Consider the following 111565-nt stretch of genomic DNA (forward strand, 5'->3'; position numbering starts at 1 on the left):
GATGCCCTCCGCCCTCGCTTCCATCCAAGGAACCGCTCCATGATCTTTTCCCACCGGCACGCCTGCCTGCTCGCATTGCTGGCGACGCTGCCGCTGGGTGCCTGCACCCGGCACGAGGACCCGGCCGCCGCGCCGCCCAGACCGGCGTATGCCGCGGTGGCGCGGGGGCGCATCGACGTCGAGGGCGGCCTGCTCAAGATCGGCATGCCGCGCGAAGGCACCCTGGCGCAGATCGACGTGCACGAAGGCGAACAGGTGCGCCGCGGCCAGCCGCTGGCGTCGCTGGACCTGAAGCCGGCCCGCCTGGCGGTGGCCTCCGCGCAGTCCGAACTGGACCAGGCCAAGGCACAGCTGGCGCTGCTCGGCGACAAGCTCGCCGCCGCCCGTTCGCGCGCCAGCCGCCTGGCCGCCGCCGAACAGGCCGGCGCCGGCGACGGACAGAGCGCGGATGACGCACGCAACGCGGCCGCCGAACTGGATGCGCAGCAGACCGCCATGCGCGCCGGCGTGACCCTGGCCGAGCAGAAGCTCGCCAGCGCCCGGTTCGAACTGGAGCAGCGCACGCTGCGCGCGCCTCTCGACGCCGACGTGATCCGGGTCACCGCGCAGCCTGGCGCCAGCGTCTCGCCGCAGTCCGGGGCGCTGTTCGTGCTGCTGCCGCGCACCCCGCGCATCGTGCGCGCGGAGTTGAGCGAGGCCTACATCGATGCAGTCAAGGTCGGCATGCCGGCGCTGGTCAGCGTCGACGGCGCGCCCGAGGCGGCGCCCTGGCATGCCCACGTGGTGCGTATCGGCAGCGTGGTCGGCCCCTCCGCGCTGGAGGACGACCCGCAGCAGCGCGCCAACAACCGCACGATCGAATGCGTACTCGCGCTCGACGACGCCCAGGCGCCGCGCGTGGGGCAGCGCGTGCTGGTGCGCCTGGGCGCCACGGCGCCGCAAGAATCCACGAAAGCCCGATGAAACGGGCTTGTGCGAGGCTTGGCCCCATCCACCATGGGGTAGATTCGTGATTCGCCAGGCTGATTTCTTTCTCGAAGGCAACCGCAGCGGCGTGCTGCTGATCCATGGTTTGACCGGCACGCCGATGGAGATGCGGCTGCTCGGCAAAGGCCTCAACAATGCCGGCTTCACCGTGCACGGCATGCAGCTGGCCGGCCACTGCGGCGACACCGACGACTTGCTGGCGACCGGCTGGCGCGACTGGTACGCCAGCGTGGAACGCGCCGCCGACGCGATGCTGGAGAAGGTCGACCACCTGTTCGTCGGCGGCCTCTCCATGGGCGCGCTGCTGGCACTGAAGCTCGCCGCCGACCGGCCACAGCAGGTATCCGGCGTGGGCGTGTACGGCGCTACCTTCCGCTACGACGGCTGGAGCATTCCCTGGTCGGCGCGGCTCTCCTTTGTGCTGCCACTGCTCAAGAAGCTCGGCCTGGGCCGCGAGCGCGTGTTCCTGGAGCAACCGCCCTACGGCCTGCGCGACGAGCGCCTGCGTGCGCAGGTCAGCGCCGCCATGCATTCGGGCGACAGCACCATCGCCGGCCTGCTCGGCAACCCCTGGCACGCGCTGGCCGACCTCTACCAGCTGGCCCGGCAGGTGCGCCGCCAGCTGCCGCAGGTGACCGCGCCCTGCCTGGTCGCGCACGCCAGCGAGGACGACGTGGCCAGCGTGCGCAACGCCGAGCTGGTGATGCGCAACGTCAGCGCACCGGCCAAGCTGCTGCTGCTGGAAGACAGCTACCACATGATCACCATTGACAAGGAGCGGCGCACGCTGATCGAGCATTCGGCGCGCTTCTTCGACAGCATCGCCGCCACGACGAGCTTGCCGCAGGCGGCGGCCGCCTGAGCATGCCGCTGCTGACCATCGGCCTGTGGCTGGCCAACGTAGTGGTGGATACCTGCGGCCAGCTCACCTTCAAGGCAGCCGCCGGCGACCCCGATGCGGGCGATGGCCTGGCGCGCTGGCGGCACATGGCCAGCCGGCCGTGGCTGTGGATCGGCGTGGGCTGCTACGTCATCGAGTTCATGGTGTGGATCGCCTTCCTCTCGCTGGTGCCGCTGTCCCAGGGCGTACTGCTGGGCTCGATCAACATCGTGGCGATCATGGTGGCCGGGCGCTTCCTGTTCGGCGAGAAGCTCACCCGCCTGCGCGCGGCCGGCATCCTGCTGGTGAGCCTGGGCGTGGCCATCGTGGGAGCGGGCGGATGAAGCGCTTCTATTTGTTCGGCTTCTTGCTGCTGATGGCGTTCGACACGCTGGCGCAGATCTCCTTCAAGCTCGCCGGCGACCACGCGCTGCCGGTAGCGGCAGATGCCGCCTGGCTGCTGCGCGTGTTCGGCGCGCCCTGGATCTACGGCGCGCTGGTCGGTTACCTGGGTGCGTTCTTCACCTGGATGAGTCTGCTCAAGCACGCACCGATCGGCCCGGCCTTCGCCGCCTCGCACCTGGAGGTGGTGAGCGTGATGCTGCTGTCGGTGTGGCTGTTCCACGAGCCGCTCACCGTGCCGCGGGTGCTGGGCGCCGTGGCGATCGTGGCCGGCATCATCTGCCTGGGCCTGGCCGAGTCGGACGATGCGGGGCACGCCCCGGCGGATGGCGCCGGGCACGCGTGAGCCCCGCGATGCCGCGCACGCGCCTGCACGAGGTTCCGCCGACGGCCGGCCTGCCGCTGCGCCTGGCCGATCTCCTGCCCGGCCGCACGGACCTGGCCGGGCGCATCGCCGCCTTGCTGGACATGCCGCCGCTGCAGTTGGAGTGCTCCGGCACCGCCGCGCTGCTGCTGACCCTGCGCGTGCTGAAGGCGCGTTCGCCGCGGCGTCCGGTGGTGGTGGTGCCGGCCTATACCTGTCCGCTGGTGGCCATCGCCGTGCACTGCGCCGGGCTTCGCCTGCGCCTGTGCGACCTCCGGCCCGGTCACTACGACATGGACCCGCAGGCGCTCGCCGAGGCCTGCCGCGAGGACACCCTCGCCGTGCTGCCGACGCATCTTGCCGGGCGCGTGGCCGATATCGATACCGCCGTGTCAGTGGCGCGCAGAGCCGGCGCCTACGTGATCGAGGATGCCGCGCAAGCACTCGGCGCGCGCGACCGCGGCGCCAGCGTGGGCCTGCGCGGGGATGTCGGCTTCTTCAGCCTGGCCGCCGGCAAGGGTTTGTCGATATACGAGGGCGGCCTGCTGCTGGCGCGCGAGCCCGAATTGCGCGAAGCGTTGCGGCGCGCCCACGCCGATGTACCGCGCAGCCTCGGGTGGGAACTGCGCCGCAGCCTGGAGTTGCTCGGGCTGGCCGCGCTCTACCGGCCGCTTGGCCTGGGTCTCGCCTACGGCCGGCCGTTGCGCGCAGCCCTGCGCCGAGGCGATCCGGTGGCCGCGGTGGGCGACCACTTCGGGCCGACCATTCCGTTCCACCGCGTCGGTGCATGGCGCCGCGCGGTGGGCGCGCACGCAGCCCCGCGGCTGCCGGCCTTCCTTGCCACGCTCGCTGCACAGGCGGCGTCCCGGGTGTCGCGCCTGAGACAGATCGCAGGTGTCGAGGTCCTGGGCGATCCGCCCGGTGCGCAAGGCACCTGGCCGTTCCTGCTGCTGCGCCTGCCCGATACGCGCATGCGCGACGCCACGCTGGCGCGGCTCTGGCAGGCCGGCCTGGGCGTCAGCCGCCTGTTCATCCACGCCCTGCCCGACTACGCCTACCTGGCCGACCGCGTGCCGCGCCAGGACGTACCCAACGCCCGCGACTTCGCCGCGTGCACGCTGACCGTGAGCAACAGCCCGTGGCTGGACGAGGCGGCGTTCGGGCTGATCGCCGACGAAATCGCGCGAACCGTGGCCTGAACCGCGCCGCGCGCGGTAAGCGTGATCTAAGTCCGACGCGGGATGCTGCCCATGCGGACCGACCCGTCCGCGCCCATCCCTTCCCAGGAGACCCCTCATGCGCAAGTGGATTCCCTTGACCTCCCTGCTGGTTCTCGGCACCGCCGCCCTCGGCGCCCAGGCCAGCCGCGTGACGCCCGCCGCCAACCCGCACATCAGCATGGCCGAGGCCCGCGCCATCGCGCTGAAAGCATCCCCAGGCAAGATCACCAAGGAAGAGCTGGAAAAGGAAAAAGGCGGCAGCGGTCTGCGCTATTCCTTCGACATCGCAGCCAACGGCGTCACCCATGAGGTCGGCGTGGATGCGATGGACGGCAAGGTGCTGGAAAACTCGATCGACAACGACAAGGACTGAACGAGCTCAGCCCGCACGGCCGATGGCCGCCAGCAACCGCTCGTTGAGGGCGTGCTGCTGCGCCTGCCAGGCGGCGAGTTCGGTCGGGTCGACCGCAGGCTGTTCGTCGATCGCCGAGAGCCGCCGCTTGAGCCAGCTGCGGTAGCGATAGTGCGAAATCTCGCCGGTGATGTCGCTGCCGACCAGGCCGCCCTGCAGGCCGTCGATCAGGGCCAGTCCGTGCTCCAGCTGCAGCCGGCCCTGGTCCCAATTGGTGCGTGCCACCTCGGGCGCAAACACATCCTTGTCGATTGAAAGGTAGGTCGGCAGCTGGCGCCGTGCGGCGAGGAACCCGGCGACCAGCGCCTGCGGGTCGTCGAAGCGATGGAACGCGTGCGCCAGTCCCAACCGCCGAGCCCAACCCACGTCCACGTCCAGGCACCAGTAGCTGAGCTTGCCCCTGCGCAACGGAGCCAGGTAGTTCTCCCAGGCATGCGCGCGGCCGATATCGCCCGAGGTGATGCCCACCACGTGCACCTGGCTGACCTGCGGCAGCATCGCCACACGGCGCACCCACGAGCCGCAGTGCACGCCGAAGGCGTAGCGCATGTTGTCCGGGTGGTTGTCCAGCACCACCACCTGGAACGGCGTGCGCGCGTGCGTGCGTTCGATCAGCGGCCAGCTCAGGTGGTGGAAGTCGCCGCTGCCCAACAGCACCGTGCCGTGCGCGGTCGGCAGCGTCTCGTCCAGCACGCGGCGGAACCGCGCGAGCGTGGATAGCGTGCAGCCGAAGCGCAGCGCCTCCTGCCAGTGCTCCAGCGGCACCACCAGGCGATCGGCCAGCGGACCGACCGAATGGTCGATGTCCAATACCACCGGGCGACCGTTCATCGTGCCGTCCCGCTCATAGCTTCGCCCTCGAACCAGTGCGCGCAACGGCGCAGCAGCGCGCGCAGCAGCGGGTTGCGCAGGTAAACCGCATGGCGCGTCATGCTCAGCGTGGCGCCCAGGTAGCTCTTGATGGCCGCGTCGGTCCAGCCGGCGACGTAGTGGCTCAGGTTGCGCTGGCGGGCGTATTCGAGGTTGTGCATCCAGCTCACGGCGTACAGGTTGTGCTCTCGCGCCTGCGGATAGGCGAAGCCCACGTACTTGTCCACCAGCATGCCGCCGTATTCGTAGCAGAGGTTCCAGCCGATCAGCCGGCCCTCGCTGCGCCAGGCGAAGACGACGCCGCCGCTGGCGGCATCCTGCAGCACGGCACGGAAGAACGCCTGGTCGAGCAGGTCGAAATGGATCTCGCTCTGCGCATGCACGTTGGCGTAGAGCGCGTAGAGCTGCTCGACGAGGGCCATGTCGGCGAACGCGGCGCCGGTGGCGAGCGCATCGACCTGCAGCCGCTCGCGCGCGCGCAGCTTGCGGCGGATGTCCTTGCGGCGGGAGGCCGACAGCCGTGCGAGATAGTCGTCGGCGGAGTCGAAGTCGATCGGCACCCAGGCCAGCGGCATGCCTTCGAGCAGCACGAAGCCGCGCGCGACCAGCGCCGCGGCGAAGGCGCGGGCTTGGGCGTTGGCGCGCACGTCGAGCAGGGGCGAGTCCTGCGGCAAGTCCTTGACGATAAGCAGCGCGCACTCGCGGCCGTAGGCGGCCAGCAATTCCTCGGCCAGCGCCGCCGGCGCAGCGCGCGAGGGCAGCGGGGCGTACTCAGTCACGGTGCAGCCGGCAAAGCGCGTGCGCCAACGCAGCAGGCGTCCCCACCGGCGATACAGCGGCAGGCCGGCGATGCGCCGGCGCAGCGCGTCGTCCATGGTGGTCAGCAGGTCGAAGCGTGCCTGGAACACCGGCATGCCCGACGCCGAGCGATGCGCGGTGAAGTCCTGCGGCGGATGGGCGAGGAAGTGCTCGACCAGCGATTCGGGCTCGAGCGCGGTCGAGAACGGCATGGCGGCGTCAGGCCTTGGTTAGCGCGAGCACCGCGTTGAGGCCGCCGAAGGCGAACGAGTTGCTGAGCGCCGCGCGCACGGGCATCGCGCGCGGCACGTTGGGCACGTAGTCCAGGTCACAGGCCGGGTCGGGAACATCGAGATTCGCCGTGGGCGGCACTACGCCCTCGCGCAGCGCACCGATCACCGCCACCAGCTCCAGCGCGGCGGCCGCGCCCAGTGCGTGGCCGTGCATGGACTTGGTGGAGGACACCGCCAGACGGTCGGCATGGGTGCCGAACACCTGCCGGATGGCGCGCGTCTCGGTAGGGTCGTTGGCCGGCGTTCCGGTGCCGTGGGCGTTGATGTAGTCCACGTCCTGCGGTTTCAGTCCCGCATCGGACAGCGCCAGCGCCATGGCGGCGCTGCCGCCGGCCGGGTCGGGTGCCACGATGTCGCCTGCGTCGGCGCTCATGCCGAAGCCCACCAGCTCGGCCAGCACGGTCGCGCCGCGCGCGCGGGCGCGGTCCATCGACTCGAGCACGAAGATGCCCGCGCCCTCGCCCAGCACCAGGCCGCGGCGGTCGGCGCTGAACGGGCGGCAGGTGTCGTCCGCCAGCACGCGCATGGCTTCCCAGGCACGCAGCACGCCGTAGGACAGGCAGGCCTCTGCGCCGCCGGTAACGGCCACGTCCGCCAGGCCGGCGCGGATCATCAACGCCGCCTGCGCGATGGCATGGTTGGCGGAGGCGCAGGCGCTGGAGACGGCGAACACCGGCCCGCGCAAGCCATGCGCCATGCTGATCTGGCTGGCCGGCGCATTGGCCATCACCCGCGCGATGGTGAGCGGATGCAGCCGCTGCGCGTTCTCGGCGTAGAGGCGCCGGCTGGTTTCGTCCTGCGTGGTCTCGCCGCCCACGCCGGTGCCGATGACCACCGCGGTACGGTGGCCCAACTCTTCGGCGCTGAAGTCCAGGCCGGATTGGGCGATCGCCTCGTTCGCGGCATACAGCGCGAACTGCGAGGTGCGGTCGAGCATGGGCAGCACGCGCTCGTCGAACAGGCGCACGGGGTCGAAGCTCTCGGGCACCTGGGCGGCCACGCGCACGCGCAGCCGGCCGGCCTCCGCATGGCGCAACGGGCGGATGCCGCTGGCGCCTTCACGCAGGCCTTGCCACAACGGTTGTGCCCCTTCACCGAAGGCGCTGATCGCGCCCATGCCGGTGATCGCGATGCGCGTCCTGCTCAAGCCGTGGCCTCCGACCCGCCCGATTTCGCCTGCAACGCCGTGCGCACGGCGTCGATCAGGCTCTGCACGGTGTCGGTGTCGAAATTGGCATGCTCGTCCGGGAAGGTGATGTCGAAGTCCTCCTCGATATCGAAGATGAGTTCGATCGCCTCCAGCGAAGCTATCCCTAAGTCCTTGAGCGTCGCTTCCGGCTTGAGCAGCGCCGGGTCGATCTTCGCCTGCTTGGCGATGATCGCGTAAAGGCGTTCGCGGATGGCTTCGTCGGATTGCGGAGCATTCATGGTGAGGTCCTCCACGGCAGCCGCCACGGTTGAGTTCAAGGGCCGCGCTCAGCCGTTCTTGGCGCGGGTCAGCAACTGGTCCAGCAGCGCGATGGCCAGGTCGATCTCCTCGTGCGTGATGTCCAGCGATGGCGCCAGAGTGATCACGTTCTTGTACCAACCGCCGACGTCGAGCACCAGGCCGATCGGCTTGCCGTTGTGCTTCAGGTCGCCTGCCAGACCGATGTCGACCATCTTGTCCAGCAGCGCCTTGTTGGGGGTGAAGCCGTCGTCGGTGCAGATCTCCGCACGCAGCGCCAGGCCCAGGCCGTCGACGTCGCCGATTTCCTTGTGGCGCTTCTGCAGGTCGCGCAGGCCGTCGAGGAAGTGCGCGCCCTTGGCGGGAACGCTGGTCTCGTAGTCGAGCTCGTAACCCATCCGGATGACTTCGAGGCCCAACGAAGTGCCCAGCGGGTTGGAGTTGAAGGTCGAGTGAGTGGAGCCCGGCGGGAACACGGTCGGGTTGATCAGCTCCTCGCGCGCCCACAGGCCCGACAGCGGATTGAGCCCATTGGTCAGCGCCTTGCCGAACACCAGCACGTCCGGGGTCACGCCGAAATGCTCGATCGACCACAGCTTGCCGGTGCGCCAGAAGCCCATCTGGATCTCGTCGACCACCATGAGGATGCCGTACTGGTCCAGCACCTTCTTGAGGTCGCGGAAGAAGTTCATGGGCGGGATGACGTAGCCGCCGGTGCCCTGGATCGGCTCGACGTAGAACGCCGCGTACTCGGCCTGGCCGACCTTCGGATCCCACACGCCGTTGTACTCGGTTTCGAACAGCCGGGCGAACTGGCGCACGCATGCGTCGGAGTACTCGTCCGCCGTCATGCCCTTGGGCCGGCGGAACGGATACGGGAACGGGATGAACATCGCGCGCTCGCCGAAGTGACCGAAGCGGCGGCGGTAGCGGTAGCTGGAGGTGATCGAGGAGGCGCCCAGCGTGCGGCCGTGATAGCCGCCCTCGAAGGCGAACATCAGGCTCTTGCCGTTGCTGGCGTTGCGCACCAGCTTGAGCGAGTCCTCGATCGCCTGCGCGCCGCCGACGTTGAAGTGCACGCGGCCCTTCCGACCGAACTTGCCCTCCACGTCCAGCGCGATGGTCTTGGCCAGCTCGATGCGGGTCTGGTGCAGGTACTGGCTGGCCACCTGCGGCAGCAGGTCGATCTGGTGCTTCAGCGCGTCGTTGAGGCGCTGGTTGCCGTAGCCGAAGTTGACCGCCGAGTACCACATCTGCAGGTCGAGGAAGGGAACGTCCGCACTGTCGTACATCCAGCTGCCTTCGCAGCGGCGGAAGATCTTGGGCGGATCCACGTAGTGGACGGTGTCGCCGAAGGAGCTGTACTTGGCCTCGTCGGCGAGCAGCTGCGCGTCGTCGATCACCACGGAGGTGCGCTTGTCGAATGCGTTCATGGGTAGTCCGGAAACTTAGGCGGGGGTGCCCAGCGGTGCGGGCGACACGGGGTGCTCGATCAGGCTGCCATCGAGCAGGGCCGGCAGCAATTCCAGCGCGTCCTCGAAGCCGGTAATCGGAACGTAGGGAATGCCTGCGGCACGGCAGTGCTCGATCAGACGGTGCTTGGCGAAGACGAAGTCGACGCGGTCGGCCACGCAGAAGTCCGAGGCGCCGTCACCGATCAGCAGGGTCTTGCCGGCGCCCTCGGCGCGCGCCTGCTCCGCGCAGGCGCACTTGCAGGTGCCGCTGCTGCAGCCATCGACCTGGAACGGCGAACTCAGCTGCCAGCGTTGCGGCGGAATGCCAGGCGACAGGTGGTTGGCGCGGACCGGCAGGTCGGCCAGGCCGTGGCGGCCTAGGATGCGGCCGATCGCGTAGTCCAGGCCGTCGCTCACCACGCGGATGGGCACGTTCAGTTCGCGCGCCCTGGCGACGAAGCCGGGGAAGGCATGGTCGATCCACACCTCGGCCAGGTGGCTGTCGAGCTCTTCGCGGCTCATGTCGAGCAACGCCACCTGCCCGCTCATGCATGCGCGCGAGCCGATGCGGCCTGCGCGCCAGTCGCGCTCCAGTTGATCCCAGCCCGGGCGTCCGTAGCGGTCCAGCAGGGAGTCGATCACGTCCTCGACGGAAATGGTGCCGTCGAAGTCGCACAGAATGGTCCAGCCAGTTGGGTTCATCGGATCTTAGGAGTCGGTCGGGCGGGCATCGAATGTATCGATGCGATCTTTCTCGCTCCTTTCCGGCGCCGTGCCGCGCCCGACCCGCTTCAGCTGCCCAGCGCGGCGGCGATCGTGCCTGGCAGGGCCTCCAGCGAGAAGGGCTTCTGCAGCACGCGGTACACCACCGACTCCAGTGCCGGCGGCAGCGGCGAGGGCGCGTAGCCGGTCATCAGGATCACCTTCAGCCCCGGGCGCAGCGCGGTGCCGGCTTCGGCGACACGGTAGCCGTCGATGTCGGGCAGCTTGATGTCGCTCAGCAGCAGGTCGATCTGGAGGTCCGATTCGAGCGCCTGCAGCCCGGCGCTGCCGTCGCTTGCTTCGAACACGCTGTAGCCCGCGTCGGTGAGGCCTTCGGCCACCAGTTCGCGCAGGAAGGCCTCGTCTTCGACGAGCAGGACACGGGGGGATGGGGCGGAGGTCATCAGGGTTCCTTGCGGGAGGATTCGGCCGGCGCGCGCGGCAGCAGGATGTGGATGGTCGTGCCGCGCCCCGGCTCGCTCTCGATGCGGGCCGCGCCGTGTGATTGCACCACATAGCCGAGGATGGTGCTCAGGCCCAGGCCGGTGCCCTTGCCGACCGGCTTGGTGGTGAAGAACGGATCGAAGGCTTTGGCGCGGACGTCTTCGCTCATGCCCACGCCGCTGTCGATCACCTGCAGGTGCACGTAGTCGCCTTCGTGCAGCTCGTCCATCGGATGGGCGGCATCGACCCGGACGTCTGCGGTCCGCACGGTGATCCGCCCTCCCTCGGGCATGGCGTCGCGCGCATTGATGACCAGATTGAGGATCGCGTTCTCCAGCTGGTGGGAGTCGCATGCCACCGGCCAGCGCGAAGCGAGCTGGTATTCCACGCTCGCGCGGGAACCGACCGAATGATCCAGCAGCGGCTGGATGCCCTGGATCAGCCCGTCCAGCAGCAGCACGCGCATCGACAGGGGCTGGCGGCGGGCGAAGCTCAACAGCCGGTGGGTCAGGCTGGCGGCCCGTTCGACGCCGCCCTGCGCCATCTCCAGGTAACGCCCGTTCTGTCGATGCCATGCCTCGCGGCGTTCCAGCAACTCGAGGTCCTGTGCCGATACTAGCGTGCCCTGCCCGCCCTCCCGGATATCGATACGCTCGCGCGCGGCCTGGGCTACGCGCTCGATCAGCGGATCGCCCTGCTGCAGCTTTTTCTGCAGCAGCCCGAGGCTGCTCTTGATGATCATCAGCAGGTTGTTGAAGTCGTGCGCGATGCCGCCGGAAAGCTGGCCGATCGCCTCCATCTTCTGGCTTTGCCGCAGCGCTTCCTCGGTGCGCTCGCGCTGCTCCATCTCCGCGCTCAGCCGTTCGTTGGCGTCGGCCAGCTCCCAGGCACGCTGGCGCAGCTCGACGTTGGCGCGGGTCAGCACGCGCTGGGCCAAGGCCAGCGCCGAGATCATCAGCACCGCCATGATCGTCAGCAGCGCCACGCCGCTGTAGCGGGCCAGCTGCACGATCAACGGCGCGTCCGCGGCGCGCAGGTAGACCATGCCGATCGGCGTCGTGCCCTGGCGCGCGCGCACCGCCACCAGCAGATGGTCGCGCGGCAGGCGACCGCCGTTGCCCAGGCTGTCGGCGATGGGCTCGCTGCCCTCGCGCTGGAACCCGGCCACCTCACGGTGCGACTCGCCGTACACGGCGGCTGCATCCAGGCGTGGATCGAGCATCAGCGCGTTGACGTACTCCTGGGCTGCGGCGCGGTCGTTGAAGGCGATCGCCGCGGTCACGCTGGCGGCCAGGATCCGGGCCTGCACGGTGAGCTGGCGGCGGTGCTCGGATTGCCCCCAGTGATACTGGTAGCCGGCGGCAAGCGCGCCGGCGAGCAGCAGCAACGCGGCCGCCACCAGGGTCAGCACCGGGCGGAACGCAAATCGCTGGCGGCTGCCGTCCCGCTTGCTCATGGCGGGTCCTTGACCGCCAGCGCCAGGTTGAGCAACTTCGAGCTGATCGTGATGTGGTTGCGCGCGGCAGCGGCGGTATCGATCTCGAAGCGCACACGCCCGCTGTCGATCACGAACTGCACGATGCCGCCCACATGCGGCGTGGCCGAGTCGACCACCGTCAGCACCGGCTTGCCGCTGACCGCATCCAGCACTTGGCCGACGCCCTGCGCCGGCAAGCGGCCGAGGAACAGGATCTGGCACCCAGTGGCGGACGCCGCCGCATCGAGCCGCTGCACCTGGAACCGGTGCGTGCCGAGCCCGCGGCCGGCCACCGCGTTCTTCAGGTAGTCGCCGAACGGATCCTCGCCAACCACGCAGATGCGAAAGGGCGCATCCGCCGTGGCGAACTCCGACGGCGGCCAGTTGACGAAAGGCGCGAGCTTGTACAGATACGTCGCCTTGACCGCGTACTCGAGCGAGATCGTCGGAGCTCCCTGCTGCGCCGGCTGCGCCAGCGACTGGCCACTGGTGCAGGCCAGCAGCGCGAACAGGCCACCGAGCCACCGCAGCGCGCGGGATCGCGCGATGGCTAAGAAGGGTCTGGGTACGAACCGGTTCGGCGACTTCTGGGCAACCCGGCGCATGCGTCAGAATCTCAGCTGGGTGTCGAACGACACGCTACGCGCGATGCGGTCGCTGCCGGGAAACACGTATTCCTGGTGCCATGGATGCAACAGGTTGAAGCCCGAGAGGGAGAACTCCAGCCGGTCGCTCACCCGCCAGCCCAGCCGCGCGTCGAGTTCCACGTAGCCCGGCACCTTCGGGTCAGGCAGGGCCGAAACGCCGCGCAGGTCGGCCGATAGCGTCCAGCGGCCGGCAAAGTTCCATACCGAGCGGATGAAGCCCTGCCGGGCCGGATCGTTGCCAGCCTGCGACAAACCCAGCAGGCCGCTCGCGCCCGGCTTGAAGCGCAGACGCTGGTGCCGGGTCGTGAGGCCGGCGCCCAGCCGCCATCCATCGTCGATCGCGTAACTGCCCCAGGCCTCCAGGCCCCAGGTGTGCCCCTCCATGCCGTTTCCCCACACCAGCGGCAGCCGCGTGGACGAGGGCTCGATCGTCTTCAGGTCGTCATAGGCGTTGTAGTAGACCGACACGGACAGCATGGCCCGCGTGGCCATCTGCGTGCGCCAGCCGGCTTCGTAGGCGGTGAGCTTCTCGCTGCGGAAATCGGGATTGCCGGTCAGCAGGGTGAGGCTGCCGAGCTTCTCGATGACGTCCTCGTCGAACGGCGTGGGCGTTCGCACCGCGCGCGAGACGGCGGCCCATAGCAGCGTGTTGTCGCCCGGCTTCCACGCGAGCCTCGCGTTGGGCATCAGCGACAGGCCGGAATAAGGGTCGTCCTCGGCCTTGAGGCCCAGCGTCAGCTGCGTGCGCGGACCGAGCGCGACCTGGTCCTGCACGAACGCGTTGGCCAGGTTGCCGGTGTGCACCGCCGGGTTCCACAAGAGCGAACTGACCGTGCCGATGCGGGGGGTGATGACGTAGTGATAGATGCGGTCGCCCGCGCCCCACACGACTTGGTTGCGCTCGCCCAGGAGCAGGTTGTGCTGCAACTCGACGTCCCAGGTATCCAGGACGAAACCGGAGCCATCGGCATCCTTCCAGCGATGCACGCGGTCGTAGTAGGTCTGCACCTGCAGGCTCGAATCCGGGCTGAGCGTGCGCTGCCAGCGCGCCAGCACGTCGGCCTCGTTGCTGCGCGAATCGGGCGCGCCGGCCTGCCCCCGCCGCCGTTCGTGCAGGTCGCCCTGCAGGCTCAGCGCGTCGCCAGAACCGCCGTCCCAATCCACGCGGAAGCCCGCCTGCGGGCTGCGCCAGCCGTCGCGCGCGTCCTTGCCGGCGCTGTCGTCGAAGGATTCGCGCCGGATGTCCCGCGCGTAGACCCGGTAGTGTGCGTGCCCGCCGAGCGCACCGCCGTACTGCGCGGCCGCGCTGCGCTCCTGATTGCCCACGCTCACGTCCAGCAGGCCGCCCGGGGTGGCGGCCGCCTCGCGCGTGATGATGTTGATGACGCCGTTGACCGCGTTGGCGCCCCAAAGGGCGCCGCCAGGTCCGCTGATTACCTCGATGCGCTCGATGTCTTCGGGCATCACGTACTGGTCGTCCCAGTACATGCCCGAGAAGATCGGCGAATACACGCTGCGCCCGTCGATCAGCACCAACAGCTTGTTGGGAAAGTTCTGCGCGGCGTTGTTGCCGCTGAAGCCGCGCGCGGTGATCGTGTAGCCGCCGGGGCCGGTCTGGAAGACCTCCAGGTTCGGCGCCAGCCGCAACACGTCCGGCAAGGTGCTTGCACCGGAGCGCACGATGTCGTCATGGGTGATCACGTACACCGCGGCGGCCGCATCGGCCAGCGGCTCGGGGCTCTTGGCCACCGAGGACACCAGCAGCTTGCCCAGATTCTCCAGCGAAAGGTCGCCGAGATCCTGCGGCCCGGTAGTGGTTGCGGCGGCTTCGAGCGAAAGCGCCAGCAAGGCCACCACCATGGCGGTGCGCCGGCACACGCGTGTCCCCGCGCTCACACGGCCATACTTTCGCAAGACAACCTCGGCAAGCGCATGGATTCCATCCTCCCAGGGTCGTGGCGTGGGCAGCGGGATGCTGGAACCTGGAGTCAGTCGCAGCACGCTCCGCCCGTCTTTCCTGGCTTCCTTGGGCGCCGGAAAGCAGCCCGGCGAGTGTATCGGCTCGGCGCGAAGATCGCGTCTCCGGTCGGCAGGCGCGCACTGGAACTGTGCGGTCGGGCGCAACTCATTTCGTGCCGGAACCTCGGAAGGCACGCACGGACCAGCGGATCGACGGTGCGCCGATGTAGTGCGCCCAGGTGTCGATGTCACGCACCAGAGCCTCTTCGTCACCGCCGAAGGGGCGCAGATAGGCCAGCGCGCTCCCGAACCGCATGGCCAGTGCCTCGAGGTCGCGCGCATTGCGCCGAGTGGCCAGGATCTTCTTGCGGTTGCGGATCATGCCTGGCGACTGCATCAGCTCATCCAGCCGCAGGTCCGGCCAGCGCGCCATCACGCCAGGGGCGAACGGCGCGAAACCCTGCCGGATGCACGGCCAGCACGCCCGCACCACGGCGGGCCGGAAGCGCGCCTGGAAGACCGCCGCCGTCAGCACCTCGAAGATCTCCTCATCGCTTGCCGCCGGTCGGCCGCCCAGCGGACTCCAGCCTTCGACGACGGGCGCGCTCATGGACCAGGCAAGACCTTCCCCCGCGCCGCGGAGGAAGGCCGGCGAAGGGCCTATGGCCTATGGGCCTAGCGAGGCATTGTCGATGACGAAGCGGTACTTCACGTCGCTGCGCTGCATGCGATCGTAGGCCTCGTCGATCTTCTGCGCCGGGATCATCTCGATGTCGGCGACGATGCCGTGCTCGGCGCAGAAGTCGAGCATCTCCTGCGTCTCGGCGATGCCGCCGATCAGCGAGCCGGCGATGGAGCGACGGCCGAAGATCAATGTGCCGACGTTCGGGCTCGGGTGCGCATGCTCGGGCACCCCGACCAGGCACAGCGTGCCGTCGCGCTTGAGCAGGCGGGTGTAGGCGTCGAGGTCGTGGCTGGCGGCGACGGTGTTAAGGATGAAGTCGAAGCTGCCGGCGTGCTTGGCCATGTCGTCCGGGTTCTTCGAGATCACCACCTCGTCGGCGCCCAGCTCGTGCGCATCCTGGCGCTTGGACTCGGAGGTGGTGAACGCCACCGTGTGCGCGCCCATCGCATGGGCGAGCTTGATGCCCATGTGGCCCAGCCCGCCGATGCCGACGATGCCGACCTTCTTGCCGGGACCTGCACCCCAGTGGCGCAGCGGCGAATACGTGGTGATGCCGGCGCACAGCAGCGGGGCCACAGCGGCGAGCTGGTCCTCGGGATGGCGGATCTTCAGCACGAAGCGGTCGTCGACCACGATGCGCTGCGAATAGCCGCCCAGCGTGTGGCCGGGCGCATCCACGGTCTTGCCGTTGTAGGTGCCGACGAAGCCGTTCTCGCAGAACTGTTCCAGCCCCTCGCCGCAGGACGCACAATGCTGGCAACTGTCGACCATGCAGCCGACGCCCACGGTGTCGCCGACCTTGAAGCCGCTCACTTTGCTGCCGATCGCGCTGACATGCCCGACGATCTCGTGGCCGGGCACGCAGGGGTAGAGCGTGCCCGCCCATTCGGAACGCACCGTGTGCAGGTCCGAATGGCACACGCCGCAATAGGCGATGTCGATCTGCACGTCGTGCGCGCCCGGCTGGCGGCGCTGGATGTCCAGCGGTTCGAGCGGCTTGTCGCTGGCGAGGGCGCCGTAGGCTTTGGTGTTCATCGGAGGCTTCCTGTGGAAGTGGGGACCGGCGACCGTAGCAAAGCCCGCCGGCTTATCCAAGGTTTGCCGGGCCGGCCTACTACGGCCGCTGTCAGCCGTAACCAGCTTTCGCGCTGGCCGCGGAGGCTGCGTTGTCGCGGTGCGCGTTGAGGCAGGCGGTTTTACCCAGTCATCGCGGGTCGTTCTGCGCCCCGCATTGGCTTCTGTGCGGCTGCCGGTACGGGAGCTCGCGGCGGGAACGAAGTGTCACTAGCCCGGCATGCGTGAGCCAGGGGCGGCAACCGAGCCCAGTTTGAGGACGGTACTTTCCTCCTCGGTTGGGTAAACGCCCTGGAGCAGCTCATTGAAATGGCTGCGCACCGCGGCGTTGCATCCGCATGAAAGACGCTGCAGCTCATCCTTATCGCGCACGCGCACGCCACCGCGACGGGTTTCAAGCACGCCGCGCGACTTCATGCCTTGCACCACACGGCTGATGTAGCTGCGCCCGACGCCGAGCATCGAAGCCAGCTGCTCCTGGGTCAGCGGTACGTCATGATCACCGGTGCGATCCAGCGCGGCAACCAGCCACTTGGCGACCCGCTGCTCGATGGTGTGAGTCGCGTTGCAGGCGACCGACTGGAACACCTGTGCCAGGAGACAGTCCGCGTAGCGCGCGAACAGGTGCCGCAACGTCGGCGACTGCGTCTTGGCCTCCTCGAGCTCCCGCGATTCCATGCGGTAGAACGGGCCGGGGAACTGCACCAGGCCGCGCGCGTAGGCGGGCAGCCGCCCTTGGCTGACGATGCCGCCCAGCGCACCCTCCCTTCCGACCAGGGCGGTTTCCACACCTCGTCCGTCCTCCAGCATGACGACATAGGACACCAGGCTGGGACCGCACGGAAAGTAGACGGTGTGGACCGAATCGCCCGGCTCGTACAGGACCGTACCCGCTTCGGCAAACCAGGGCTTCACGCAGGGCATCAGCAACGACAAATCTTCCGCGCGCAAGGCCCGAAGCAGATTGTTCGCGGGCCGCTCGACACGGAGTTCCCGGACGTCGCTGCCCTGGTCGTTGTCCAGTTCCGAACCCATGCGTACCTCCACGGTGGGACGCCCCCCTCACCCGCTGAGCACGCTCCCAGCACCTCGTCATGAGGCACCCACAAAGGTGTTCGCAATGTGATCCCGCCGGCCAGCTGCCGCCTCTTGTTCAGTCCGCATGTTCACTAGTGAACATACACGCGGGGTGTTGCGTGCCTAAAGTTCCACCTCGCCGTTGTCGTGAAAGACGCGTCTCGGCAGCTCACCCTCCGGCCGTGCGCTAGGCCTTCCACGCTTGCCCCGCCACGACCGACGCGTCCCGGCGGCGCTGGGACCCCATGCGACAACACATCGAAGCTGGCTGCGCCAGCAAGGCCTTTCCGCTCCTCGAGCCTGCGGCCATCCAGCCGCATGGCGCGCTGCTGGCCGCCGACGCCGCCGGTTTCATCGCCTCGCTCGCCGGCGCCACCGGCAAGGTTTTCGGCTGCGCACCGCATGATCTGCTCGGCCGCCCGGTGGCAGCCATATCCTCGCCGGCCGGAACGATGCTCGCAGCGCCCCCGGAGCTGGCAGGTTATGCCCGCCACGTGGGTACCTGGCTTGCCCGCGACCACAACCGCTGGGACGTCTGCGCCCATCGCAGCGGGTTATACACCATGCTGGAGTTCGAGCCGGCGCCGGTGGAGGAGACCCATGCCGCGGTGGCCATTGCGGACATCCAGCAGGCCTGCGCCGCCTTCGAGTCGTGCGCCGACGTACCTGCTGCCTGCGTGGCCTGTGCGAAAGCCATCCGCCGGTTGACCGGGTTCCATCGCGTGACGGTGGCGCGCTTCGCCGCCGGTGCGACGGTCGTGGCGGCAGCGATGGAAGAAGCCGCTTCTTCGTCCTTGCCTTCGCTTGGCGACGTCCTGCCGTTTGCGCCCGACAGGGAAGTGCAGGCACACGCGGTTCCCGACCTGGCCTACCTGCCGGCGCCCGTGCTTCACGCCGGAACAGAGGAAGGCGGTCCGCATCTTGGCCACTGCCTGCTGCGCGGCATCGGGGCGGCCCAGCGCGTGCGACTGGGAAGCCTCGGCGTGGCGTCCTCACTGTGGTTGCCGATCAACGTGCGCGGCCGACCGTGGGGCATGGTCGCCTGCCATCACGCCGACACACGGGCCATACCATGCGCGCAACGCCTCGCCTGCGAACAGGTGGTGCGCGAATGCGTGTTGCGGATCGAGGCCTGCGAGTCGGACGAAAGGCTGCGGCAGGCCGATGCAAGGCAGCAAGCGCTGCATGGACACGCCGGACTGCTGGTGCAGGAAGCAAACCATCGCGTGCAGAACAGCCTTCATATTGCCGCCTCGATGCTGCAGTTGCAGGCGCGACATGCCGGCCAGGCGGTGGTACGGTCCGAGCTGCAAACTGCGGCCGCGCGCGTCGCCGCGGTCGGCGCCGTGCATCGACAGCTGAGCCGCCCGGGCGACCCGCACGACGTACCTTTGGATGTCTATCTGGGCCAGCTCTGCGTGGACCTCGCGCGCTCCTGGGGCGACGCCTGGATGGAGCAGCTGACCGTCGATGCCTGCCCGGTGACTCTCGCCGCCGACAGCGCGGTCAGCCTGGGCCTGGTGGTGACCGAACTGCTCATCAACGCAGCCAAGTACGCCTATCGCGGCTCGCCAGGTCCGATCAGTGTGCATGCGGCAATACAGGGGACGTGGCTGCACGTCGCCGTCAGCGATCGCGGTTGCGGCATCCACGGCGAGATCTTGGGGACCGGCCTCGGCTCGAGGCTGAACCGGCTGTTCGCCGCACAGCTCGGCGGCGACATCCAGTTGTCCTCTGGCGACACGGGTACCACGGTGACGGTGCGCGTTCCGTTGCCACAGCCGCTACAGGAAGGCGCAGCCGGGGCGACCGTCGAAGCCGGTGCCGACTGACCCGCGGGCAGCCCGCACGACCCCGCCGCCTGCCCGTCCATCTGCTGTTCGACCGCCCGCACTGTCCGGCCGGTCCGCACGCGGTTGTTAGGAAAAGTGGGAGGGAATGCTTCGCGACCCGCGACGAATGGCTAGCGGATGCTTGAACCCTGCTGTGTCGCAGTCGCGCCCAACATCCCCGGCAACATCCGAGTTAGGCCATGAACGCCGCGGGCACGCGCACGCACCGCTGCCCTCGTTCAGCCACCTGCAACAGGGCAAGCTCAACGAGGCCCTGCTTGCCTGCAACGGCGGGCGATGTTGCGCCGGCTGCGCGAAGCCGCCGCCGAAGCGCCGGGCACCGACTGGCGCTGCGTGATCGACGGCATGCGGCCGATCAACGCGCGCCTGTGGCAGCGGCTCTCGCAGGCGCAGCGTGGCGGTTCCTACACCATGCATCCAGCGAACCTGCGTGATCGAGGCCGACCTATGGGTGCAGGGCGTCCGGGCTCGATCACGCAAAGGGAATGTGCGGCGATGCAGGAAATACGCGTTGCCGCGCACGGCCTGGCGGGCTCGATGTCTCAGCCGCCGTCTGCAACTGCTGCGTTCGTCCGCGACCCCGTGCGGTTTGGACGTCCGCACGACCGGCAGGCGCGCGCCCGGCCGAAGTGGAAAAAAACGTCGCGGACGACGACGAACGCCTAGCGGATGCTTAACGGTTGCTGTGCTGGACTGCAATTCCCCGAGTACGCCGCTTCCCGAGGTGGACCATGTACGACGCACTCGACGTCGCCCCACCCTTCCCGCACCCGGCGGTGCGGCCGCCGGCGCTCGGTGCCCTGCCACGGTCGCGTGGCCGCCGACTGTTCCAGCGCGAGGCCCTCGACGACTGGGAAGGGGCCTGCCGCGGCATCGCGCCGCGAGGCTGATTCCACCCTCCATCCCGGGGATCGCATCACCCCACGACGCCGGCCCCGCCCATCCTGGCGCAGGCCACGGTGTCCGCGCCCCATCGTCCGTTGAGTTCAGACCTTTGCAGCACGATCCATGGAGAGACGTCATGAGAAAGCTGATTGCCTTGTGCGCCGCCCTCGCCATGCTCGCCGCTGCCGCGGCCCAAGCCGGCACCGCGACCCTGCTCAACGCCTCCTACGACCCCACGCGCGAGCTCTACCGCGACGTCAACGCCGCCTTCGCCGCGCAATGGAAAGCGCAGCACGGCCAGAGCGTGGCCATCCGCATGTCCCACGGCGGCTCGGGCAAGCAGGCGCGCGCGGTGGTCGACGGGCTGCCGGCCGACGTGGTGACGCTGGCGCTGGCCTACGACATCGACGTATTGGCCGACCGCAAGCTGCTCGCCGCCGACTGGCAGCAGCGCCTGCCGGACAACAGCTCGCCCTACACCTCGACCATCGTGTTCCTCGTGCGCAAGGGCAACCCGAAGCACATCCGCGACTGGTCAGACCTGGTGCGGCCGGGCGTGCAGGTGGTCACACCCAATCCCAAGACCTCCGGCGGCGCGCGCTGGAACTTCCTGGCCGCCTGGGGCTACGCGCTCAAGCAGCCGGGCGGCGACGAGGCCAAGGCGCGCGCCTTCGTGCACGAGCTATACAAGCACGTGCCAGTGCTGGACACCGGCGCGCGCGGCGCCACCAACACCTTCGTCCAGCGCGGCATCGGCGACGTGCTGTTGGCGTGGGAGAACGAGGCCATGCTGGCCAGGCAGGAGACAGGCGGCGCGAACGTCGAGATCGTCGTGCCTTCGATGAGCATCCTGGCCGAGCCGCCGGTGGCGGTGGTCGACGCCAACGTCGACAAGCACGGCACCCGCACGGTGGCCGAGGCCTACCTGAAATTCCTCTATTCGCCGCAAGGCCAGGCGATCGCGGCGAAGCACTACTATCGCCCGCGCTCGGAGCAGGTCATGGCGCAGTACGCGCGTCAGTTTCCGAAGGTGAACCTGTTCACCCTGAAGGACGCCTTCGGCGACTGGCGCCAGGTGCAGGCGAAGTTCTTCGCCAACGGCGCGGTCTTCGACCAGATCGGGCCGGGGACGTGACATGCGGCGGCGACGCATTCTCCCCGGCTTCAACCTCGGCCTCGGCTACTCGCTCGCCTATCTGGGGCTGATCGTGCTGCTGCCGCTGGCGGCGCTGGCCTGGAAGGCCTCGGGCCTGGGCTTCGACGGACTGGTGCGGCTCCTGCGCGTGCCGCGCACACTGGCGGCGCTAAAGCTCAGCTTCGGCGGTGCCGCGCTGGCGGCAGCCATCAACGTGGTGGTCGGCCTGCTGGTGGCATGGGTGCTGGTGCGCTACCCCTTTCCGGGTCGGCGCCTGTTCGACGCGGTGGTCGACCTGCCTTTCGCGCTGCCCACCGCCGTGGCCGGCATCGCGCTCACTGCGCTGTATGCGCCCAACGGCTGGATCGGCCAGTGGCTCGCCGCCGTCGGCATCCAGGTCGCCTACACGCCCCTGGGCGTGCTCGTGGCGATGGTGTTCGTGGGCTTTCCGTTCGTGGTGCGCACGTTGCAGCCGGTGCTCGAATCGCTGGAACGGGATGTCGAGGAAGCCGCCGAGACACTCGGTGCGTGGCGCTGGCAGGTGTTCCTGAAGGTGATCCTGCCGATGCTCGCGCCGACCCTGCTGACCGGCTTCGCGCTGGCCCTGGCGCGTGCGGTCGGCGAGTACGGCTCGGTGATCTTCATCGCGGGGAACATCCCGATGAAGTCGGAGATCGCCCCGTTGCTGATCGTGCAGAACCTCGAACAGTTCGACTACGCCGGCGCGGCCGCGCTGGGCGTGGCGATGCTGGCGTTCTCCTTCGTGCTGCTGCTGGCGATCACGCTGCTGCAGCGATGGAGCCATCGCTGGGCGGAGGGCGCGCCATGAGCGGGCGTGACCCTCGTGCGCCCGGCTGGTCCCGCCTGCTCGGCCGCGGCCTGCTTACGCTCGCCGCCGTGGCGTTTCTCACCGTCTTCCTGCTGCTGCCGCTGGCGACGGTGTTCGTCGAGGCGCTGCGCCAGGGCATGGGCGCGTTCTTCGCCAGCATCGGCCAGGACGAGGCGCGCTCGGCGATCGCGCTCACCTTGCTGGTGGCGGCGATCGCGGTGCCGTTGAACCTGGTCTTCGGGATAGCCGCGGCGTGGGTGATGGCGCGCTTCGAGTTTCGCGGCAAGGCGCTGTTGGGGGCCTTCATCGACCTGCCCTTCTCGGTTTCGCCGGTTGTTTCTGGCCTGGTCTACGTGCTGCTGTTCGGCGCGCAGGGCTGGTTCGGGCCGTGGCTGGAGTCCCATGGCATCGGCATCATCTTCGCCGTGCCCGGCCTGGTGCTGGCGACGATGTTCATTACCTTGCCGTTCGTGGCGCGCGAGTTGATCCCGCTGATGCAGGCGCAGGGCAACGAGGAGGAGGAAGCGGCCCGCGTGCTGGGCGCCAGCGGCTGGCAGATGTTCTTTCGCGTGACGCTGCCGAACATCCGCTGGGCGCTGCTCTACGGCGTGCTGCTGTGCAATGCGCGCGCCATGGGCGAATTCGGCGCGGTGTCGGTGGTGTCCGGACACATCCGCGGGCTGACCACCACGATCCCGCTCGAGGTGGAGATGCGCTACAACGAGTACGACTACGTCGGCGCGTTCGCCGTGGCCTCGCTGCTGGCACTGCTCGCGCTGCTGACGCTGGTGGTCAAGAGCCTGCTGGAATGGCGTTACGGCGGCGAGCTGGCGTTGCATGCGCCGGGCGGACGCTGAGCGATGCCGATCCCGCCGCCCTTGCCCCTTCCCTTGTCTCTCGGCAATCCGTGAGAGAAGCGAACCCATGACGCTCGAACTGTCCGGTCTCAACCGCCGCTTCTCCGACTACCCGGCGCTCAACGACGTCAGCCTGAGCATCGCTCCAGGCGAGTTCCTCGCCCTGCTCGGCCCTTCCGGCTCGGGCAAGACCACCCTGCTGCGCATCCTTGCGGGCCTGGACTATCCCGAGAGCGGGCGCGTGTCGTTCAACGGCACGGACTTCCTCGCCGTAGCACCGCGCCAGCGCAACGTCGGCCTGGTGTTCCAGCACTACGCGCTGTTCCGCCACCTGACCGTGGCGGACAACGTGGCGTTCGGGCTGCGCGTGCGACCGCGGCGCCTGCGGCCCAAGCGCCCGGAGATCAGGGCGCGCGTCGAGCAGTTGCTCAAGCGCGTGCAGTTGGAAGGCTTCGGCAAGCGCTATCCCGCGCAACTGTCCGGCGGCCAGCGCCAGCGCGTGGCCCTGGCGCGCGCGCTGGCGGTGGAGCCGGACCTGTTGTTGCTGGACGAACCCTTCGGCGCCCTCGATGCGCAGGTCCGCGTCACGCTGCGCCGCTGGCTGCGGCGCCTGCACGAGGAGCTGGGCCTGACCACGGTGTTCGTCACCCACGACCAGGAGGAAGCGCTGGAGCTGGCCGACCGCGTCGCCGTGATGAACGGAGGGCGCATCGAGCAGGTCGGCACGCCGCAGGAGATCTACCAGCAGCCGGCCACGCCGTTCGTCTGCCAGTTCATCGGCAAGGTCAACCATTTGGCCTTGCGCCGCGAGGACGAACGCTACGCGGCCGGCGGCTGGATCTTCGCCGACGCGCCATGGCGGCGCGAACACGGGCATGCGATCGCCTACGTGCGGCCCGAACACCTGGCCCTGTCCACCACGCCGACGCCCGGCGCATGGCGGGCACAGCTGCGCCATGTCTACCTGGCCGGCGCCGTGGCGCACCTGGACCTGGATGTGTCCGCGCTGGACCAGTCGCTGGAGGCGGACATCGCCAGCGAAGATCTCGCCCGCATGGAGCTGCATGCCGGCGCCGACCTGTACGTCTCGCCGAGCCACGCAGTGATCTTCCCGCTGGGTCGCGATGGCCAACCGCTGGCGGAGGACCGCTGGCTGTGGCGAGCGGGGGCCATGACGGCCCCTGCCCGCCTGCCGTTGCGCCGCTCAGAAGCTGAACTGGGCACGCAGCGCGTAGATGGTGGGATCCAGCGGTAGCTTGCCGCGTTCGCTGAAGGCGCGGATGTCGTTGGCCTGCAACTGAAGTGCGTGCCGAGAAATCGTATCCGGCATCGACCGTCAATACGCCTTTCCTGGCGACGTACGGATTCACTTTCTGACGCCGCCAGGTCTGTGCACCGTCGAAACGGCCGGCGCCATCGGGCAGCCTGTCCTCGCCGATCTGGTTGGAGTCGTGCTGGAACAGCCCCCTTGGCGTCGCCACGCGAAACACCGGTCGGCCAGGCACTCGCATCGGCCGCCGCGCCAGCCTGAGCGAAGCCGTAGGCGAGGAGGGCCGCCGCCCATGCCCTTGCACGCAAGATCGCTCCCATCGGACAGTCGCCCGCAATGGTTTTTCGTGTAGCTCCAACCCGGCGTGAAAGCGTTCCGGCCATGCATTATCGGAAGCAACGAGGTAGTTTAATGAAAATGCTGGCAGCGCAATATTTCGCCCAAATTCAAAATACTTTTCCTGCAGTGGAAAGACATTCTCGCCGATTATCAAACGGCACTCGTCAGGTTGCGAAATACCTTGTTCGCCGTTCGGCAGTCCTAAACGCTATAAGCTTCTCGAGCCCAACCTTAAGGACCCACCCATGCGCCTATTCCTGCTCGCCCTCGCCCTTGCCAGCCTGACGCTGCCCGCGCTGGCCGTCGCCGACACGGCTACGCCCACGCCGAAGGAATTGCTGGCGCGGTCGCAGCCGCGGGAATGGCGCACGCCGGACCCGGCCAATCTGCTCGATATGAAGCTGCCCGGCGGCCACGTGCTGATCGAACTGGCGCCGCACTTCACTCCGCTGCACGCGGCCAACATCCGCACGCTGGTGCACGAGCATTATTTCGACGGCCTGGCGATCGTCCGCGTGCAGGACAACTTCGTCACGCAATGGGACGACCCGGCCGCGGACGACGAAGACAAGGCGCACATCAAGCCGCTGGGCAGCGCGAAGCAAAGCCTGCCCCCGGAGTACACCCGCCCGATCGATCCCAGGCTGGAATGGACGTCGCTGCCCGACGGCGACGTGTACGCGCCGCAGGTGGGCTTCTCCGAAGGTTTCCCCGTCGCGCGCGATCCGGCCGCCGGGCGCGAATGGCTGACGCATTGCTACGGCGCGATCGGCGTGGCGCGCGACGTCGACCCGCATAGCGGCAACGGCAGCGCGCTCTACGCCATCATCGGCCAGGCCCCACGTGGCCTGGACCGCAACCTCGCCATCGCCGGCCGCGTGATCCAGGGCATGGAGCTGCTCTCGGCGATGCCGCGCGGCCCTGCGCCGATGGGCTTCTACACCGACAAGGCGCAGCGCGTGCCGATCGAGTCGGTGCGCCTGGCCGCCGACCTGCCGCCCGCACAGCGCCCGAAGATCGAAGTGCTGCGCACCGACAGCGCCACCTTCGCCAAGCTCATCGAGGCCAAGCGCAACCGCCGCGATGCGTTCTATACGGCGCCGGCGGGCAAGATCGATTTGTGCAGCATCACGATCCCCTCGCGCGAGGCGAAATAATTCACCGCTCCTGCATGCCTTCGCCGCGCGCAGCACGTGGCGAGGGCCGCCTGCCTGTTCGGGCATGAAGCCCTGGCCGCCCCGACGACGAAATTTTCTCGCCGCTGCCGTTAAGCAGGTACCGACGCCGTTTGGCGCCGCCGACCCGGGCGCGGTGAATGACGCACCGCTTCAAACTTGGGCACTGGATCGCCGGCGTGCTGGCGGGCCTGACCGTGCTGCTGGTAATCGCGGTGGCGCTGTTCGACTGGAACCGGCTCAAGCCCTTCATCGACGACAAAATGAGCCAGGCGATCGGCCGGCCGTTCGCGATCCGCGGCGACCTCAGCCTGGCGTGGCGGCGCGATCCGGCGCTCGGCGGCTGGCACGCCTGGCTGCCGTGGCCGCAGTTCACCGCGCGTGACATCGCCATCGGCAACCCGCCCTGGGCGAGCCGGCCGCAGTTCGCCACCTTGCAGTCGCTGCGCTTCGAGCTCGCGCCGCTGCCGCTGTTCGCGCACCGCATCGACGTGCCCACGCTGCAGCTGGTGCAGCCGGCGGTGGACCTGGAACGCGACCGGCAGGGCCGCGCGAGCTGGACCTTCACCTTGCCGCAGGGCGGCGCGCCGTCGGCGTGGAAGCTGGAACTGGGCGCGATCGGCTTCGACCGCGGCACCGTCACGCTGGACGACGCGCAGACGGCGAGCCGCCTGACGGTGACGGTGACACCGCTGCAAGGCGCGATCCCCTACGACCAGATCGTGGCGCAGCAGTCGCAGTCCGCGCGCGAGCACGTCGGCCAGGCCATGGGCGCAACCGCGAAGAAAGCGCTGGCGCCGACCGACCAGAGCGATACCGCGGTCGGCCAGCACGGCGCCGCCGACTACATGTTCGGCTGGCACGCCGAAGGGCGCTACAAGGGCGCGCCGGTGAAGGGCGATGGACGCACCGGCGGCGTGCTCGCGCTGCGCGGCGGCGGAAGCCCCTTCCCCCTGCAGGCCGACGTGCAACTGGGCCGCAGCCGCGTCGCGTTGGTCGGCACGCTCACCGACCCGCTCGAGCTGGGTGCACTGGACCTGCGGCTGTGGCTCTCCGGGCCGAGCATGGCGACGCTGTACCCGTATACCGGCGTCACCCTGCCCGACACGCCGCCCTATGCCACCGAGGGTCATCTCCAGGCGACCCTGGACAGCACGCGCGGCAACCATTTCAGCTACCGGCATTTCCACGGCCGCGTCGGCGACAGCGACATCGGCGGCGACGTGGCCTTCGACACCGGCGGCGCGCGCCCGAAACTGAGCGGCACCCTGCGCTCGAGGCTGCTGCGCTTCGCCGACCTGGGAGTGCTGGTCGGCGCCGATTCCAGTGCGCACAAGCAGCAGCGCGGCGACGCCACGCCGCAGCCGCCCGACAAGCTGCTGCCGGTCGAGCCGTTCCGCACCGACCGCTGGCGCGCGATGGATGCGGACGTCGGCTTCAGCGGCGAGCGCATCGTGCGCGACAAGGCGGTGCCGCTCGACGCGCTGCAGACCCACATCGTGATGGACGCGGGCAAGCTCACGCTCGAGCCGCTGCGCTTCGGCCTCGCCGGCGGCCAGGTGCAGGGCGCGCTGCGGCTCGACGGCGGCAAGGCACCGATGCAGGGCCGGCTGGATCTTTCCGCGCGGCACCTCAAGCTCAAGCAGCTTTTCCCCAACGTGCAGACCATGCGCAGCAGCCTGGGCGAGATCAACGGCGAGGTGCAGCTCGGCGCACAGGGCAATTCCGTCGCCGCACTGGCCGGCAGCGCCGACGGCCAGGTGCGGCTGGTGATGAACGACGGTGCGATCAGCAAGACGCTGCTCGAAACCGCCGGCCTCAACGTGGGCAACATCGTCATCGGCAAGTTGTTCGGCGACCAGACCGTACAGATCAATTGCGCCGCGGCGGACCTGGGCGCCAGGAACGGCCTGTTCGACGTGCGCCTGTTCGTGTTCGACACGCCCGACGCGCTGGTCAACATGGATGGCACGGTGGACATGGGCAGCGAGAAGCTCGACCTCACCGTGAAGCCGCACACCAAGGGCCTGCGCGTCTTCTCGCTGCGCTCGCCGCTCTACGTGCGCGGCACGCTCAAGCATCCGGACGTGGGCGTGCAGAAGGGGCCGCTGCTGGCCCGTGGCGCCGGCGCGGTGGCGCTGGGGGTGGTCGCGGCCCCGGCCGCGGCGCTGCTCGCGCTGGTCGTACCCAGCCAGGACAGGAACGAAGGCGACAACACCTGCCGCGCCACCTTGCAGGCGCTGGGCAGGAAGAACGCCGGCTCCCGCTGAGTAAGGACATTCCAGCCCTGCCGATCAGCCCCGTTCGGCTCCGGGGGAAAGGGGCAAAGCGCGAAACGAGTTCCAAACCTGCAAAGCGTACGGCGCGCACGGGCTAGAATGCGCCGATCTCCCGCACTCGCCGTCCCCATGCAAGCCACTGCCAAGGCCCGTTTGCAGATCCACTTCTGCGTGTTGCTGTGGGGTTTCACCGCGATCCTGGGCAAGGCGATCACGCTGCCGGCCTCGGCGCTGGTGTGGTGGCGCATGCTGCTGGTGACGCTGGCGCTGCTGGCGATGCCGCGCGTATGGCGCGGGCTGCGCGCGATGCCGAACCGACTCAAGCTTGCCTACGCCGGCATCGGCGTACTGGTGTCGCTGCACTGGCTCACCTTCTATGCGGCGATCAAGCTTTCCAATGCCTCGGTGGGCGCCACCTGCATCGCGCTGGGGCCGGTATTCCTGGCCTTCGTCGAGCCGTGGATCGCGCGCCGCCGCTTCGATCCGCGCGAGCTGCTGCTCGGCGTGGCGGTGGTGCCGGGCGTGGCGCTGGTAGTCGGCGGCGTACCGGGCACGATGCGGCTCGGGCTGGTGGTGGGCACCGCCTCGGCGCTGCTGGTGGCGCTGTTCAGCGCCTGCAACAAGCGGCTGGTAGAGCACGGCGATCCGCTGACCGTCACCTGCCTGGAACTGGGCACCGGCACGTTGTTCCTCAGCCTGCTGGTGCCGTGGCTGCCGCATGCCGGGTCGGCGTTCGCGCTGCCGGGCCCGCATGACGCGACACTGCTGGTGCTGCTGTCTTTCGGCTGCACGCTGCTGCCGTTCGCGCTGGCGCTGGTCGCCCTGCGCCACCTGAGCGCCTTCGGCACCCAGATGGTGACCAATCTCGAGCCGGTCTACGCGATCGTGCTGGCCGCGCTGCTGCTGGGCGAGCAGCGCGAACTGGGCTGGACCTTCTATGGCGGCGTGGCGGTGATCCTGGCCGCCGTGTTCGCCCACCCGTGGCTTGGCCGCCGCGGCGAGCCGGCCCGCGCCGAGCAATTGGCCGTCAGCGAGGGGCACGGCACCGCCGAGTGAGCAATGCCCCCGGTGCCTCAGTGCCCGTAGGAGCTGTCGGTCGTGCTGTTGCTGTTCTTGTGTCCCTTTTGCGTGCGGTGCTTGCTCTGGGTATCGCCCTGGCCGGTGCTGGAGCCGGCGTTGTTCCAGCTGCCCGAATTGCTGCCATTGCCACTCATGTTGCCGCTGCCACCCATTCTGGCACTGGGGTTCGTGCTCCCATTGGAGTTCATGCTGCCGTTGGCGTTGGTGCTGCCGCGCTGCATGCCGTTCTGGTCCTGGCTCTGGGTCTGGCTGCTCTGCTGCTGGCTGCTCTGCGCCGAGCCGGCCGTGCCGGCGCTCTGCGCGAGGGCGCTGCCCGCCAGCGCCAGGGCCACTGCGCCGGCCAGGGTGATGCTTGCCTTGGAAACGTTCATCGCTGATCTCCTGTTCGTGGTGGCACTCCGGCCGGAAACGCGCAGCCGTCGGCCCGGGGCAGGCAACGGAAGAGTCGTCGGATCCTTCCCTCACGCACGCTGCGGTAGCCGCCGTTGGCCGCCCGTGACCGGCACGACGCCTTGCCGTGAAGCCGGGCACGGCCTGTCAGCGCGCGTACGGCTCGGGCCTGGCGGGACCCGGCGCGCCTCTATACTTGTGCGATGAACTATCGCCATGCCTACCACGCCGGCAACTTCGCCGACGTCCTCAAGCACGTCGTGCTGTCCGCGCTGATCGAGGCGCTCAAGGCCAAGCCCACGCCGTTCGCCGTCATCGACACGCACGCGGGCAGCGGCTGCTATGCGCTGGAAGGCAAGGAGGCGCAGAAGACCGGCGAGTGGCGCGAAGGCGTGGGCCGGCTGCTGTTTCCCGATGTCGGCCCCCACGCCGAAGCAGGCGGCGCGCTGCCGCCGCTGCTGCGGCGCTGGCTGGACGGCCTGCTCGCGTTGCCCGGCAACGAGCACGGTTCCAAGCTCTATCCGGGCTCGCCCATGCAGGCGGCGCTCGCCATGCGCGACACCGACAGCGTGCAACTGTGCGAACTGCACCCGGAGGAAGCCGCGCGATTGCGCGAGCTGTTCCACCACGACAGGCGCATCCACGTACACCAGCGCGACGGCTACGAGGCGCTCGGCGCACTGCTGCCGCCGAAGGAAAAGCGCGGCCTGGTGCTGATCGATCCGCCCTACGAGGCGCAGGAAGCGGAGTACCGGCTGATCGAGCAGGCGTTGAAGGCCGCTCTCGCGCGCTGGCCGACCGGCGTCTATGCCGTGTGGTATCCGATCAAGCTGCGCAGCCAGGTGCAGCCGTTCCTGCGCTGGCTTGGCCACTGCGGTGCGCGTCGCGTGCTGCGCGCCGAGCTGCTGGTGCATCCGGACGATTCGCCGTTGCGCCTCAACGGCTCGGGCATGGCCATCCTCAACGCGCCATGGAAGCTCGATGAGGCCTTGCGCGAGCCCTTGCGCGCGCTGGCCCGGCTGCTCTCGCAGGAACACCCGGCCCAATGGCGGCTGGACTGGCTCGCCGAAGAAACCGCCACGCCGTCCCCGCCGCCGCTATCGCGTTCACGCGGTCGCCGCTAAGCTCGCTGCGCAACCGCGGCCGCCTGCCGCGGCCGCCCTTTCGCCAAGGTCAGGAGCCCGCCATGCGCATCCGCCTCGCTTATATCGTCTTTCGTTCGGCACTGCCGGTAACGTTGCTCGCCCTTGCCGCCTGTGCGCCCGCGCCGATCTACAAGGCCGCGCCCGACGCGATAAGCGCCCCGCCGTCCCAGGTCGCGCAATCGCCCGAGCAGTTCGCCAACCGCCCGGTGATCTGGGGCGGCCGCATCGTCGGCGTCAACAACCTGGCCGACCACAGCGAGGTGGAGATCCTGGCCTATCCGCTGGACAGCTCGCAGCGTCCGCGCGCCAACGACAGCGGAAGCGGTCGCTTCATCGCGGTGATGCCCGGCTACGTCGAGTCGCTGGACTATCCGGCCGGCGGCCTGATCACCGTGAGCGGCCAGCTAAACGGCAGCCGTGCGGGCAAAGTGGGCCAGGCCGACTACGTGTTCCCGCTGGTGCAGGTGGGGCAATCGCATGTGTGGACCGCCGACGAGATGAACAAGGGCAAGAACAACGTGCACTTCGGGGTAGGCGTAGGCGTCGGCATCCGTTGACGCGGCGGAACCTCCACAGGGTCGCCTTCTCCGACCATAAACCGACCGGCCACTCGCAGGGACCCACGCATGTCCGGCCACGCCAATTCGCTCAAGGCGATCTTCCTCGCGCTCGGCGCCAACTTCTCGATCTTCCTCGCCAAGCTGGTGGCCGCGCTCCTGACCGGCTCGGGCGCAATGCTGGCGGAGGCGGTGCATTCGCTGGCCGATTGCGGCAACCAGGGGCTGTTGCTGCTGGGCATGCGCCAGTCCAAGCGGCCGCCCTCGGACGAGTACCCGCTGGGCTGGGGCCGCGCGCTGTACTTCTGGTCGTTCCTGGTGGCGATTCTGCTGTTCAGCGTGGGCGGCATGTTCTCGGTCTACGAGGGCGTGCACAAGCTCAGCCACCCCGAACCGCTGAAGTGGCCGTGGCTGGCGCTTGGCGTGCTGGCCTTCGGCATCGTCGCCGAAGGCATCTCGATGCGCGGCTGCATGCATGAGGTCGACAAGGCGCGCGGCGAGCAGAACCTGTGGACATGGTTCCGTCAGACTCGCTCCAGCGAACTCTTGGTGATCTTCGGCGAGGACCTGGCAGCGCTGATCGGCCTGTGCCTGGCCGCGCTGGCGGTGGGCGCGACCATGCTCACCGGCAACCTGGTGTTCGACGCGATGGGTACCGTCGCGATCGGCGCGCTGCTGGTGATGGTTGCGGTGGCGCTGGCGATCGAGGTGAAGGCGCTGCTGATCGGGCAGGGCGTCGAGCCGCGGCGCCGGGCCGAACTGCAGGCCTTCCTGCACAACCGACCGGAGGTGGCGCAGGTGCTCAATCTGATTACCCTGCAGATGGGCGCCGACGTGATGGTGTCGATCAAGGCCAGGATGGAACCGTGCGCCAGCGACCGCGCGCTGATCGAGGCCATCAACGTCGTCGAGCGGGCGATGAAGGCGCAGTTCCCGGAAGTCCGCTGGAGCTTCTTCGAGCCGGATCTGACGGATTAGCTCGATCTTCTTCGTTTCCCTTCCCGGAAGAGGATTGAGGTGTGGGGCCGGGGCTCGCGGGAAACCGCATCAGACCCGCGCTTCGGTCTAAACATCCCGCAAAAAAAGTCCCCCTCACTCCAGCCCTTTCCCCGAAGGGGAGCGGGAGCCAGACTTGGCTCCGCCTGACCATTCGCGCCAGCGTAGAATGAACCGCCCCAGCCGCGACCCGGTCCCATGATCCTCACCCCCCGCCTGATCGTCCTGCTGCTGCTCCTGCTGTTCGCGTTCTGCGTGCTGCTGGTGCACCTGCGCGGACGGGCGCGGCTGCGGTTCGACCGCCAGCTGGTCGACCACTCGGCGATCTTCGCGCCATACAACCTGATGATGTACGCATTCTCCGCGGTACCGGCACGTCCGATCCTGGACCGTCGCGGCTTCCCGCAGCTGGACCTGTTGCAGGCCAACTGGCAGACCATCCGCGAGGAAGCCCTGCACCTGTTCGACGAGGGTTACATCCGCGCCGCCGAGAAGCACAACGACGCCAGCTTCAACAGCTTCTTCAAGCAGGGCTGGAAGCGCTTTTACCTGAAGTGGTACGGCGAGCCGCTCGCCTCGGCCGAAGCGCTATGCCCGAGAACGGTGGAACTGCTCCGGGCAATCCCCAGCATCAAGGCGGCGATGTTCGCCACGCTGGCGCCGCACAGCAAGCTCAACCCGCACCGCGATCCGTTCGCCGGCTCCCTGCGCTACCACCTGGGCCTGATCACGCCCAACTCGCGCGACTGCCGCATCTTCGTCGACGGCGAGGAACATGCCTGGGGCGACGGCAAAGACGTGGTGTTCGACGAGACCTACGTCCACTGGGTGGAGAACAACACCGACCAGACCCGCGTGATCCTGTTCGCCGACGTCGAGCGCCCGCTGCGCACGCGCTGGATGAGCGCGCTCAACCATCGCGTCGGCGCGTTCATGGGCCGCATCACCGCCTCCCCCAACGCCGACAGCGAGAAGGTCGGCTTCGTCAACCGCATGTTCGCGCTCAACCAGCGTGGGCGCGAGCGCAGCAAGGCCTTCAAGCGGCGCCACCCCAAGCTGTTCCGGGGCTTGAAGTACGCCGGCATCGTGCTGCTGATCTGGCTGGTGTTCCTGGCGCCCTGGCCGCTGGTGCGCTGAAGGCCGGTCACATTCCGCGCCGGCCGCGCGTCCTGGCCGTATCCCACCGGAGAACGTCCATGGATGCCCAGACCGCCCTCTTCCAGCGACATCGCCCACGCCTGTTCGGGCTGGCCTATCGCATGCTTGGCACGCCGGCCGATGCCGAAGACGTTTTACACGACGCCTGGCTGCGCTGGCACGCGCAGGACACCGCCGCACTGGACGATCCCGAGGCCTGGCTGGTCACCGTGACCACGCGCCTGGCGCTGGACCGCCTGCGCCGCGCCAAGTCCGAGCGAGCGCACTACACCGGCCCCTGGCTGCCCGAACCGCTGGTGCCGGATGCAGAACGTCCCGAGGACGAGCTCGAGCGTGGCGAAACGATCACCCTGTCCTTCCTGCTGCTGCTCGAACGGCTGAGCCCGGACGAGCGCGCGGCCTTTCTGCTGAACGAGGTGTTCGACTACAGCCATGCCGAGGCCGCCGCGATCCTCGGCATCCATGAGGACGCCTGCCGCCAGCGCGTGCACCGCGCGAGGACCCGCCTGCGCGAAGGGCGGCCACGCTTCAGCGTGGATGGGCCGACCAGGCAACGCATGCTGCGGCGCTTCATAGAGGCAATGAAGCAGCCGGACCTGGAATCGCTGCGCGCGCTGTTTGCCGAAGACGCGATCGCCATTTCCGATGGCGGCGGCATCGTGCGGGCCGTCCTGCGCCCCTTGCAGGGTGCCGACCGGCTGGCCCGTCTCTACACGCAGATCGCCACCCGCTTCTACTCGCGACCCGACGTGCGTCTCACCATCGTGGAGCTCAACGGCGAACCCGTACTGCTGTCCTGGATCGGCGACACGCTGGCCAGCGCGACCTGGATCGAATGCGAAGGCGACCACATCACCGCCACGCTTGCCTTGCGCCACCCCGGCAAGCTGGCCCGCCTGGCGGCGGTCACGAAAAGCAGGGCCCTGGCGTCCTTGCATTGAACGGCCCGCTGCGGGCCGCCCTTCAATCCGAGGAGTCCGCCATGTCCCGTTTCGCCATCCAACGCCACTACCGCTCGATGATGCCGCTGGTCGAACTCGGCAAGCAGATCCACGCCGCCGGCCGCCTGGAGCCGCGCCTGATGGACCTGGTCCTCATGCGCGTCTCGCAGATCAACGGCTGCGCCTACTGCCTGGACATGCACAGCAAGGATGCCCGCGCCGCCGGGGAAACCGAGCAGCGCCTGTACGTGCTGCCGGCCTGGCGCGAGACCACGCTGTTCAGCGAGCGCGAGCGCATCGCCCTGGCCTGGGCCGAGGAGCTGACCGAGCTGAACTCGCACGAGGCGGTATCGGACGCGCTCTACGAAAGGGCGCGGCAGCATTTCGACGAGGAATCGCTGGTCGACCTGACCCTGCTGGTGGTGACGATCAACAGCTGGAACCGCATCAACATTGCCGCCCGCACGATCGGCGGGAGCTACAAGCCCGGCCAGCACGGCTGAGCCTGCCGAGCGCTGCAGCCCGAACCGGTCCTGCCGGATCGCACGTCCGGCGCGTCCGTTCCGGCCGGACCGGGCGCCTTCCCCAGGCTGCACGGCCATCCTGCCCTCCTCGTCACATGCGAGGAGGACGCCATGCATCAACCCACGTCCATGCGCTGGCAACGGCCGGCCGCCGTGCTGCTCGTCTCGCTGTTCTTCGCGGCGAGCCGGTCGGGCATTCGGGACGCCGCGGAGCGCGGCCGCACCATGCCAGCGGCCGGGCTGGCGCCCAGAAAGTCGAAGGCCGCGGGGGATGCCGCGGCCTTCGATGGAACCATGAAGCGGGATCGTGGGCCTCAGCCCTTCACGCGCTTGGCGATCGCCTCGCCGAAGCTCTGCGTGTTGCCCCGGCCGCCCAGGTCCGGCGTGACCCGGTCATGGTCGTTGGCCATGGTGTCGCGGATGGCGTTGCGCAGGCGAGTGCCCTTATCGACCATCCCCAGGTGATCGAGCATGTCGGCCGCCGCCAGCAGCAGCGCGCAGGGGTTGGCGATGCCCTTGCCGGCGATGTCCGGCGCCGAACCGTGGACCGCTTCGAAAATGGCCGCGTGCTCGCCGATGTTGTCGCCCGGGGCCAGGCCCAGGCCCCCGACCAGTCCGGCGCACAGGTCCGACAGGATGTCGCCGAACAGGTTGGTGGTCACGATCACGTCGAACTGCTCGGGCTTCATCACCAGCTGCATGCAGGTGTTGTCCACGATCATCTCGTTGAACTCGATCTGCGGGTATTCCTTGGCGATCTCGCGCGCCACGTTCAGGAACATGCCCGAAGCGGTCTTGATGATGTTGGCCTTGTGCACCGCCGTGACCTTCTTGCGGCCCTTCCTGACCGCCATCTCGAAGGCGTAGCGCACGATGCGCGCGCTGCCCTTGCGGGTCACGCGCACCATCGAGGTGGCGATCTCGCCGTCCTCGGACACGCTCTGGCCTTCGGCGAGATAGGCGCCCTCGGTGTTCTCGCGCACGGTGATGATGTCGATGTTCTCGTAGCGCGCCTTGGTGCCCGGAAAGCTGGTCGCCGGGCGCACGTTGGCGTACAAGTCGAAATGACGGCGCAGGGTCACGTTGACCGAGGTAAAACCGCCGCCGATCGGCGTGGTCAGCGGGCCCTTCAGAGCGATCCTGTGCTCGGCGATCTTTTCCAGCGTCGCCTTGGGCAGCAGATCGCCGTGCTTCTCCAGCGCCACCATGCCGGCGTCGACGTAGTCGTAGGTGAGGCCGCAATCCAGCGCATCGAGCACGCGCAGGGTGGCGGTCATGATTTCCGGGCCGATGCCGTCACCCGGAATCACGGCGATGGTGTTGCTCATGGGAAGCTCCTCGAGGACAGGTCGCGGGCACGCGGCGGGGATTGCGCGCGCCAAAGAGTCCCATTATCGCCGATGCAGGCCCGTGCCCGCAGCACGCGGCACCCACCGGCGCGTTGCAAATCCTCGCACGGAGCGTTGCGTTTCTTCGCAGCGCCCGGCGCCGAGCCGTACCCCGATGACGGCGCCGGCTCGCGCCGGCGCCGCGGATTCAGGCGTGGTCTGCGCAGGCGGTGCCGGCGGCGACGCCGCCTTCGAGCTGGTCCAGGAAATCGACCGCGCGGCGCAGGTGCGGGATCACGATCGATCCGCCGACCACCAGCCCCACGCTGAAGGTCTCGAAGAATTCCTCGCGGGTGACGCCGGCGTCCTTGCACTGAGCCACGTGGTAGGCGATGCAATCGTCGCAGCGCAGTACCATCGAGGCGACCAGGCCCAGCAGTTCCTTGGTCTTCACGTCGAGCGCGCCGGGCTTGTAGGTCTGCGTGTCCAGCGCGAAGAAGCGACGCACCACCTGGTTGTCCTCGGCCAGAATGCGCTCGTTCATGCGCTGGCGGAACGCGGTGAACTCCGCCACGCGGTCCTTGCTCTGGTCGGCGCCGCTCATGCGGCTTCGTCCAGCAGTTGCTTGAGCTTGCCGCTGCGGTCGGCGGCGACCAGGTCGTCGTAGCCGCCCACGTGCCGGTCGTTGATGAAGATCTGCGGCACGGTGCGGCGCCCGCCGCTGCGCTGGAGCATCAGCTCCCGCTGCGCCGGGTCGGCATCCACGCGCACCTCGCTCCACTCAAGCCCCTTGGACTTGAGCAGGTTCTTGGCGGCCACGCAGTACGGGCACACGGCCGTGGAATAGACCTCGATCTTGGGCATTGCGGATGCTCCGGCAACTGGAAAACTGACCACCCCAGATGGGGTACGCGGCGGACGTTTGCAAGCCGACGGACAATGAACCGACGACGCCGCGGATGGTCTTTGAGTTGATGTATTGTCGCCCACCTATGGCCATGGCACCACGACGCTTCGTCCCCCGCCTGCTGACAACGCTGATCTGCGCCTGCCTCGCCTTCGGCGCCGGCGCGCAGGAGGACATCCGCCTGCCCGATCTGGGCAGCTCGGCCGATTCGCTGATCTCGCCGCAGGACGCCAGGGACTACGGCGCCGCCATGCTGCGGCAGATGCGCTCGCTGGACATGGTGGTGGACGACCCGCTGCTGGACGACTACCTCAACGATCTGGGCTACCGGCTGGTGGCCGGCAGCGACAAGCCCAAGGACCACTTCACCTTCGTCATCGTGAAGGACCCGGAGATCAACGCCTTCGCCGCACCGGGCGGCTACATCGCGGTGAACTCCGGCCTGATCGCGATCACCCGCAGCGAAAGCGAGCTGGCCGGCGTGATCGCCCACGAGATCGGCCACATCACGCAGAACCACCTGCAGCGCGCCTTCGAGGATTCGAAAAAGGACGCTCCGCTGATGGCGCTGGTGCTGCTGGGCGCAATCGCCGCGGGCGCCGGCTCGCACAGCGGCGATTCGCCGATAGCCGTCTTGGCGGCCGGCCAGGGCCTGATCGCGCAGAAATCGATCAATTTCACCCGCAAGGATGAGATCGAGGCCGACCGCGTGGGGATCCAGACGCTGGCCAATGCCGGCTTCGACCCCACCGCCATGGCCAGCTTCTTCGAGCGCATGCAGGACACCCTGCGCGCCGGCGCCGGCGGCACCGACGTGCCCGAACTGCTGCAGACTCATCCGGTGACGCTCTCGCGCATCAGCGACGCCAAATCGCGTGCCGGCGCCCTTGTCGCTCAGCAGAAGATGCGCCCGAGCGGCTCCACCCTGGTGCGCAGCCAATGGGAAAAGACCACTGCGCCGATCGCCTACGTGAAGGACCCCACCGTGCTCTCCATCGCCGCGCCCAAGAGCGGCCTGGATACCTACGCGCTGATGCGCGAGCGCACCCGCGTACTGGCCGGCGACGCCCCTAAGCTGGTCCAATACTACGGCGCCAGCTTCAAGATGCCCGGCTTCGACACGCCGGCCAACCGCTACGGCTACGCGCTGGCACTGACCCGCGCCGGCTCAGGTACGCAGGCGATCGGCCAGCTTCAGCCGCTGCTGGCCGCGCATCCGGACAGCCTCGTGCTCGGACTGGCGATGGCGGACGCACAGTTGCAGGCCGGCCAGCGCGCCGACGCACTCTCCCGCTACGCGCGCCTCAACGGGCGCTCGCCGCGCAACCGCGCGGTGGCACTGGCCTACGCCAAGGCGCTGACCGCCGGCGGGGACACCGCCCAGGCCACCGCCGCCGCATCCTTGTTGCGCCCTCTGCTGGACGACGCCGACGAGCCGGACGTCTATATGAGCTACGCGCGCGCGAGCGACAAGGCCGGCGACCACGTCCGCGCCGGCGAGGCCTTTGCCGATGCCAGTTACCTGTCCGGCCGGCCGTTCGACGCCATGGAACAGTTGAAGCGCCTGCTCAAGCGCGAGGACCTGGACTACTACGCCCGGGCACGCATCCAGGCCCGCATCGCCGAGCTCACTCCGCTGGTGCTTGAGCTGCGCAAGCGCAAGATCCAGACCGTCGACAACCCGGACGGGCGAAGCCAGTAACCTCGATTCGGGTCCCCCGCGGCGCGAGGGAAGGTGCCAGCAGGCGGCGCGCCCTTGGGCGAGATGTCGACGGCCCGTCGCGAGAAGGCCGGCTTTCGCACGGCATGTCATCCCCGCGTAACATTGCCCCATTGCAATACGCCCGTCACAGGCCAGGCCCAAACCGCGTGCACAAGCGCATCCTCATCGTCGAAGACGAAGCCTCGATCCGCGACATGGTCGCCTTCGCCCTGCGCAAGGCCGACATGGAGGCGGTCGCGGCGGCCGACGCCCGCGCCGCCCAGATTGCCATCGCCGAACAGGTGCCCGACCTGATCCTGCTGGACTGGATGCTGCCCGGCACGAGCGGGTTGGACCTGGCCCGGCGACTGCGCAAGGAAGAGCTGAGCCGTGAAATCCCCATCATCATGCTCACCGCGCGCGGCGAGGAGATGGACCGGGTCAACGGCCTCGAAGCGGGCGTCGACGACTACGTGGTCAAGCCGTTCTCCACCCGCGAGCTGATCGCGCGGATCAAGGCGGTGCTGAGGCGCAGCCAGGGCGACGACGGCAGCGGCATGGTGGAGCTTGGCGGGCTGCGCATCGATGGGCCGGCGCACCGTGTGTTCGCCGGCGAGGAACCGGTGCCGATCGGCCCCACCGAATACCGCCTGCTTTACTTCTTCATGACCCATGCCGAGCGCGTGTACACCCGCGCGCAGCTGCTCGACCATGTCTGGGGCGGCAGCGTGTACGTGGAGGAACGCACGGTCGACGTGCACATCCGCCGCCTGCGCAAGACGCTGGAGCCCTGGCAGCTCGATGCGATGGTGCAGACCGTGCGCGGATCGGGCTATCGTTTCTCGGCCAACGTCTGAGGCCCGACTCGACGTTGTCATCCGGCCGCACCATCCTTCCCGCACCGCTGCCCCGGATCGAACGCATGACCCGCGCCCGCCGCCTCGCCATCACCCTGCGCGACCTGCGCGACGCAGCCGACAGCCTGCCCGACGCCGTGGTCCTGCTGGACGAGGCATGGCGCGTGCGCTGGTTCAACCAGGCCGCCGAAACCTTGCTGGGACTGCGCCGCGGTCACGACCGCGGTGTGGTGCTGTCCGATCGCCTGCACGGCTCGGAACTGGCCGCATGGCTGCGTTCCGGCGCGCGCGTGCCGCTGCACGACATACCGGCGCCCGGCCGTCCGGGGGATCATCTGGACGTATCCATCCAGCCGTTCGGCCGTCGCCAGCGCATGCTGCTGGCGCGCGACATCAGCCCGCTCACGCGGCTGGAGCAGATCCGCCGCGACTTCGTCGCCAACGTCTCGCACGAGCTGCGCACGCCGCTCACGGTGATCCACGGCTATCTCGAGCTGCTCGACCCGGAGGACGTGCCGACGCTGGCGCCGGTGCTCGCCGAGATGCGCGCGCAATCCAAGCGCATGGGCCAGATCGTCGAGGACCTGCTCACCCTCTCGCGCCTGGAGACCCAGGAGCAGGTGATCGACGAGCGCGTACCGATGGCCGCCATGCTCGCCACCGTGCGCAAGGAAGCCGAAGCGCTGAGCCAGGGCCGCCACCGCATCGCCCTCGAAACCGAAACCGACTGCGACCTGCTCGGCTCGCCCAGGGATCTGCACAGCGCCCTTTCCAACCTGGTCAGCAACGCCGTGCGCTATACCCCCAGCGGCGGCAGCATCATCATCCGCTGGCAGCGTACGCCGGAAGGGGCCATGTATTCGGTCAGCGACACCGGCTACGGCATCCCCGCCGGCCATCTGTCGCGATTGACCGAGCGCTTCTACCGCGTCTCCTCCAGCCGCTCGCGCGAGACCGGCGGCACCGGCCTGGGGCTGTCAATAGTCAAGCACGTGCTCAACCTGCACCAGGCAAGGCTCAGCGTCGAAAGCACCCCAGGCAAGGGTTCCACCTTCGCCTGCCACTTCGGCGCCGAACGGCTGCTGGTGCCTGAATCCGGCGCCGGAGACCCAACCCCCGGCTGAAGCCCGCCCTACCCGTCCCGGGCGCAGCGGGTGTACTTGCGCGCCGCATCGGCCAGAATGGGATCCATGGCCCGCAAACTGCCGCCTCCCGCCACCACGATCGCCGACCTGGCCGCGCCGGAGCTGTACCTGAGCCGCGAGCTGGCGGCGCTGGAGTTCAATTTCAGCGTGCTCGCCATGGCGCGCGACGCACAGACCCCGCTGCTGGAGCGGCTGCGCTACCTGAGTATCGTGGCGAACAACCTCGACGAGTTCTTCGAGGTGCGCGTGGCGATGCTCAAGCACCACCACGCCTACGGCTCGGCCGCGCCAGGACCCGACGGGCTGTCCTCCGGCGAGCTGCTGACCCGCATCCGCGCGCGCGCGCTGGACCTGGTCACCGAGCAGTACGCCACCTGGCAGGAACAGCTCAAGCCGCAACTGGACGCCGAAGGCATCCGCTTCCTCACCCGCCGGCAGTGGACGCCGCTGCAGCGGCGGTGGCTGCAGGGGTATTTCGAGCACGAGGTGCTGCCGGTGCTTTCGCCGCTGGGGCTGGACCCGGCGCACCCGTTTCCGCGCATCCTCAACAAGACGCTCAACATCGCGGTGGTGCTGCAGGGCCGCGATGCGTTCGGCCACGAGGGCCACATGGCGCTGGTGCGCGCGCCGCGCTCGCTGCCGCGCATCATCAAGCTGCCGGCCGAGGTAAGCGGCGGCGGCGACAACTTCGTGTTTCTGGCCGAGCTGTTGCAGGCCTTCGTCGATCTCATGTTCGCCGGCTTCAAGGTGGTCGGCTCCTACCAGTTCCGCGTCACCCGCAACAGCGAGTTGATCGTGGAGGAGGCCGAGGTGGAGAACCTGGCCCACGCGCTCAGCGAGGAGCTGCTCGGGCGGGGCTACGCGCGGCCGGTGCGGCTGGAGATCGCCAACGACTGCCCCAGGGCGATCACCGCCATGCTGGTGGCCAATTTCGAGCTGGACGAAACGGACGTGTATCGCTGCGACGGGCCGGTCAACATCATCCGCGCCGGCGGCATCTACGACCAGGTCGACCGGCCGGAGCTCAAGTTCCCGCGTTTCGTGCCCCGCCTGCCCGCGGCGATCGGTCCCGGGGCCAACCTTTTCGAGGTGATCGGCCAGCGCGACGTGCTGCTGCACCACCCCTACGAAAGCTTCGCCGCGGTGGTCGACCTGCTGCGCCAGGCCGCCTCCGATCCCGCCGTGCTGGCGATCAAGCAGACGCTCTACCGCGCCGGCGAGGACACCCCGCTGGTCGACCTGCTGGTGGAGGCCGCCCGCAACGGCAAGGACGTCACCGTGGTGATCGAACTGCGCGCGCGCTTCGACGAGGAGGCCAACATCCGGCTGGCCACGCGGCTGCAGGAGGCCGGCGTGCAGGTGGTCTACGGCGTGGTGGGCTACAAGACCCACGCCAAGATGATGCTGATCGTGCGCCGCGAGGCCGACCTGCTGCGCCGCTACGTGCACCTGTCCACCGGCAACTACCACCAGGCCAACAGCCGCCTCTACACCGATATCGGCCTGATGACCTCCAACCCCGAGATCGGCGAAGACCTGCACAAGGTCTTCCAGCAGCTCTCGGGCCTGGGCTCGGTGATCAGCCTCAAGCGCCTGCTGCATTCGCCCTTCACGCTGTACAAGAGCGTGGTCGCCAAAATCGAGCGCGAGACGGCGCACGCGCTGGCCGGCAAGCCGGCGCGCATCGTCGCCAAGCTGAACGCGCTCAACGAGGCGCACGTGATCGAGGCCCTCTACCGGGCCTCGCAGGCCGGCGTGGAGATCGACCTGATCGTGCGCGGCGCCTGCACGCTCAGGCCCGGCCTGCCCGGCATCTCCGAGCGCATCCGCGTGCGCTCGATCGTGGGGCGGTTCCTGGAGCACAGCCGTGTGTACTGGTTCGCCAACGACGGCATGAGCGAGATCTACTGCGCCAGCGCCGACTGGATGGGGCGCAACCTTATGCGCCGCATCGAGGTCGCCTTCCCGATCCTCGACCCGGCGCTGGCCCGGCGCGTGTTCGACGAGACCCTGGCCAACGGCCTGGCCGACAATACCCAGGCCTGGCTGCTGGACGCGAGCGGCCGCTATACCCGCGCCACGCCCGGCAACCAACCGCCGCACAGCGCGCAGCAGACGCTGCTCGAGAAGATCTGCGGATGAGGCGCCGGCCGCTATCTCGCCGCGCCCTCGGCCTGGCGCCTGGGATCGAGATCCACGCGGTCGGCCGTCGCCTGCGGTGCCTGCGGCCGTGGGCGCCAGGCATGGCAGAATCCCCGGCTTACCCCTCCGGATTTCCCGCGTGATCACCGAGACCGTACCCATCAAGGATGGCGAACTGATCGCGGCCGTGGACCTGGGCTCGAACAGTTTCCACATGGTGGTCGCGCGCATGGAGCACGGCGAGCCGCGCGTGATCGACCGCCTGCGCGACACCGTGCGCCTGGCCGCCGGCCTGCGCTCGGACGGCACGCTGGACGCCGCCCATCGCGCCCGCGCGCTGGCCAGCCTGGCGCGTTTCGGCCAGCGCATCGAAAGCCTGCCGTCGGCCAACGTGCGCGCCGTGGCCACCAATACCGTGCGGCGGCTGTCCTCGCCACACACCTTCCTCGCCAGCGCCGAGGCGGCGCTGGGCCATCCGGTGGAGATCGTTTCCGGCCGCGAGGAAGGTCGGCTCATCTTCCTTGGCGTGGCGCACGACCTTCCTGCGTCGCGCGAACCGCGGCTGGTGATCGACGTGGGCGGCGGCAGCACCGAGTTCATCATCGGCCGTGGGCTGGCGCCACTGCACACCGAGAGCGTGCAGGCCGGCTGTATCGCCTCGACCTTGCGGTTCTTTCCCGGCGGCCGGCTGACGCCCAAGCGCTGGAACCGCGCGCGCAGCGAAGTGGGCGTGCTGCTGCAGCAGTTCGCCGAGGATTTCCGCGAATCGGGCTGGCAGGACGCCTACGGCTCCTCCGGCAGCGCCAAGGCGGTCGACGCGGTGATCCAGGCGATGGGCCTGACCGACGACGGCGTCACCCTGGATGCCCTGGCCGAGCTGCGCGAGGCGATCCTCGAACAGGGCCAGATGGACCTGCTGCGGCTGCCCGGGCTCACCGAGGAGCGCGCGCCCGTGTTCGCCGGCGCCGTGGTGATCTTCGAGGCGGCTTTCGAGGCGCTGGACATCGGCCACATGCGCGTATGCGAAAGCTCGATGCGCGAAGGCCTGCTGTGGGACCTGCTCGGCCGCGCCGGTGGCCGCGACCCACGCACCGACAGCGTCGATGCGCTGGCCACCCGCTACGGCGTCGACCGTGCGCAGGCGCGCCGCGTCGAGTCGACCGCGCTGGCGCTGTTCGACCAGGTGGTGCGTCCCTGGAAGCTCGATGCGGAGGCGCGCGAGTGGCTTTCCTGGGCCGCCCGCGTACACGAGATCGGCTTGGCCATCGCACACAGCCAGCACCATCACCACGGCGCCTACATCCTGCGCCATGCCGATCTGGCCGGTTTCTCGCGGCAGGAACAGCAACTGCTCGCCGCCGTCGTCGAGGCGCACCGGCGCAAGCCGGCCAAGGCGCTGATCTCGGTGCTGCCGCAGCGCTACCGCGCCCTGGCCCGCCATATCACGGCGCTGCTGCGCCTGGCCGTGCTGTTCCGCCGCGGCCGCCGCGCCGAGTCGCTGCCGCCGCTCAAACTCACCGCCACCAGCCACCGCCTGCGCCTGGCCATTCCCGCACACTGGCTCGACCAGCATCCGCTGACCGAAGCCGACCTGGAGCAGGAACAGGGGCCGATGGCCGAGCTCGGCCTGACGCTTGATATCCAGCGCACCTGAGAGGATCCTCCCGCCCGCTCGCAAGGGAGGGACCGCGGCCTTGCTTCAGCCCGTGCAACGGCACCGCGTATCATGCGGGCAATCCACACAGGTTCCGAACGCATGCATCGACTCCTGCTGGCTCTCCTGCTCCTCGTGCCGCTGGGCCTGTCCGCCCAGACGGCGGTGCCTGCACCGGCCGTCACCCAGGCGCCGCCGGCGCCGGGCCCGAAGGTGCTGCTGCACACCAGCGTCGGCGACATCACGCTGGAGCTGTATCCGGACAAGGCGCCCAAGAGCGTGGCCAACTTCCTGCAATACGTGCACGAGGGTTTCTACGACGGCACCGTGTTCCACCGCGCCATTCCCGGCTATCTCGTGCAGGGCGGCCTGTACACGCGCGACCTGCAGCCGCGGCGCACGCACCCGGCCATCGCCAGCGAGGCCGACAACGGCCTCTCCAACCTGCGCGGCACCGTGGCGGTGGCGCGCGGCGCCGACCCCAATTCGGGCACCGCGCAGTTCTTCATCAACCTGGTCGACAACCGCCGGCTCGACTACGCCGGCAACCAGAGCGGGCTCACCTGGGGCTATGCGGTGTTCGGCAAGGTGGTGCAGGGCATGGACGTGGTCGACAAGATCGCCGCCCTGCCGACCCGCGGCCAGGGACCGTTCGCCGCCGACGTACCCGACCCGCTGCCGGTGATCCTGAGCGCAAGCGTGGTCGGTGAGGAAGCTCCCGCCTCCACTGCCAGCGCCAAGGCGCCCGCCAAGGCCGCCAGCGCGGCCAAGCCCGCCAGGCCGGCCGGCAGGAAGGGCGGTTGATGGCCCGCCTGTTCATCGCCGACCTGCACCTGGACGACAGCCGCCCGCACATCACCGACCTGTTCGAGCGTTACCTCGCCGGCGACGAAGTGCGCCGGGCCGATGCGCTGTACATCCTGGGCGACCTGGTCGAGGCCTGGATCGGCGACGACGACGACGCGCAGCTGCCCGCACGCATCGCCCGCGCCACGCGCGCCGTACGCGAGTCCGGCGTACCGGTGTATTTCATGTCCGGCAACCGCGACTTCCTGCTCGGCCAGGATTACGCCGAGCGCGCCGGCCTCAGCTTGCTGGAAGACGGCACCGTCCATGACCTGTATGGCCGTTCCACCCTACTGATGCACGGCGACACGCTGTGCACCGACGACGTCGCCTACCAGGCCGTACGACGCCAGGTACGCACGCCCCAATGGAAGGCCAACATCCTGGCCATGCCGCTGGAGGCGCGCCGCGCCTTCGCCGCCAAGGCCCGCGCCGATAGCCGCGCGCACACCGGCAAAACCATGGAATCGATCATGGACGTCAACGCCGACGCGGTCGCACAGGCGATGCGCGGGGCGGGCGTCACGCGGCTGATCCACGGCCACACGCACCGGCCGGCGATCCACGACTTTTCGCTCGATGGGCATGAGGTCCAGCGCATCGTACTGGGTGACTGGTACGAGCAGGGGTCGGTGTTGCGCGTGGACGCGGACGGCGCCACCTTGCGTGGCCTCTCGCCCTAGCCCGCCGGATCGCCCGAGTCTCCACGCTGGCCCTTCTCCCCGAGAGGAAGCAAAAGCGCGAGCTCGGCTACCATTGCCGTTTTCCGCATCCCAAGGACCTCCCCATGCAGCTCGATCAGGTCAAGGCCGTCATCACCGGCGGCGCCTCCGGTCTCGGCCACGCGGTGGCACAGCACCTCGTCGCACACGGCGCGAAGGTGGCGCTGTTCGACGTCAACGAAGAGAAAGGACAGGCCGCCGCGCAGGCGCTGGGCCAGGCCGCCCGCTTCTACCGCACCGACGTGACCTCGGAGGAAGGCGTGGCCGCCAACGTCGCCGCCGCGCGCGAGGCGATGGGCGGGCTCAACGTGGTGATGAACTGCGCGGGCATCCTGGGCTCCGGCCGCGTGCTGGGCAAGGAAGGCCCGATGGCGCTGTCCAACTTCGCCGGCACGGTGATGGTCAACCTGGTCGGCAGCTTCAACGTGGCCAAGGCCGGCGCGTCGCTGATGCAGTCCAACGAGCCGGGCGAGGACGGCGAGCGCGGCGTGATCGTCAACACCGCCTCGGTGGCCGCCTACGAGGGCCAGATCGGCCAGGCGGCCTACTCGGCGTCCAAGGGCGGCGTGGTGGGTATGACGCTGCCGATGGCGCGCGAGCTGGCCCGCTTCGGCATACGCGTGGCGACCATCGCGCCTGGCATCTTCTGGACGCCGATGGTCGACGGCATGCCGCCGCAGGTGCAGGAATCGCTGGGCGCCTCGATCCCGTTCCCCTCGCGGTTGGGCAAGCCGGAGGAGTTCGCGCGCACCGTCGCCTTCATCCTGGGCAACCGCTACATCAATGGCGAGACCATCCGCCTGGATGGCGCGGTGCGCCTGCAACCGAAGTAAGCCGGGATCCCGATGCGCGGGATTCGAGGCTCGCAAGAGCCCGCATCCCGCGCTCCTCCTCCGAAGCCCAGCCTCCAATCACCATCCCGGTCCAGACCCATGAAAGCTTCCGACGTCAAGAAAGGCAACGTGGTCGAGCACGACGGCACCGTCTATCAGGTGCGCGACATCGAACGCAGTGCGCCGACCGCGCGCGGCGGCAACGTGACCTTCCGCTTCACCATGTATTCGATCCCCGGCGGGCGCAAGTTCGACCTGAGCCTGCGCGCCGACGACGACCTGAAGGAGATGGACCTGGTCCGCCGCGCGGCCAACTTCTCCTACATGGACGGCGAGGCGTTCGTGTTCATGGATGCCGAGGACTACGCCCAGTACCTGCTCGGCCCCGAGCTGGTCGGCGACAACGCCGGCTACATCGTGGAGGACACCGAGGGCTACTACGTGCAGTTGATCGACGACGCTCCGGTCGGCCTGCAGGTTCCCACCAGCGTGGTGCTCACGGTCGTGGACACCGCGCCGGAGCTCAAGGGCGCCAGCGCCACCAAGCGCACCAAGCCGGCCCGGCTCAACACCGGTGTGGAAATCCAGGTGCCCGAATACATCACCAACGACGAGAAGGTGTGGGTCAACACGCTGACGGGCGAATTCGCCGGGCGTGCCTGACGGATGAAGGCTTCCCGCAAGCCTTCATCCCGGTGGCTCGAGCACCTTTCTCCGCGAACGCGGGGAACGGTGCAAGGCGCTCTTGGCCAGGCCCGCGGTAGGTCCCACGCACATGCTCCGCATCAACCCAAAGAGCGCCGCAGCGTCCGCCTCCTCCACATAAAGGCGACCGGGCGCTGCAGGTCCCCTAGGCGGCGGTTCAACTAGCCTCAGGCAGAATCACGGGCTTCCCACCCCCTGCGATTCGGCCATGTCCGCCAGCGTCTACTCGCTACGCGCCAACGTGCTGGAGAGCCTTACCCGGACCAAGCGCCCGGACGTTCCCCTGCGGGTAGTGGTGCGCAACACGCTGGCCGTGGTGGCGCCGTTGGGAATCGGCATGGCCTGCGGGCACACTGCGGTGGGCCTGGGCGTGGCAGCCGGTGCGCTGGACACGATGTTCTCCGACCAGCCGGGCCCTTACCGCCAGCGCGTCGTGCAATTGCTGCTCGCCTCGCTTGCCGCGGGACTGGCCGCGCTCGCCGGTTTCCTGATCGGCGGGCACCTGCCGTCGATGCTGCTGGCGAGCGCACTGGTCGGTTTCGGCGGCGGCTTGCTGGTGGTGTTCGGTACCGACCTCGCGCGCGTAGGCATGACCAGCATGATCCTGCTGGTGGTCACTGCCGCCTCGCCCACGTCGCTGGCGCCGGCGGCGGCCGGTGCGGCGCTTATCTTCGCCGGCGGCCTGCTGATGATGCTGTTCTCCGTCGCCGCCTGGCCGTTGCAGCGCTACCGGCCCGAACGGCAGGCACTCGCTACGGTCTACCGCGGACTGGCCTCGCTCGCGCGGCAGCGTGCCCAGGACGAAGCCGACGAGCCCGCCCTGAGCGGCGCCATGACCATCCTGCAGCAGACCCTGCTGGGCCGCTACCACGCCCGCGGCCGCGCCATGGAGGCCTTCGGCGTGCTGCTCGAACTGGCCGAACGCATCCGCCTGGAGCTCACCACGCTGGCGGGCGGCACGCCCTCGAATGCGCCGACGCTGCGCTTCCGCGCCCGCGTCGCGCGGGTGCTCGACCACATCGCCGACGCACTTCAGGAGGGCACCACGCCGCACGCGGCCGAACGCGCCTTGCACGCCCTGCAGGCGATCGAACGCCATGCCGTGGACAACGACGCGCAGGGTGCGCTGCACATCCATGCCCTGGCCGGCCAGCTCGCCGCGGCCGTGCGCAACGCCAACTGGGCCGGCAGCCGCGGCGAGCAGCGCGCGGAAGCGGCCGACCTGCGCCTGCCCGCCTCGCTGCGGCAGAACTCGACGCGGGCGGTGCTGCTGGCCAACCTCTCGCCGCATTCGGTGGCTTTCCGCCACGCCGTGCGCTCGGCCGTCACGTTGAGCCTGGCATTGGCGCTCTCGCGCCTGCTCAAGCTCCCGCACGGCTATTGGGTGCCGATGACCGTTGCCATCGTGCTGCGGCCGGACTTCGCCGCCACGTTCAACTTCGGCCTGCTGCGCGTGGTCGGCACCGTGCTCGGCCTGCTGTTGACTACTGCATTGCTGCGCGTGATTCCCGACCAGCCCTGGGCGCACCTGGCCCTGATGGGCGTGCTGTGCATGGCTTTCCGTTACCTGGCCACCGCGCACTACGGCATCGCGGTGGCGGCGCTGACCGGCACCGTGGTGGTGCTGCTTTCCTTCGAGGGCGTCGATCCGGGTGTGGCCGTCCTCGACCGCGTCATCAACACCGCCCTGGGCAGCGGCCTGGCGCTGCTCGCCTACGTGCTGTGGCCCACCTGGGAGCGTGGCCGCGCACGCGCCGCGCTGGCGGACATGATCGACGCCTACGCCGATTATCTGCGTGCGCTCGGGCGCCCGCAGCGGCGCTCGAACTATCGCGAAACCCGCACCGCCGCGCGCACCGCCCGTACCAATGCGCTGGCGTCGATCGAACGCATGCGCGCCGAACCGGCGACCCCCACCGCCCTGCTCGACCTGGCCCAGGCGCTGTTTTCCAACGGCAACCGCCTGGCGCGCACGGCCATGGCGCTGGAGGCGCTGTTGCAGAACCGCTCGAGCCTGCCGGAACAGACCGAGGTGAGCGCCTTCGTCGACCACGCCGCCACGGCGCTGCACGGCATCGCCGGCGCGCTGCGCGAACAGCGCGCGGCCTCCGGCTTGCCGGACCTGCGCATGCTCCAGCGCAGCCTCGGCACCTTGCTGGCGATGTCCGAGGACGCGGCTGGCGCCGATCAGGTCGCCCGCCTCACCGACCGCCTGGCCGACAACATCAACACGCTCGCCCACGTGGTCGGCCGCTGCCCGCAGGAGCCGGCCGCGCAATCGCCCGGACGGCACGTGCATCCGTAATGCCCCCTTATCGGTGCATGCGTGTCGCGAGCGATTCGCGGTTCGCACCTTGCGCATCGCCCGCGCGGCCACGCCCAGCAGTGGCCACGGCTTTCCCACTGCGGCGCTCCGTTGCCGCCGAGCACCTTGATATAGGCCTCGTTGACCAGCGCGGTGGCGCTCAGCGTGCGCTCGCTGGTATTGCGGCGCAGCTGCGCGCCGGCCAGCCGGTGCAGCGCCGCGTACATCTGGCGCAACGCCTCCTCCAGCGCGGCGGCATCGCCTGCCTGCGCCCAATGCAGCAGCTGCGTCACGTCGACACTGTTGTTCACGAAGCAGGTCCCTTGGCCGAACGGCCGCCCCGAAAAATAGGTCATAGCCCCCCCGCGGAGCCCACCGAAACGAGCCACGGATTGCGCACTACGTGGCTATCCGGGGTGCCCTGTTAAACTCGTCCGCATGCTCAAGATCGACACCCATGCGCACGTCCTGCCCCGCGACTGGCCCAATCTCGCGGCCAAATACGGCAACGACCGCTTCCCGGTGATGACGCACACCGACGGCCGGCATCGCATCTACAAGGACGGCAAGTTCTTCCGCGAAGTCTGGGACTCGGCCTTCGATCCGCGCACCCGCATCGACGACTACGCCCGCTTCGGGGTCGGGGTGCAGGTCGTCTCCACCGTGCCCGTGCTGTTTTCCTATTGGGCACCCGGCTACCAGGCGCTGGAGCTGCACCGGCACCTCAACGACCACATGGCGCAGATGTGCCACGACCACCCGCGCCATTACGCGGGCATCGGCACCGTGCCGTTGCAGTCGCCCGAACTGGCCATCCGCGAGCTGGAGCGCTGCATCGACGAGCTGGGCCTGCAGGGGGTGCAGATCGGCTCGCACTGCAACGACTGGAACCTGGACGCGCCGGAGCTGTTTCCCTTCTTCGAGGCGGCGGCGGACCTGGGCGCGGCGATCCTCGTGCACCCGTGGGACATGATGGGCGCCGACACCATGCCCAAGTACTGGATGCCCTGGCTCGTCGGCATGCCGGCCGAGCAGTCGCGCGCGGGCTGCTGCCTGGCCTTTGGCGGCGTGCTGGAACGGCTGCCGAAGCTGCGCATCATGCTGGCCCACGGCGGCGGCAGCTTCCCCTGGTCGATCGGCCGCATCGAGCACGGCTTCCGCATGCGGCCGGACCTGGTCGCCACCGACAACCCGCGCAACCCGCGCGAGTACCTGCGCCGGCTCTATTTCGACTCCTGCGTGCACGACGAGCGGGCGCTGCGATATCTCCTGGATGTGACCGGCGTCGATCGCGTCATGCTGGGCACCGACTATCCTTTCCCGCTGGGCGAGCAGGAGCCCGGCAGCGGCATCGAGGCACTGGGCCTTCCCGAGGACGACCGCGCACGGCTGTTCCACGGCACCGCTCTGGAATGGCTGGGCCTGCCCCTGCATCGTTTCATCCACCCGGCACCCATTACGGAGCGTCCATGAGCCTCACCCGCAGCCTCATCCTAGCCGCCGCCCTGCTGCTGGCCGGTACCGCGTATGCCACCGAGGTCAGCATGGCCGGCGGCAGCGTGGGGTTCAGCACACCCGATAGCTGGGTCAGCATCATGGAGACCCAGGGAGACCCGGAAGTGCGCGTGTTCCAGGTTCCCGATCCCTCGCCTACCGCCGCCAGCAGCCTGGCCCGCGTCACCGTCACGGTGAAGCAGGTCAGCGACCTGGCCGCATTCGAGCGGTACGTGGCCAGCGCCACCCAGCGGGCCAAGTCGCTGACCGGCTACCAGGCCGCCGGCAACCCCTACGGCCCCAATAGCTACGCCTATACCGCGAGCGAGAACGGCACGCCGTACCGCTACAGCGAGCGCTACTGGTTCGCGAACAACCATGCGATCCAACTGCGATGCGCACGGCCGGCACGCAGCGAAGCCGGCGCCGCCTGGGCCGCAGGCTTCGACAAGGGTTGCGATACCGTCGCCGCCAGCCTGGCCCGCTAAAGGTCCAGCCCCGTGACCACCTACCAGGCTACCGCGGCATGGGCCGCCGCCGCGGATGACGCCGATCCGTTGCGCCCGTTCCGCGACGAATTCCTGATCCCCCCGCACGAAGGCCGCGACGCGCACTATTTCTGCGGCAACTCGCTGGGCCTGCAGCCTCGCGCGGTGCGCGCGGCGGTCGGTGCGGAGCTGGACTACTGGGGCGAGCTGGCGGTCGAGGGACATTTCAAGGGCCGCCTGCCGTGGATGGACTACCACGAGTTCGTGCGCGACGACCTGGCCAACGTGGTCGGCGCGCTGCCCTCCGAAGTGGTGGCCATGAATACGCTGGGCGTGAACCTGCATCTGATGATGGTCAGCTTCTACCGTCCCACGCCTGGGCGCCATGCGATCCTGATCGAGGCCGGCGCCTTTCCCACCGACCGCTACGCGGTCGAATCGCAGATCCGCTTCCACGGCTACGACCCGGCCACGGCGCTGATCGAGCTGGAGGCGGACGAGCCCAACGGCACGATTTCCCAAGCCGCGTTCGAGCGCGCGCTGGCCGAACACGGCGCGCGCACCGCGCTGGTGATGTTGCCGGGCGTGCAGTACCGCACCGGCCAGGCGTTCGATCTCAAATCGATCACCGGCCTGGCGCATGCGCAGGGGTGTCAGGTCGGTTTCGACCTGGCTCATGCGGTCGGCAACCTGCCGCTCGAGCTGCATGACAGCGAGGCGGATTTCGCCATCTGGTGCAGCTACAAGTACCTGAACTCGGGTCCCGGCGCGGTGGGCGGCGCATTCGTGCACGAGCGCCACGCGCGCGCGGCGCTGCCGCGGTTCGCCGGCTGGTGGGGCCACGACAAGACCACCCGTTTCCAGATGGGGCCGCAATTCGCGCCCACGCCCGGCGCGGACGGCTGGCAGCTGTCCAACCCGCCGATCCTGGCGCTGGCGCCGCTGCGGGTGTCGCTGGAGGTATTCCGCCGCGCCGGCATGACGCGGCTGCGCGCGAAGTCGCTGCAGCTGACCGGCTATCTGGAGTGGCTGGTGCATACGCAATTGGCCGACGTACTGGAGATCGTCACCCCGGCCGATCCGACGCGCCGTGGGGCGCAACTGTCGATCCGCGTGCTCGGCGGCCGCACCCGCGGGCGTGCGCTGTTCGAATACCTCATGGCGCATGGGGTGATCGGCGACTGGCGCGAGCCGGACGTCATCCGCATCTCGCCCGCGCCGCTCTACAACCGCCATGCCGATTGCCTGGCCTTCGCCGAAGCGGTGCGACGCTGGGCCAACCCCTGAGCGTCCGTCTTCGCTCGCTCAGACGCGCACGGCGAGCGATTGCAGTTCCGCGGCCTTCGCACCGGATGGGTTGGTGCAGAGCTTGGACACGGCGTTGGCGCCGTAGCGAAATTCGATGCCGCCCTGGCCTGAACCAGCTCGCGCATGGTCTCCACCGATGCCAGCAGGGCGGCATGGTCTGGATTGAATTTGTCGACATTCATGCATGCCTCCGCCCTGCAGGAGAACGGTTGGCGCGCGCGAGGGTTCCTGCATATTTCATGCGGTCTTGAAGGCCTGCGCGCCATCTTCGAAAGCCCTGGCACTGGAGAACGCAACCATGAGGAACGACGCTCCGCACGACGATGCCGACCTGCGCAAGCTCGGCGAACTGATCGATGGGATCGAGGTGGCGATGCTTACCACTCAGGCCGCGGATGGCTCGCTGGTCAGCCGTCCACTGCAGACGCTGAAGCTGACCGCCGAGGGCGACCTGGTGTTCTTCACCGCGGCCGACAGCGCCAAGGTGGGCCAGCTCACCGAAGACCTGGACGTGAACCTCGCCTACGCCAACCAGGACGATAAGTGCTATGTTTCCGTGCGCGGACGAGCGCGCATCAACCGCGACCAGGCGTTGATCGGGGAGCTGTGGTCGCCCGCACAGAACGTGTTCTTCTCCGGCAAGGACGACCCCAACCTGACCGTGCTGCGCGTACGCGTGCGCGACGCGATGTACTGGGAATCGGCGGACAGTTTCGTCGAGCGCGCGCTGGATTTCGCGCGGGGCATGTGGAGCGAGCAGCCGCGCGACCTGGGCCACCAGGGGCACTTGCACGGCTGACGCCGCTCAGGCGCCTTCCAGCACCTGCCGCAACTTGCGGCCGAGCTCGTCGAGCGTGTACGGCTTGCCCAGCAGCGGCGCATCCGCGTCCAGCTTGCCGTTGTGCTGCACGGCCGCGGGCGAGTATCCGGTAGTGAACAACACCTTCAGGCCCGGGCGGCGGCGACGCGCCTCCGCCGCGAGCCGGCGTCCGTCGATGTCCGGCATGACCACGTCGGTGAGCAGCAGCGCGACATCCGGATGGGCGTCCAGCATGTCCAGCGCGCCCACGGCGCCATCGGCTTCCAGCACGCGATAGCCCAGCTCGCGCAGGGCCTCTGCATTGATCTGCCGCACCGCCGGTTCATCGTCCACCAGCAGGACGAGTTCCTGCCGCCCTGCCGGCAATGGCGCCGCCGAAACACCGGTCTCCTGCTCAGCCGCCTCGCCGGTCATCCGCGGCAGGTAGACCTTGACGCTGGTGCCGTGTCCGGGCTCCGAATAGATCGCCACGTGGCCGCCGGACTGTTTCACGAAGCCATAGACCTGGCTCAGGCCCAGGCCGGTACCCTGCCCTGTCTGCTTGGTGGTGAAGAACGGATCGAACGCACGCCTGGCGACCTCCGGCGGCATCCCCACGCCGGCATCGGTCACCGTGATGGACACATAGTCGCCCGGTTCCACGTCCGCATGGCCCGCCGCATAGCGCTTGTCGAGCGTGACGTTAGCCGTCTCGATGGTCAGCCGGCCGCCACCCGGCATCGCATCGCGAGCGTTCACCGCGAGATTGAGGATCGCGTTCTCCAGCTGATTGGCGTCGGCCAGCGTCGGCCAAAGCTCGTCCGCAAGCAGGACGTCCAGCCGGATGTCGGCGCCGATCGCGTGGCGCAGCAGCTCGTACATGCCCGCAACCAGCGCGTTGGCATCCACCGGCTTGGGACTGAGCGGCTGCTGGCGGGCGAAGGCCAGCAGCCGCTGGGTCAGCGTAGCGGCGCGATCGGCGGCCTCCATGGCGTTCCCGGCGTGGCGCCGTTCGGGGCCGCCTTCGGGCAGCCGGCGCCTGAGCATGTCCAGTGAGCCGATCACCACCGCCAGCATATTGTTGAAGTCGTGCGCGATGCCGCCGGTCAGGTGGCCGACTGCTTCCATCTTCTGGCTCTGTCGCAGCGCCGCCTCGGCCTGCGCCAGCGCGCGAGCCTGTTCCTTCTGCTCACTGACGTCGCGACCACTCGCATAGATTGTGTCCTCGTCCTGGCTGACGACCCAGGAGATGCAACGGAAGCTGCCGTCCTTGTGCCGCATGCGGTTCTCGAACGCGGGCCCCCTGGCCAGATGGGTGAAGAATGCGCGTTCGCCCGCGGGACGGTCGTCCGCGTGGATGAACTCGTAGGCGTGGTGCCCAACCACGTCCGCCGGCTGCCAGCCGAGCATCGCGCACCAGGCGTCGTTGACCTGCAGGAAGCGGCCGCGTTCATCGAGCACCGCCTGCAGGTCGCGCGAGTGTTTCCAGGCACGGTCGCGCTCGCGCGTACGTGTCTCGACGCGCTGCTCCAGCGTCTCGTTGAGCTCGCGCAGGCGCTCCTCGGCGGCCCGACGCTCCTCGACCTCGCGCTGCGCCACTGCGTACAGGTTGGCGTTGTCGATCGCGATCGCCGCGTGCGCCGCGATGCCCGCCATCAACTGTTCGTGCCGCGGCAGGAACCTTCCGGGCTCGGGATGGCCGAAGAAGAGCCCGCCCAGGACGCGACCCGAGCGCGAAACCACCGGTACGGCAAGGTAGCTGCGCACGGGCGGATGATCCGGCGGCAAGCCGTGGTAGGGCGGGCTCTTGCCATAGCGCGGGTCGCGCAGGACATCGTCGCTGCGCACCAGGCTCTCGCCGGCGAGCGTGGGACGGAACAACAGGCTGGTCCGTGGCATCGGGTAGCGGTCGAACGCGTGTCTGTCGATGCCGGAAAGGGTGTAGAGCAGCATGCTCTCACCCGCTTCGTTGGTGGCGTTGTAGAAGAACGCACCCATGCTGGCGCCGATCAGCGCAACGCCGGCATCGGTGACCGTCTGCACGATGCGCTCCAGCTCCAATTCGCTGGCCACCGTCGCACCGACGCGGTTGAGCGTCTCCAGCGCCTGGGTTTCCTCGCGCAGCGCGCGTTCCGCCTGCACACGCGCGGTTTCGTCGTGCATCGCGAGCACGGCACCGAGCTGCTTGCCGTGGTTGTCACGGATCGGGCGCGCGGAGCCCTGGGCGATGATCTCGGAGCCGTCGGCGCGACGGATCCGCCAGCGCGCATCGGAGACGACCTCGCCGTCCCGCACCGCGCGCGTCAGCGGCAGCTGATGCGACGGATAAGGGCGCCCATCCTCGGTCAGCAACTGATAGGCGCCGGCGTAGTCCTGCGGCCCTACGCCGGGCTGTCGCACGCCGTACAGGCGCGCCGCCGCGTCGTTCACGTAGGTGATGCGCCCGGCCGTATCGGTCAGGATCACCCCTTCGGCCAGTTGTTCCATGATCGCCGCCTGCTCGGTCGCAAGCAGGGTTCTCGGCAGGCCGCCAGGCAAACCTTCCGCCCCGATCATGGCCACCACCCCCGCTGATCGGGCGCGGCACGCCGGGCCTTGCGATGCGCTGCTGGCGTGGTCGAAGGCATGGCCAGGAGTATCGGCCCGTCGCCGTGAACCCGCCCTCAAGTGGGCTGAACGGCCGGTTCAGCCTGGCAGGGCGCGCAAGCGCGCGGCCAGTTCCTCCAGCCGCAGGTCGGCGCCGCCGCCAGGCGAGACGCGCTCGGCCAGGCTGCGTTCCGGTGTGCGGCCCTCGCCTGCCGTGGCCACCGCCGCGGCAGCCGTGCGATAGGCATCGCGGAACGGTATCCCCTGCGCGGCCTGTTCGATCGCCAGGTCGGTGGCGTACATCGCCGGCTCGATCGCCGCGCGCATGGCCGCCTCGTTCCAGTGCAGCCGCCGCAGCAGGTCGGGCACCAGTTCGAGCGCGGCCAGGCCGTGGGTCATGCCGTGGAAGATCGAGCCCTTGGAGAACTGCAGGTCGCGCTGGTAGCCCGAGGGCAGCGACAGCAGTTGCTCGATCTCGCAGCGCGCCGCTGCCACGGTGGCGTAGCTGGCGCGCAGCAGTTCGACCACGTCGGGGTTGCGCTTGTTGGGCATGATCGAGCTGCCGGTGGTGTACTCCGGCGGCAGCGTGACGAAGCCGAATTCGGCCGTGGTGAACAGCGACAGGTCCCACGCCAGCCGGCGCAGGTCCAGCAAGGCGCTGGCCAGCGCCTCCAGCGCGGCCAGCTCGAACTTGCCGCGCGAGAGCTGCGCGTAGATCGGCGAGACCTGCATGCGGGCAAAATCTAGCGCTTCAGTGGTGTGCGCGCGGTCCAGCGGCAGGTTCACGCCGTAGCCGGCCGCCGTGCCGAGCGGATTGGCGTCGATCCACGCCTGCGTCTGGTCCGCACGTACCGCGTTGTCGATGAACGCCTCGGCGAAGCCGGCGAACCACATCGCGGTGGACGACACCACGGCGCGCTGAAGGTGTGTATAGCCGGGCAGCGGCAGCGCTGGCTGCTCCGCGCGCTCCAGGCATGCACCGGCGATCGCCCGGCAGTGGCCGCCGAGAGCGGCCAGGCGCTCCTTCAGCCACATCCGTGTGGCGACCAGCACCTGGTCGTTGCGGCTGCGCCCGGTGTGCACGCGCCGGCCGGCGTCGCCCAGCCGATCGGTGAGCCGCGCCTCGATCGCGGAGTGGCCATCCTCGTAGCGCTCGTCCAGCACGAAGGCGCCGCTGCGGAAATCCTCCGCCAGCGTGTCCAGCTCGCGCGCCAGCGCAGCGGCCTCGTCGGCACCGATCACGCCGATGCGCATCAGGCCCCCGACGTGCGCCTTGCTGGCGGTGATGTCGTGCAGGAAGAACTCGCGGTCCAGCAGCACGTCGCTGCCGGCGAGGAATCGCATGATGCGCGGATCGATCTGCACGCCTTCTTTCTGCCAGAGCGGCTGGGTCATGGGAGCTCTCTCGTCGCCGGTTCCACCGGGATGCCCAGGAGCTCCGGCAGCCCCAGTGCACGGTTGATGTTCTGCATCGCCTGCGTCGCCGCGCCCTTGAGCAGGTTGTCCAGCGTGGCGACCACCACCACGCGGCGCCCGTCCGCCGCCATCGCGAAGCCGCCGATTTCCGCATGGTGCCTGCCGGCGATGCGGCTGACCCAAGGAGCCTCCTCGACCACGTGCACCAGGGGTTCGGCCTCGTAGGCATGGCCGAAGCGCGCCATCACCTCGTCGCGCTTGAGCGGCCGGGCGAGGTAGAGGTTGCAGGTCACGGTCAGGCCGCGGAAGTGCGGCGCTACGTGAGGCATGAACTCCACCGGCACGCCCAGGTGCGCGGACGTCTCGCGCTCGTGCATGTGGCCGGTGAGCGCGTACGGCATCAGGTTGTCGCGCAGCTTCTCCGCGTCGTTCTTGTCCGACGGCGTGGTGCCTGCGCCCGAGTAGCCGGATACACCGAAGCACACGGGCGGCGCCGCCAGCAGGTCCTTCAGCGGCGCCACTGCGAGCTGGATCGCGGTGGCGTAGCAGCCCGGGTTGCTGATCCGCCGCTGCCCGCGCCAGCGGCCACGGGTCAGCTCCGGCAGTCCGTAGTACCAGCGCTCGTCGAAGCGGTAGTCGGCAGACAGGTCGACGATCAGCGGATCGTTGCCGGCCTGGTCGAAGGCGCCTACACAGGCGCCTGCCTTGCCGTTGGGCAACGCCAGTATCACCACATCGGCGCCCAGCGCCGGCAGGTCCTCGTGCGCGGGGGCGCTGTAGCGCAGCTCCCCGGCGTACTCGGCCACATGGGCGTCCACGCGCTGGCCATCAAACTCGCGCGAAGAGACGTAGGCCAGTTCGAGCCCCGGGTGGTGCGCGATCAGACGGATCAGCTCCGCGCCGGTGTGGCCGCGCGCGCCGACGATGCCTACGGTTTTCTTGTCCATTGCTGCAGGTTTCCCCATTTTCATCCGTCATTCCCGCGAGCGAGGGAATCCGTTTTTTCGTGACCGAACGGCCAGGCGCTTTCTTGACATTCGCGTCCGCTCTATCCAGCCTTCTTCAGCGCACCGGCCTGCGCCGGCGCATCCGCCAGCGTCGGCGTGCGCTGCGCGCAGTGCGCAACGCAACGCTCGATCGTCGCGAAGTCGTCCAGGCCATACCAATAGACCTTCCAGCGCGGCTGCTTCAGGCAGCCGTCGCATTCGGCGTCGTAGAACGGATTGATGTTGTTGCCGTGGCGCGAGCGCCAGAACAGCTGCGGATTGGCCTCCCGCATCACAAGCCACACGGCGCGCCCGAGGCCTTCGCCCTGCGCCTCGTCCAGCACGGCGAACTTGTCCAGGTAGGCCACGCCCTCCTCCCGCGTCAGGATCATCGCGGCACGGTAGTTTTCGCTGACATAGATCCGGTACGGCTGCGTGCGCTGAAAGTAGTCCGGCACCAGCGCGCGGCCGAAGCTGGACTCGATCAGGCCGCGCAGCCGCGCCTGATCCACGCCATCCCAGGAGTCGAAGGTGAGCACCTTCTCGCCGCGGCGCACCAGCGTGCCCGAGCCCTTGTGGGTGAACAGCTCCTTGGCCAGCTCGGCCGGCCGCGTGATGGACACCGACGAAGTGAGCGGCAGGCCGGCCAGCAGGTCGGCGATCTGCTCGATCTTCAGGCGCATGCCGCCGTCGATCCACGGTTGCGCCATCAGGTGCTCGTATTCGGTGGACAGGTTGATCGAGTCGATCACCTGTCCCTGCGCGTCGAGCAGGCCGCCGGTGCCGGTCAGGAACACGATCTTGTACGGCTGCAGCACGCGCACCAGCTCGTTGGCCGCCACGTCGGCGTTGATGTTGAGGAGCTGCCCTTCGGCCGTCTCGCCCAGGCTGGCGATCACCGGGATGGCATTGGCGCGCAACGCCGCCTCGATCGGTGCGAGCTCGATGCCGGTGACCTTGCCGACCATGCCGAGCGCGTCGCGGTCGAGGTAATCGGCCGCGAAGACACCCGCGGCGACCGACACCGCGCGCGTATCCATCGCGTGCAATGCGTCGACCAGCCGCAGGTTCTGCTGCTGGAACACCCGGCGCACCACGCCCAGCGCCTGCGGCGTGGTCACGCGCAGGCCTCCCACGGTCTGCTTGACGATGCCGGCGGCAGCCAGCTCCTCGTCCAGCTGCGGGCCGGCGCCGTGCAGCACGATGGGCGTAAGGCCGACCTGCTGCAGGAAGGTCAGCGACGAGGCCAGCGCCGGCAGATCGTCGCGCAGCACCGCGCCGCCGACCTTGACCACGGCGAAGCGCTTGGCGTCGACCTGCGAGAAGCGCTTGAGGTACTGCTGGATTTCCCTCGCGCTTCCCATGCTTTCGAGCAGGCGCACGATGGTCTTGCGGGTGTGCTTATGCGTTTCCACTGCTGACGATCCGATCAAGGGTTTGTGCGTAGTGCTCGAGCTGTCCCAGCGCGACCCACTCGTCGGCGCTGTGTGCCTGTGCGATGTCGCCCGGGCCGTAGACGAAGGCGGTGAAGCCGGCCGCGGAGAACAGCGCCGCCTCGGTCCAGAAGTCGACCGCGTTGCCGACGGGTATGCCGAGCTCGTCGGCCAGGTCCCTGGCTGCGAGGCGCCGCGATTCGGCCGTCGCCGTGTCGCCGGCCGGCAGTGAGGCGCCGCGGAAGGTTTCCTCGAAATGCACCGGCGGCACCTCGCCCAGCCCGGCCAGGCTCGCCAGCAAGCCGTCCGGATCCATCGTGGGCAGCGGACGAAAGCCGAAGCGCAGTTCCGCTGCCGGGGCGATCACGTTGGCCTTGATGCCGCCCTCGACCCGGCCGATGTTGAAGCGCAGCCCGGTGAGTCCGCCGAAGCGCTCGTGTGCCTGCCCGGCGACGAAGTCCAGTGCCGCGCTGCTCCATCGCACCGCCTGGTGCAGCGCGCTGTCGCTCGGCTTCTGCTCGCCCGAGGCATGCCCCGCCTGGCCGGCAAAGCGCATCAGCACCGACTGGATGCCACGGTGCGCCAGCACCGCTTCGCCGCGCGTCGGTTCGGCGACGATCACGGCCTCGTAGGCCGGCGCGGCGCGCAGGAAGCCCGCGATGCAGCGCGCGTCGTTGGCCTCCTCGTCGGTGGAGAAGAGCAATGCCAGCGGGCCGTCGGTGGCGTTGGCCACGGCGAGCAGCGCGGCCGCGGCGCCCTTGATGTCAGAGGCGCCCAGGCCGATCGCACGGTCGTCCCCGATGCGCAGGACATGCGGATCGGCGCTCCATGCGGGCGAATCGGGCACCGTGTCCAGATGCACGTTGAACAGCAGCCGCGGCTGGCCGCGCACCGCATGCAGGGTCACCGCGCCTGCGCCGTAGTCGGTGACCGACACGGCGAAGCCCGGTAGCTGCGTCCTCAGGTAATCGAAGATCCCGCCCGTGCCGATCGCGCGCGGCGGATTGCGCGTATCGAAGGCGACGAGCGCCTGGAGGTGTCGCAATGTGGCTTGCAGCAACGGGTTCATGGCTTGCCCGGCACATGGGTGTAGACGTCCGGGTCGAACTTTTCCATCAAGTTTTGCGGCCGCCCGGGCGGCGCGAAGCCGAAGGCCGCGTAGAGCCCGTGCGCGTCGCTGGTGGCCAGGCTGAAACGGCGCAGACCCTGCAACTGCGGATGCGCCATGATCGCGGCCACGAGCGTCTTGGCATGGCCCTGCCCGCGGTGCTCCGGCAGCACGAACACATCGGCGAGGTAGCCGAAGGTAGCCCCGTCGGTGACCACCCGCGCAAACGCCACTTGCCGCCCGCCGAGGTAGCCGCCGAAGCACAGCGAACCGGCGACCGCCCGCTCCACGGTCGCGCGCGGGATGCCGCGACTCCAATAGGCCTCGTCCGAAAGAAAGCGATGGATCAGCCCGATGTCGAGCCGGTGCTTATCCGTGCTGATCTGCAGGACATCCATGCGGTCAGCCCTGGCCCGACGGCGACCGGTTGACCTCGGCCCACAGCGTCGAGCTCATGCCGAACAGCTTGATGAAGCCCTCGGCCTCCTCCACGCCCCAGTCGGCCGACTGCGCGTAGGTGGCGCCCTTGGCATTGAGGATGTTCGCCGATTCCACCGCCACCGCCTCGACGGTGCCGCCATGGGTCTGCAGCGTCACCACGCCGTTGACGGTGGCCTGGCTGGAGACGAGGAAGGCTTCCAGGTCGGTCTTCAGCGGGTCGTGGAAGAAGCCCTCGTAGACCAGCTCCACCCACTTGCGCGCCACCTCCGGCTTGAAGCGGTTCTGCTGCTTGGACAGCACCGCCTCTTCCAGCGCGCGATGCGCGGCGAGCAGCGCGGTGAGGCCCGGCGCCTCGAACACGATGCGCCCCTTCAGGCCGATGGTGGTGTCGCCGGTGTACAGGCCGCGGCCCACGCCGTAGCGGGCGAACAGCCGGTTGAGCTTCGCCAGCAGCTGATGTCCGGGCAGGCGTTCTCCGTCCAGGCTGACCGCCTCGCCATTCTCGAAGCCGAGCTTCACCGCCAGCGAGGTGGAGGGCCACTCGGCGCGCGGCTTGCACCAGCCGCGCGCGCCCTCGCCCGGTGCCTGCCACTTGTCGATCTCGCCGCCGGACATCGTCACGCCCAGCAGATTTTCGTTGATGGTGTAGGCCTGCTGCTTGGCGCGCACGCCGAAGCCGCGGTCCTCCAGGTATTTCTGCTCGTAGGCGCGGGTCTGCGTGTGCTGCTTCTGGATCTCGCGGATCGGCGCCACGATGCGGTAGTCGCCCAGCGCCTTCACCGCCAGGTCGAAGCGCACTTGGTCGTTGCCCATGCCGGTGCAGCCGTGCGCGATGGCGTTGGTGCCCAGTTCGGCGCAGCGCTTCAGCGCCGCCTCCACGATCAGGTAGCGGTCGGACACCAGCAGCGGGTACTGGCCCTGGTAGCCCTCGCCCGCCCACACGAACGGCTTGACGAAGCCGCTCCAGATCGCCGGGCCGCCGTCGACGGTGCGGTGGCTGGCCACGCCCAGTTCCTGCGCGCGGTGCTCGATGAACGCCCGCTCCTCGTCGTCCACGCCGCCGGTGTCGGCGAACACGGTATGCACGTTCCAGCCCTGTTCCTTGAGGTAGGGCACGCAGAAGCTGGTGTCGAGGCCGCCGGAAAAGGCGAGGACGATGTCTTTCTGGCTCATGGGTTGTCTCGTTCGGCGGTCAGGAGGCGAGCAGCGAGGCCATCACGGCCTTCTGCACGTGCAGGCGGTTTTCGGCTTCGTCGACGGCGATGCAGCAGGGTGCATCCATCACCGCGTCCGTGGCCTTGACGTTGCGGCGCAACGGCAGGCAGTGGCTGAACAGGCCGTTGTCGGTGAGCGCCATCTTGGCCTCGTCGACGATGAAGTGCTTGTGCGCGTCGCGGATCGGCTTTTCCTGCTCCCAGCGACCGAAGTACGGCAGTGCGCCCCAACTCTTGGCGTAGACCACGTGGGCGCCGCTGTAGGCCTCCTCGATGTCATGGCTGACCTTGAGCGAGCCGCCATTCGCCTCCGCGTTCTGCTGGCCCGCCTGCATGTAGCGTTCGTCCAGCACGTAGTCGGGCGTGGGGCACAACAAGGTCACGTCCATGCCCAGCTTGGTGGCGATCAGCAGCGCGGAGTTGGCCACTGCAGTGTTGAGCGGCTTGGGGTGGTAGGTCCAGGTCAGCACGTACTTCCTGTTCTTGAGGTCCCCGAGGTGTTCCTTCAGCGCCAGCGCGTGCGCCAGTTCCTGGCAGGGGTGGGTGATCGTCTCCATGTTGATCACCGGCACGGTGGCGTAGCGGGCGAAGGCTTTTATGACGCGATCCTCGCGGTCGATCGACCAATCCAGGAACTTGGGAAAAGCGCGCACGGCGATCAGGTCGACGTAGCGGCTGAGCACGCGAGCCACCTCGGCGATGTGCTCCTCGGCCTCCCCGTCCATCACTGTGCCGGCTTCGAATTCGATCGGCCAGGCATCCTTGCCTGGTGATAGCACGATGGCATGACCGCCCAACTGGAAGGCACCCAGTTCGAAGCTGGTGCGCGTGCGCATCGACGGGTTGAAGAACAGGAGCGCGATGGAGCGGCCGGCGAGCTGCTGGCCGCGCGGCGAACGCTTGAACGCGGCCGCCTGCTCCAACAGCGAATCGATCTCGGCGCGGCTGTAGTCCTGGGTGGTTAGGAAGTGTCGAAGGGCCATGCGGGTGCCTCTTTTGAAGAGCGCGGCCATGAATGGCCGCTTTTTGCTTCTGCGCGTAAGGACCTGCGCACAAGAATCCAGGGATTTCGGCGACGGCGGCGGGCTTCGCGAAACAAAAAACCCGGCGCGATGGCCGGGTTTGTTCGTCGTTGCGCCAATGCGCATGCAGCGACAGCCTACCCGGCCGAATGTCGGACCAGCGGTCGGCGCGCACGCGACGTCATTCCAGCGGCCATGCGGGCGCTGGTGAGTACGGTGGCGGTGTAGACGGCTTCGGACATGATGGTTCCGGAGAAGGAGCGGGCATCATGCCGACAATGCTGTGGCGATGCAACAACTATTTTGGACGTCCATACGAACGGCCGTCCAAAACGCAAACCGCCGCTCGGAAGCGGCGGTTGCGGTCACTCGGCCGGGGCCACGCTCACGCGTACGCGCAGGCGCTCGCCCGGATCGTAGTTCAGGCGGGAAACGTAGACTTCGCCGTGGTAGCGATACTCGACGTCGTAGCCCATCAGGCGGCGCTGCTCGCTGACCGAACTGACTTCGCGGCAACGGGTGACGGTGTCGTCGTACTCGCGCTCGCCCCGGCTGACGACACCGTGGCCCACGGCGCCACCGGCCACGGCACCGGCGACCGTGGCTGCCTTGCGGCCGTCGCCCTTGCCCACCGTGCTGCCGAGCACGCCGCCGATCACCGCGCCCAGCACGGTGCCTGCGGTGGTGTTGCCGCCTCCCTCGCGGCGAACCACCGGCTGGTCGTAGCACTCCTGCCGTGGCACTTCGGAGCGGGCCACGCCGTAGACAGGGTCGACACGCAGCACGTCCGCCCAGCCGTAGTGGGTATTGGCGTCGTCGCCATCGGCGTAGCGACGGTCCTGCGCATGCAGGGTGCCCGCCATGAGAGCCAGCGCCAACACGGGGAGCAACATCTTGTTCATGGGACCTCCAGCATGGTCCGAAAAGCGCTTCTGCGCGTTTGTCATTGCAACAAATTCACGCTGAATCAACGCTTAGAGGATGCGGACAGGCGAGTCAGCGGCGCATACGGCTCGCCCGACCGGCCATGCGCCTGCCCGGCAAAGCGCCTTTTTGGGGACAGGAGCAATGGACGCGGCCTTGCTAAGATGCGCGGCTTGGCCCGCGCCACCGACCTGCCCGAAGCCGATGCCCATCTCGCTCTACAACAGCCTCACTCGCCGCACCGAGACCTTCGTACCGCTCGATCCGGAGCAGGTCACGATGTACCTGTGCGGCCCGACCGTCTACAACTACGTGCATATCGGCAACGCACGCGGGCCGGTGGTGTTCGACGTGCTTGTCAAGTTGTTGCGCCGCCATTACCCGCGCGTGGTCTACGCGCGCAACATCACCGACGTGGACGACAAGATCAACGCCGCCGCGCTCGAGCAGGGCGTGGAAATCGGCGCGGTCACCGGGCGTTTCACCGCCGCCTACCGCGAGGACATGGCCGCGCTGGGCATCGCTCCACCAGACATCGAGCCCCACGCGACCGCGCACATCAGGCAGATCATCGCGATGATCGAGGCACTGGTGGCGAGCGGCCACGCCTATGCCGCCGAGGGCCATGTGCTCTTCGACGTCGGCACCTATCCCGCCTACGGCCAGCTTTCAGGCCGCGACACCGACGAACTGATCGCCGGCGCGCGCGTGGAAGTGGCGCCGTACAAGAAGAACCCCACCGATTTCGTGCTGTGGAAGCCCTCCACGCCCGAGCTGCCCGGCTGGGACAGCCCATGGGGACGCGGCCGCCCCGGCTGGCACATCGAATGCTCGGCGATGAGCGCGGCGCACCTGGGCAGGACGATCGACATCCATGCCGGCGGCGTCGACCTCACCTTCCCGCACCACGAGAACGAGATCGCCCAGTCCACCTGCGCCCACGGCGGCGAGGTGTTCGCCCGCTGGTGGCTGCACAATGGCATGCTCACCTTCGACGGCCGCAAGATGTCCAAGTCGCTTGGCAACGTGCTGCTGGTGCACGAGCTGCTGAAGCGGCATCCGCCCGAGGCGCTGCGCCTGCTGCTGCTGCGCGGCCACTACCGGCAGCCGCTGGACTGGTCGGACGCGGCGCTGGCGCAGGCGGTGAGCACGCTCGACGGCTGGTACCGCGTGCTGCGCGACCTGGCGCACGTGCGCGTCGGGGGGGCGCTGCCGATCCCGCCCCGGGTCGAATTGGCCTTGTGCGACGACCTCAACACGCCGCAGGCGCTGGCCGAGCTGGCGCTGCTCGCCGACGCAGCCCGCCAGTCGGGCGATCCCGCGGCGAAGGCGGCGCTGCTCGGCGGCGGCGCCGTGCTCGGCCTGCTGCAGCAGGATCCGGAGGCCTGGTTCAAGCGGGGCGACGAAGCGATCGACGAAGCCCGCGTCGAAGCCCTGCTCGAAGAACGCCGCGCCGCCCGCGCCTGCCGTGACTTCGCGCGCGCCGATGCCATCCGCAACCAGCTTTCGTCGATGGGCGTGGTGATCGAGGATGGCGCCCAGGGCACCCGCTGGAGCATCCAAAAGAGCTGAACCCGCGTGGGGCCGGCTTCAGCTTGGCCCACGCGGCCTGCGCGATAATGTGGGCATGAACACCACCGCCCCCAGCGCCGTGCAGGCGCAGCAGGAGATCGCCGAGGAATTCTCTTTCTTCAGCGATTGGTCCGAGCGTTACCAGTACCTGATCGACCTGGGCAAGCAATTGCCGCCCTTCCCGGACGAGTGCAAGACGGAGGATTGGCGCGTGCACGGCTGCCAGTCGATGGTCTGGCTGGTGCCCAGCGGCGGCGCGGACAAAATGCATTTCGCGGCGGCCAGCGATTCGGCCATCGTTTCGGGCCTGATCGCGCTGGTGCTGCGCGTGTATTCGGACCGGCCGGCCGCCGAAATCGTCGCCACCGAACCGCAGTTCGTGCAGTCGATCGGCCTGGCCAAGCACCTGTCGCCGACGCGCTCCAACGGCTTGACCGCAATGCTGGCGAAATTGAAGGGGTACGCCGCCCAGGCGATGGGCTGAGCGAAGCGGGCGCTCCCCGACGCCCCGGGAACGCCATAAAAGAAAAGCCCCGCTCGATGGCGGGGCTTCGCTAGTCAGGGTACCGCGCCTTCAGTCGCCCATCTGCTTCTGCAGATGCTCGCGGCGCTCCTGCGCATCGAGCGAAAGTGTGGCGATCGGGCGCGCGTCCAGGCGCTCCAGACCAATCTCCTCATCGGTCTCTTCGCAGTAGCCGTAGCGGCCTTCCTCGATCCTGCGCAGCGCCTTGTCGATCTTGGAGATCAGCTTGCGGTAGCGGTCGCGCGTACGCAGCTCCAGCGAGTTCTCGGTTTCGCGCGTGGCACGCTCCGCCTCGTCGCCGACATCGCGCACCTCGTCGCGCAGGTTTTCCATGGTCTGGCGCGATTCCTCCACCAGCTGGTCGCGCCAATCCCGCAGCTTGTTGCGGAAGTACGCCAGGTGCCTGGGGTTCATGTACTCCTCGTCGTTCGAGGGACGGTAACCCGGTGGCAGATCGATATTGATCGTGGAGGGCAGCGCGTAACGACCGTCTTCGCGGGTCACGCCATTGTCTAGGCTTGTAGCATTGTTCATTGAGGACTGCGGGGTCTTCTGCTTCTTGAGTGGGGTATGGCGGGCGGTGGCACTGGCCACGCGCGGGGTCACCATGGCGACGGCACTCGCCACTTTGCCCTTCATGGGCGCAACGGCGGGTGATGGAGATGTTGGCTTGGCCGCAACCGACGTGGCCGTCTTGGCAGGAACCGGTTGGCTGGCAGGCTTGGCCGCGGGCTTTGCAGGCTGCTTGGGCGCAGCCTTGGCGACGACCTGGTACGGCACCTTCGGTGCAGCCTTAGCCGCCGGCTTGGCCCCCATCTTCTTGGTCGCGATCGCTTGCTTCGGTTGCTGCTGCGCAGGCTTCTTCACGGGAGCCGGCTTGGTGACTACGGGCTTCTTCGCAGTTACCTTCTTGGCGGGAGCCTTCTTTGTCGCGGCCTTGCTCGCCGGCTTTGCCACTCTCTTCGGCGCGGCTTTCTTCGAAGCCACTTTCGGCGCGGCCTTCTTCGCGACCGGCTTCTTGGCGACCGGTTTCTTGGCGACGACCTTCTTCGCTGCCGGCCGGGACGCAACCGGCTTCTTCGCCGCGACCTTTTTCGCAGGCGCGGCCTTCTTGACGGCGGCGCTCTTGCCAGTGCGCAGGCTGGTTGCCGCGGTGCCGGACTTGGCCGGCTTCGCCTTGGCCGCAGCTTTTCCTTTCTGCGCCTTGGCGGCGGTCGAACTACGGGTCGTTTTCGCCATTTCCCTTCACCGTTTTGGCCGTGGCGGCCGGGTGTTATAGCCCATGCGCCTTACACCGGCAACAGGCATCTGGAATACTGTCGGGCCACTACATGCCGCATTCCGTTGGGGCAGCGTGAATGAAGTGACCCGATTCCTGCTCCTGCTGCTTCGCCTGTACAAGCGCACCCTGAGTCCCCTGCTGGGGCCGCGTTGCCGCTTCCACCCCAGCTGTTCCGATTATGCACGGATTGCCTTGCTGCGCTTCGGTCCGCTGCGCGGCAGCGCACTGGCGGTCTGGCGCATCCTGCGTTGCCAGCCGCTGTGCGCCGGCGGAGAGGATCCGGTGCCCGAGCAGTTTCATTTCGCCCGCTGCCGCAGTCATGGAGATCACTGACCGCGCGTTGCCGCGACGGCGAACACCGGGCCGCGGCTACGACGAGCCGGCCCGGCACGCGTACACGACGATCCGCCACCCGCGACCTATCCTTCGACGTCAGACTCCGCCAGACGCGTGGCCGCATGCGTTGACAGCGCCCCAGGCTGACGCCCGGGACGCACGTGCGCGGCCCGTTCAGCCCTTCTGTCCGTAGCCGCCGGGCACGCCCTTGCTTGCGTAGGCCACCGCGTCGTGCGGATGCAGGCTTTCCTGATGCTCCAGGCGCACGTGGAAATCGGCGATGCGGGAGTCGGCATCCAGCGCCTTCTGGATCCGTCGTGCCGCGTCTTCGCAAAACATCAGGTTGCCGCCGTTGGCCAGGGCGAAGGCCTGCTCGTCCTCGCGCTTGACCGCCGTCTGCACCGGCGTACCCAGCGCCTGCTCGACGCGGTCCAGTGTCGATATGAGGTTGAAGTCCACACCGTCGGCCAGACGCACCAGCAACCGCGCCACGCTGCGCTGTGCATGCGGCGTGGCCACGATGCCCTGCTCGCTGCCCAGCCAGGCGAGCACCGCGGCATGGTCCAGCGGACGCGAGGCGTCGAAGTCGCGTGCGAATTGCTGCTGGATCAGCTGCCGCGAAAGCGCCGCGGACGCCGGACAGGTGGACGAATAGACCACCTCGGTTCCCAGTTCCAATTGGAAGCCGTCAGTACCCAGGCTGGCCTCGATCGACACCGGGTAGGTCCGCCAGCCGCTGTTGCCGCTGCGCAACGCCGGTCGGCGCACCATGTGATCAAAGCGGATGCTGATGCGGGCACGGTCGGAAAGGTCCTTGTGCGACTCCAGGAAAGCGCGCAGCAGCGCCTCGATCATCGCCGCATCGAGCGGCTTGGCGCCCAGGTGCTGGTCCACCAGCAGGTACAGGCGCGACATGTGGATGCCGCGCCGGTCCGGCCGGGTCAGGTTGACGAAGGCGCCCACCTGCGCGCTGGCACGCGCGACCGCCCCGTCGCCGGCATCGAAATGCACCGGCACTTCGATGCCGTCCATGCCCACCCAGTCCAGCGCGCCGGCCAGATGCGGCTGCGCCTGCGTGGCAACGTCAGGCAGCAGGCGGGCGGTGTTCTCGTGGCTATGCATGGAGGTTCCTTGCGGCAGGCGGTGGCGCCGTGCGGCCTCCTATTTTGGGGCAGCGGACGCCGAGGCAACAGGCACGAGGGGGAAACGCTGTGTTTGCGCCCGCGGGTGCGCCGGGTTCGAATCAGGTGCCGGTCGCGCGCTGCCAGCGCCGCGCGGCCTGCCAGGCCGCGTAGGTGCCCGCCATGCCGCCGGACGGCCGGGCGCGCTGCAAGGCCTGGAGCGGGTCGGCAGCACCCGCGGCATGCCGCGCCAGGCGCTCGCCCTCGCGCGATTCGAGCGTGCGGAACACACTGAGCGGCCCGGGCAGCCTGGCTGCCTCGCGCCATGCCGCGGCAAGGGCATGCAGCTGCTCCCGCACGGCGGCATCGCGCGAGGCTCCCGGTTTGCGCAGCTCGTTGCGACTCAGTCCGTGGCGGGCGAGGTTGGCCATCGGCAGAGGCAGCCGGTCGCGCTCGGCATCATCGTCCAGCCGGCGCAGCGCGTGCGCCAGGTGGGCGAGCGTGGCAACCCGCGCCGCTCGCTCCGGCGAAGCCGCCTCACCGAACCACCAGGCGGTTTCCAACGCGGCCAGGGCGCCGTGCAGCGGCGAGGCGGCGTCAAGCTGGCCGGCGAAGTCGGCGGCAGTGCCTTCCTCCAACTGCTCCATCGCGGCCAGCACCGGAGCCACCCAGCGCTCGGAGCCGATGCGTACGGCGCGATCGTCGTCGAACAGCACCTGCGTCAACGGATGACGTCCGCCGCTTTGCGCCGCCCCCGCCAGCTCCTCGGCCCACCAGTTGAGCTTGGCGGCCGCCACGTGGGGCTCCCGGATGCCGTAGGCCGCGCCCAGCAGTTCCTGCTCGAGCGCAGCCAGCGCGATGTGCCCCGGGTGACGCTCGGGGGCGACAAAGGCGAGCGCGATGCGCTGGGCCGGCTGGGCGGCGAGCCATTTGTCGACGTAGCTCTGCAGCGCGCCGCTGCTGCCTTCCATCATGCGACCGCCTGCCCCTGGTGCAGCCAGCGGGCGAACTGCCGGGGCGTGTCGAGCACGGCGTCGGCGCTCCATTCGTGCGGGTCGCCGCCGTCGAGGTAGCCCCAGGCGACGGCCACGGTATAGAGCCCGGCCGCCGCTCCGGCCAGGATGTCCCGGCGGTCGTCGCCGACGAACAGGCTGTGCGCCGGCTCGATGCCGGCATGCTCGCAGGCCAACCGCACCGGTGCTGGATCGGGCTTCTTCACCGGCAACGTATCGCCGCTCACCACCGCCGCGGCACGGGCATCCCAACCGATCCGCCGCAGCAGCTCGTCGGTGAGGAAGCCGGGCTTGTTGGTGACGATGCCCCAGCGCGTGCCGCGGGCTTCGAGCTGGGCAAGCAGCTCCGGTACGCCATCGAAGGGGTGGGTAGCCTGACCCATCACCTCTTCGTAAAGCGCCAGGTAGCGTTCCACGCGCTCTTCCACCGCCGGCTCGCCCAGGTGCCCGAAGGCGCAACGCAACACTGCACGGGAACCGCGCGAGACCACCTCGCGCACTGGCGCGTACGGCGGCACGGGCACGCCCTCCTCCCGGCACTGGCGCACCAGCGCGGCGTAGAGGTCCGGGGCGCTGTCCAGCAAGGTGCCGTCGAGGTCGAACAACACGCCGTCGATGCGGGGCGGCAGCTTCTTCATGCCGGCTTGCGCGCGCACAGCAGGTAGTTGACGGCCGTGATGCGGCCCAGCGCGGCCTTGCGGGTGAGCGGGTTGTAGGCCAGCCCGGAGACATCCTCCAGTTCCAGCCCGGCCTGACGCAGCAGGCGACCGAGCTCGGAGGGCTTGAGGAACTGCGCATAGTGATGGGTGCCGCGCGGCAACAGCCGCATCACGTATTCCGCCCCCAGGATCGCCGCGCCGAATGCCGCCGGCGTGCGGTTGAGGGTGGACATGAACAGGCGTGCGCCCGGCTTGAGCAAGGCGGCCAGGTCGTTCACGAGCGCAGCCGGGTCGGGCACGTGCTCGATCAGCTCCATGCAGCAGACGGCATCGAAGCTGGCCGGTTCGCCGGCGGCGAGCGCCGCGGAGGACTGCACGCGGTAGTCGACCGTGAGCCCCGATTCGTACAGATGCAGCTTCGCTACCTCGATCACTTTCTCGCCGAGATCGATGCCGGTGACCTGCGCGCCCTCGCGCGCCAGCGCCTCGCTGAGCAGTCCGCCACCGCAGCCGACGTCGGCCACCCTGGCGCCGCGCAGGTCAACGCGCCCGGCGACGTAGGCTGCGCGCACGGGATTGAGGTCGTGCAGCGGGCGCGATTCGCCGTCAGGGTCCCACCAGCGGGCCGCCAGCTTGTCGAAGCGGGCGATCTCGTCGGGGCTGACGTTGGTGGTGGTGGTTTCGCTCATCGGATAGATCCTTCGACTTCGTCTCGCTTTCGCTCCGGACGAACGCGCGTCGAGGCTAGCGCGCCTGCCATTCGTAAACCGTCACGTCCCAGCCGCCGCTGACGTGGGCCGGATCGCGCAAGGCGATCGCCCGAGCCTGGGCGAGGTCGGCCGCATGCAGCAGGTAGGCACCGCCGGACTTGTCGCCGAACGGGCCGGAACGCTCGACCTGGCCCTGCGCGCGCAACTCGTCGAGGAAGCGCTGGTGCGCCGGCACCACCGCGGCATCGAACTGCGGGCGGCGCATCACCATCACGAGGTAGAGGTTCATGGCGGCCCTCAGGAGAACGCGGCAATGCGCTCGCGCCAGGCGAGCGCCTTGGCGAGGATCGCGGTGGAATCCATGTCGATGAGTTCGCGCGCCGCCAGCTTGCGCCGGCCGGCGATCCACACGTCGGTCACCTGGTGGCGCCCGGCGGCATAAGCCAGCTGCGAGGCGAGGTGGAACAGCGGTTGCGTTTCGATGTCGTCCAGGCGCACGGCGGCCAGGTCGGCCTGCTTGCCCGGCTCGATCGAACCGATGCGGTCTTCCAGGCCGATCGCCCTGGCGCCGTTGAGCGTGGCGGCGCGCAGCGCGTAGGCGGCATCGAAGGCGGCAGCGTCGCAAGCGACCGCCTTGGCCAGCAGCGCCGCGGTACGCAGCTCGCCGATCATGTCCAGGTCGTTGTTGGATGCGCAGCCATCGGTGCCGATCGCCACGTTGACGCCCGCCCGGCGCAGTTTCTCCGCCGGGCAGAAGCCGGAGGCGAGCTTGAGGTTGGACTCGGGGCAATGCACCACCGACACGCCCGCCTCGGCGCAGGCACTGATCTCGCCATCGGTCAGCTGGGTCATGTGCACGGCGATCAGCCGGTCGTTGACCAGGCCCAGCTTCTGCAGGCGCTGAAACGGGCGCAGGCCGGATTTCTTCTTCTCTTCCTCGACCTCGTGTGCCGTTTCGTGCAGGTGCAGGTGCACGGGGATGTCCAACTGGTCGGCCAAAATGCGGATGCGTTCGAAGCTCTCGTCCGACACGGTGTAGGGCGCGTGCGGCGCGAATGCGGTTGCGACCAGGCCATCGCCACGGAAACCGTCGTGCACCTCGCCGGCGCGCTCGAAGTACTCGTCCTGGCTCTTGGCCCAGGCGGTCGGGAATTCGATCACCGGCAGGCCGACCACGGCGCGGAAACCCAGCCGCCGGTAGGTCGCACCGATCACGTCGGGGAAGAAGTAGTTCTCGTTGGCGCAGGTGGTGCCGCCGCGCAGCATCTCGGCGACCGCGAGCTCGATGCCGTCGCGCACGAACTCCGGACCCATCACCTTCGCTTCGGCCGGCCAGATGTGCTGCTGCAGCCAGGTCATCAGCGGCAGGTCGTCGGCCAGCCCCCTCAGCAGCGTCATGGGGTTGTGCGTGTGGCTGTTGACCAGGCCGGGAATCAGCGCGTGCTCGGCCAGCTCCACCCGCTCGCGCGGCGCATAGGCGGTGCGCGCCTGGGCGATCGGCAGGATCGCCTTGATGCGGCCGTCCTCGACCGCCACCGCATGCTGCTCGAGCACCACGCCGTGCGGTTCGACGGGAACCACCCAGCGGGCTTCGATCACGAGGTCGATGTCGGTGGCGCCTTGGCTCATTGCTGCCTCGATCTGGCGGAGCGATGGAACGAAAACGGCACGGCGCATGGGCTGCCGTGCCGTCGAAGGGACCTGCCGCGCGCCTTACTTGCCGACGCGGCTGACGTATTCGCCCGTGCGGGTGTCGACCTTGATTACCTCGTCGGTGCCGACGAACAGCGGCACGCGCACCACGGCGCCGGTTTCCAGCGTGGCCGGCTTGCCGCCGCCGCCGGAGGTGTCGCCGCGGACGCCCGGGTCGGTCTCGGTGATCTTCAGCTCGACGAAGTTCGGCGGCTGCACCACGATGATCTCGCCGTTGAACAGCGTGACCACGCACTCTTCCTCGCCCTTGAGCCACTTGGCCGCATCGCCCACGCCGGCCTTGCTGGCCTGGTGCTGCTCGAAGGTCTCCTGCTGCATGAAGTGCCAGAACTCGCCGTCGGAGTAAAGGAACTGCATGTCGGTGTCGGTGACGTCGGCGACCTCGAAGGAGTCGGACGACTTCATCGTCTGCTCGGTGGTGCGGCCGGTCTTGAGGTTGCGGATGAAAATGCGGGTGAATGCCTGGCCCTTGCCGGGCTTGATGAAGTCGGCGTCGGTGATGATCCACGGATCGTTGTTGTGGAGGATCTTCATCCCCTTCTTGACGTCGTTGAGACCGGCGGTGGCCATGCGTTTTCTGCTCCTGAGCAGTAAACCGTCCAGTGGACGGCTAAAATGATCGTCTGCGCGGGCCGATGCCCGCTTCAAGGCCCGCCATGATAACCGCAAGCTCCGCCGAGCGCCTATCGCCCCCCGAGCCTGACTGGCGCGAATCCTGGCGCAACGCCGTCACCGACGCGCACGAACTGCTGCGCCTGGTCGAACTGGAACACCTTGCCTCCCGGCTGCCTGCCGGCGATGCCGGCTTCGCCTTGCGCGTACCGCGGGGCTTCGTGGCGCGCATGCGCCGGGGGGACCCGCGCGACCCGCTGCTGCTGCAGGTGCTGCCGCAGCTGGCCGAGCTGGAACATGCGCCCGGCTTCGTCGCCGATGCCGTCGGCGACCTGGACGCGCGCGAGGCGCAGGGGGTGCTGCACAAGTACCACGGCCGCGCGCTGTTGATCGCCAGCGGCAGTTGCGCGGTCAACTGCCGCTATTGCTTCCGCCGGCACTTCCCCTACGGCGATGAAATCGCCGCCGCCGGCCAGTGGCGGCAGGCGCTGGACCACCTGCGCGCGGATCGGTCGATCAGCGAGCTGATCCTTTCAGGCGGCGACCCGCTGGCGCTTGCCACGTCCAAGCTGGACGAGCTGTCGCGTGGCCTGGCCGAGCTTCCCCACGTCACGCGCCTGCGCATCCATACGCGCCTCCCGGTGGTTCTGCCCGAACGCATCGATAACCCTTTCCTCGCATGGCTGGGCGGGCTGCGTCTGCAGACGGTAGTCGTACTCCATGCCAACCACGCCCGCGAGTTCGATGCCGGCGTCGATGCCGCCTGCGCCTCGCTGCGCCTGGCGGGGGCCACCTTGCTCAACCAGTCAGTGCTGCTGCGCGGGATCAACGACGATGCCGACGCGCTCGGCGCCTTGTCCGAGCGTCTGTTCGCCGCCGGCGTGCTGCCCTACTACCTGCACCAGCTCGACCGCGTGCAGGGCGCGGCCCACTTCGAGGTGGACGACGCGCGCGCGCTGGCGCTGGTCGAAGAGGTACGCAAACGCCTGCCGGGCTACCTCGTGCCTCGCCTCGTGCGCGAGGTGGCGGGTGACGCCTCCAAGCGCCCGCTCTGACCTCCTTGCGCCGTCCGGCCGGTAGCCATCGCGCCTTTTGATGCTTCCGCTGGCCATCTGGCGGGGAATCCGTTACAAACCGCGGACGAGGGGTGAACGGCCGGTCGCCGGCTCGCCCTTCCGGTCGCGGCGAGGGGCGCCAGCGATTGGGCCGATCCCAAGGGCAGCCGCCAGGGCGCAATGAAAAAAGACTCCGTCATCAAGATCCTCTTCGTCGAGAAATCCGTCGAGGATGCCGAACAGATCATCAGCCTCCTGCGCAACGCCGGCATCGCGGTCCGCCCGGCGCGGGCGACCCAGGCCGACCAGATGCAGGCGGCACTGGACGATCTGGAACCCGACATCGTGCTGTTCGACCCGGCTGCCGGGCTGGAACTGCGCGAGGTGGTGCACATGCTCGACGCGCATGGCCGCGATGTGGCGCTGGTCGCGCTGGTCAACCAGCTCGATACCCAGAGCGTCGCCGAAATGTTCGCCGGCGGCATCCGCGGCACGGCGCTGCGCACCCAGCCCAAGCAGTTGATCGCGGTGCTGCAGCGCGAGTTCGAGGCCCTGCATACACGTCGCCAGGTGCGCCTGCTCGAGGCGGCGCTGCGCGAATCGGAGCGCCGCTGCGATGCATTGCTGGACTCCTCCGCCGACCCCATTGCCTACGTGCACGAGGGCATGCACGTGCGCGCCAACCGCGCCTACCTGGAAACCTTCGGCTACGAGGACTTCGACGACCTGCTCGGCCTGCCGGTGCTCGATCTGATCGGCACCGCCGATGCGGAGGCCTTCAAGAATCTGCTGCGCAGCCATTCGCGCAAGGAAAAAGCCGCCAGCCAACTCGAACTTCAGGCGCGCCGCGCCGACGCCAGCACCTTCAAGGCCACGGTGGAGTTCGCGCACGCCACCTTCGAGAGCGAACCCTGCCTGCAGATCGTGTTCCGCCGCCAGCAAGTCGATCCGGCGCTGATGGAGCAGTTGCAGCGCGACGCCGTCACCGGCCTGTACAACCGCGCCCGCACCCTGGAGTACATCGACGAGGCAGTATCTGCCGCAGCCAAGGGCAAGAAGGGCCAGACCCTGCTGCTGATCGAGCCGGACAACTGGCAGAACATCGTCGCCGGCATCGGCCTGGGCCAGGCCGACCAACTGCTTGCCGCCTTCGCCGGCCGGGTGAGCGGGCTGCTCGCCGAGGGCGACATGGCGGGCCTGCTGGCCGAGCACACCATCGGCGTGGTGCTCGATTCGCGCAGCGACGAGGCGATCAAGCAGTGGATCGATGCCTTGCTGCAGGCCATCGCCAGCGAGATTTTCGATGCCGGCGCCCGTTCGATCACGGTGGCCGCCAGCATCGGCGGCAGCCTGCTCAGCGAGAAGAACGCCAATTCCGAGCTGCTGCTCAACCAGGCCAGCCAGGCACTGCGCAACGCACAGAGCCAGGGCGGCGGCCGCATGGAGCTGCACGACCCGGCCGCGCGCGAGAAAGCAGAGGAAGAGCGCGAGCGTTACTGGCTGCAGCTGCTCCAGCAAGCACTGACCAACGACGGCTTCGTGCTCTATCACCAGCACACCATCAGCCTGCAGGATGCCGAGGGCGAATACTCCGAGGTGCTGCTGCGCATGAACGGCCCACAGGGCGAGGTTCTGCCGGGCTTCTTCATGCCGATCGCCGAAAAGCACCAGCTGACCCCGGCCATCGACCGCTGGGTGATCAACCGCGCCATCGACGTGCTCAAGGCGCGCGACGGACAGGGCGTGCAGACCACCTTCTTCGTCAAGCTGACCGCCGAGTCCATGCAGGACGCCAGCTTCCTGCTCTGGCTGGAAGACCGCCTCAAGCGGGCGGCGCTGCGCCAGGGCCAGTTGGTGCTGGAGATGACCGAGAGCAAGGTGGTCACGCTGCTGCGCCCCGCGCAGGACTTCATCGGCCGCTGGAAAAAGATGGGCGGCCGGTTCGCACTGGAGCAGTTCGGCTCGGGCCTCAATTCCTTCCAGTTGCTCGCCCACATCGATGCGGATTACCTCAAGATCGACCGCACCTACATGGCGCAGCTGCCGCAGCATCCGGAAAACCAGAAGAAGATCGGCGAGATCTGCGTGCAAGCCCACGAAATGAACCGGCTGACCGTGGCCGAGTGGGTCGAGGACGCCACCAGCACCTCGCTGCTGTTCGCCTGCGGCGTCGACTTCGTGCAGGGCAACTTCCTGCAGGAGCCGCAGCGGCTGCTGTAGTCGCGGGACCGCCGCAATCGAGTGCCAGCCGGCGCCGCCGCAGGCGGAAGGCCTGCCAGTGTGCGGCGCGGGCGCTCCGCAAGGGGCGATCTGAAATAGCGAGCGTTCCTTCCGGTCGCCGCGCATCCCATCAAAAAGCCCCGCAGATCGCTCTGCGGGGCTCGCATACGCCGGAGGCGCGCCAGCTTATTCGGCGGACGAAGCCTTCGAAGCGGCCTTGGCAGCCGAGACGGCGGCGATGTCTTCCTTGATGCGGGCGGCCTTGCCTTCCAGGCCACGCAGGAAGTACAGCTTGGCGCCGCGCACCTTGCCCTTGCGCTTGACCTGCACCGAATCGATCGCCGGGCTGTGCGCCTGGAACACGCGCTCCACGCCGGTGCCGTGCGAGATCTTGCGCACGGTGAAGGCCGAATGCAGGCCGCGGCTGCGCTTGGCAATGACGATGCCCTCGAACGCCTGCACGCGCTCGCGGTTGCCTTCCTTCACCTTGACGTTGACCACCACGGTGTCGCCGGGGCCGAATTCCGGCAGCTGGCGGGTGATCTGCTCGGCTTCGAACTGTTCGATGATCTTGTTCATGGCAACCTCTGTAGTTTTTGCTGCCATCCCTGGCAGCGAGAGTCGAAAAGCGGCCATCCATGGCCGCACTCTTCATTGTTACCCGTCGCGACCGTTCCGGCTGGTATGTTCGCGGTGGAATTCTTCCAGCAATGCGCGGGACTCCTTGTCCAACGCGCATTGCGCCAAAAGGTCGGGCCGTCGCAACCAGGTCCGTCCCAGCGACTGCTTCAGGCGCCAGCGGCGGATCGCCGCATGGTCGCCGGAGAGCAGTACCTCCGGCACGTCACCCAGTGCGTCGTGCACCGGCTTCGCGTAGTGCGGACAGTCGAGCAGCCCGTTCGAGAACGAATCCTGCTCGGCGGACTGTGCGTCGTTCAACGCACCTTCCTGCAGCCGGCCCACCGCGTCGATGATCACCGCGGCGCCCAGCTCGCCCCCGGACAGCACATAATCGCCGATGGAGAGCTCCTCGTCGACCTCGCGCGCCAGCAGGCGTTCGTCCACACCCTCGTAACGCCCGCAGAGCAAGGCGATGCGCGGCATCTTGGCCAGCGCTTCCACCCTGCCCTGCGTCAGCCGCGCTCCCTGCGGACTCAAGTAAATCACGTGCGCCGGTTCGGGCGCCGCCTCGCGCATGGCCTTCATGGCCGCCCGCAAGGGCTCGATCAGCATCACCATCCCGGGTCCGCCGCCGCAGGTGCGACCGTCCACGGTACGGTAGTTGTCGGTGGCGTAGTCGCGCGGGTTCCAGGTTTCCACCTGCAGCAACTGGCGTTGCTGCGCGCGTCCCACCACACCGACCTGAGCGCACTGGCGCATGAAGTCGGGAAACAGCGTGACGACATCGATGCGCATCGGATCCTCGATTCCTAGAACTCCGGATCCCAGTCCACCACCATGCGCCCGCCGGAAAGATCCACCGAACGCACGTAAGTCCCCTGGACGAAGGGCACCAGCCGCTCGCGCGTGCCGTCCCTCACCACCACCACGTCGTTGGCGCCGGTGGCGAACAGGTGGCTCACCCGTCCCAGCGACACTCCTTCGGTGGTGACGACCTCCAGTCCCTCGAGGTCGACCCAGTAATACTCGCCCTTGGCCGGAGGCGGCAGCAGCTCGCGGGCGACATGGATGTCCTGCCCCACCAGCGCTGCCGCCGTGTCCCGGTCGTCTACGCCCGGCAAATGGCAGACGAGCCCCTTGCCTTGCGGACGTCCCTGGATTCCGGTGATCTCCACCCCTTCGCCCGGCGCCTTTTCGAGCTGCCAGGGCTGGTACTTGAAGATCTGCGTGCGGGGCTCGGTCCAGGATTCGATCTTGAGCCAGCCCTGCACGCCGTACAGCCCGACGATGCGCCCGACCAGGACGCGCCGACCGGCTGCGGCCATCTTTAAGCGGCTGCCTGCTGCTTGCCGGCTTCCTTGAGCAGGGCTGCGACCTTGTCGGTCAGCTGGGCGCCCTTGCCCACCCACTCGTTCACGCGCTCGACGTTGAGCTCGAGGCGCTTGTCCTTGCCGGATGCGACCGGGTTGTAGAAGCCCACGTTCTCGATGCTGCGACCGTCGCGCTTGTTGCGCTGGTCGGTCACGACGACGTGGTAGAACGGACGGCCCTTGGCGCCGCCGCGCGAAAGACGAATCTTGACCATAAGTAAAAGCTCCAGAGGTGCCGGCGACACCGGCAGCACGCACGGGATCCGCGCGCGGTAAACGCGGCATTTTAGTGGAATTTCGGTAAAAGGGAAGCCCTGGACCAGCAGGCTGCCCGACGAGCCGCCACTCCCGGCGGCCCCGAAGCGCCGGTCAGCGCATCGGCGGAAAGCCGCCGCCCATTCCGCCCATGCCCTTCATGGCTCCGCGCATCTGTCGCAGCAGGCCCTTGGTGCCGCCCTTGGAGAGCTTGGACATCATCTTCTCCATTTGCATGTACTGCTTGAGCAGGCGGTTGACGTCGGCCGGCTGGGTGCCCGAGCCGCGCGCAACGCGGGCGCGGCGCGAGCCGTTGAGCAGGTCGGGGTGGCGGCGTTCCTTCGTCGTCATCGAGCCGATGATCGCCACCATGCGCTTGATCTCGTTGTCGTTGACCTTGGACTTGACGTTGTCGGGCAGGCTGGAGACGCCGGGCAGCTTGTCCATCAGGCCGGCGATGCCGCCCATGTTGTTCATCTGCTCGAGCTGGTCGCGCATGTCGTTCAAGTCGAAGCGCTTGCCCTTCATCACCTTCTGGGCAAGCTGCTGCGCCTTCTCCTGGTCGACCTTGCGCTCGACCTCCTCCACCAGCGAGAGCACGTCGCCCATGCCCAGGATGCGCTGGGCCACGCGATCGGGATGGAACGGCTCCAGCGCATCGGTCTTTTCGCCGGCGCCAAGGAACTTGATCGGCCGCCCGGTGATATAGCGCACGGACAATGCGGCGCCGCCGCGGGCATCGCCGTCGGTCTTGGTCAGCACCACGCCGGTGAGCGGCAGCGCCTCGCTGAAGGCCTTGGCGGTGGTGGCGGCGTCCTGGCCGGTCATCGAGTCGACCACGAACAGCGTCTCGACCGGCGTGATCGCGGCATGCAGCGCCTTGATCTCGCCCATCATCGCCTCGTCGATGTGCAGGCGGCCGGCGGTGTCGACCAGCAGCACGTCGACCACCTCGCGACGGGCGGCGGCGATCGCCGCCTTGGCGATGTCGACCGGGTTCTGGCCCGCCTCGGACGGGAAGAACTTCACGCCGACCTGCTCGGCCAGCGTGCGCAGCTGCTCGATGGCGGCCGGACGGTAGACGTCGCAGCTGACCACCATCACCTTCTTTTTTTTGCGCTCGGCCAGGAAGCGGGCGAGCTTGGCCACCGTGGTGGTCTTGCCCGCGCCCTGCAGGCCGGCCATCAGCACCACCGCCGGCGGCTGCTGGGCGAGGCTGAGCTCGGCGTTGGCCGTGCCCATCACCTTGGTCAGCTCGTCACTGACCACCTTCACCAGCGCCTGGCCCGGCGAGAGGCTCTTCAGCACCTCCTGGCCGACCGCGCGCACCTTCACCCGCTCGACTAGCGCCTGCACCACCGGCAGCGCGACGTCGGCTTCCAGCAGCGCGATGCGCACCTCGCGCAGGGATTCGCGGATGTTTTCCTCGGTCAGCCGCCCGCGCCCGCGCAGGCGGTTGACGGTGGCGGAGAGGCGTTGGCTGAGCGATTCGAACATGGCTGGCTGGGGCGATGCGGAAAACACCTAGTATACGGGACGCGACCACGACCCTCCTGCGCTCCGTACCGTGGCCGCCCGCACGGTGCATGCCGCGATCCAGGCCGATCCCGGCAATGCACCCTGCGCGGGCCGTGTGCCACACTTGCACGCCATGCTGCCTGCGCTCTCGATCTTCTCCATCGTCTGCTACCTGCTCGCCTGCGGCCTGCTGGCGCGGCCGCTGTTCGGGCCCGCGACGAGTGCACCGGCCGCATGGCAGCGCCCGGCCCTGGCGGTGGCGACGCTCGCGGTACTGGCGCATGCCGGCGTGCTGCTGGGGATGCACCGCGGCGCGCTGGACCTGCATTTCTTCGCGGCGCTGTCGCTGGTGGCCTGCGTGGTGTCCGCGCTCACCCTGCTGGTGAACCTCAGCCGCCCCGTCGCGGCGCTCGGCGTGGCGGTGTTTCCGTTGTCGGCGCTGCTGCTGGCCGTGGACAGCTTCCTGGCGCCGCCGACGATGCCGGTGGCGATGGACTGGCAGATCAAGCTGCACGTGACGGTGGCCCTGGTTGCGTTCAGCCTGCTCTCGATCGCGGCCCTGCTCGCCATCGGCCTGGCGATCCAGGACCGCGGGCTGCGCCACCGCCAGTTCGGTCCCTGGCTGCGCGCCCTGCCGCCGCTGACGCTGACCGAGATGCTGCTGTTCCGGCTGATCGGCGCCGGCTTCGCACTGCTGACGCTGACGCTGGTCACCGGTGCATTGTTCGTGGGCAACCTGTTCGGCCAGCACCTGGTGCACAAGACCGTGCTGTCGATCGTGGCCTGGCTGGTGTTCGGCGTGCTGCTCTACGGCCGCTGGAAGCACGGCTGGCGCGGGCGCCGCGCGGTCAACCTCACGCTGATCGGCATGGCGGTGCTGGTGCTTGCGTTCTTCGGTTCGAAGTTCGTGCTCGAACTTATCCTGCACCGGCCGGTGCCGCAGCTGTAGCAAGCGCCGGGGTGCTTGCGTCAGGCGTCGCGGCAGGCATCGATGGCCTGCGCCAGGCGCTCCACGCCGATCACTTCCATCTCCCCTACCCTCGCCTTCTTCGGCGCGTTGGCCTTGGGCACGATGGCGCGGCGAAAACCGTGGGTGGCCGCTTCCTTCAGGCGTTCCTCGCCATTGGGCACGGGGCGGATCTCGCCGGAAAGACCGACCTCGCCGAAGGCGATGGTCTTGTCCGGCAGCGGACGGTCGCGCAGCGAGGACAGCACCGCCAGCAGCACCGGCAGGTCTGCCGCGGTCTCCTGCACGCGGATGCCGCCGACCACGTTGACGAACACGTCCTGGTCGTAGGCCGCCACGCCGCCGTGCCGGTGCAGCACCGCCAGCAGCATGGCCAGGCGGTTCTGCTCCAGGCCGAGCGCCACGCGGCGCGGGTTGCCCAACGACGACTGGTCGACCAGCGCCTGCACCTCGACCAGCAGCGGGCGGGTGCCCTCGCGGGTAACCATCACGGCGCTGCCGGACGTCGGGCCCGAGTGCGCGGAAAGGAAGATCGCCGACGGGTTGGGCACCTCGCGCAGCCCCTTGTCCGACATGGCGAATACGCCCAGCTCGTTGACCGCGCCAAAGCGGTTCTTGAACGCCCGCAGCACGCGGAAACGGCTGCCCGACTCGCCCTCGAAGTACAGCACCGCGTCCACCATGTGTTCGAGCACGCGCGGGCCGGCGATGCCGCCCTCCTTGGTCACGTGGCCGACCAGGAACACGCTGGTCCCGGTCTCTTTCGCGAAGCGCGTGAGCTTGGCGGCCGACTCGCGCACCTGGCTGACCGAGCCCGGCGCCGCGGTGAGCAGCTCGGTCCAGATGGTCTGGATCGAGTCGATCACCAGCACGTGCGGCCGCGTGGCGATCGCCTGCTCCAGGATGCGCTCGATGCAGGTCTCGGCCAGCGCCTGCAGCGGCTCCAGCGGCAGGCCCAGGCGCTGCGCGCGCGCGGCCACCTGCGAGAGCGACTCCTCGCCGGTGACGTAGACGCTGGCCAGGTGCGCCCCCAGCGTGCCGAGCATCTGCAGCAGCAGGGTGGACTTGCCGATGCCCGGATCGCCGCCGATCAGCACCACCGAACCCTGCACCAGGCCGCCGCCGAGCACGCGATCCAGTTCACCGATACCCGTATGCGTGCGCGCCTCGGTGGTCATTGCCACCGCCGTGAGCGGGGTGACTTTGGCCGAACCGGCCGCCTGGCCGGCGTAGCTGGAGCGCTGCGCTCCCACCGAGGCCTTCGCCGTGGACGCCGGCGCCAGCACCACTTCGCTCAGCGTGTTCCACACGCCGCACTCGATGCACTGGCCCTGCCATTTGGAGTGCTCCGCACCGCAATCGGTACAGACGTAGGCGGTCTTGGCTTTGGCCATGGAGAGAGGTCCCGGTGTGAGCGGCGAGCTTAGCCCGGCTCCTTCGCACAGGGCGAGACGGCCGGCGCCGAAACGACCGTCAGCTTTCGTCCTCGACGAACAGCACGCGGCGGGTCATGCCGCAGGTGAGGTCGTAGCCGATGGTGCCGGCGTGGCGCGCGACGGTTTCCGCCGGCAGGTCTTCGCCCCACAGGGTGACGCGGTCGCCCACCCTGGCCTGCGGCGCCTCGCGCAGATCCAGCGTGATCAGGTCCATCGAGACGCGGCCTATCAGCGGCACGCGGGTATCGCCGACCAGCACCGGCGTGCCGCTGGCCGCGCTGCGCGGGTAGCCGTCGCCGTAGCCGACCGCGGCGACGCCTACGGCCATGTCCTCAGGGCACGTCCAGGTGCCGTTGTAGCCGATCGACTCGCCTTTGCCGGCGAGGTTGATGGCGATCAGCCGCGTGGCAAGTGTCATCGCAGGGCGAAAGCCGAAGTCGGCACCGCTTTTACCCTCCACCACCGACAGTCCGTACAGCAGGCCGCCGGTGCGCACCCAGTCGGCGCGCGCTTCGGGCCAGCCCAGCACGGCCGCGGAGTTGGACAGTGAGCGGGGGCCGTCCAGGCTGCGGGTGGCCGCGGCGAAGCGCTCGATCTGCGCGCGGGTCTGCGCGCCGCCGAAGACTTCCGAGTCGGAAAAGTGGCTGAGCAGGCCGATCTGCGGATCGAGCCCGGGCATCGCCGCGAGGCGCGCATGCACCTGCGCCACGCGCTCGGGGGCGAAGCCCAGGCGATGCATGCCGCTGTCGATCTTCAGCCACGCGCGCAGGCGGCCGCGGCCCGGCTTGGCTTCGGCCAGCCAATGCAATTGCGATTCATGGTGGATCGCCGCGTCCAGTTGCAGGCGCTGCATCTCCGCGATGTCGCCCGGCTGGTCCGGGCCAGACAGCACGACGATGCGCTGGCGGTGTCCGGCTGCGCGCAGGCGCAGGCCGTCGCCCAGCGCCGCCACGGCGAAACATTCCGCTTGCGCATCCAGTGCGCGGGCAACGCGCTCCAGGCCGTGGCCGTAGGCATCGGCCTTGACCACCGCCATGACTCGCGCAGGCGCGGCCATCGCCTGGATGCGCGCGAGGTTGTGGCGCAAGGCGCCCAGGTGGATGGTGGCGGTGGTGGTGCGGCTCATGGGTGGTGCCAGGGGAGTTCCGGGAAGCAGGACGCGCGGGACAACGACAAAGGCCTCGCCCTCTCCCCAACCCTCTCCCCCGGGGGTTGCCCGGGGGAGAGGGAGCTGTGCGTGGTATCGGCAGGCATCAATCGAAGGAGCCGACGAACGAATCCGGCGCGTAGTTCTCGAACTTGGTGTAGTGGCCAAGGAAAGTCAGCTTGACCGTGTCGGTAGGGCCGTTTCGCTGCTTGCCGATGATGATCTCGGCCAGGCCCTTGTCCGGCGATTCCTTGTTGTAGTACTCGTCGCGGTAGATGAACATGATCACGTCGGCGTCCTGCTCGATGGCGCCCGACTCGCGCAGGTCGGACATCATCGGGCGCTTGTCGGCACGCTGTTCCAGCGAGCGGTTCAACTGCGACAGGGCGATCACCGGCACGTTCAACTCCTTGGCGAGGCCCTTGAGTGAACGCGAGATTTCTGAAATCTCGGTGGCGCGGTTCTCCTTGTTCCCGGGCACCTGCATCAGCTGCAGGTAGTCGATCACGATCAGCCCCAGGCCGCCGTGCTCGCGATGCAGGCGGCGCGCGCGCGAACGCAGCTCCACCGGCGAGAGGCCGGGCGTGTCGTCGATGAAGATCTTGGCCTCGGAAAGGATCGCGATCGCGTTGGTCACGCGCGGCCAGTCTTCCTCGGACAGGTCGCCGTTGCGCAGGTGCTGCTGGTGGATGCGGCCGATCGAGGAGATCAGGCGGAAGGCTAGCTGCGAGGCGGACATTTCCATCGAGAAGATCACCACCGCCTTCTTCGCGCGCAGTGCGGCGGCCTCGGCGATGTTCACCGAGAAGGCGGTCTTGCCCATCGAGGGCCGCGCCGCGACGATGATCAGGTCCGACGGCTGCAGGCCGGAGGTCAGCTCGTCCAGATCGTTGAAGCCGGTTGAGATGCCGGTGAGCTGACCGCGGTTCTCGTAGCGCTCGGTGAGCAGGCGGAAGGCGTCCTTGACCGCCTCGCGCATGGACACCGAATCCTTCTTGCCGCGCGCACCGGACTCGGCGATCTTGAAAACCGCCTGTTCGGCGCTCTCCAGCACCTCCTGCACGCTCTTGCCCTCGGGACGATAGCCGTCCTCGGTGATCGAAGTGCCGGCGTCGATCAGCTGCCGCAGTACCGATTTCTCGCGCACGATGTCGCCATAGGCGGCGATGTTCGCCGCACTCGGCGTGGCGTTGGCCAGCTCGATCAGATAGCTCGCCCCGCCGACCATGTCTGCCAGGCCGTTGGCCTCGAACCAGTCGCCCAGGGTCACCGCGTCGCAGGGCATGCCCTTGTTGGCCAGCTCGTTGATCGCGCGCCAGATCAGCCGGTGGTCCTTGCGGTAGAAGTCGCCCTCGCCCAGCTTGTCGGCCACCTTGTCCAGCGCGTCGGGGGCGAGCATCAGGCCGCCCAGCACCGCCTGCTCGGCATCGATCGAATGCGGCGGCACGCGCAGCGCTTCGACGGCGGATGCGTGGCCGCTCTTGCGCTCGGGGACAAAGGACATGGGCTTGGTTTCCTCGCAGGCACCGTGCCGCCGCCAGTATGGCGGCGGCACGAGGGAAAGAGGATACGCGGCAGCCTCTCAGCCGACGAGACAATAAGTCTGTGGATAAGCTGTGGGGGGCGGTGGATAAACCGGCATGACCGAACCACCGAAACGCAGGCGGGCGTCCTTCTCCTCAGGCCTCAGCGGGCAACGCCTCGAGCGCCCGGAAGTCCTCGTCCGACAAGTCGAGCTGCGCCGCAGCGACGTTCTCGCGCAGGTGCGCCAGCTTCGAGGTGCCCGGAATCGGCAGCATCACCGGCGACCGCCTGAGCAGCCAGGCCAGCGCGACCTGGCCGTTGCTCGCGCCAAGGCGCCGGGCGACGCGGCTCAACGCCGAATCGGGCGCGGCCAGGTCCCCGGCGGCCAGCGGGTACCAGGGAATGAAACCGATGCCCTGCTGCGCGCAGTACTCCAGCACCGCCTCGCTCTTGCGGTTGGCCAGGTTGTAGAGGTTCTGCACGGTGGCGACGGGAAAGTGCCGCCGCGCCGCCTCGATCTCCTCCACGCCCACCTCGCTCAGGCCCACGTGGCGGATCAGGCCCTCCTTGCGCATGTCCGCGATCGCCTGGAACTGTTCATCGCGCGGCACCTTGGCGTCGATGCGGTGCAACTGCCACAAGTCGATGCGCTCCACGCCCAGCCGGCGCAGGCTCATCAGCACGCATTGGCGCAGGTACTCCGGGCGGCCTACCGGCGCCCAGATGTCCGGCCCGTGCCGGGTCAGGCCGCCCTTGGTGGCGATCAGCAAGCCCCGGTAAGGATGCAGCACCTCGCGGATCAGGCTTTCGCTCACCTCCGGGCCGTAGCTGTCGGCGGTATCGATGAGGTCGACGCCCAGCCCGGGCAGGGCGCGCAGCGTGGCGCGGGCGGCTTCCGGGTCCGCCGGTGCGCCCCAGATGCCCTTGCCGGTGATGCGCATGGCGCCGAATCCCAGCCGGTTGACCGGGATGTCGCCGCCGACTCGGAACTGACCGGCGGCCGCAGCATTGGGATTTTGCATGGGGGCACTCCCGTGATTCGCACTGATCCATGCATGGGGGCACGCGGCGGCCAGGCAAGCGCGCTCGTCAGGTGTCGTCGATCAGTCCTGCGTGACTCGCTCGCCGGCGGATACCGGACTCTCCGAACAGAGAAGGGTGCATCCAAGGCGGCCAGCACGGTGGAACGCCAACGGTCCAGGTCGCCTTCAGCGCAATTGGCTGTCCTTGCTGCCGCGGCGGTTGTAGCCGCTGACCGCGCGCTGCGCCTTGTCCTGCGCTTCCTGGCAGGCCACGCACAGGCGCACGCCGGGCACGGCCTTGCGGCGCGCCTCGGGAATCGGCGCATCGCAGTCCTCGCAGTGGCTCAGGCTCGGCCCCTGCGGCAGCTTGCTGCGTGCGCGCTTGATCGCGTCCTTGACGGTCGCGTCGATCTGGTCCTGCACGGCGCCGTCGCCGGCCCAGCCGATGGCCATGGCGGTCTCCCGAAAAAACGAGTCGGTCCCGGATGTTACCTTGGGCGAGGTGAACGCCGGCTCGGCACCGGCCGCAGCGGGAGGACGCATGCCCATCACCAGCGCGGGCATCCTGATGTACCGCCAGCACGACGGTGGAGTGCAGGTGCTGCTCGCCCACCCGGGCGGCCCGTTCTGGCGCCGCCGCGACGGGGGCGCCTGGATGCTGCCCAAGGGCGAGCTGCTGCCCGGGGAAGCGGCCGAGGCCGCCGCGCGGCGCGAGTTCGAGGAAGAGCTCGGCGCGCCGGCCGACGGGCCGCTGCATCCGCTGGGGCGCCTGCGCCAGCGCGGCGGCAAATGGGTCGAGGCCTTCGCGCTCGAGGGTGATTTCGACCCGGACGCGCTGCGCAGCAACCTGTTCGAACTGGAGTGGCCGCCGCACAGCGGCCAGCGCGCAAGCTTCCCCGAAATCGACCGCGTCGCCTGGTTCGCGCTGGCACAGGCACGCGGAAAAATCCTGCCCAGCCAGGAAGCGTTGCTCGACCGGCTGGAGGCCGGACTGGCGCGCGGCTGGTAGCCGTCGCACAAAGCCCGCTCACACAGCCTCGCCCGGCGCATGGCTTGAATGAGGCGATGGACGCTTCCGGCAGCCCCGTGCGACTGTTCTGCGACGCCATGCTCGCCAGCCTCGCACGCTGGCTGCGCGCGGCCGGCTACGACACGGGCCTGGCACCGGTCGACGCGACCGACCGGGCCGTGCTGGATGCGTGCCGTGCGCAATCGCGGATCCTGCTGACGCGCGACCGGCACCTGGCCGCGCACGCGGGCAAGGGCGTCATGGTCCTGCTGCTGGTAAGCGACGGGCTCGACGCGCAGGCGGCCGAGCTGGCCACGGTGCTCGGCATCGACTGGACCCGCGCGCCGTTCAGCCGCTGCCTGCTCGACAACACGCCCCTGCGCGAAGCCACGGCGGACGAACGCACACGCGTGCCACCGCGGGCGCGCGACTTGCCCGGCCCCTTCCGCGCATGCCCGGCCTGCAGCCGGATCTACTGGCCCGGCAGCCACGTGCGGCGGATGCAGGCGCGGATGCAGCTATGGAGCGGACAGGCCACATCCAAGCCAGGCTGACCGCGGATCAGGCGACCACCACTCCCTCGCCCTGCTTGCCGGCGACCACGCAGTTGCGTCCTGCGCGCTTGGCCCGGTAGAGCGCGTGATCGGCATCCATCAGGAGCTGGCGCAGCTCGTAGCCGGACTCGACGGTGAACGCCACGCCGAAGCTTGCCGATACCGGAATCCCCGGCTCGTCCTGGTCGCTCAGCATGGCGATGGCACGACGGATGGCCTCGGCCCGTTCGATGCCGGCATCCGGCGTGCACTCGGGCAGCAGCACTCCGAACTCCTCCCCGCCGAGTCGGCCGAATACGTCGGTGGAGCGCACGTACTCCTGGCAGGCCTGCACCGCCCGCCGCAGCACCTGGTCGCCCATCGCATGGCCGTAGGTGTCGTTGATCAGCTTGAAATGGTCCAGGTCGATCAGCACCAGGCTGGCGCCACGTGCCGAACGTTCCACGTAACGCAGCGCGTGCTCGGCTTCGCTCATGAAATGCTTGCGGTTGTAGATGCCGGTGAGGCTGTCGCACTGGGCCATGCGCATGAACCGCAGCTGCGAACGCTTCAGGCGCAGCAGCCACAGGCCGATGGCCAGCAGCCCCAGCGCGAGCACGGCGATGTACAGCCGGCTGGCCTCCATCGCCTTGCGGTCGAGTGCCCGCTGCAGTTGCAGGATCCTGTTCCGTTTGGCCAGCGCGTCGACTTCGGCCTTCCTGGCCTGCACCTGCTGCTTGACCACCTGGTAAGCCATGGCCTTTGCGCTGACATCGTCCAGATAGGCCTTGTCGGCTTCCATGTAGCGTGCGTGCCAGTCCAGCGCCGACTTGAAGTCGCCGCGTTGCTGGTCGATCTGGTAGAGGGTCTTGCAGGCCATGCGCAGCGGATCGGTGAACTCGCCTGGCGTACTCGCCTGCCAGGCCGCCAGGGCATAGGTGCGCGCCTTGCTGGATTGCCCCATGGCGAGGTACGCCTGCGCGAGCAGTGCATCGAAGCGCAGGATGGTGATCAGGTATTGGTCATGGCGCACACTCGAATAGTGCTTCTCGAGCACCGACACGGCCTCGTCCGGATGGCCGCTCTGGATCAGCACACTGCCGATATCGGCACGCAGCGCATTGGCGAATACCGACTCCCCTGCCCGGGCACAGTTGTCGACGGCCTCTTGTGCCTGCTCGTCGCCCCTGCCCAGCTGACCGCTGCTGTAGCGCGCGTGCTCGATGAAATAGGAGGCCTTGCACGCGGTCTCCCCCGAGGGGATGACATCCAGCATCTGTCTGGCGTAGTCCGCCCCCAGATCGTACTGGCCCGCCGCAATCAGCAACTGGGCGATCTCGCCGAGTCCCTGCCATCGCAGTTCACGGTCGCTGACCCGGGGCAACTGTTCGATCAGCTGATTCAGCTGGGCGAACGCATCCTGGTAGCGGTGCACCGCGCCCAGAACGTTGATCAGCGTCGCCGTTGCACGGAATCGCAGCGTAGCGTCCGGCGTATCGCGGATAATCGCGGTCAGCGACGTTCGCGCACCACCGTAGTCGCCCAAATAGTCGAGCTGCCAGGCGTCCAGATACTTCAGGAGGAGACGCTGCTCTTCGCTGAGCGTGGCTTCGCGACGATGCAACTGGTCCAGCAGCGAAACGAACGCCGGGTTGTCCGACGTCTTCAGGTGGTCTGCCCGCACCAGCATGCGGTTGATTTCACCGGGTTCCGGTACGGTGGCCCCGAACACCGGCGCCAGGAAAAGAGCCAGGCAACACACGCTCCCCGCCCACCAGAGCCGGCTCCGAGGAGACCCAGACATGATGCGGACCACGAGGGGAAGGCGAAATGGCAGCCGGTCAGACGCTGCCATCCCGGTCAGGCGGCGATTCCTCGCCTTCCTCCCCGTCGGCTGGCGCCTCTTCCTCTTCGACCGGCATGATCACGCTGAACTGCGCCCCCGCCCCCATCAACCGCTGGAGCTCCATGCGATCGCCCGACAGCATCGCCGCACGCATGGCCCCATCGATCTGTTCCGCCGCCAGCGCCTGCTCGAGTTCCTGCCGGGGGGCATCGCGCAACCCGGCGTCCGTCCCCATCCTCTCGAGGATATCGATCACGTCCTTCATAAGCCCCCCTTCCTGACCTGGTATGCGGGAAAACCGCCCCCGCGGCAACCGCACAACCATATCGATCATAGCCTGCTTCGCCGCCATTGAGCGGCTACCGGGCAAAATCCTGGCTTTCTACGCCGTAGCGTGCTCAGACGCGGCATCCAGGGCCGCCAGTCGCGCCCGGATCTGCAGGTCAGGTTCCATGGCCCGCGCCGGCGGAATGGCCAGAGTGTCGGTCATGCCAAGCTGAGCCCCGGGCAGCGCGCGCAGCGTCGTGCGCTCGATCCGGGGCTGGCCGACCGGCAGTGTCGCAGCCTGGTAGACGATTACCTCGTGCTCCATCGGATAGTCTCGCGCCAGCACATCGACCAGCACCTGGCGGTACGCGGCGCCGGTAGAGAAGCGTTTGAGCGAACGGTCGCCCGCCAGGCCCGCCTGCCACAGGACCAGCCACGCGCTCGGATCGATCCGGCGCCTGAAGACCAATAGCTGGCTCGCCTCGAAGTGCTGGCAGCCGCAGGTTCCCGGATCTATACCAAGGTCCGCGTACAGGCAGTCCTCGGCCGAGATGCCCGGCTCCATGCGTGCGTGGTAACCCTCGCTGCGCGCCGTTTCGATGGCCTTGTGGGGCACCCAGGCGAATACCCCGGGATGGCCGTAGAACACGCCGCAGACTCGCCTGCCCGCACGTACCTCAACGAGCATCGCCTCCACCATCTGCCGGTACGTGCGCATGCGCGATTTGCCATGGGCGTAATACGGTTGCAGGCTGCGCACGTCCGCGTGCATGCGCTGCAACCAGCGCTCGACGAGGCCATCCGATACGCCGAGGAACACGACGTCCGCCTGCTCGATGTAGCTGCGCGCCAACGGGCTGATGTGCGAACCAAGAGTCATCCCGATGCCAACGCAGACCAGACGGCCGACACCCTTGTGCGTATTCATGCCGGGTTCCCTGTCCCGCGATGGCGCAACGGCCGATATCGACGAGTGTGCCAAGACACCTATGCACGCGTCATCCAGCGCATGAGGCCGAAGAGAACGCCCGACGTTCGCCAGGCCCGATAGATCGTTTCTTTCCCCCCAGCGCGGCTGGGTACTGATCGACTGCGGAATCAGACTGGCTCGTTGCACGCAGACGCATCTGCGTCGCCCGGAGGCATGGGCATGCTGTTGAGACCCTGCCGCATGCGTGGCGGCGGCCCGCCGTAGGTCATCCAGCGCCACAGCCACTCCAGCGGACCGTAACGGAAGCGTGCCAGCCACAGATGGCTCAGCAGCACCTGGGCGCCGAAGATCAGCGCCCAGGCACCGAGTACACCGGCCATACCCCAACGAGGGCCCAGGCCCAGCCCGATGCCGTAGAACAGCATGACACCGAACACGCTCTGGGAAAGATAGTGCGTCAAGGCCATGCGGCCCACGGGCGCCAGCACGCGCAGCCGGCGCTGCCAGGCCGGGCGCTGGTACAGGAGCACGAAGCCTGCCGCATACCCGATGCCAAGGGCCAGGGGAGCAATGCCCTCGAGTATGGGAACGACCAGTTCGCGCGCGCCAGCGTCAAGTTGCAGCGGTGCCTTTTCCGCCCATGAAAGCAACTGTGTGGCCATGCCGATCGACAGGCCCCACATGCACAGGCGACGTAGCAGCGGCAGATGCTCGAGCGGCCGCTGCAGCAGCCCACGCCGCCCCGCCCAAAGGCCGAGCAGGAAACGGCCCAGCACGAAGCTCACCAGCGCGAGGCTGGATATGCGCTCCCAGCCCGAGAACACCAGGTTGGCATGTAGCGCGCGCGTCCACGAGGACGAAGTGAACGCCGCGGCGCTGGCTGCCGACACTTCGCCCAGCCCCGGCATGGCCGACAAAAACGAATGCATCCACGGCCTGAGCAGCGAAGGCAACGCCACCGACGTGACGACGCCAAGTGCGACCAACGCGCGATCGGGCAGCCGCACGAACGCCAGCATCAGCAGGCCGACCACCGCATAGGTCAGCAGGATGTCGCCCCACCAGACGAAGAAACCATGCACGGCGCCGATGGCGGCCAACACCAGCAGCCGGCGGGCGTAACGCGCGATCCCGCTCGCGCCGCGCGCCCTGGCACGCTCGATCTGCAGCGCGAAACCCAAGCCGAACAACAATGAAAAGAGCGTAATGAACTTGATGTTGACCAACCACTCCGCCACTGCGACGGCCACGCCATCGAACGCAGCGGTCGGCAGGGCCGCTTGTCGCGAAGCGGGAAGCAGGGCGTAGACGCTCAGGTATTCGAGATTGATCAGCAACACACCCGCGAGCGCGAATCCCCGCAGGGCGTCGATCAGCGAGTAGCGCTCCTCGGGCGCCACGGGGCTTGTGAGAGGTGCCTGCATGCGCGAATCCTGAAGGCGCTCGCCCGATTTTTCTACCCCAGGCTGCGTTTTTCTCCGCCAAACCGGAACCGCCGGCTCAGGTCTTCCCACGGCGGACAGAAATCCTCAGCGGTTCACGGCCATGCCACACCCATGGGTATGCAATAGCAGGCTTACCAATGGAGGCGCGCCATGACCAACATCCTCGATACCTTGAAGACCGAGCACGACCAGTTACGCGAGCTGTTTGCCCAGATCAACAAGACCGCCGATTCCGAAGCCGACGCCCGCCACGACCTGCTCAAGCGCATCGAGGCGCTGCTGATCCCGCATTCCAAATGGGAGGAGACGGTGTTCTATCCCGCCTTCGAGGATCGGGCCGACCACGAGCAGCAACTGATCTACGCGGAGGCGATCCAGGAGCATCGCGCGGTCGAGCTGGCGGTGCTGCCGGACATCCATGCCGCCGACGTGGACTCGCGCCAGTTCGCCGGTTCCGTGCAGGTGTGCGGCGAGATGGTCAAGCACCACGCCCATGAGGAAGAAACCAAGATGTTCGACACGGCGCGCGAGCTGTTCAGCGCCGCGGAGCTGGCCGACTTCGACCGCGAGTACGCCCGCTGGAAGGACTCCTCCGGCGCCGACGCCATCACCAGCTACGCCAAGGTGAAGACCGCGGCGATGGCCTTCATGCGCAATCCGGAGTCACCGGCCTGAGCGGCCTCCCCTGCATGCATGTCCGCCTTGCGCTGGCGTGCCAGGCCCGGCCTTTCCGCCCGCACGCGGTGGCTGCGCCGCACAGCCCTGCTCTGCGCTGGCCAGGAGTCCTGTGAACGGCCTGATCGATGCTGTGCAATGGCCGGCGATGGCGATCACGCTGGTAGCCGCGTGGCTGGTCGGCTCGCTGTCGCGACGCAAGCGCACCTGGGGTTTCTGGTGCTTCGTGCTGAGCAACCTGCTGTGGGTGGCCTGGGGCTGGCACGACCACGCATGGGCCCTGATCGGCCTGCAGGCGGGCCTGTTCCTGTTCAACCTGCGCGGCGTCCTGAAGAACGATGACGCGCTCTCGGCGGAGCGCGCTCGCTGATTCGCGTGGAGGCGTGCGGGCCGTCAGGTGCGACGCCGGCGCAACACCCATAGCGCCAGTGCCGCTCCGGCCAGTCCGAAGGCAGCCGCACGCGCACGCGGCGAGCGGCGCACGTCGTCCGCCAGGCCTTCGGCCACGTTTACCCGGTCGGCCAGCAGCAGGAGCATCCAATGGCTCAGGTCGCTTTCGCTGCGGCGGAACGCGCGCCGGCGGATCCAGCCGCTGAGGCCCTTGGGCGGTGCGCTGGTGCCGAACACGGGCGTGATGCCGGGCCGCTCGATCGAGTGCAGTACCTCCACCGTGCGCGGCTGCTGGGAAGGGCGGTCCCAGTGCAGCCCGTCCAGCCGCGGCGGCGTGCGCTCCATCGGCACGGCCGGCCGCTTGGCGGGGTCGAGGTCCACGCCCCAGTCGGGGATGTGCGAATGGTCGGTCGCCTGGTTCATGGATCGCCTCAGTGCAAGTGGGTGGATGGGGGGCGGGCGACCGGCGTGGGCGGGTCGATGCGGCCGGCGCGCGGTGGAATCAGCAGGGTCTTGATGCAGCCGTCCTGCTTGGCGGAGAAGCGGTGGTAGGCCTCGTCCACCTCCTCCAGCGGCACGCGATGGGTGATCAGCTCGCGCGGCTTGAGCCGCCCGGCGCGCACGTGCTCGATCAGGTGCGGCAGGTGGCGCTTGACGCTCGCCTGGTTCATGCGCAGCGTCAGGCCCTTGTTCATCGCGCTGCCGATAGGCACGGCGTTGAAGGTGGGCCCGTAGACGCCCACGATCGATACGTTGCCGCCGCGGCGCACCGAGTTGATCGCCCAGTGCAGCGCGGTGGCGGCGCCGGCCTGTAGCTTCAGCGTCACGCCGGTCAGGGTCTGCATGAAGTTCCCGTCGGCCTCGCAACCGACCGCGTCGATGCATACGTCCGCACCCCGCCAATCGGTCATCTTCTTGAGGTGCAGCGCCATGTCGTCGACCTCGCGGAAGTTGATCGTTTCGGCTTGCGCGAAGCGACGCGCGAATTCGAGGCGATAGTCGTACTGGTCCACCACGATGACGCGGCCCGCTCCCATCAGCCACGAGCAGCGCGCCGCCATCAGGCCGACCGGACCGGCGCCGAACACGACGACCGTGTCGTTCTCGTGGATGTCGCCCATCTCGGCGGCCTGGTAGCCGGTCGGCACCACGTCGGTGAGCAGCACCGCGTCCTCGACGTGGATGTCCGACGGGATCACCGTGGGGCCGATGTCCGCGAAGGGCACGCGCACGTATTCGGCCTGCCCACCGTCATAGCCGCCGGCCGTGTGCGAGTAGCCGTAGGCCCCGCCGACCGCGGTAGCCTGCGGGTTGACGTTCTCGCAATTGCCATAGAGCTCGTGCGAGCACGAGGCGCAGGTGCCACAGAAGACGTTGAACGGCACCAGCACGTGGTCGCCTGCCTTGAGATTGCGCACGTTGGCGCCGACCTCTTCCACGACGCCGGTGAACTCGTGGCCGAAGATCGAACCCACACGCGTATCGGGCACCAGGCCGTGGTAGAGGTGCAGGTCCGAGCCGCAGATGCACGCCCGCGTCACGCGCACGATGGCGTCGTCCGGATGCTCGATGACGGGCTCGGGCACGCGCGCCGCACGCACGCGATAGGGCCGCCGGTAGGTGGTGGCAAGCATGATGTGTCTCCCACGTGCGCGCTGCGCTCGATGAGTAGGGAAACTAACCGCGTGCATGTCGTCGCCGCGGGAAAGGCCCGCATGGTTCTCTCCGACGCGCACGGTCTGTGTCGCCGGCAGACAGGCACCCGCTGCGAAAACCTTGCACGGGCATCACCCGTGCTGAACGCGCCGCTCCCTATAACTGGCTGTGCCTGCAATCGGCAGGCTTGGAGGAAAACCCGAATGAACGACAACCGCATCGAAGGCACCAAGCACGAGGTCAAGGGCGCCGTGAAGGAAGGGGTCGGCAAGCTGACAGGCAACACCTCCAAGGAAGTGGCTGGCAATCTCGAGAAGAACGCCGGCAAGGTGCAGAAGAACGTCGGCCAGGCGCAGGACGAGATCGATAACGACCTGGACGACTGAGGCACCCACTAAGCGCCCGGCGCGCACCGCGCCGGGCGCTGGGGCGTGGTGACAATCGGCGCACGCCGCGGTCACCTCGACACGCGAAGGATGGCGAAGCCCACGGCATGCCGGAGGGTTGCCACCGGAAGGCGCCTCCCCATGACACCCACCGCGTGTCCACATGCCCAACTCATCCGCCGCACGCGCTTCATGATCGCCGTGCACGAAGCGTCCCGAACGATCTCGCTGATCGCTCGCGAGGACATCGAACTGCAACAGATTCCCGATCACGTGATGATCGGCGCCCCGGACCCTGTGCCTCCTTCGGCGGCGCCCTTTGCGGCGCCGGTACCGGCGCGGCGTGCTGCTGGGCCTGATCGCCGTCGCGGTGCCGCCGCTCGGTGTGTGCCCTTGGCCTGCGCGACCGCCATCGCGCTGACCGGCGCGGCGGTCGCGCTGGACCGGTGCGCTGGTGGATACCGACGTGCCCGATGCGGGCATCGCCAGTTAAGGACGAGATAGACCAGGGCCGAGTCCTGGTGGCCGTCGACGCCTCCAAGGATGTCCTGGGCAACGGCCTACCCCGCCCTGCTCGTCACCGGCGCCAGGCAGCTGCCGCTGCACGCGCACCCGGAAGTGCCGCAATTGGCCGGTGCTGCTTAGCGAGCAGCGTCAGGCGCGATGGTAGGGATGGCCGGCCAGCAGCGTGCTGGCGCGGTACAGTTGTTCGACCAGTACCAGGCGCACCAGCATGTGCGGCAGGGTGAGCGGGCCCAGCGACCAGCGCTGGTCGGCGCGCGCCAGCACCTCGGGTGCATGGCCGTCCGGACCGCCGATCAGGAACGCCAGGTCGCGGCCGGCCATGCGCCAGTTCGCCAGCTGGGCGGCCAGTTCCTCGCTGGACCAGGTCTTGCCGCGGCCATCGAGTGCGACCACGTGGATATCGCGCGGCAGGGCGGCGAGGATCGCCTGGCCCTCCTCGTGCATCGCGCGGGCGTCATCGCGGCCCTTGCCGCGCGCACCCGGTTTGAGCTCCACCAATTCCAGCGGCAGTTCGTGCGAGAGGCGCTTGCGATACTCGGCGAAGCCCTCGGCCACCCAACTGGGCATGCGTTCGCCGATGGCGATCATCCGAACGCGCATGGTCAGTCGATGAGATCGGCGCGCAGCACCACGTTCGCCTCCTCTCCCCCGCTCTTGATCAAGGACGGGGGAAAGGACGGAGGTGAGGGTGCGCGGCTCGCGGGGACAGTCATCAAAGGATTGCTCTGGGAAGCGGCACGCGCTTCGTAGCAAGGGGGTCGCAAGAGTGGCCCTTCACCCGGCTGTTCCCCCAGAAGGGAAAGGAAGCAAAAGCGCGTCAGCCGGCGCTCGCCGCGTCCATCCCCGGCTCGCGGTCGCCTACCGTCCACAGCCGCTCCAGGCCATAGAACTCGCGGATGCGCGGCAGCATGACGTGGACGATGACGTCGCCCAGGTCCACCAGCACCCACTCGGCTTCCTGCTCGCCCTCGACACCGAGCGGCATCACGCCCGCCTTCTTGGCGAACTTGACCACTTCGTCGGCGATCGACTTGACGTGCCGGGCCGAGGTGCCCGAGGCGATCACAAGCAGATCGGCGATGGAGGTCTTGCCGCGGACGTCGATCTCGCGGATGTCCTTGGCCTTGAGTTCTTCCAGCGCGTCGATCACGTGCTTGCGTAGTTGGTGGGCGTCGGCGGGCTTCCTGGCGGCGGCGACGGAAGACTGGCTGCGGGGGGACATGCTCAAGCGGAAGTGCCTCGGGGCGTGCGTAGGGCGCGGAATGGCGCAGGCGGAGTATAACCGCGCCGATTCAACGGCACGTCAAGCGAGCGAGCGGCGGGCTGCGGCGTACTCGGCCATCAGTACGCTGACCAGCTCGGCGGCTGGCATCGGACGCACCCGGGCAGCCGCCTGCCCGCACCACTCGGAAAGCAGGTCACCTCGCCCGGCGGCGGCCGCCGCACGGCGCAGCGGGGTCGTCAGCGCATTGAGCACCGGGTAGGGAGGCAACTGGCCGACGAACGGCGCCATCGCCTCCACGAAGCGGTTGCGCAAACCGCGCGCAGCCCGGCCGGAGAAGCTGTAGATGGTGCCGACGCGGTGGTCTTGGGCCTGCGGCAGGTCGCGCTTCCACGCCTCCGCCGCGGCCGACTCCGGGCAGGCGAGGAAGGCCGTGCCTAGCTGGCTGGCATCGGCGCCCAGCACTTGCGCGGCGAGCATGCCGCGCCCGTCCATGATGCCGCCGGCGGCGATGACCGGAATGTCGACCGCGGCCACCGCCGAGGGCAGCAGCGCGAACAGGCCGATCAGCGCCTCCTCGGGCGCGTGCAGGAAGGTGCCGCGATGACCGCCCGCCTCGGCGCCCTGCACGCACACCGCATCGGCGCCGCGCCCGGCCCATGCGCGCGCCTCGGCCACGCTGGTGGCGGTGCCGACCACGCGGATGCCCAGCGCCTGCAGGCGACGCACCTCGGCCGCATCGATCAGGTCGAAGGCGAAGCTCGCCACCGCCGGACGAGCTTCGCGCAGGGCGGCCAACTGGTCGGAGAACACCGGCGCCCAGCGCGCGGGCCGCTGCGTGCGCACGTCCAGGCCCTCGCACTCCATCAACGCATCGAGACGTCGGCGGATCGCGTCCACCTGCGCCTCATCGACCTCGAACGCGTCCGGCAGCACGAACAGGTTGATGGCGAAAGGCCGGGCGGTGGCCGCGCGGATCTGCGCCGCCTGGTCGAGCAGCGCCTGCGGCTCCAGATAGCCGGCGCCGAGCGAGCCCAGGCCGCCGGCGGCGCTCACCGCGGCGACGAGTGCCGGTGTGTTCGAGCCGGACATCGGCGCCTGGATCAGCGGATGCTCGACACCCAGCGAACCGAGGAAGGCGGACATGGCGTGCTCCTTTGCGGGGAGCGGCCATTGTCGCGCCGGATCACCCTGCGCGGCAGGGTGGCTCGCCATCCAGCGTGTGCGGGCGATCGACCGCACGCGCCCGCGCCGCGGGCGCGGGCGCGGGCGCGGGCGCGGGCGCGGCGAAGGCGAAGGCGAAGGCGAAGGCGGCAGCCTGCGCAGGTTTCACCCGGCGCGACCGACCCGTACGTGCGCCGAAAGCAGCCGGCCGCCGAGGGCGGCATTGGCCCCGACCACCAGCGCCACAGCCAGTGCGTGCAGCAGCAGATCGGTGGCCGCCGCGTCGAAGGCGTGGCAGATCTCCAGCAGGCTGGCCGAGGCGGCGGCGCTGGCCAGCCCCACCAGCACCGCGGTGAGCACCGGCCGCAGCGGACAAGCGCGCCGCAGCAGCACGATCAGCAGCGCCGAAAGCGGCAGCGAGAAACCCACGATGAAGAACAGGCAATCGCCCGCCTGGGGCAGGCTGGCGACCTCGGTGGCCGGCGCGACCCACACGCGCAGGCAGCCCAGCCCGCTGGCGCCGATCCACAGCAACGTCGGTGGCAGCGGCAGCCAGGCCCAGGCCGTGGAGCGACCAGGCACACCCAGCGCGAACGATGCCCACGCCGCGCTGATCGCGGTAAGCACCGCGCCCAGCCCAGCCCAGCCAAGGTCCGGCGCACCGGCCCAGCGCTCGAGCATCGGCGCGGTGCCGTAGCGGCCCACCAGCACCACCGCGATGGCCGCCACGGCGCACAGCCAGCCCAGCGTGCGCAGCCACGGCGGCCGCAGCCGGCGCACTGGCGCCAGGCCGGCGCCGAGCGCGGCGATCAGGCGGTCGTGGGCGTGCGGATCGGCCATCGGTCTAGTCGTCTCCATGGAAGCGCTGGCGCAGGGCCTTCAGCGCGCGATGCAGGTTCACCTTGAGCGCTCCGGTGGAGCGGCCGGTATGCAGCGCCGCCTCCTCCAGCGAAAGCTCCTTCAGGCCGAGCTGCTCGACCGCCTCGCGCTGGCCCGGCGGCAGTTCGGCGATGGCCGCGCGCAGCCGCTGGGCCTGTTGCGCCTGTTCGCTGCCGGCGCTGGCGTCCGTTTCGTCGGGATGCAGCGCGAGCGCCAGTTCGTCTGCCACCTCGCGATGCGCCTGCCGGCCGCTGCGCCGCAGCCCATCGATCGCCCGCCGGGCGGCCAGCGCCGCCAACCAGGCGTCGTAGGAGCGCGCAGGATCGTAGGTGTGGCGCACGCGATGAATGGTCAGCAGGGTCTCCTGTACCACGTCGTCCAGTTGGTCGTGGGCGACGCCCTGCCGGCGTGCGACGACGCGGATCAGCGTCACCGAATCGGCCAGCACGCGCTCGTAGGCGCGCCGGTCGCCCGCCTGGGCAGCCGCCATCCACGCCGCGCGGCGGCGTTCGGGGGTCTCGCTGGCAGGTTCGGCTGGCACGGCCGGATCGATGCTCGCCCGGAGGGGAAAGCACGCATCTGGAACCATGAAGCCGGCAGCGGTCAAGTCCGGCATCGGGGCGATGTTGGAGGCATGCGTTGGATTCGCCGCATCCGGCACCCCGGTTACGCCGTATGTTGGAACGTGTGCGATCGGCTCCTCACGCCGCGACGAGCCTACGCAGCCACGATGTAACCCCTCGCCCCACGCCGCCGAATACCCCACCACACCCCCGTGGAAACCAGCCCCATGCTCCTGCTGATCCTCGCCTACCTGGGCGGCGTCCTGACCATCCTCAGCCCCTGCATACTGCCGGTGCTGCCGTTCGTCTTCGCCCGTGCCGACCGGCCGTTCGCGCGCAACGGCCTGCCGATGCTGCTGGGCATGGCGCTCACCTTCGCGCTGGTCGCCACGCTGGCGGCGGTCGGCGGCGGCTGGGCGATCCGCGCCAACCAGTACGGCCGCGCCGTGGCGCTGGTGGTGCTGGCGCTGCTCGGACTCACGCTGCTCTCAACCCGCGCCGCCGAATGGCTGACGCGGCCGTTCGTCGCGCTGGGCAACCGGCTGTCGCGGCGATCGGACAGCGAAGGTTCGGCGTGGTCCGCCGCCGGCTTAGGGGTAGCCACCGGCCTGTTGTGGGCGCCCTGTGCGGGACCGATCCTCGGGCTGCTGCTAACCGGCGCGGCGCTCAACGGCGCCAGCGCGCAGACCACGCTGCTGCTGCTCACCTACGCCGCGGGCGCCGCCACCTCGCTGGCGCTGGCGCTGCTGATCGGCGGCAAGGTGTTCGCGCTGATGAAGCGCTCGCTGGGCGCCGGCGAATGGGTCCGCCGCGCGCTGGGCGCGCTGGTGCTGGCCGGCGTGGCGGCGATCGCGCTGGGACTGGATACCGGCCTGCTGACGCGGGTGGCGCTGGCCAATACCGGCGGCCTGGAGCAGAAGCTGATCGATGCCACGCGCCCGACGCCCGCGCCGCAGCCGGTGCACCGGGCTGGCGCGCCGCTGCCGGTGGAGGGCCAGCTGCCCTCGCTCGCCGGCGCCACCGGCTGGCTCAATTCGCCTGCGCTCACGCGCGAGGCGCTGCGCGGCAAGGTGGTGCTGGTCGATTTCTGGACCTACTCCTGCATCAACTGCCTGCGCTCGCTGCCGTACGTGCACGCTTGGTACGACAAGTACAAGGACCATGGCCTGGTGGTGATCGGCGTGCATGCGCCGGAGTTCGCCTTCGAGAAGGAGCCTGCCAACGTGGCGAGCGCCGTGAAGGAGCTGGGCGTGGATTACCCCGTCGCGCTCGACAACGACTACGCCATCTGGAAGGGCTTCGACAACGAGTACTGGCCGGCGCACTACTTCATCGACGCAAAGGGCGACATCCGTGCCCACCACTTCGGCGAAGGCGGCTACGAAGAGAGCGAGGACACGATCCGCCAGCTGCTTGCCGAGGCCGGCCACACCGATCTCCCGGGCGGCTACGTCCAGCCCGGCGCCAAGGGTGCGCAGGCGGCCGGCTCGGGCGATGCGATGCGCTCGCCGGAAACCTATGTCGGCTACGCCCGCAGCGAGCACTTCGCCGGCGGCCAGGTCGCCCACGACGAATCCTGGGACTACCGCGCGCCGGCCACACTGCCGTCCGGGCAGTGGTCGCTGGACGGCCGCTGGACCGTGCACGCCGAGCTCGCGCAGCTGGAGCAGCCGGACGGCCGCATCGTCTACCGCTTCCGCGGCCGCGACCTGCACCTGGTGCTCGGCCCCGGCGCGGAGGGCAAGCCGGTGCGTTTCCGCGTCACCCTCGACGGCAAGCCGCCGGGCAAGGACCACGGCATGGACACCGATGCGCAGGGCAGCGGCACCGTCACCGAGCAGCGCCTGTACCAGCTGGTGCGCCAGCACGAGGGCACCGGCGAGCGCGTGTTCGAGATCACCTTCCTCGACCCGGGCGTGCATGCCTACGCCTTCACCTTCGGCTGATCACGGAGGTTTTTCCATGAACCGCATCCACGACATCGTTGCATTGGAACGGCGCCGCTTCCTGCGCGCTGCGCTGGGCGGCGGCGCGCTTGCCCTGGCCGGTGGACTGCTGGTGCCGCGCCTGTCGGCACGCCCCGCAGCAGCAGCGCCGGCCCGCGGCGGCGAGGTGCTGCTCGAATGCTTCGCCGACGATGGCCACCGCCTCGGCCTGTGCCACGTGCGCAAGCTGGTGCTCACCGATGCGCAGTGGCGCGAGCGCCTGCCCGAGGCCTCGTACGAGGTGATGCGCCACAACGGTACCGAGCGCGCCTTCAGCGGGCCGCACGAACGGCCGCCCGTGCCGGGGCTGTTCCGCTGCCTGGCCTGCGACACCGCGCTCTACGACGCCGCCACCGAATTCGACTCCGGCACCGGCTGGCCAAGCTTCTGGCAACCGATCGCCAAGCGGAACGTCATCGAAAGCACCGACCGCATGTTCGGCTGGGTCCGCACTGCGATCAGCTGCGCGGGCTGCGACAGCCACCTGGGCCACGTCTTCGACGACGGCCCGCGGCCCACCGGGTTGCGCTATTGCATGAACTCCGTGGCGCTGCGCTTCGTGCCGCGCGTGGGCTGAGCGCGCGCTACAGCTCGCTGCGGTAGACCACGAAGCCGGAGCGCTCGGCCAGCTTGTCGTACAGGGCCATGGCCGCGGCATTGCTCTGGTGCGTCTGCCAGTACACCCGCGGGCAGCCGGCGACACGGGCGCGCTCGTAGACCGCCTCGATCAGCGCGCGGCCCACGCCGGATCCGCGCGCCTGCGGCACGGTGAACAGGTCCTGCAGGTAGCAGCTCGGTTCGATGCGGATGGTGCTGCGATGGAACAGGTAGTGCGCCAGGCCTAGCAACCGCCCGTCCGCTTCCGCCACCAGCGCATGCATCGGTTCGTAGGCGTCGAAGAAGCGCGACCAGGTCATCGCGGTGATCTGCGCCGGCAACGCGGTTTCGCCCGAGCGGCCGTAGAAGGCGTTGTAACCATCCCACAAGGGCAGCCAGGCGGCATGGTCGCCGCGCACCACGTCCCGCACGATGACGGGCCCGCTCACGACCGTCCGTCCGGAGGGCCTGGCTGACGGTATGGCGCAAGCAGGGCCGGATCGTCGAACAGGCCCTGCGGCAGCAGGTAGCGCGGCTCGCGGCCAGCCGCGAGCAGGTCGCGGATGCGGGTGGCCGAGATTTCCAGCGGCGTCACCTCCAGCTCGGCCACCAGGCCTGCCGGCTGGTTGCACAGCTGGCGTGGATCGGCCACCTGGCGTGCGGCCACCTCCTCGGCCAGCTCCGCCGGCCACTCGCGCGCCACGCCAGGGCGCGAAAGGACCCCGATGTGCGCGGCCTCGAACAGCGCGCGCCAGCGATGCCAGCTAGGCAAGCCGGCGAACGCATCGGCGCCGAGCAAAAGAACGATCGGCCGGTCGCCCTCTTCCGCGCGCATTTCTCCCAACGTGTCGATGGTGTAGGACGGGCCACCGCGGGCCAGCTCGCGCGTGTCCAGGCCGATCCGGTCCTGGCCCCCAAGCGCTGCGCGCAGCATCGCCACGCGTGTGGTCGCGTCGGCGATCGGCGGCGGCCGGTGCGGCGGCACGCTGGCGGGCATCAGCCGAACTTCGGCATCCAGCAGCTCCGCGGCCTCCCACGCCACGGCGAGATGGGCGATGTGGATCGGGTCGAAGGTGCCACCGAGGACGGCCAGCGGTCGCATGCTTACACTCGCGCCACGGACAGCCCCCTCTCCCCCGGCCCCGCGGGGGGAGAGGGTTGGGGAGAGGGGGAGGCCTTGCGTGACCGGACGCATCGAAGCCACGTTCTTTCAGCGAGCCCCCGCCCCTCACCCCAGCCCTCTCCCCGGCGGGGAGAGGGAGCAAAACCGGCGATCACGCCACCACTCGAGAGGGGAGCGGGAGCGGAGCCGGCGATCACGCCAACGCCCCGGCAGCGCGCGGTTCGGCGATCGCGGCGATCAGGCGTTCGGCCTCCAGCCACGGCTCGCCCTGCTCGCGGCCCTTGGCCATGCGGTCGATGCGCGAGGCGCGCGCCAGGCAGGACAGCCAGTGCTCGCGCGGCGCACGGCGCAGGGCCTTGCGGAAAAGCTGTTCGCGCGCTGGCCACAGCCGCTCGGCGCGCGCCTGCGCGGCGAAATCGCGGGCGTTGGCCAGGCGCAGCGCGAGCTGCAGCTGGTTGACCAGCCAGCCCATCAGCGGGATCAGGTCCTCGCCCTCGCCGCGCAGGCCGGCCAGGATGCGAAGCGCGCGCCCGCCGTCACCCGCGAAAGCGGCGTCGGTGAGCTTGAATGCGTCGTAGCGGGCGCTGTCGGCGACCAGGTTCTCCATCTCGGCCGCATCGATGCGGCCGCTGCCGTGCAGCACCGCCAGTTTGTCGATCTCCTGCGCGGCGGCGAGCAGGTTGCCCTCCACGCGCTCGGCCAGCAGAGATGCCGCGTCGGGGGTGGCCGCCAGGCCGCGCGAGGCGAGCCGTGCGCCGATCCACGAGGCCCATTCCTGCGGCTTGGGAGCGTTGAACACGGCCAGCACGCCGGCGGCGTCCACCTGCCTGGTCCAGGCGCCCTCGTGCTTGGTGCTCCATTCCACCGCGGTGATCAGCAGGGTCACGTCAGGCGGCGGATCGGCGGAGAACGCGGTGATCGCCTTGGCCCCTTCCACGCCCGGGCGCCCGGTCGGCAGGCGCAGGTCGAGCAGGCGGTGGCTGGCGAACAGCGACATGCCCGCGGCCGAACGGGCCAGATCGTCCCAGTCGAAATGCTGGCCAGCCTCCAGCACCTCGCGCTCGGCATAGCCGAGTTCGCGGGCGCGGGCGCGCAGCGCGTCGGCCGCCTCCAGCACCAGCAGCTCCTCGCCCGCCAGCAGGTACACCGGGGCCAGGCGGTCGGACGCCAGCGCCTTGGACCATTGGGCGGCGGACAGCGGCATGTCAGTGCGTGGCGGGCGCCGCCGGCGGGTGGTTGCCGGCAGCCTGCAGGCGGAACAGGATCGCCTGCACCATGTCGTCGTTGAGGCTGCGCTGGATCTCTTCCACCTGCGCCTGATTGCCGATGGTGTTGGTCGCGTCGTAGCTGTAGTCGCGCGACATGTCGATGCGCTGTTCGGGCACCAGCGCCTGGCCCGCGCCGTCCTCGACGTCGAAGCGCACCTGGTAGCGCACCGTGTATTCGGTGACGCGGGCGCCGCCGCTCACGCTCAGCGTGTCGGTGCTGAACTGGGCGACCGGGATCTTCAGCTCGGCGATGCCGGGGCCCCCTTCATCCTCGACCGTGACGCCCGAGCCTTCCAGCGCCCTTGCAAGGTTGCGCTGCAGGTCGCCGCCGCCGGAGACCGACAGGTGCATGCGCTGCATCGAGGCCGGCAGCGCGGCGCTCTGGCGCAAGTGGAAGCCGCACGCCGCCAGGGCCAGTGTGCAGACCAGCAGCGAAGCTCGGAACAGACGGTTCATGGGCTCATCCTGCGACGATGTTGACGATCTTTCCAGGCACCACGATCACCTTGCGCACGCTCTGGCCTTCCAGGAACGCGGCCACGTTGGGATGCGCGCGTGCCGCGGCCTCGGCCTCTTCCTTCGAAGCGTTGGCCGGCAGCTCGATGGTAGCGCGCAACTTGCCGTTGACCTGCACCGCCAGCGTGGCCGAGTCGCGCACCAGCGCGGCGGGGTCCGGCCGTGGCCAGGCCAGGTTCTCCAGCACGGCCTCGGGATGGCCGAGCACCTGCCACAGCGCGTGGCAGACGTGCGGCACCACCGGGTTGAGCAGCAGCACCATCGCCTCCAGCGCCTCGTGGCGCACGGCACGCCCCTGCTCGCTCATGTCGCTGAACTTGCCCAGCGCATTGAGCAGTTCCATCAGGGCGGCGATGGCGGTATTGAAGGAATGCCGGCGGCCCAGGTCGTCGCCGACTTTCTGGATCGTTTCGTGCACCTGCCGGCGCAGCGCTTTCTGCCCGACATCGAGCGCCGCCGGATCGACCACCGGATGATCCGGCTGTGACGCGTGCGTGGTGACCTCGCGCCAGAAGCGGCGCAGGAAGCGCGCCATGCCTTCCACGCCGGCCTCGCTCCATTCCAGCGACTGCTCCGGCGGCGCGGCGAACATGGAGAACAGGCGCACGGTATCGGCGCCGAACTTCTCCACCATCGCCTGCGGGTCGACGCCGTTGTTCTTGGACTTGGACATCTTCTCGGTGCCGCCGATCTGCACCGGTTGGCCGTCCGACTTAAGTCGCGCCCCGACCACGCGCGCGCGCTCGTCGCGCTCGATCTCCACATCGGCCGGGTTGATCCAGTCCTTCGAGCCGTTGTCGTTCTCGCGGTAGAAGGTCTCGGCGATCACCATGCCCTGGCACAGCAGGTTGGTGGCCGGCTCATCCGAGTGCACCAGCCCCGCGTCGCGCATGAGCTTGTGATAGAAGCGGAAGTACAACAGGTGCAGGATCGCGTGCTCGATACCGCCGATGTACTGGTCCACCGGCAGCCAGTAGTCGGCACGCGCATCCACCTGGTTCTGGGCGCCCGGGCTGGTGTAGCGGGCGTAGTACCAGCTCGACTCCATGAAGGTGTCGAAGGTGTCCGTCTCGCGCTCGGCCGGGCCGCCGCACTGCGGGCAGGCGCACTTGCGCCAGTCGGGGTCGGCCTTGATCGGCGACTGCACGCCCGAGAACTCCACGTCCTCCGGCAGCACCACCGGCAGCTGGTCCTCCGGCACGGGCACGGCGCCGCAGCTGTCGCAGTAGATCACCGGGATCGGACAGCCCCAGTAGCGCTGGCGGCTCACGCCCCAGTCGCGCAGGCGCCAGTTGACGCGGCGCTGGCCCTTGCCCTCGCGCTCCAGGCGATCGGCGATCGCCTCGAAGGCCTGGGCGAAGTCGAGCCCGTCGTACTCGCCGGAGTTCACCAGCGTGCCGCGTTCGGTGTAGGCGGCATCTTCGTGGATGCGCCGCTCGAAGTTCTCCACCAGGCGCACGGCGGCCGAGGTCGCGTAGGCATCGGTGGCCTCGCCCTGCAGCGCAGCGCGCATGACGTTGGCGCCGACACCGGCGTTTAGGTCTCGGCCGATCTCGCGCACGGCGTCGACCACGCCGCGGTCGACGATCACCATGCGGATGGGCAGCGAGTACTTCTGCGCGAACTCCCAGTCGCGCTGGTCGTGGCCGGGCACGGCCATCACCGCGCCGGTGCCGTAGCCCATCAGCACGAAGTTGGCCACCCACACCGGAATCGCCTCGCCGGTGATCGGGTGGACGGCGCGCACACCGGTGTCCATGCCGCGCTTTTCCTGGGTCTCCAGCTCGGCCTCGGACACGCCGCCATGCTTGAGCTCCTCCAGGAACGCAGCGAGCCGCTGGTTGCCCTGTGCAGCCTTCAGCGCCAGCGGATGCTCGCCGGCGATGGAGACGAAGCTCACGCCCAGCAGCGTGTCCGGGCGGGTGGTGAACACGGTCAGCGGCTCGGCCTCGCCCTCGACGGCAAAGTGGATCTCCACGCCTTCGGAGCGGCCGATCCAGTTGCGCTGCATGGTCTTGACCGCGTCGGGCCAGCCCGGCAGCGTGTCCAGGCCGTCCAGCAGTTCCTGCGCGTAGTCGGTGATCTTCAGGAACCACTGCGGGATCTCGCGCTTTTCCACCAGCGCGCCGGAGCGCCAGCCGCGGCCGTCGATCACCTGCTCGTTGGCCAGCACGGTATGGTCGACCGGGTCCCAGTTGACCACCGCATTGCGGCGGTAGGCCAGGCCCTTCTTCATCAGCCGCGTGAACATCAGCTGTTCCCAGCGGTAGTACTCCGGGCGGCAGGTTGCGAACTCGCGCGTCCAGTCGTAGGCGAAGCCCATGCGCTTCAATTGCTCGCGCATGTGCTCGATGTTCGCGTAGGTCCACTTGGCCGGCGCGGTCCGGTGCTTGATCGCGGCGTTCTCGGCCGGCAGGCCGAAGGCGTCCCAGCCCATCGGCTGCAGCACGTTCTTGCCGTTCATGCGCTGGTAGCGGCTGATCACGTCGCCGATGGTGTAGTTGCGCACGTGGCCCATGTGCAGCGCGCCGGACGGGTAGGGCAACATCGAAAGGCAGTAGAACTTGGGCCGCGCCGGGTCTTCGACCACCTCGTAGGCGCGCTGCGCGCTCCAGTATTGCTGGGCAGCGGTTTCCACCGCCTGCGGCTGGTAGACCTGTTCGTTCGAAGCCTGTTCGTGGGAGTCCTGCATGTTTCCGTGCCGTGGCTGGGTCATCTGCGCACACCGGGAATCGGCGGGCTGGGAGGGACTCAGCAGACTAGCCGAGCGCCGGGTTGGCGCCAAGTCTGGGACGGTGATGAGACGCGGATATCCCTCCCCGCCGTCGAGGGATGGCTCGATGGGCAGGATCTATGGTGCGGGACAGGCCGTGGCCCGGCCGCCGGCGAGCGGGGCGGCGACCTGCGCGATCTGAGCGGCCAGCCGCGCCAGCGCATGCTGGTGGCCCTCGACCAGCGCGTCGTAGCCGGCACCGACCGGCTCGCGGACCTGGCTGGTGCAGGCCAGGGTCGCTTCGCCCGGCAACAGGCGAAGGCTCCAGGCGGCGTCGATCAGGGCATAGTCGCCGGGAGCCGAATCGAATCGACGCAGGTCGACCTTGATGCGCAATCGCGGCTTGCCGCCGCCGGGCAGCCCGGTGACGTCCTGGGTGTGCAACGCCTGCGCCAGGTTAGCCGACAAGGAGCCGCGCACTTCCTGCGCCAGCGGGGCGATCCAGCGTTCGCTGCCCAGCGGCACCGCGCCCTGCCCGCCGTGGCGGATCACCAGTTGTGGCTGGTCGACTTGCGCCGGGACGCCGACCGGCAGGAGCTCGAACTGGAAGGCGGCGGCCGGGCCGGTGTCCGCGACCACGGGCGCCGGTGCCACCAGCGTGTAGTAATGCACCGGAGCCGAAGCACAGGCAGCCAGCGCGAGCGCGCAGACTGCGGCCAACAGGATTCGCGGACGGATCATGGCTTGCTCCCTTGTCCCTGGCGTGTGGCTGGCGCGGACGGTTGCGCGGGTGGCGGATCGTCACGCCGGCCACGGATGAGCGCTTCGGGATGCACGTCCAGGTAGTCGGTCAGCGCACGCAGCGAGCGGGCCATGCGCTGCAGCTCTTCCAGCGTGCTGCCCAGGTTCTGCTGCAACGGCGAATCGGCCGAGAACGCGCTGTCGGCGCTGCCGAGCGTGCGTTGGGCGCCCTTGAGCGTGCCCTTGAGCTCGGGGAGCACGTCGCCGTTGACGTGCTTGAGCGTGCGGTCGAGCTCACCCAGGGTGGCATCGAGGTTCTGGCCGATGCTGTCGAAGGGAATCTTCTGCAGCTTGGTGACGATGTCGGCCATTTGTTCCTGCAACTTGTCGAAGCTGCCGGGCGCGGTGGGCAGCTCGATCGGCGTGGCATGCGTGTCCAGCACCGCCTTGGGTGCCTTGGGCACGAAATCCAGGGCGATGTAGAGCTGGCCGGTGAGCAGGTTGCCGGTGCGCGCCTGCGCCCGCAGGCCGTGTTCGACCAACGGACCGAACATGCGGCCCAGGTCGACCCGGCCATCCTGCAGGCCCGCCTTAGCGGCGAGCTTGTCGTAGGCCTTGCCCAGCCGCTGCGGATAGATCACGGCGCCGACGGTTAGCGGGAAGCGCTGGTCCTTGGCTTCGTAGTCCATGTTGATGGATACCACCTGGCCGATGTTGATGCCCAGGAACTCCACCGGCGCATCCACCGCCAGCCCGCGCAGCGATTGGTTGAAGCGCATGCGGATGTAGCGCGGCGGGCCGTCCGGCGGCGCCATCGCGGTGGACCGGTCAGTGAACAGGGTGAAATCGGCATCCTCGGGCGCGGGCGTGTCGTCGTGCGGGCCGTGAGGATCCTCGAAGGCGACGCCGCCGGCGATCACCGTGGCCAGCGACTGGGTGTTGAGCTTCAGGCCGTTGGCGCCCAGCGAGACGTCCACTCCGCTGGCGTTCCAGAACCGCGTGGAGCGGCTGACGAAGCGATCGTTCGGGCCGTCGACGAAAATCCGCAGCGTCACGCCCTTGCCGTCCTTGTCCAGCGCGTAGGACACGACCCGGCCGACCTGAATGCGCCGGTAGTACACCGGCGATCCGGTATCGAGCGAGCCCAGGTCGTCGGTGTGCAACACGAAGCTCTTGCCCGGAGCGCCATGCAGCACGGCCGGCGGGGTTTCCAGTCCCTTGAACTCGGTCTGCTCGTCGTGCGAGTCGCCCACGTCGGTGCCGATGAAGGCACCCGACAGCAGCGTATCCACGCCCGAGACCCCGCCCAGGCCGATGCGCGGGCGCACCACCCAGTAGCGCGTGCCCTTGGTGGCGAAGCTCGATGCGCTCTTGTTGAGAGCCACTTTCACGCGCACGCGCTGGCGGTCGTCGGACAGCTCCAGG

112 protein-coding genes and 1 pseudogene (2 of these 113 running past the window's edge) are annotated in these 111565 nt (G+C 68.8%); 50 read left to right on the forward strand and 63 right to left on the reverse strand.

Translation table 11 applies throughout. The features are described 5' to 3' along the window. The 7 genes from VGU65_RS14545 to VGU65_RS14575 form a co-directional block, all read left to right on the forward strand. Window positions 1–43, forward strand: partial view of an ABC transporter ATP-binding protein gene (locus VGU65_RS14545; protein WP_327476894.1) — the 3' portion only. 707 nt of this gene lie to the left of the window's left edge; the window shows 43 of its 750 coding nt (coding positions 708–750); its start codon lies beyond the left edge, outside the window; its stop codon occupies window positions 41–43. Then, window positions 40–963 carry an efflux RND transporter periplasmic adaptor subunit gene (locus tag VGU65_RS14550; RefSeq protein ID WP_327476896.1) on the forward strand — a complete coding sequence of 308 codons (924 nt, stop codon included), beginning with the start codon at window positions 40–42 and terminating at the stop codon, window positions 961–963. The genes VGU65_RS14545 and VGU65_RS14550 overlap by 4 nt, the downstream gene beginning before the upstream one ends. 46 nt (window positions 964–1009) lie before the next feature. Next, on the forward strand, window positions 1010–1849 hold the full coding sequence (locus VGU65_RS14555; RefSeq protein ID WP_327476898.1) for an alpha/beta hydrolase: 840 nt from the start codon (window positions 1010–1012) through the stop codon (window positions 1847–1849). 2 nt (window positions 1850–1851) lie between these two features. Next, a complete protein-coding gene (locus VGU65_RS14560) occupies window positions 1852–2211 on the forward strand; it encodes an EamA family transporter (protein WP_327476900.1) in 360 nt (119 codons plus the stop codon). Then, entirely contained in the window at window positions 2208–2615 is a 408-nt protein-coding gene (locus tag VGU65_RS14565; RefSeq protein WP_327476902.1) for a DMT family transporter, read from the forward strand. The genes VGU65_RS14560 and VGU65_RS14565 overlap by 4 nt, the downstream gene beginning before the upstream one ends. Window positions 2616–2623: 8 nt before the next feature. Continuing rightward, on the forward strand, window positions 2624–3832 hold the full coding sequence (locus VGU65_RS14570) for a DegT/DnrJ/EryC1/StrS family aminotransferase (RefSeq protein WP_327477264.1): 1209 nt from the start codon (window positions 2624–2626) through the stop codon (window positions 3830–3832). Window positions 3833–3929: 97 nt separating this feature from the next. Beyond that, window positions 3930–4226, forward strand: a complete 297-nt coding sequence (locus VGU65_RS14575; RefSeq protein WP_327476904.1) for a PepSY domain-containing protein — start codon at window positions 3930–3932, stop codon at window positions 4224–4226. Window positions 4227–4232: 6 nt separating this feature from the next. Here VGU65_RS14575 and VGU65_RS14580 read toward each other — a convergent pair whose 3' ends face one another. The 13 genes from VGU65_RS14580 to VGU65_RS14645 all read right to left on the reverse strand — a co-directional run bounded on the left by VGU65_RS14580 (window position 4233) and on the right by VGU65_RS14645 (window position 17210). Further along, a complete protein-coding gene (locus VGU65_RS14580) occupies window positions 4233–5096 on the reverse strand; it encodes an arginase family protein (protein ID WP_327476906.1) in 864 nt (287 codons plus the stop codon). Next, on the reverse strand, window positions 5093–6145 hold the full coding sequence (locus tag VGU65_RS14585) for a GNAT family N-acetyltransferase (protein WP_327476907.1): 1053 nt from the start codon (window positions 6143–6145) through the stop codon (window positions 5093–5095). Before VGU65_RS14585 ends, VGU65_RS14580 begins: the two co-directional genes overlap by 4 nt. A gap of 7 nt (window positions 6146–6152) precedes the next feature. Beyond that, window positions 6153–7373 (reverse strand): beta-ketoacyl-[acyl-carrier-protein] synthase family protein, encoded by a 1221-nt coding sequence (locus VGU65_RS14590; protein WP_327476908.1) that lies wholly within the window; start codon window positions 7371–7373, stop codon window positions 6153–6155. Continuing rightward, window positions 7370–7654 (reverse strand): acyl carrier protein, encoded by a 285-nt coding sequence (locus tag VGU65_RS14595; RefSeq protein WP_327476909.1) that lies wholly within the window; start codon window positions 7652–7654, stop codon window positions 7370–7372. Before VGU65_RS14595 ends, VGU65_RS14590 begins: the two co-directional genes overlap by 4 nt. Window positions 7655–7702: 48 nt before the next feature. Beyond that, window positions 7703–9106: an aspartate aminotransferase family protein gene (locus VGU65_RS14600; RefSeq protein ID WP_327476910.1), complete on the reverse strand. Its 1404-nt coding sequence runs from the start codon at window positions 9104–9106 to the stop codon at window positions 7703–7705. Window positions 9107–9121: 15 nt separating this feature from the next. Further along, window positions 9122–9829, reverse strand: coding sequence for an MtnX-like HAD-IB family phosphatase (locus VGU65_RS14605; protein ID WP_327476911.1), 708 nt, complete (start codon window positions 9827–9829; stop codon window positions 9122–9124). An 89-nt stretch (window positions 9830–9918) separates the two neighbouring features. Continuing rightward, window positions 9919–10293: a response regulator gene (locus VGU65_RS14610; RefSeq protein ID WP_327476913.1), complete on the reverse strand. Its 375-nt coding sequence runs from the start codon at window positions 10291–10293 to the stop codon at window positions 9919–9921. After that, window positions 10293–11789, reverse strand: a complete 1497-nt coding sequence (locus VGU65_RS15690) for an ATP-binding protein (RefSeq protein ID WP_414655831.1) — start codon at window positions 11787–11789, stop codon at window positions 10293–10295. Before VGU65_RS15690 ends, VGU65_RS14610 begins: the two co-directional genes overlap by 1 nt. Further along, complete coding sequence (locus VGU65_RS14625) at window positions 11786–12415, reverse strand: TOL_0243 family YfiR-like periplasmic protein (protein WP_327476914.1); 630 nt, start codon at window positions 12413–12415, stop codon at window positions 11786–11788. The genes VGU65_RS15690 and VGU65_RS14625 overlap by 4 nt, the downstream gene beginning before the upstream one ends. Window positions 12416–12418: 3 nt before the next feature. Then, on the reverse strand, window positions 12419–14335 hold the full coding sequence (locus VGU65_RS14630; RefSeq protein ID WP_327476916.1) for a TOL_0244 family TonB-dependent receptor: 1917 nt from the start codon (window positions 14333–14335) through the stop codon (window positions 12419–12421). Between the two features lie 247 nt (window positions 14336–14582). Next, entirely contained in the window at window positions 14583–15026 is a 444-nt protein-coding gene (locus tag VGU65_RS14635; RefSeq protein ID WP_327476918.1) for a DNA-3-methyladenine glycosylase I, read from the reverse strand. A 57-nt stretch (window positions 15027–15083) separates the two neighbouring features. Then, complete coding sequence (locus VGU65_RS14640; RefSeq protein WP_327476920.1) at window positions 15084–16136, reverse strand: NAD(P)-dependent alcohol dehydrogenase; 1053 nt, start codon at window positions 16134–16136, stop codon at window positions 15084–15086. Between the two features lie 249 nt (window positions 16137–16385). After that, window positions 16386–17210, reverse strand: a complete 825-nt coding sequence (locus tag VGU65_RS14645) for a Crp/Fnr family transcriptional regulator (RefSeq protein WP_327476922.1) — start codon at window positions 17208–17210, stop codon at window positions 16386–16388. A gap of 287 nt (window positions 17211–17497) precedes the next feature. Here VGU65_RS14645 and VGU65_RS14650 point away from each other — a divergent pair, with 287 nt between their 5' ends. From VGU65_RS14650 to VGU65_RS14700, 10 genes and pseudogenes are all read left to right on the forward strand, one after another. Further along, window positions 17498–19084 (forward strand): sensor histidine kinase, encoded by a 1587-nt coding sequence (locus VGU65_RS14650; protein ID WP_327476924.1) that lies wholly within the window; start codon window positions 17498–17500, stop codon window positions 19082–19084. A 297-nt stretch (window positions 19085–19381) separates the two neighbouring features. Beyond that, entirely contained in the window at window positions 19382–19771 is a 390-nt protein-coding gene (locus VGU65_RS14655) for a hypothetical protein (protein WP_327476926.1), read from the forward strand. Window positions 19772–19836: 65 nt separating this feature from the next. Then, window positions 19837–19995 (forward strand): hypothetical protein, encoded by a 159-nt coding sequence (locus VGU65_RS14660; protein ID WP_327476927.1) that lies wholly within the window; start codon window positions 19837–19839, stop codon window positions 19993–19995. 131 nt (window positions 19996–20126) lie between these two features. Continuing rightward, complete coding sequence (locus VGU65_RS14665) at window positions 20127–21125, forward strand: sulfate ABC transporter substrate-binding protein (protein ID WP_327476929.1); 999 nt, start codon at window positions 20127–20129, stop codon at window positions 21123–21125. A 1-nt stretch (window position 21126) separates the two neighbouring features. Then, window positions 21127–21954, forward strand: coding sequence for a sulfate ABC transporter permease subunit CysT (gene cysT, locus VGU65_RS14670; RefSeq protein ID WP_327476931.1), 828 nt, complete (start codon window positions 21127–21129; stop codon window positions 21952–21954). Beyond that, on the forward strand, window positions 21951–22811 hold the full coding sequence (gene cysW / locus VGU65_RS14675; RefSeq protein ID WP_327476933.1) for a sulfate ABC transporter permease subunit CysW: 861 nt from the start codon (window positions 21951–21953) through the stop codon (window positions 22809–22811). The genes cysT and cysW overlap by 4 nt, the downstream gene beginning before the upstream one ends. A 67-nt stretch (window positions 22812–22878) precedes the next feature. Continuing rightward, window positions 22879–23925 (forward strand): annotated as a pseudogene (locus tag VGU65_RS14680) (sulfate/molybdate ABC transporter ATP-binding protein); the annotation flags it as partial. 740 nt (window positions 23926–24665) lie between these two features. Next, window positions 24666–25577, forward strand: a complete 912-nt coding sequence (locus tag VGU65_RS14690; protein WP_327476935.1) for a peptidylprolyl isomerase — start codon at window positions 24666–24668, stop codon at window positions 25575–25577. 158 nt (window positions 25578–25735) lie between these two features. Beyond that, the gene (locus tag VGU65_RS14695; RefSeq protein ID WP_327476937.1) at window positions 25736–27865 is read left to right on the forward strand and encodes an AsmA family protein; all 2130 of its coding nucleotides are present in this window, start codon (window positions 25736–25738) and stop codon (window positions 27863–27865) included. A 138-nt stretch (window positions 27866–28003) separates the two neighbouring features. Then, window positions 28004–28930, forward strand: a complete 927-nt coding sequence (locus VGU65_RS14700) for a DMT family transporter (RefSeq protein ID WP_327476939.1) — start codon at window positions 28004–28006, stop codon at window positions 28928–28930. 17 nt (window positions 28931–28947) lie between these two features. On the opposite strand, the gene VGU65_RS14705 is transcribed toward VGU65_RS14700, so the two are convergent. Beyond that, window positions 28948–29325 (reverse strand): hypothetical protein, encoded by a 378-nt coding sequence (locus VGU65_RS14705; protein ID WP_327476941.1) that lies wholly within the window; start codon window positions 29323–29325, stop codon window positions 28948–28950. Between the two features lie 222 nt (window positions 29326–29547). Here VGU65_RS14705 and VGU65_RS14710 point away from each other — a divergent pair, with 222 nt between their 5' ends. The 6 genes from VGU65_RS14710 to VGU65_RS14735 all read left to right on the forward strand — a co-directional run bounded on the left by VGU65_RS14710 (window position 29548) and on the right by VGU65_RS14735 (window position 34644). Continuing rightward, complete coding sequence (locus VGU65_RS14710) at window positions 29548–30468, forward strand: 23S rRNA (adenine(2030)-N(6))-methyltransferase RlmJ (RefSeq protein WP_327476943.1); 921 nt, start codon at window positions 29548–29550, stop codon at window positions 30466–30468. A gap of 62 nt (window positions 30469–30530) precedes the next feature. After that, window positions 30531–31046 carry a Slp family lipoprotein gene (locus tag VGU65_RS14715; RefSeq protein ID WP_327476944.1) on the forward strand — a complete coding sequence of 172 codons (516 nt, stop codon included), beginning with the start codon at window positions 30531–30533 and terminating at the stop codon, window positions 31044–31046. Between the two features lie 69 nt (window positions 31047–31115). After that, window positions 31116–32024 carry a cation diffusion facilitator family transporter gene (locus VGU65_RS14720; RefSeq protein ID WP_327476945.1) on the forward strand — a complete coding sequence of 303 codons (909 nt, stop codon included), beginning with the start codon at window positions 31116–31118 and terminating at the stop codon, window positions 32022–32024. Window positions 32025–32240: 216 nt separating this feature from the next. After that, complete coding sequence (locus VGU65_RS14725; RefSeq protein WP_327476947.1) at window positions 32241–33179, forward strand: aspartyl/asparaginyl beta-hydroxylase domain-containing protein; 939 nt, start codon at window positions 32241–32243, stop codon at window positions 33177–33179. A gap of 59 nt (window positions 33180–33238) precedes the next feature. Then, entirely contained in the window at window positions 33239–34141 is a 903-nt protein-coding gene (gene sigJ, locus VGU65_RS14730) for an RNA polymerase sigma factor SigJ (protein WP_327476949.1), read from the forward strand. A gap of 41 nt (window positions 34142–34182) precedes the next feature. Next, window positions 34183–34644, forward strand: coding sequence for a carboxymuconolactone decarboxylase family protein (locus tag VGU65_RS14735; RefSeq protein ID WP_327476951.1), 462 nt, complete (start codon window positions 34183–34185; stop codon window positions 34642–34644). Window positions 34645–34979: 335 nt separating this feature from the next. Here the strand turns inward: VGU65_RS14735 and VGU65_RS14740 are convergent, their stop codons facing one another. The 3 genes from VGU65_RS14740 to grxC form a co-directional block, all read right to left on the reverse strand. Beyond that, window positions 34980–35993 carry an isocitrate dehydrogenase gene (locus tag VGU65_RS14740; protein WP_327476953.1) on the reverse strand — a complete coding sequence of 338 codons (1014 nt, stop codon included), beginning with the start codon at window positions 35991–35993 and terminating at the stop codon, window positions 34980–34982. Window positions 35994–36201: 208 nt separating this feature from the next. Next, window positions 36202–36597: a carboxymuconolactone decarboxylase family protein gene (locus VGU65_RS14745; RefSeq protein ID WP_327476955.1), complete on the reverse strand. Its 396-nt coding sequence runs from the start codon at window positions 36595–36597 to the stop codon at window positions 36202–36204. After that, entirely contained in the window at window positions 36594–36857 is a 264-nt protein-coding gene (grxC, locus tag VGU65_RS14750; protein WP_327476957.1) for a glutaredoxin 3, read from the reverse strand. Before grxC ends, VGU65_RS14745 begins: the two co-directional genes overlap by 4 nt. A 128-nt stretch (window positions 36858–36985) precedes the next feature. On the opposite strand from grxC, the gene VGU65_RS14755 reads away from it, so the two are divergent. From VGU65_RS14755 to VGU65_RS14800, 10 genes are all read left to right on the forward strand, one after another. Next, the gene (locus tag VGU65_RS14755; protein WP_327476959.1) at window positions 36986–38602 is read left to right on the forward strand and encodes a M48 family metalloprotease; all 1617 of its coding nucleotides are present in this window, start codon (window positions 36986–36988) and stop codon (window positions 38600–38602) included. A 167-nt stretch (window positions 38603–38769) separates the two neighbouring features. Beyond that, a complete protein-coding gene (gene phoB / locus VGU65_RS14760; protein WP_327476961.1) occupies window positions 38770–39459 on the forward strand; it encodes a phosphate regulon transcriptional regulator PhoB in 690 nt (229 codons plus the stop codon). 65 nt (window positions 39460–39524) lie between these two features. Then, window positions 39525–40583: a phosphate regulon sensor histidine kinase PhoR gene (gene phoR / locus VGU65_RS14765; protein WP_327476963.1), complete on the forward strand. Its 1059-nt coding sequence runs from the start codon at window positions 39525–39527 to the stop codon at window positions 40581–40583. A 66-nt stretch (window positions 40584–40649) separates the two neighbouring features. Further along, a complete protein-coding gene (ppk1, locus tag VGU65_RS14770; RefSeq protein ID WP_327476965.1) occupies window positions 40650–42746 on the forward strand; it encodes a polyphosphate kinase 1 in 2097 nt (698 codons plus the stop codon). Window positions 42747–42885: 139 nt separating this feature from the next. Continuing rightward, the gene (locus VGU65_RS14775; RefSeq protein WP_414655832.1) at window positions 42886–44400 is read left to right on the forward strand and encodes a Ppx/GppA phosphatase family protein; all 1515 of its coding nucleotides are present in this window, start codon (window positions 42886–42888) and stop codon (window positions 44398–44400) included. Window positions 44401–44502: 102 nt separating this feature from the next. Further along, window positions 44503–45204 carry a peptidylprolyl isomerase gene (locus tag VGU65_RS14780; RefSeq protein WP_327476967.1) on the forward strand — a complete coding sequence of 234 codons (702 nt, stop codon included), beginning with the start codon at window positions 44503–44505 and terminating at the stop codon, window positions 45202–45204. Continuing rightward, window positions 45204–45929: a UDP-2,3-diacylglucosamine diphosphatase gene (gene lpxH / locus VGU65_RS14785; RefSeq protein ID WP_327476969.1), complete on the forward strand. Its 726-nt coding sequence runs from the start codon at window positions 45204–45206 to the stop codon at window positions 45927–45929. The genes VGU65_RS14780 and lpxH overlap by 1 nt, the downstream gene beginning before the upstream one ends. 104 nt (window positions 45930–46033) lie before the next feature. Beyond that, a complete protein-coding gene (locus VGU65_RS14790) occupies window positions 46034–46801 on the forward strand; it encodes an SDR family NAD(P)-dependent oxidoreductase (protein WP_327476971.1) in 768 nt (255 codons plus the stop codon). 99 nt (window positions 46802–46900) lie between these two features. Continuing rightward, window positions 46901–47464, forward strand: coding sequence for an elongation factor P-like protein EfpL (gene efpL / locus VGU65_RS14795; protein ID WP_327476973.1), 564 nt, complete (start codon window positions 46901–46903; stop codon window positions 47462–47464). Window positions 47465–47714: 250 nt separating this feature from the next. Further along, window positions 47715–49811 carry an FUSC family protein gene (locus VGU65_RS14800; protein ID WP_327476975.1) on the forward strand — a complete coding sequence of 699 codons (2097 nt, stop codon included), beginning with the start codon at window positions 47715–47717 and terminating at the stop codon, window positions 49809–49811. Here VGU65_RS14800 and VGU65_RS14805 read toward each other — a convergent pair. Continuing rightward, entirely contained in the window at window positions 49694–50167 is a 474-nt protein-coding gene (locus VGU65_RS14805) for an ECF-type sigma factor (protein ID WP_327476977.1), read from the reverse strand. The genes VGU65_RS14800 and VGU65_RS14805 overlap by 118 nt on opposite strands. Before the next feature lie 82 nt (window positions 50168–50249). On the opposite strand from VGU65_RS14805, the gene VGU65_RS14810 reads away from it, so the two are divergent. From VGU65_RS14810 to VGU65_RS14825, 4 genes are all read left to right on the forward strand, one after another. Beyond that, window positions 50250–51284 (forward strand): amidohydrolase family protein, encoded by a 1035-nt coding sequence (locus VGU65_RS14810; protein WP_327476978.1) that lies wholly within the window; start codon window positions 50250–50252, stop codon window positions 51282–51284. After that, window positions 51281–51793, forward strand: a complete 513-nt coding sequence (locus VGU65_RS14815) for a hypothetical protein (RefSeq protein WP_327476980.1) — start codon at window positions 51281–51283, stop codon at window positions 51791–51793. The genes VGU65_RS14810 and VGU65_RS14815 overlap by 4 nt, the downstream gene beginning before the upstream one ends. Window positions 51794–51805: 12 nt before the next feature. Then, a complete protein-coding gene (gene kynU / locus VGU65_RS14820) occupies window positions 51806–53080 on the forward strand; it encodes a kynureninase (protein ID WP_327476982.1) in 1275 nt (424 codons plus the stop codon). Window positions 53081–53399: 319 nt separating this feature from the next. Next, entirely contained in the window at window positions 53400–53900 is a 501-nt protein-coding gene (locus tag VGU65_RS14825) for a pyridoxamine 5'-phosphate oxidase family protein (RefSeq protein WP_327476984.1), read from the forward strand. A gap of 6 nt (window positions 53901–53906) precedes the next feature. On the opposite strand, the gene VGU65_RS14830 is transcribed toward VGU65_RS14825, so the two are convergent. The 9 genes from VGU65_RS14830 to VGU65_RS14870 all read right to left on the reverse strand — a co-directional run bounded on the left by VGU65_RS14830 (window position 53907) and on the right by VGU65_RS14870 (window position 65008). Next, on the reverse strand, window positions 53907–56456 hold the full coding sequence (locus tag VGU65_RS14830; RefSeq protein WP_327476986.1) for a PAS domain S-box protein: 2550 nt from the start codon (window positions 56454–56456) through the stop codon (window positions 53907–53909). 129 nt (window positions 56457–56585) lie between these two features. After that, the gene (gene argH / locus VGU65_RS14835) at window positions 56586–57881 is read right to left on the reverse strand and encodes an argininosuccinate lyase (RefSeq protein WP_327476988.1); all 1296 of its coding nucleotides are present in this window, start codon (window positions 57879–57881) and stop codon (window positions 56586–56588) included. Then, window positions 57878–58849 (reverse strand): N-acetyl-gamma-glutamyl-phosphate reductase, encoded by a 972-nt coding sequence (gene argC / locus VGU65_RS14840; protein ID WP_327476990.1) that lies wholly within the window; start codon window positions 58847–58849, stop codon window positions 57878–57880. The genes argH and argC overlap by 4 nt, the downstream gene beginning before the upstream one ends. Before the next feature lie 101 nt (window positions 58850–58950). After that, a complete protein-coding gene (locus VGU65_RS14845; RefSeq protein WP_414655836.1) occupies window positions 58951–60252 on the reverse strand; it encodes an acetylglutamate kinase in 1302 nt (433 codons plus the stop codon). A gap of 37 nt (window positions 60253–60289) precedes the next feature. Beyond that, window positions 60290–61390 (reverse strand): acetylornithine deacetylase, encoded by a 1101-nt coding sequence (locus VGU65_RS14850; RefSeq protein WP_327476994.1) that lies wholly within the window; start codon window positions 61388–61390, stop codon window positions 60290–60292. After that, window positions 61387–61827, reverse strand: coding sequence for a GNAT family N-acetyltransferase (locus VGU65_RS14855; protein WP_327476995.1), 441 nt, complete (start codon window positions 61825–61827; stop codon window positions 61387–61389). Before VGU65_RS14855 ends, VGU65_RS14850 begins: the two co-directional genes overlap by 4 nt. A 4-nt stretch (window positions 61828–61831) precedes the next feature. Then, a complete protein-coding gene (locus VGU65_RS14860; RefSeq protein WP_327476997.1) occupies window positions 61832–63043 on the reverse strand; it encodes an argininosuccinate synthase in 1212 nt (403 codons plus the stop codon). Between the two features lie 19 nt (window positions 63044–63062). Beyond that, complete coding sequence (locus VGU65_RS14865) at window positions 63063–64067, reverse strand: N-acetylornithine carbamoyltransferase (protein ID WP_327476999.1); 1005 nt, start codon at window positions 64065–64067, stop codon at window positions 63063–63065. Between the two features lie 404 nt (window positions 64068–64471). Beyond that, window positions 64472–65008 (reverse strand): glycine zipper 2TM domain-containing protein, encoded by a 537-nt coding sequence (locus VGU65_RS14870; protein ID WP_327477001.1) that lies wholly within the window; start codon window positions 65006–65008, stop codon window positions 64472–64474. A gap of 226 nt (window positions 65009–65234) precedes the next feature. Here VGU65_RS14870 and cysS point away from each other — a divergent pair, with 226 nt between their 5' ends. After that, window positions 65235–66602 carry a cysteine--tRNA ligase gene (cysS, locus tag VGU65_RS14875; RefSeq protein ID WP_327477003.1) on the forward strand — a complete coding sequence of 456 codons (1368 nt, stop codon included), beginning with the start codon at window positions 65235–65237 and terminating at the stop codon, window positions 66600–66602. A 55-nt stretch (window positions 66603–66657) separates the two neighbouring features. Continuing rightward, a complete protein-coding gene (locus VGU65_RS14880; RefSeq protein ID WP_327477004.1) occupies window positions 66658–67086 on the forward strand; it encodes a SufE family protein in 429 nt (142 codons plus the stop codon). Window positions 67087–67176: 90 nt separating this feature from the next. On the opposite strand, the gene dksA is transcribed toward VGU65_RS14880, so the two are convergent. Continuing rightward, the gene (gene dksA / locus VGU65_RS14885; RefSeq protein WP_327477006.1) at window positions 67177–68364 is read right to left on the reverse strand and encodes an RNA polymerase-binding protein DksA; all 1188 of its coding nucleotides are present in this window, start codon (window positions 68362–68364) and stop codon (window positions 67177–67179) included. 43 nt (window positions 68365–68407) lie between these two features. On the opposite strand from dksA, the gene yidD reads away from it, so the two are divergent. Beyond that, the gene (yidD, locus tag VGU65_RS14890; RefSeq protein WP_414655833.1) at window positions 68408–68740 is read left to right on the forward strand and encodes a membrane protein insertion efficiency factor YidD; all 333 of its coding nucleotides are present in this window, start codon (window positions 68408–68410) and stop codon (window positions 68738–68740) included. 177 nt (window positions 68741–68917) lie between these two features. Here yidD and folE2 read toward each other — a convergent pair whose 3' ends face one another. The 7 genes from folE2 to efp form a co-directional block, all read right to left on the reverse strand. Beyond that, the gene (gene folE2, locus VGU65_RS14895) at window positions 68918–69865 is read right to left on the reverse strand and encodes a GTP cyclohydrolase FolE2 (protein ID WP_327477010.1); all 948 of its coding nucleotides are present in this window, start codon (window positions 69863–69865) and stop codon (window positions 68918–68920) included. A 121-nt stretch (window positions 69866–69986) separates the two neighbouring features. Further along, entirely contained in the window at window positions 69987–70838 is an 852-nt protein-coding gene (locus VGU65_RS14900; RefSeq protein WP_327477012.1) for a squalene/phytoene synthase family protein, read from the reverse strand. Then, window positions 70835–71515, reverse strand: a complete 681-nt coding sequence (gene gph / locus VGU65_RS14905) for a phosphoglycolate phosphatase (RefSeq protein ID WP_327477014.1) — start codon at window positions 71513–71515, stop codon at window positions 70835–70837. Before gph ends, VGU65_RS14900 begins: the two co-directional genes overlap by 4 nt. Then, the gene (ubiG, locus tag VGU65_RS14910; RefSeq protein WP_327477016.1) at window positions 71512–72225 is read right to left on the reverse strand and encodes a bifunctional 2-polyprenyl-6-hydroxyphenol methylase/3-demethylubiquinol 3-O-methyltransferase UbiG; all 714 of its coding nucleotides are present in this window, start codon (window positions 72223–72225) and stop codon (window positions 71512–71514) included. The genes gph and ubiG overlap by 4 nt, the downstream gene beginning before the upstream one ends. Window positions 72226–72280: 55 nt before the next feature. Beyond that, the gene (locus VGU65_RS14915) at window positions 72281–72535 is read right to left on the reverse strand and encodes a YciI family protein (RefSeq protein WP_327477018.1); all 255 of its coding nucleotides are present in this window, start codon (window positions 72533–72535) and stop codon (window positions 72281–72283) included. A gap of 8 nt (window positions 72536–72543) precedes the next feature. Continuing rightward, window positions 72544–73875: a TRZ/ATZ family hydrolase gene (locus tag VGU65_RS14920; protein WP_327477020.1), complete on the reverse strand. Its 1332-nt coding sequence runs from the start codon at window positions 73873–73875 to the stop codon at window positions 72544–72546. A gap of 84 nt (window positions 73876–73959) precedes the next feature. After that, on the reverse strand, window positions 73960–74529 hold the full coding sequence (gene efp / locus VGU65_RS14925) for an elongation factor P (protein WP_327477022.1): 570 nt from the start codon (window positions 74527–74529) through the stop codon (window positions 73960–73962). A gap of 86 nt (window positions 74530–74615) precedes the next feature. Here efp and epmB point away from each other — a divergent pair, with 86 nt between their 5' ends. Both epmB and VGU65_RS14935 read left to right on the forward strand, forming a co-directional pair. Then, the gene (epmB, locus tag VGU65_RS14930; protein WP_327477024.1) at window positions 74616–75626 is read left to right on the forward strand and encodes an EF-P beta-lysylation protein EpmB; all 1011 of its coding nucleotides are present in this window, start codon (window positions 74616–74618) and stop codon (window positions 75624–75626) included. Window positions 75627–75806: 180 nt separating this feature from the next. Further along, the gene (locus tag VGU65_RS14935; protein WP_327477026.1) at window positions 75807–77846 is read left to right on the forward strand and encodes an EAL domain-containing response regulator; all 2040 of its coding nucleotides are present in this window, start codon (window positions 75807–75809) and stop codon (window positions 77844–77846) included. 186 nt (window positions 77847–78032) lie between these two features. On the opposite strand, the gene rplS is transcribed toward VGU65_RS14935, so the two are convergent. The 5 genes from rplS to ffh all read right to left on the reverse strand — a co-directional run bounded on the left by rplS (window position 78033) and on the right by ffh (window position 81589). After that, window positions 78033–78425: a 50S ribosomal protein L19 gene (rplS, locus tag VGU65_RS14940; RefSeq protein ID WP_327477027.1), complete on the reverse strand. Its 393-nt coding sequence runs from the start codon at window positions 78423–78425 to the stop codon at window positions 78033–78035. 78 nt (window positions 78426–78503) lie between these two features. Next, on the reverse strand, window positions 78504–79262 hold the full coding sequence (trmD, locus tag VGU65_RS14945) for a tRNA (guanosine(37)-N1)-methyltransferase TrmD (RefSeq protein ID WP_327477029.1): 759 nt from the start codon (window positions 79260–79262) through the stop codon (window positions 78504–78506). A gap of 14 nt (window positions 79263–79276) precedes the next feature. Further along, window positions 79277–79792, reverse strand: a complete 516-nt coding sequence (rimM, locus tag VGU65_RS14950) for a ribosome maturation factor RimM (protein ID WP_327477031.1) — start codon at window positions 79790–79792, stop codon at window positions 79277–79279. 2 nt (window positions 79793–79794) lie between these two features. Continuing rightward, the gene (gene rpsP, locus VGU65_RS14955; protein ID WP_091333189.1) at window positions 79795–80052 is read right to left on the reverse strand and encodes a 30S ribosomal protein S16; all 258 of its coding nucleotides are present in this window, start codon (window positions 80050–80052) and stop codon (window positions 79795–79797) included. 154 nt (window positions 80053–80206) lie between these two features. Then, the gene (gene ffh, locus VGU65_RS14960; RefSeq protein ID WP_327477036.1) at window positions 80207–81589 is read right to left on the reverse strand and encodes a signal recognition particle protein; all 1383 of its coding nucleotides are present in this window, start codon (window positions 81587–81589) and stop codon (window positions 80207–80209) included. Window positions 81590–81743: 154 nt separating this feature from the next. Here ffh and VGU65_RS14965 point away from each other — a divergent pair, with 154 nt between their 5' ends. Further along, on the forward strand, window positions 81744–82559 hold the full coding sequence (locus VGU65_RS14965; RefSeq protein WP_327477038.1) for a cytochrome C assembly family protein: 816 nt from the start codon (window positions 81744–81746) through the stop codon (window positions 82557–82559). Window positions 82560–82579: 20 nt separating this feature from the next. Here VGU65_RS14965 and radA read toward each other — a convergent pair whose 3' ends face one another. The 5 genes from radA to VGU65_RS14990 all read right to left on the reverse strand — a co-directional run bounded on the left by radA (window position 82580) and on the right by VGU65_RS14990 (window position 88159). Further along, window positions 82580–83971, reverse strand: coding sequence for a DNA repair protein RadA (gene radA, locus VGU65_RS14970; RefSeq protein ID WP_327477040.1), 1392 nt, complete (start codon window positions 83969–83971; stop codon window positions 82580–82582). Window positions 83972–84050: 79 nt separating this feature from the next. Continuing rightward, the gene (gene alr / locus VGU65_RS14975; protein ID WP_327477042.1) at window positions 84051–85139 is read right to left on the reverse strand and encodes an alanine racemase; all 1089 of its coding nucleotides are present in this window, start codon (window positions 85137–85139) and stop codon (window positions 84051–84053) included. A 127-nt stretch (window positions 85140–85266) separates the two neighbouring features. Continuing rightward, window positions 85267–86664: a replicative DNA helicase gene (locus VGU65_RS14980; RefSeq protein WP_327477044.1), complete on the reverse strand. Its 1398-nt coding sequence runs from the start codon at window positions 86662–86664 to the stop codon at window positions 85267–85269. Between the two features lie 175 nt (window positions 86665–86839). Further along, complete coding sequence (locus VGU65_RS14985) at window positions 86840–87706, reverse strand: aldo/keto reductase (protein WP_327477046.1); 867 nt, start codon at window positions 87704–87706, stop codon at window positions 86840–86842. A gap of 186 nt (window positions 87707–87892) precedes the next feature. After that, on the reverse strand, window positions 87893–88159 hold the full coding sequence (locus tag VGU65_RS14990; RefSeq protein ID WP_327477048.1) for a DksA/TraR family C4-type zinc finger protein: 267 nt from the start codon (window positions 88157–88159) through the stop codon (window positions 87893–87895). 88 nt (window positions 88160–88247) lie between these two features. Here VGU65_RS14990 and VGU65_RS14995 point away from each other — a divergent pair, with 88 nt between their 5' ends. Beyond that, complete coding sequence (locus tag VGU65_RS14995; protein WP_327477050.1) at window positions 88248–88715, forward strand: NUDIX hydrolase; 468 nt, start codon at window positions 88248–88250, stop codon at window positions 88713–88715. Between the two features lie 56 nt (window positions 88716–88771). Next, window positions 88772–89269, forward strand: a complete 498-nt coding sequence (locus tag VGU65_RS15000) for a Mut7-C RNAse domain-containing protein (protein WP_327477052.1) — start codon at window positions 88772–88774, stop codon at window positions 89267–89269. Between the two features lie 7 nt (window positions 89270–89276). On the opposite strand, the gene VGU65_RS15005 is transcribed toward VGU65_RS15000, so the two are convergent. From VGU65_RS15005 to VGU65_RS15020, 4 genes are all read right to left on the reverse strand, one after another. Next, a complete protein-coding gene (locus VGU65_RS15005; protein WP_327477054.1) occupies window positions 89277–90938 on the reverse strand; it encodes a GGDEF domain-containing protein in 1662 nt (553 codons plus the stop codon). Between the two features lie 151 nt (window positions 90939–91089). Further along, window positions 91090–91359, reverse strand: a complete 270-nt coding sequence (locus VGU65_RS15010) for a hypothetical protein (protein ID WP_327477056.1) — start codon at window positions 91357–91359, stop codon at window positions 91090–91092. Between the two features lie 117 nt (window positions 91360–91476). Then, on the reverse strand, window positions 91477–92289 hold the full coding sequence (locus tag VGU65_RS15015; RefSeq protein ID WP_327477058.1) for an SAM-dependent methyltransferase: 813 nt from the start codon (window positions 92287–92289) through the stop codon (window positions 91477–91479). A gap of 170 nt (window positions 92290–92459) precedes the next feature. Continuing rightward, the gene (locus VGU65_RS15020) at window positions 92460–93716 is read right to left on the reverse strand and encodes a DUF418 domain-containing protein (RefSeq protein ID WP_327477060.1); all 1257 of its coding nucleotides are present in this window, start codon (window positions 93714–93716) and stop codon (window positions 92460–92462) included. Between the two features lie 171 nt (window positions 93717–93887). On the opposite strand from VGU65_RS15020, the gene VGU65_RS15025 reads away from it, so the two are divergent. Then, entirely contained in the window at window positions 93888–94412 is a 525-nt protein-coding gene (locus tag VGU65_RS15025; RefSeq protein WP_327477062.1) for a hemerythrin domain-containing protein, read from the forward strand. Between the two features lie 112 nt (window positions 94413–94524). Continuing rightward, the gene (locus VGU65_RS15030) at window positions 94525–94782 is read left to right on the forward strand and encodes a hypothetical protein (protein ID WP_327477064.1); all 258 of its coding nucleotides are present in this window, start codon (window positions 94525–94527) and stop codon (window positions 94780–94782) included. A 23-nt stretch (window positions 94783–94805) separates the two neighbouring features. On the opposite strand, the gene VGU65_RS15035 is transcribed toward VGU65_RS15030, so the two are convergent. Then, a complete protein-coding gene (locus VGU65_RS15035) occupies window positions 94806–95225 on the reverse strand; it encodes a hypothetical protein (protein ID WP_327477066.1) in 420 nt (139 codons plus the stop codon). An 8-nt stretch (window positions 95226–95233) separates the two neighbouring features. Then, entirely contained in the window at window positions 95234–96436 is a 1203-nt protein-coding gene (locus tag VGU65_RS15040; RefSeq protein WP_327477068.1) for a zinc-dependent alcohol dehydrogenase, read from the reverse strand. Window positions 96437–96661: 225 nt separating this feature from the next. Here VGU65_RS15040 and VGU65_RS15045 point away from each other — a divergent pair, with 225 nt between their 5' ends. Continuing rightward, complete coding sequence (locus VGU65_RS15045; protein WP_327477070.1) at window positions 96662–96844, forward strand: CsbD family protein; 183 nt, start codon at window positions 96662–96664, stop codon at window positions 96842–96844. Between the two features lie 654 nt (window positions 96845–97498). On the opposite strand, the gene rlmH is transcribed toward VGU65_RS15045, so the two are convergent. The 5 genes from rlmH to VGU65_RS15070 all read right to left on the reverse strand — a co-directional run bounded on the left by rlmH (window position 97499) and on the right by VGU65_RS15070 (window position 101124). Continuing rightward, the gene (gene rlmH, locus VGU65_RS15050) at window positions 97499–97969 is read right to left on the reverse strand and encodes a 23S rRNA (pseudouridine(1915)-N(3))-methyltransferase RlmH (protein ID WP_327477072.1); all 471 of its coding nucleotides are present in this window, start codon (window positions 97967–97969) and stop codon (window positions 97499–97501) included. Window positions 97970–98186: 217 nt separating this feature from the next. Continuing rightward, window positions 98187–98591: a ribosome silencing factor gene (rsfS, locus tag VGU65_RS15055; protein WP_327477271.1), complete on the reverse strand. Its 405-nt coding sequence runs from the start codon at window positions 98589–98591 to the stop codon at window positions 98187–98189. Window positions 98592–98672: 81 nt separating this feature from the next. After that, window positions 98673–99737: an NAD(P)H-dependent flavin oxidoreductase gene (locus tag VGU65_RS15060; protein ID WP_327477074.1), complete on the reverse strand. Its 1065-nt coding sequence runs from the start codon at window positions 99735–99737 to the stop codon at window positions 98673–98675. Between the two features lie 183 nt (window positions 99738–99920). Next, window positions 99921–100595 (reverse strand): NrsF family protein, encoded by a 675-nt coding sequence (locus VGU65_RS15065; protein WP_327477076.1) that lies wholly within the window; start codon window positions 100593–100595, stop codon window positions 99921–99923. Window positions 100596–100599: 4 nt separating this feature from the next. Next, window positions 100600–101124 (reverse strand): sigma-70 family RNA polymerase sigma factor, encoded by a 525-nt coding sequence (locus VGU65_RS15070; protein WP_327477273.1) that lies wholly within the window; start codon window positions 101122–101124, stop codon window positions 100600–100602. Window positions 101125–101424: 300 nt separating this feature from the next. On the opposite strand from VGU65_RS15070, the gene VGU65_RS15075 reads away from it, so the two are divergent. Both VGU65_RS15075 and msrB read left to right on the forward strand, forming a co-directional pair. Next, window positions 101425–103143, forward strand: a complete 1719-nt coding sequence (locus VGU65_RS15075) for a cytochrome c biogenesis protein DipZ (RefSeq protein WP_327477078.1) — start codon at window positions 101425–101427, stop codon at window positions 103141–103143. Between the two features lie 16 nt (window positions 103144–103159). Continuing rightward, window positions 103160–103759: a peptide-methionine (R)-S-oxide reductase MsrB gene (gene msrB / locus VGU65_RS15080; RefSeq protein WP_327477079.1), complete on the forward strand. Its 600-nt coding sequence runs from the start codon at window positions 103160–103162 to the stop codon at window positions 103757–103759. Between the two features lie 7 nt (window positions 103760–103766). Here msrB and VGU65_RS15085 read toward each other — a convergent pair whose 3' ends face one another. The 7 genes from VGU65_RS15085 to VGU65_RS15115 form a co-directional block, all read right to left on the reverse strand. Next, the gene (locus VGU65_RS15085; protein WP_327477080.1) at window positions 103767–104228 is read right to left on the reverse strand and encodes a GNAT family N-acetyltransferase; all 462 of its coding nucleotides are present in this window, start codon (window positions 104226–104228) and stop codon (window positions 103767–103769) included. Then, the gene (gene nadD, locus VGU65_RS15090) at window positions 104225–104881 is read right to left on the reverse strand and encodes a nicotinate-nucleotide adenylyltransferase (protein ID WP_327477081.1); all 657 of its coding nucleotides are present in this window, start codon (window positions 104879–104881) and stop codon (window positions 104225–104227) included. The genes VGU65_RS15085 and nadD overlap by 4 nt, the downstream gene beginning before the upstream one ends. Window positions 104882–105095: 214 nt before the next feature. After that, window positions 105096–106106: a DNA polymerase III subunit delta gene (holA, locus tag VGU65_RS15095; protein ID WP_327477083.1), complete on the reverse strand. Its 1011-nt coding sequence runs from the start codon at window positions 106104–106106 to the stop codon at window positions 105096–105098. A gap of 1 nt (window position 106107) precedes the next feature. Next, complete coding sequence (locus VGU65_RS15100) at window positions 106108–106626, reverse strand: LPS-assembly lipoprotein LptE (protein ID WP_327477085.1); 519 nt, start codon at window positions 106624–106626, stop codon at window positions 106108–106110. 4 nt (window positions 106627–106630) lie between these two features. Further along, window positions 106631–109378 (reverse strand): leucine--tRNA ligase, encoded by a 2748-nt coding sequence (gene leuS, locus VGU65_RS15105; protein WP_327477087.1) that lies wholly within the window; start codon window positions 109376–109378, stop codon window positions 106631–106633. 159 nt (window positions 109379–109537) lie between these two features. Continuing rightward, a complete protein-coding gene (locus VGU65_RS15110) occupies window positions 109538–110140 on the reverse strand; it encodes a PqiC family protein (RefSeq protein ID WP_327477089.1) in 603 nt (200 codons plus the stop codon). Beyond that, a protein-coding gene (locus VGU65_RS15115) for a PqiB family protein (RefSeq protein ID WP_327477092.1) crosses the window boundary here: on the reverse strand, window positions 110137–111565 show its 3' portion. The gene runs 257 nt beyond the window's last position; the window shows 1429 of its 1686 coding nt (coding positions 258–1686); its start codon lies beyond the right edge, outside the window; its stop codon occupies window positions 110137–110139. Before VGU65_RS15115 ends, VGU65_RS15110 begins: the two co-directional genes overlap by 4 nt.

The organism is Frateuria sp., assembly GCF_035943815.1.
In the GTDB taxonomy this organism is placed as follows: domain Bacteria; phylum Pseudomonadota; class Gammaproteobacteria; order Xanthomonadales; family Rhodanobacteraceae; genus Frateuria_A.

Coding starts and splice junctions, on each gene's coding strand:
- VGU65_RS14550 (WP_327476896.1), top strand. CDS start 40: ATGATCTTTTCCCACCGGCACGCCTGCCTGCTCGCATTGCTGGCGACG.
- VGU65_RS14560 (WP_327476900.1), top strand. CDS start 1,852: ATGCCGCTGCTGACCATCGGCCTGTGGCTGGCCAACGTAGTGGTGGAT.
- VGU65_RS14565 (WP_327476902.1), top strand. CDS start 2,208: ATGAAGCGCTTCTATTTGTTCGGCTTCTTGCTGCTGATGGCGTTCGAC.
- VGU65_RS14570 (WP_327477264.1), top strand. CDS start 2,624: ATGCCGCGCACGCGCCTGCACGAGGTTCCGCCGACGGCCGGCCTGCCG.
- VGU65_RS14575 (WP_327476904.1), top strand. CDS start 3,930: ATGCGCAAGTGGATTCCCTTGACCTCCCTGCTGGTTCTCGGCACCGCC.
- VGU65_RS14580 (WP_327476906.1), bottom strand. CDS start 5,096: ATGAACGGTCGCCCGGTGGTATTGGACATCGACCATTCGGTCGGTCCG.
- VGU65_RS14585 (WP_327476907.1), bottom strand. CDS start 6,145: ATGCCGTTCTCGACCGCGCTCGAGCCCGAATCGCTGGTCGAGCACTTC.
- VGU65_RS14595 (WP_327476909.1), bottom strand. CDS start 7,654: ATGAATGCTCCGCAATCCGACGAAGCCATCCGCGAACGCCTTTACGCG.
- VGU65_RS14600 (WP_327476910.1), bottom strand. CDS start 9,106: ATGAACGCATTCGACAAGCGCACCTCCGTGGTGATCGACGACGCGCAG.
- VGU65_RS14605 (WP_327476911.1), bottom strand. CDS start 9,829: ATGAACCCAACTGGCTGGACCATTCTGTGCGACTTCGACGGCACCATT.
- VGU65_RS14610 (WP_327476913.1), bottom strand. CDS start 10,293: ATGACCTCCGCCCCATCCCCCCGTGTCCTGCTCGTCGAAGACGAGGCC.
- VGU65_RS15690 (WP_414655831.1), bottom strand. CDS start 11,789: ATGAGCAAGCGGGACGGCAGCCGCCAGCGATTTGCGTTCCGCCCGGTG.
- VGU65_RS14625 (WP_327476914.1), bottom strand. CDS start 12,415: ATGCGCCGGGTTGCCCAGAAGTCGCCGAACCGGTTCGTACCCAGACCC.
- VGU65_RS14635 (WP_327476918.1), bottom strand. CDS start 15,026: ATGAGCGCGCCCGTCGTCGAAGGCTGGAGTCCGCTGGGCGGCCGACCG.
- VGU65_RS14640 (WP_327476920.1), bottom strand. CDS start 16,136: ATGAACACCAAAGCCTACGGCGCCCTCGCCAGCGACAAGCCGCTCGAA.
- VGU65_RS14645 (WP_327476922.1), bottom strand. CDS start 17,210: ATGGGTTCGGAACTGGACAACGACCAGGGCAGCGACGTCCGGGAACTC.
- VGU65_RS14650 (WP_327476924.1), top strand. CDS start 17,498: ATGCGACAACACATCGAAGCTGGCTGCGCCAGCAAGGCCTTTCCGCTC.
- VGU65_RS14655 (WP_327476926.1), top strand. CDS start 19,382: ATGTTGCGCCGGCTGCGCGAAGCCGCCGCCGAAGCGCCGGGCACCGAC.
- VGU65_RS14660 (WP_327476927.1), top strand. CDS start 19,837: ATGTACGACGCACTCGACGTCGCCCCACCCTTCCCGCACCCGGCGGTG.
- VGU65_RS14665 (WP_327476929.1), top strand. CDS start 20,127: ATGAGAAAGCTGATTGCCTTGTGCGCCGCCCTCGCCATGCTCGCCGCT.
- cysT (WP_327476931.1), top strand. CDS start 21,127: ATGCGGCGGCGACGCATTCTCCCCGGCTTCAACCTCGGCCTCGGCTAC.
- cysW (WP_327476933.1), top strand. CDS start 21,951: ATGAGCGGGCGTGACCCTCGTGCGCCCGGCTGGTCCCGCCTGCTCGGC.
- VGU65_RS14690 (WP_327476935.1), top strand. CDS start 24,666: ATGCGCCTATTCCTGCTCGCCCTCGCCCTTGCCAGCCTGACGCTGCCC.
- VGU65_RS14695 (WP_327476937.1), top strand. CDS start 25,736: ATGACGCACCGCTTCAAACTTGGGCACTGGATCGCCGGCGTGCTGGCG.
- VGU65_RS14700 (WP_327476939.1), top strand. CDS start 28,004: ATGCAAGCCACTGCCAAGGCCCGTTTGCAGATCCACTTCTGCGTGTTG.
- VGU65_RS14705 (WP_327476941.1), bottom strand. CDS start 29,325: ATGAACGTTTCCAAGGCAAGCATCACCCTGGCCGGCGCAGTGGCCCTG.
- VGU65_RS14710 (WP_327476943.1), top strand. CDS start 29,548: ATGAACTATCGCCATGCCTACCACGCCGGCAACTTCGCCGACGTCCTC.
- VGU65_RS14715 (WP_327476944.1), top strand. CDS start 30,531: ATGCGCATCCGCCTCGCTTATATCGTCTTTCGTTCGGCACTGCCGGTA.
- VGU65_RS14720 (WP_327476945.1), top strand. CDS start 31,116: ATGTCCGGCCACGCCAATTCGCTCAAGGCGATCTTCCTCGCGCTCGGC.
- VGU65_RS14725 (WP_327476947.1), top strand. CDS start 32,241: ATGATCCTCACCCCCCGCCTGATCGTCCTGCTGCTGCTCCTGCTGTTC.
- sigJ (WP_327476949.1), top strand. CDS start 33,239: ATGGATGCCCAGACCGCCCTCTTCCAGCGACATCGCCCACGCCTGTTC.
- VGU65_RS14735 (WP_327476951.1), top strand. CDS start 34,183: ATGTCCCGTTTCGCCATCCAACGCCACTACCGCTCGATGATGCCGCTG.
- VGU65_RS14740 (WP_327476953.1), bottom strand. CDS start 35,993: ATGAGCAACACCATCGCCGTGATTCCGGGTGACGGCATCGGCCCGGAA.
- VGU65_RS14745 (WP_327476955.1), bottom strand. CDS start 36,597: ATGAGCGGCGCCGACCAGAGCAAGGACCGCGTGGCGGAGTTCACCGCG.
- grxC (WP_327476957.1), bottom strand. CDS start 36,857: ATGCCCAAGATCGAGGTCTATTCCACGGCCGTGTGCCCGTACTGCGTG.
- VGU65_RS14755 (WP_327476959.1), top strand. CDS start 36,986: ATGGCCATGGCACCACGACGCTTCGTCCCCCGCCTGCTGACAACGCTG.
- phoR (WP_327476963.1), top strand. CDS start 39,525: ATGACCCGCGCCCGCCGCCTCGCCATCACCCTGCGCGACCTGCGCGAC.
- ppk1 (WP_327476965.1), top strand. CDS start 40,650: ATGGCCCGCAAACTGCCGCCTCCCGCCACCACGATCGCCGACCTGGCC.
- VGU65_RS14780 (WP_327476967.1), top strand. CDS start 44,503: ATGCATCGACTCCTGCTGGCTCTCCTGCTCCTCGTGCCGCTGGGCCTG.
- lpxH (WP_327476969.1), top strand. CDS start 45,204: ATGGCCCGCCTGTTCATCGCCGACCTGCACCTGGACGACAGCCGCCCG.
- VGU65_RS14790 (WP_327476971.1), top strand. CDS start 46,034: ATGCAGCTCGATCAGGTCAAGGCCGTCATCACCGGCGGCGCCTCCGGT.
- efpL (WP_327476973.1), top strand. CDS start 46,901: ATGAAAGCTTCCGACGTCAAGAAAGGCAACGTGGTCGAGCACGACGGC.
- VGU65_RS14800 (WP_327476975.1), top strand. CDS start 47,715: ATGTCCGCCAGCGTCTACTCGCTACGCGCCAACGTGCTGGAGAGCCTT.
- VGU65_RS14805 (WP_327476977.1), bottom strand. CDS start 50,167: ATGACCTATTTTTCGGGGCGGCCGTTCGGCCAAGGGACCTGCTTCGTG.
- VGU65_RS14810 (WP_327476978.1), top strand. CDS start 50,250: ATGCTCAAGATCGACACCCATGCGCACGTCCTGCCCCGCGACTGGCCC.
- VGU65_RS14815 (WP_327476980.1), top strand. CDS start 51,281: ATGAGCCTCACCCGCAGCCTCATCCTAGCCGCCGCCCTGCTGCTGGCC.
- VGU65_RS14825 (WP_327476984.1), top strand. CDS start 53,400: ATGAGGAACGACGCTCCGCACGACGATGCCGACCTGCGCAAGCTCGGC.
- VGU65_RS14830 (WP_327476986.1), bottom strand. CDS start 56,456: ATGATCGGGGCGGAAGGTTTGCCTGGCGGCCTGCCGAGAACCCTGCTT.
- argH (WP_327476988.1), bottom strand. CDS start 57,881: ATGACCCAGCCGCTCTGGCAGAAAGAAGGCGTGCAGATCGATCCGCGC.
- argC (WP_327476990.1), bottom strand. CDS start 58,849: ATGGACAAGAAAACCGTAGGCATCGTCGGCGCGCGCGGCCACACCGGC.
- VGU65_RS14845 (WP_414655836.1), bottom strand. CDS start 60,252: ATGGGAAGCGCGAGGGAAATCCAGCAGTACCTCAAGCGCTTCTCGCAG.
- VGU65_RS14850 (WP_327476994.1), bottom strand. CDS start 61,390: ATGAACCCGTTGCTGCAAGCCACATTGCGACACCTCCAGGCGCTCGTC.
- VGU65_RS14855 (WP_327476995.1), bottom strand. CDS start 61,827: ATGGATGTCCTGCAGATCAGCACGGATAAGCACCGGCTCGACATCGGG.
- VGU65_RS14860 (WP_327476997.1), bottom strand. CDS start 63,043: ATGAGCCAGAAAGACATCGTCCTCGCCTTTTCCGGCGGCCTCGACACC.
- VGU65_RS14865 (WP_327476999.1), bottom strand. CDS start 64,067: ATGGCCCTTCGACACTTCCTAACCACCCAGGACTACAGCCGCGCCGAG.
- VGU65_RS14870 (WP_327477001.1), bottom strand. CDS start 65,008: ATGAACAAGATGTTGCTCCCCGTGTTGGCGCTGGCTCTCATGGCGGGC.
- cysS (WP_327477003.1), top strand. CDS start 65,235: ATGCCCATCTCGCTCTACAACAGCCTCACTCGCCGCACCGAGACCTTC.
- VGU65_RS14880 (WP_327477004.1), top strand. CDS start 66,658: ATGAACACCACCGCCCCCAGCGCCGTGCAGGCGCAGCAGGAGATCGCC.
- dksA (WP_327477006.1), bottom strand. CDS start 68,364: ATGGCGAAAACGACCCGTAGTTCGACCGCCGCCAAGGCGCAGAAAGGA.
- yidD (WP_414655833.1), top strand. CDS start 68,408: ATGCGCCTTACACCGGCAACAGGCATCTGGAATACTGTCGGGCCACTA.
- folE2 (WP_327477010.1), bottom strand. CDS start 69,865: ATGCATAGCCACGAGAACACCGCCCGCCTGCTGCCTGACGTTGCCACG.
- VGU65_RS14900 (WP_327477012.1), bottom strand. CDS start 70,838: ATGATGGAAGGCAGCAGCGGCGCGCTGCAGAGCTACGTCGACAAATGG.
- gph (WP_327477014.1), bottom strand. CDS start 71,515: ATGAAGAAGCTGCCGCCCCGCATCGACGGCGTGTTGTTCGACCTCGAC.
- ubiG (WP_327477016.1), bottom strand. CDS start 72,225: ATGAGCGAAACCACCACCACCAACGTCAGCCCCGACGAGATCGCCCGC.
- VGU65_RS14915 (WP_327477018.1), bottom strand. CDS start 72,535: ATGAACCTCTACCTCGTGATGGTGATGCGCCGCCCGCAGTTCGATGCC.
- VGU65_RS14920 (WP_327477020.1), bottom strand. CDS start 73,875: ATGAGCCAAGGCGCCACCGACATCGACCTCGTGATCGAAGCCCGCTGG.
- efp (WP_327477022.1), bottom strand. CDS start 74,529: ATGGCCACCGCCGGTCTCAACGACGTCAAGAAGGGGATGAAGATCCTC.
- epmB (WP_327477024.1), top strand. CDS start 74,616: ATGATAACCGCAAGCTCCGCCGAGCGCCTATCGCCCCCCGAGCCTGAC.
- VGU65_RS14935 (WP_327477026.1), top strand. CDS start 75,807: ATGAAAAAAGACTCCGTCATCAAGATCCTCTTCGTCGAGAAATCCGTC.
- rplS (WP_327477027.1), bottom strand. CDS start 78,425: ATGAACAAGATCATCGAACAGTTCGAAGCCGAGCAGATCACCCGCCAG.
- trmD (WP_327477029.1), bottom strand. CDS start 79,262: ATGCGCATCGATGTCGTCACGCTGTTTCCCGACTTCATGCGCCAGTGC.
- rimM (WP_327477031.1), bottom strand. CDS start 79,792: ATGGCCGCAGCCGGTCGGCGCGTCCTGGTCGGGCGCATCGTCGGGCTG.
- rpsP (WP_091333189.1), bottom strand. CDS start 80,052: ATGGTCAAGATTCGTCTTTCGCGCGGCGGCGCCAAGGGCCGTCCGTTC.
- ffh (WP_327477036.1), bottom strand. CDS start 81,589: ATGTTCGAATCGCTCAGCCAACGCCTCTCCGCCACCGTCAACCGCCTG.
- VGU65_RS14965 (WP_327477038.1), top strand. CDS start 81,744: ATGCTGCCTGCGCTCTCGATCTTCTCCATCGTCTGCTACCTGCTCGCC.
- radA (WP_327477040.1), bottom strand. CDS start 83,971: ATGGCCAAAGCCAAGACCGCCTACGTCTGTACCGATTGCGGTGCGGAG.
- alr (WP_327477042.1), bottom strand. CDS start 85,139: ATGAGCCGCACCACCACCGCCACCATCCACCTGGGCGCCTTGCGCCAC.
- VGU65_RS14980 (WP_327477044.1), bottom strand. CDS start 86,664: ATGTCCTTTGTCCCCGAGCGCAAGAGCGGCCACGCATCCGCCGTCGAA.
- VGU65_RS14985 (WP_327477046.1), bottom strand. CDS start 87,706: ATGCAAAATCCCAATGCTGCGGCCGCCGGTCAGTTCCGAGTCGGCGGC.
- VGU65_RS14990 (WP_327477048.1), bottom strand. CDS start 88,159: ATGGCCATCGGCTGGGCCGGCGACGGCGCCGTGCAGGACCAGATCGAC.
- VGU65_RS14995 (WP_327477050.1), top strand. CDS start 88,248: ATGCCCATCACCAGCGCGGGCATCCTGATGTACCGCCAGCACGACGGT.
- VGU65_RS15000 (WP_327477052.1), top strand. CDS start 88,772: ATGGACGCTTCCGGCAGCCCCGTGCGACTGTTCTGCGACGCCATGCTC.
- VGU65_RS15005 (WP_327477054.1), bottom strand. CDS start 90,938: ATGCTGGTGCGGGCAGACCACCTGAAGACGTCGGACAACCCGGCGTTC.
- VGU65_RS15010 (WP_327477056.1), bottom strand. CDS start 91,359: ATGAAGGACGTGATCGATATCCTCGAGAGGATGGGGACGGACGCCGGG.
- VGU65_RS15015 (WP_327477058.1), bottom strand. CDS start 92,289: ATGAATACGCACAAGGGTGTCGGCCGTCTGGTCTGCGTTGGCATCGGG.
- VGU65_RS15020 (WP_327477060.1), bottom strand. CDS start 93,716: ATGCAGGCACCTCTCACAAGCCCCGTGGCGCCCGAGGAGCGCTACTCG.
- VGU65_RS15025 (WP_327477062.1), top strand. CDS start 93,888: ATGACCAACATCCTCGATACCTTGAAGACCGAGCACGACCAGTTACGC.
- VGU65_RS15035 (WP_327477066.1), bottom strand. CDS start 95,225: ATGAACCAGGCGACCGACCATTCGCACATCCCCGACTGGGGCGTGGAC.
- VGU65_RS15040 (WP_327477068.1), bottom strand. CDS start 96,436: ATGCTTGCCACCACCTACCGGCGGCCCTATCGCGTGCGTGCGGCGCGC.
- VGU65_RS15045 (WP_327477070.1), top strand. CDS start 96,662: ATGAACGACAACCGCATCGAAGGCACCAAGCACGAGGTCAAGGGCGCC.
- rlmH (WP_327477072.1), bottom strand. CDS start 97,969: ATGCGCGTTCGGATGATCGCCATCGGCGAACGCATGCCCAGTTGGGTG.
- rsfS (WP_327477271.1), bottom strand. CDS start 98,591: ATGTCCCCCCGCAGCCAGTCTTCCGTCGCCGCCGCCAGGAAGCCCGCC.
- VGU65_RS15060 (WP_327477074.1), bottom strand. CDS start 99,737: ATGTCCGCCTTCCTCGGTTCGCTGGGTGTCGAGCATCCGCTGATCCAG.
- VGU65_RS15065 (WP_327477076.1), bottom strand. CDS start 100,595: ATGGCCGATCCGCACGCCCACGACCGCCTGATCGCCGCGCTCGGCGCC.
- VGU65_RS15070 (WP_327477273.1), bottom strand. CDS start 101,124: ATGGCGGCTGCCCAGGCGGGCGACCGGCGCGCCTACGAGCGCGTGCTG.
- VGU65_RS15075 (WP_327477078.1), top strand. CDS start 101,425: ATGCTCCTGCTGATCCTCGCCTACCTGGGCGGCGTCCTGACCATCCTC.
- msrB (WP_327477079.1), top strand. CDS start 103,160: ATGAACCGCATCCACGACATCGTTGCATTGGAACGGCGCCGCTTCCTG.
- nadD (WP_327477081.1), bottom strand. CDS start 104,881: ATGCGACCGCTGGCCGTCCTCGGTGGCACCTTCGACCCGATCCACATC.
- holA (WP_327477083.1), bottom strand. CDS start 106,106: ATGCCGCTGTCCGCCGCCCAATGGTCCAAGGCGCTGGCGTCCGACCGC.
- VGU65_RS15100 (WP_327477085.1), bottom strand. CDS start 106,626: ATGAACCGTCTGTTCCGAGCTTCGCTGCTGGTCTGCACACTGGCCCTG.
- leuS (WP_327477087.1), bottom strand. CDS start 109,378: ATGCAGGACTCCCACGAACAGGCTTCGAACGAACAGGTCTACCAGCCG.
- VGU65_RS15110 (WP_327477089.1), bottom strand. CDS start 110,140: ATGATCCGTCCGCGAATCCTGTTGGCCGCAGTCTGCGCGCTCGCGCTG.